At 63.9% G+C, this 115,343-nt stretch carries 103 protein-coding genes, 3 rRNA genes, 4 pseudogenes and 1 riboswitch (2 of these 111 cut by a window edge); of the genes and pseudogenes, 53 read left to right on the forward strand and 57 right to left on the reverse strand.

Translation table 11 applies throughout. The features are described from left to right. The 4 genes in view from kdpB to DX923_RS15210 are tightly spaced (each overlapping or abutting the next) and all read right to left on the reverse strand, a layout consistent with a single transcriptional unit that may run on beyond the window. Positions 1-1,362 carry the 5' portion of a potassium-transporting ATPase subunit KdpB gene (gene kdpB, locus DX923_RS15195; protein ID WP_116115933.1) on the reverse strand. It extends 678 nt beyond the left edge of the window, so 1,362 of the gene's 2,040 nt are visible here — the first part of the coding sequence; the start codon lies at positions 1,360-1,362; its stop codon lies off the left edge, out of view. Then, complete coding sequence (kdpA, locus tag DX923_RS15200) at positions 1,359-3,008, reverse strand: potassium-transporting ATPase subunit KdpA (protein ID WP_116115934.1); 1,650 nt, start codon at positions 3,006-3,008, stop codon at positions 1,359-1,361. The genes kdpB and kdpA overlap by 4 nt, the downstream gene beginning before the upstream one ends. Beyond that, on the reverse strand, positions 3,008-3,157 hold the full coding sequence (gene kdpF / locus DX923_RS16500) for a K(+)-transporting ATPase subunit F (protein ID WP_205413062.1): 150 nt from the start codon (positions 3,155-3,157) through the stop codon (positions 3,008-3,010). Before kdpF ends, kdpA begins: the two co-directional genes overlap by 1 nt. Next, positions 3,154-3,912, reverse strand: coding sequence for a DUF4118 domain-containing protein (locus DX923_RS15210; protein ID WP_116115936.1), 759 nt, complete (start codon positions 3,910-3,912; stop codon positions 3,154-3,156). Before DX923_RS15210 ends, kdpF begins: the two co-directional genes overlap by 4 nt. 205 nt (positions 3,913-4,117) lie before the next feature. On the opposite strand from DX923_RS15210, the gene DX923_RS15215 reads away from it, so the two are divergent. Beyond that, the gene (locus tag DX923_RS15215) at positions 4,118-6,691 is read left to right on the forward strand and encodes a non-ribosomal peptide synthetase (RefSeq protein ID WP_116115937.1); all 2,574 of its coding nucleotides are present in this window, start codon (positions 4,118-4,120) and stop codon (positions 6,689-6,691) included. Positions 6,692-6,866: 175 nt separating this feature from the next. Here DX923_RS15215 and DX923_RS15220 read toward each other — a convergent pair whose 3' ends face one another. Beyond that, positions 6,867-8,042, reverse strand: a complete 1,176-nt coding sequence (locus DX923_RS15220) for an alpha/beta hydrolase (RefSeq protein WP_116115938.1) — start codon at positions 8,040-8,042, stop codon at positions 6,867-6,869. Between the two features lie 197 nt (positions 8,043-8,239). After that, the gene (gene metB, locus DX923_RS15225) at positions 8,240-9,412 is read right to left on the reverse strand and encodes a cystathionine gamma-synthase (protein WP_116115939.1); all 1,173 of its coding nucleotides are present in this window, start codon (positions 9,410-9,412) and stop codon (positions 8,240-8,242) included. A gap of 241 nt (positions 9,413-9,653) precedes the next feature. On the opposite strand from metB, the gene DX923_RS15230 reads away from it, so the two are divergent. Further along, positions 9,654-10,151 carry an antitoxin gene (locus tag DX923_RS15230; RefSeq protein ID WP_240322851.1) on the forward strand — a complete coding sequence of 166 codons (498 nt, stop codon included), beginning with the start codon at positions 9,654-9,656 and terminating at the stop codon, positions 10,149-10,151. Positions 10,152-10,242: 91 nt separating this feature from the next. Here DX923_RS15230 and DX923_RS15235 read toward each other — a convergent pair whose 3' ends face one another. Continuing rightward, positions 10,243-11,721 (reverse strand): dicarboxylate/amino acid:cation symporter, encoded by a 1,479-nt coding sequence (locus DX923_RS15235; RefSeq protein ID WP_205413063.1) that lies wholly within the window; start codon positions 11,719-11,721, stop codon positions 10,243-10,245. A gap of 489 nt (positions 11,722-12,210) precedes the next feature. Here DX923_RS15235 and DX923_RS17230 point away from each other — a divergent pair, with 489 nt between their 5' ends. After that, entirely contained in the window at positions 12,211-12,426 is a 216-nt protein-coding gene (locus tag DX923_RS17230; RefSeq protein ID WP_240322662.1) for a hypothetical protein, read from the forward strand. A gap of 136 nt (positions 12,427-12,562) precedes the next feature. Here the strand turns inward: DX923_RS17230 and DX923_RS15245 are convergent, their stop codons facing one another. Next, complete coding sequence (locus DX923_RS15245; protein ID WP_116115942.1) at positions 12,563-14,329, reverse strand: oleate hydratase; 1,767 nt, start codon at positions 14,327-14,329, stop codon at positions 12,563-12,565. Positions 14,330-14,525: 196 nt separating this feature from the next. Between DX923_RS15245 and DX923_RS15250 the strand changes: the two genes are divergently transcribed. After that, complete coding sequence (locus DX923_RS15250; protein ID WP_116115943.1) at positions 14,526-15,149, forward strand: TetR/AcrR family transcriptional regulator; 624 nt, start codon at positions 14,526-14,528, stop codon at positions 15,147-15,149. On the opposite strand, the gene DX923_RS15255 is transcribed toward DX923_RS15250, so the two are convergent. Beyond that, positions 15,139-16,113: a BadF/BadG/BcrA/BcrD ATPase family protein gene (locus DX923_RS15255; protein WP_162873060.1), complete on the reverse strand. Its 975-nt coding sequence runs from the start codon at positions 16,111-16,113 to the stop codon at positions 15,139-15,141. The genes DX923_RS15250 and DX923_RS15255 overlap by 11 nt on opposite strands. A 280-nt stretch (positions 16,114-16,393) precedes the next feature. Between DX923_RS15255 and DX923_RS15260 the strand changes: the two genes are divergently transcribed. Then, positions 16,394-17,053 (forward strand): superoxide dismutase family protein, encoded by a 660-nt coding sequence (locus tag DX923_RS15260; protein WP_116115945.1) that lies wholly within the window; start codon positions 16,394-16,396, stop codon positions 17,051-17,053. A 58-nt stretch (positions 17,054-17,111) separates the two neighbouring features. Here the strand turns inward: DX923_RS15260 and DX923_RS15265 are convergent, their stop codons facing one another. Both DX923_RS15265 and DX923_RS15270 read right to left on the reverse strand, forming a co-directional pair. Then, on the reverse strand, positions 17,112-17,729 hold the full coding sequence (locus DX923_RS15265) for an MBL fold metallo-hydrolase (protein WP_116115946.1): 618 nt from the start codon (positions 17,727-17,729) through the stop codon (positions 17,112-17,114). Then, positions 17,726-18,814: an S-(hydroxymethyl)mycothiol dehydrogenase gene (locus DX923_RS15270; protein WP_116115947.1), complete on the reverse strand. Its 1,089-nt coding sequence runs from the start codon at positions 18,812-18,814 to the stop codon at positions 17,726-17,728. The genes DX923_RS15265 and DX923_RS15270 overlap by 4 nt, the downstream gene beginning before the upstream one ends. Before the next feature lie 146 nt (positions 18,815-18,960). Here DX923_RS15270 and DX923_RS15275 point away from each other — a divergent pair, with 146 nt between their 5' ends. Continuing rightward, on the forward strand, positions 18,961-19,305 hold the full coding sequence (locus DX923_RS15275) for a transcriptional regulator (RefSeq protein WP_205413064.1): 345 nt from the start codon (positions 18,961-18,963) through the stop codon (positions 19,303-19,305). 82 nt (positions 19,306-19,387) lie between these two features. On the opposite strand, the gene DX923_RS15280 is transcribed toward DX923_RS15275, so the two are convergent. Beyond that, positions 19,388-20,914 (reverse strand): pyridoxal-5'-phosphate-dependent protein subunit beta, encoded by a 1,527-nt coding sequence (locus DX923_RS15280; protein WP_116115949.1) that lies wholly within the window; start codon positions 20,912-20,914, stop codon positions 19,388-19,390. 448 nt (positions 20,915-21,362) lie between these two features. Here DX923_RS15280 and DX923_RS15285 point away from each other — a divergent pair, with 448 nt between their 5' ends. Then, complete coding sequence (locus tag DX923_RS15285; protein WP_116115950.1) at positions 21,363-22,472, forward strand: adenosine deaminase; 1,110 nt, start codon at positions 21,363-21,365, stop codon at positions 22,470-22,472. A 50-nt stretch (positions 22,473-22,522) separates the two neighbouring features. On the opposite strand, the gene DX923_RS15290 is transcribed toward DX923_RS15285, so the two are convergent. The 11 genes from DX923_RS15290 to DX923_RS15340 all read right to left on the reverse strand — a co-directional run bounded on the left by DX923_RS15290 (position 22,523) and on the right by DX923_RS15340 (position 38,160). Then, positions 22,523-23,338: an ABC transporter ATP-binding protein gene (locus DX923_RS15290; RefSeq protein ID WP_116116378.1), complete on the reverse strand. Its 816-nt coding sequence runs from the start codon at positions 23,336-23,338 to the stop codon at positions 22,523-22,525. A 59-nt stretch (positions 23,339-23,397) separates the two neighbouring features. Continuing rightward, the gene (locus DX923_RS15295; RefSeq protein WP_116115951.1) at positions 23,398-24,447 is read right to left on the reverse strand and encodes a FecCD family ABC transporter permease; all 1,050 of its coding nucleotides are present in this window, start codon (positions 24,445-24,447) and stop codon (positions 23,398-23,400) included. Further along, the gene (locus DX923_RS15300) at positions 24,444-25,502 is read right to left on the reverse strand and encodes a FecCD family ABC transporter permease (protein WP_240322663.1); all 1,059 of its coding nucleotides are present in this window, start codon (positions 25,500-25,502) and stop codon (positions 24,444-24,446) included. Before DX923_RS15300 ends, DX923_RS15295 begins: the two co-directional genes overlap by 4 nt. After that, positions 25,499-26,542: an iron-siderophore ABC transporter substrate-binding protein gene (locus DX923_RS15305; RefSeq protein WP_116115952.1), complete on the reverse strand. Its 1,044-nt coding sequence runs from the start codon at positions 26,540-26,542 to the stop codon at positions 25,499-25,501. Before DX923_RS15305 ends, DX923_RS15300 begins: the two co-directional genes overlap by 4 nt. Positions 26,543-26,743: 201 nt before the next feature. After that, the gene (locus DX923_RS15310) at positions 26,744-28,345 is read right to left on the reverse strand and encodes a M1 family metallopeptidase (RefSeq protein WP_116115953.1); all 1,602 of its coding nucleotides are present in this window, start codon (positions 28,343-28,345) and stop codon (positions 26,744-26,746) included. Positions 28,346-28,666: 321 nt separating this feature from the next. Then, positions 28,667-30,406, reverse strand: a complete 1,740-nt coding sequence (locus tag DX923_RS15315) for a TIGR03767 family metallophosphoesterase (RefSeq protein WP_116115954.1) — start codon at positions 30,404-30,406, stop codon at positions 28,667-28,669. Positions 30,407-30,599: 193 nt separating this feature from the next. Further along, the gene (locus tag DX923_RS15320) at positions 30,600-31,793 is read right to left on the reverse strand and encodes an acyl-CoA dehydrogenase family protein (protein WP_116115955.1); all 1,194 of its coding nucleotides are present in this window, start codon (positions 31,791-31,793) and stop codon (positions 30,600-30,602) included. A 33-nt stretch (positions 31,794-31,826) separates the two neighbouring features. Next, complete coding sequence (gene amaB / locus DX923_RS15325) at positions 31,827-33,368, reverse strand: L-piperidine-6-carboxylate dehydrogenase (protein WP_116115956.1); 1,542 nt, start codon at positions 33,366-33,368, stop codon at positions 31,827-31,829. 42 nt (positions 33,369-33,410) lie between these two features. Continuing rightward, on the reverse strand, positions 33,411-34,565 hold the full coding sequence (locus tag DX923_RS15330; RefSeq protein ID WP_240322664.1) for an NAD(P)/FAD-dependent oxidoreductase: 1,155 nt from the start codon (positions 34,563-34,565) through the stop codon (positions 33,411-33,413). After that, positions 34,562-36,889 (reverse strand): thiamine pyrophosphate-dependent enzyme, encoded by a 2,328-nt coding sequence (locus DX923_RS15335; protein ID WP_116115957.1) that lies wholly within the window; start codon positions 36,887-36,889, stop codon positions 34,562-34,564. The genes DX923_RS15330 and DX923_RS15335 overlap by 4 nt, the downstream gene beginning before the upstream one ends. Next, positions 36,886-38,160, reverse strand: a complete 1,275-nt coding sequence (locus tag DX923_RS15340; RefSeq protein WP_240322665.1) for a Glu/Leu/Phe/Val family dehydrogenase — start codon at positions 38,158-38,160, stop codon at positions 36,886-36,888. Before DX923_RS15340 ends, DX923_RS15335 begins: the two co-directional genes overlap by 4 nt. A 149-nt stretch (positions 38,161-38,309) precedes the next feature. On the opposite strand from DX923_RS15340, the gene DX923_RS15345 reads away from it, so the two are divergent. Together DX923_RS15345 and DX923_RS15350 are read left to right on the forward strand one after the other, a co-directional pair. Continuing rightward, the gene (locus DX923_RS15345; RefSeq protein WP_116115958.1) at positions 38,310-39,227 is read left to right on the forward strand and encodes a LysR family transcriptional regulator; all 918 of its coding nucleotides are present in this window, start codon (positions 38,310-38,312) and stop codon (positions 39,225-39,227) included. Positions 39,228-39,252: 25 nt separating this feature from the next. Beyond that, the gene (locus DX923_RS15350) at positions 39,253-40,083 is read left to right on the forward strand and encodes a trimeric intracellular cation channel family protein (RefSeq protein WP_240322666.1); all 831 of its coding nucleotides are present in this window, start codon (positions 39,253-39,255) and stop codon (positions 40,081-40,083) included. Positions 40,084-40,101: 18 nt separating this feature from the next. Here DX923_RS15350 and DX923_RS15355 read toward each other — a convergent pair whose 3' ends face one another. From DX923_RS15355 to DX923_RS15375, 5 genes are all read right to left on the reverse strand, one after another. After that, the gene (locus tag DX923_RS15355) at positions 40,102-42,693 is read right to left on the reverse strand and encodes an MMPL family transporter (protein WP_116115959.1); all 2,592 of its coding nucleotides are present in this window, start codon (positions 42,691-42,693) and stop codon (positions 40,102-40,104) included. 25 nt (positions 42,694-42,718) lie between these two features. Further along, on the reverse strand, positions 42,719-43,381 hold the full coding sequence (locus DX923_RS15360) for a TetR/AcrR family transcriptional regulator (RefSeq protein WP_116115960.1): 663 nt from the start codon (positions 43,379-43,381) through the stop codon (positions 42,719-42,721). Between the two features lie 79 nt (positions 43,382-43,460). Next, positions 43,461-43,832 (reverse strand): phage holin family protein, encoded by a 372-nt coding sequence (locus DX923_RS15365; protein WP_116115961.1) that lies wholly within the window; start codon positions 43,830-43,832, stop codon positions 43,461-43,463. Positions 43,833-44,305: 473 nt separating this feature from the next. Further along, on the reverse strand, positions 44,306-45,757 hold the full coding sequence (locus DX923_RS15370; protein WP_116115962.1) for a PAS domain-containing protein: 1,452 nt from the start codon (positions 45,755-45,757) through the stop codon (positions 44,306-44,308). A 346-nt stretch (positions 45,758-46,103) separates the two neighbouring features. Then, positions 46,104-47,537, reverse strand: coding sequence for a sugar porter family MFS transporter (locus tag DX923_RS15375; protein ID WP_116115963.1), 1,434 nt, complete (start codon positions 47,535-47,537; stop codon positions 46,104-46,106). A 608-nt stretch (positions 47,538-48,145) separates the two neighbouring features. Here DX923_RS15375 and DX923_RS15380 point away from each other — a divergent pair. Together DX923_RS15380 and DX923_RS15385 are read left to right on the forward strand one after the other, a co-directional pair. Beyond that, positions 48,146-48,382, forward strand: a complete 237-nt coding sequence (locus DX923_RS15380; RefSeq protein ID WP_116115964.1) for a hypothetical protein — start codon at positions 48,146-48,148, stop codon at positions 48,380-48,382. A gap of 251 nt (positions 48,383-48,633) precedes the next feature. Then, positions 48,634-49,281 (forward strand): isochorismatase family protein, encoded by a 648-nt coding sequence (locus DX923_RS15385; protein WP_116115965.1) that lies wholly within the window; start codon positions 48,634-48,636, stop codon positions 49,279-49,281. A 28-nt stretch (positions 49,282-49,309) separates the two neighbouring features. Here DX923_RS15385 and DX923_RS15390 read toward each other — a convergent pair whose 3' ends face one another. Beyond that, a complete protein-coding gene (locus DX923_RS15390; protein ID WP_162873061.1) occupies positions 49,310-50,461 on the reverse strand; it encodes an isochorismate synthase in 1,152 nt (383 codons plus the stop codon). A gap of 49 nt (positions 50,462-50,510) precedes the next feature. Between DX923_RS15390 and DX923_RS15395 the strand changes: the two genes are divergently transcribed. Continuing rightward, complete coding sequence (locus DX923_RS15395; protein ID WP_116115967.1) at positions 50,511-51,242, forward strand: 4'-phosphopantetheinyl transferase family protein; 732 nt, start codon at positions 50,511-50,513, stop codon at positions 51,240-51,242. Between the two features lie 31 nt (positions 51,243-51,273). Here DX923_RS15395 and DX923_RS15400 read toward each other — a convergent pair whose 3' ends face one another. The 7 genes from DX923_RS15400 to DX923_RS15430 all read right to left on the reverse strand — a co-directional run bounded on the left by DX923_RS15400 (position 51,274) and on the right by DX923_RS15430 (position 61,219). Further along, positions 51,274-52,011: an SDR family oxidoreductase gene (locus DX923_RS15400; RefSeq protein WP_205413065.1), complete on the reverse strand. Its 738-nt coding sequence runs from the start codon at positions 52,009-52,011 to the stop codon at positions 51,274-51,276. 112 nt (positions 52,012-52,123) lie between these two features. Further along, on the reverse strand, positions 52,124-53,173 hold the full coding sequence (locus tag DX923_RS15405; RefSeq protein ID WP_116116382.1) for a glutathione S-transferase family protein: 1,050 nt from the start codon (positions 53,171-53,173) through the stop codon (positions 52,124-52,126). Positions 53,174-53,355: 182 nt separating this feature from the next. Next, positions 53,356-54,129: a pirin family protein gene (locus DX923_RS15410; protein ID WP_116115969.1), complete on the reverse strand. Its 774-nt coding sequence runs from the start codon at positions 54,127-54,129 to the stop codon at positions 53,356-53,358. A gap of 744 nt (positions 54,130-54,873) precedes the next feature. Continuing rightward, on the reverse strand, positions 54,874-55,602 hold the full coding sequence (locus tag DX923_RS15415) for an HNH endonuclease family protein (RefSeq protein ID WP_116115970.1): 729 nt from the start codon (positions 55,600-55,602) through the stop codon (positions 54,874-54,876). 440 nt (positions 55,603-56,042) lie between these two features. Then, a 5S ribosomal RNA gene (rrf, locus tag DX923_RS15420) occupies positions 56,043-56,159 on the reverse strand. Between the two features lie 104 nt (positions 56,160-56,263). Then, a 23S ribosomal RNA gene (locus tag DX923_RS15425) occupies positions 56,264-59,371 on the reverse strand. Between the two features lie 328 nt (positions 59,372-59,699). Continuing rightward, positions 59,700-61,219: ribosomal RNA gene (locus tag DX923_RS15430) — 16S ribosomal RNA — on the reverse strand. Together the 16S, 23S and 5S rRNA genes form the textbook arrangement of a ribosomal RNA operon. A 921-nt stretch (positions 61,220-62,140) precedes the next feature. Between DX923_RS15430 and DX923_RS15435 the strand changes: the two genes are divergently transcribed. From DX923_RS15435 to DX923_RS15445, 3 genes are read left to right on the forward strand one after another with little or no spacing between them, the layout of a single operon-like run. Further along, positions 62,141-63,148 (forward strand): FecCD family ABC transporter permease, encoded by a 1,008-nt coding sequence (locus DX923_RS15435; protein WP_162873062.1) that lies wholly within the window; start codon positions 62,141-62,143, stop codon positions 63,146-63,148. Next, positions 63,148-63,936, forward strand: coding sequence for an ABC transporter ATP-binding protein (locus DX923_RS15440; RefSeq protein ID WP_116115971.1), 789 nt, complete (start codon positions 63,148-63,150; stop codon positions 63,934-63,936). The genes DX923_RS15435 and DX923_RS15440 overlap by 1 nt, the downstream gene beginning before the upstream one ends. Continuing rightward, positions 63,933-64,949 (forward strand): ABC transporter substrate-binding protein, encoded by a 1,017-nt coding sequence (locus DX923_RS15445; protein ID WP_116115972.1) that lies wholly within the window; start codon positions 63,933-63,935, stop codon positions 64,947-64,949. Before DX923_RS15440 ends, DX923_RS15445 begins: the two co-directional genes overlap by 4 nt. Positions 64,950-65,022: 73 nt before the next feature. Here DX923_RS15445 and DX923_RS15450 read toward each other — a convergent pair whose 3' ends face one another. The 7 genes from DX923_RS15450 to DX923_RS15480 form a co-directional block, all read right to left on the reverse strand. Then, positions 65,023-67,020 carry an OPT family oligopeptide transporter gene (locus DX923_RS15450; RefSeq protein WP_116116384.1) on the reverse strand — a complete coding sequence of 666 codons (1,998 nt, stop codon included), beginning with the start codon at positions 67,018-67,020 and terminating at the stop codon, positions 65,023-65,025. A gap of 135 nt (positions 67,021-67,155) precedes the next feature. Further along, positions 67,156-67,956: an ABC transporter ATP-binding protein gene (locus DX923_RS15455; protein WP_116115973.1), complete on the reverse strand. Its 801-nt coding sequence runs from the start codon at positions 67,954-67,956 to the stop codon at positions 67,156-67,158. Next, the gene (locus DX923_RS15460; RefSeq protein ID WP_240322668.1) at positions 67,953-68,981 is read right to left on the reverse strand and encodes a FecCD family ABC transporter permease; all 1,029 of its coding nucleotides are present in this window, start codon (positions 68,979-68,981) and stop codon (positions 67,953-67,955) included. The genes DX923_RS15455 and DX923_RS15460 overlap by 4 nt, the downstream gene beginning before the upstream one ends. After that, positions 68,978-70,030, reverse strand: coding sequence for an ABC transporter substrate-binding protein (locus DX923_RS15465; RefSeq protein WP_116115974.1), 1,053 nt, complete (start codon positions 70,028-70,030; stop codon positions 68,978-68,980). The genes DX923_RS15460 and DX923_RS15465 overlap by 4 nt, the downstream gene beginning before the upstream one ends. A 59-nt stretch (positions 70,031-70,089) precedes the next feature. After that, positions 70,090-70,273, reverse strand: a riboswitch (cobalamin riboswitch). Between the two features lie 47 nt (positions 70,274-70,320). Continuing rightward, entirely contained in the window at positions 70,321-71,259 is a 939-nt protein-coding gene (locus DX923_RS15470) for an ornithine cyclodeaminase family protein (protein WP_116115975.1), read from the reverse strand. Continuing rightward, entirely contained in the window at positions 71,256-72,590 is a 1,335-nt protein-coding gene (locus tag DX923_RS15475) for an MFS transporter (RefSeq protein ID WP_116115976.1), read from the reverse strand. The genes DX923_RS15470 and DX923_RS15475 overlap by 4 nt, the downstream gene beginning before the upstream one ends. A gap of 104 nt (positions 72,591-72,694) precedes the next feature. After that, positions 72,695-73,549: an SDR family NAD(P)-dependent oxidoreductase gene (locus DX923_RS15480; protein ID WP_116115977.1), complete on the reverse strand. Its 855-nt coding sequence runs from the start codon at positions 73,547-73,549 to the stop codon at positions 72,695-72,697. A 363-nt stretch (positions 73,550-73,912) separates the two neighbouring features. On the opposite strand from DX923_RS15480, the gene DX923_RS15485 reads away from it, so the two are divergent. From DX923_RS15485 to DX923_RS15525, 9 genes are all read left to right on the forward strand, one after another. Continuing rightward, positions 73,913-75,361, forward strand: a complete 1,449-nt coding sequence (locus tag DX923_RS15485; RefSeq protein ID WP_116115978.1) for a YeeE/YedE family protein — start codon at positions 73,913-73,915, stop codon at positions 75,359-75,361. Further along, positions 75,358-77,046, forward strand: coding sequence for an FAD-dependent oxidoreductase (locus DX923_RS15490; protein WP_116115979.1), 1,689 nt, complete (start codon positions 75,358-75,360; stop codon positions 77,044-77,046). Before DX923_RS15485 ends, DX923_RS15490 begins: the two co-directional genes overlap by 4 nt. Positions 77,047-77,092: 46 nt before the next feature. Next, a complete protein-coding gene (locus DX923_RS15495; RefSeq protein ID WP_346218104.1) occupies positions 77,093-78,430 on the forward strand; it encodes an APC family permease in 1,338 nt (445 codons plus the stop codon). A gap of 118 nt (positions 78,431-78,548) precedes the next feature. After that, positions 78,549-78,932: a hypothetical protein gene (locus tag DX923_RS15500; RefSeq protein WP_162873064.1), complete on the forward strand. Its 384-nt coding sequence runs from the start codon at positions 78,549-78,551 to the stop codon at positions 78,930-78,932. Further along, a complete protein-coding gene (locus DX923_RS15505; protein WP_116115982.1) occupies positions 78,932-79,267 on the forward strand; it encodes a hypothetical protein in 336 nt (111 codons plus the stop codon). The genes DX923_RS15500 and DX923_RS15505 overlap by 1 nt, the downstream gene beginning before the upstream one ends. A 32-nt stretch (positions 79,268-79,299) precedes the next feature. Continuing rightward, a complete protein-coding gene (locus DX923_RS15510; RefSeq protein WP_116115983.1) occupies positions 79,300-79,629 on the forward strand; it encodes a hypothetical protein in 330 nt (109 codons plus the stop codon). A 33-nt stretch (positions 79,630-79,662) separates the two neighbouring features. Continuing rightward, positions 79,663-84,498, forward strand: a complete 4,836-nt coding sequence (locus tag DX923_RS15515; protein ID WP_116115984.1) for a putative T7SS-secreted protein — start codon at positions 79,663-79,665, stop codon at positions 84,496-84,498. Continuing rightward, positions 84,471-84,851, forward strand: a complete 381-nt coding sequence (locus tag DX923_RS15520; protein ID WP_205413066.1) for a hypothetical protein — start codon at positions 84,471-84,473, stop codon at positions 84,849-84,851. The genes DX923_RS15515 and DX923_RS15520 overlap by 28 nt, the downstream gene beginning before the upstream one ends. Then, the gene (locus tag DX923_RS15525) at positions 84,844-85,383 is read left to right on the forward strand and encodes an RNA 2'-phosphotransferase (RefSeq protein ID WP_116115985.1); all 540 of its coding nucleotides are present in this window, start codon (positions 84,844-84,846) and stop codon (positions 85,381-85,383) included. The genes DX923_RS15520 and DX923_RS15525 overlap by 8 nt, the downstream gene beginning before the upstream one ends. Here the strand turns inward: DX923_RS15525 and DX923_RS15530 are convergent. Beyond that, positions 85,311-85,757: a helix-turn-helix domain-containing protein gene (locus DX923_RS15530; protein WP_162873065.1), complete on the reverse strand. Its 447-nt coding sequence runs from the start codon at positions 85,755-85,757 to the stop codon at positions 85,311-85,313. The two genes, DX923_RS15525 and DX923_RS15530, sit on opposite strands and share 73 nt — an antisense overlap. A 55-nt stretch (positions 85,758-85,812) precedes the next feature. Here DX923_RS15530 and DX923_RS15535 point away from each other — a divergent pair, with 55 nt between their 5' ends. Further along, positions 85,813-86,088 carry a hypothetical protein gene (locus DX923_RS15535; RefSeq protein ID WP_162873066.1) on the forward strand — a complete coding sequence of 92 codons (276 nt, stop codon included), beginning with the start codon at positions 85,813-85,815 and terminating at the stop codon, positions 86,086-86,088. 113 nt (positions 86,089-86,201) lie between these two features. Here the strand turns inward: DX923_RS15535 and DX923_RS15540 are convergent, their stop codons facing one another. From DX923_RS15540 to DX923_RS15550, 3 genes are all read right to left on the reverse strand, one after another. Continuing rightward, positions 86,202-86,975, reverse strand: coding sequence for a transposase family protein (locus DX923_RS15540; RefSeq protein ID WP_116115988.1), 774 nt, complete (start codon positions 86,973-86,975; stop codon positions 86,202-86,204). A gap of 204 nt (positions 86,976-87,179) precedes the next feature. After that, positions 87,180-87,713 (reverse strand): endonuclease V, encoded by a 534-nt coding sequence (locus DX923_RS15545; protein ID WP_116115989.1) that lies wholly within the window; start codon positions 87,711-87,713, stop codon positions 87,180-87,182. A 5-nt stretch (positions 87,714-87,718) separates the two neighbouring features. After that, positions 87,719-87,979 carry a helix-turn-helix domain-containing protein gene (locus DX923_RS15550; RefSeq protein WP_116115990.1) on the reverse strand — a complete coding sequence of 87 codons (261 nt, stop codon included), beginning with the start codon at positions 87,977-87,979 and terminating at the stop codon, positions 87,719-87,721. A 98-nt stretch (positions 87,980-88,077) separates the two neighbouring features. Here DX923_RS15550 and DX923_RS16400 point away from each other — a divergent pair, with 98 nt between their 5' ends. The 10 genes and pseudogenes from DX923_RS16400 to DX923_RS16415 all read left to right on the forward strand — a co-directional run. Beyond that, positions 88,078-88,224: a hypothetical protein gene (locus tag DX923_RS16400; protein ID WP_162872657.1), complete on the forward strand. Its 147-nt coding sequence runs from the start codon at positions 88,078-88,080 to the stop codon at positions 88,222-88,224. Between the two features lie 191 nt (positions 88,225-88,415). Next, positions 88,416-88,778, forward strand: coding sequence for a hypothetical protein (locus DX923_RS15555; RefSeq protein WP_162873067.1), 363 nt, complete (start codon positions 88,416-88,418; stop codon positions 88,776-88,778). 300 nt (positions 88,779-89,078) lie between these two features. After that, positions 89,079-89,867: an RHS repeat-associated core domain-containing protein gene (locus DX923_RS15560; protein WP_116115992.1), complete on the forward strand. Its 789-nt coding sequence runs from the start codon at positions 89,079-89,081 to the stop codon at positions 89,865-89,867. Then, positions 89,864-90,316: a hypothetical protein gene (locus tag DX923_RS15565; protein ID WP_116115993.1), complete on the forward strand. Its 453-nt coding sequence runs from the start codon at positions 89,864-89,866 to the stop codon at positions 90,314-90,316. Before DX923_RS15560 ends, DX923_RS15565 begins: the two co-directional genes overlap by 4 nt. A 375-nt stretch (positions 90,317-90,691) precedes the next feature. Beyond that, positions 90,692-90,925 (forward strand): hypothetical protein, encoded by a 234-nt coding sequence (locus DX923_RS16410; protein ID WP_162873068.1) that lies wholly within the window; start codon positions 90,692-90,694, stop codon positions 90,923-90,925. Positions 90,926-90,989: 64 nt separating this feature from the next. After that, positions 90,990-91,289: an immunity protein TriTu family protein gene (locus tag DX923_RS15575; protein ID WP_205413067.1), complete on the forward strand. Its 300-nt coding sequence runs from the start codon at positions 90,990-90,992 to the stop codon at positions 91,287-91,289. A gap of 36 nt (positions 91,290-91,325) precedes the next feature. Next, positions 91,326-92,000 (forward strand): hypothetical protein, encoded by a 675-nt coding sequence (locus DX923_RS15580; RefSeq protein ID WP_162873070.1) that lies wholly within the window; start codon positions 91,326-91,328, stop codon positions 91,998-92,000. Next, entirely contained in the window at positions 91,988-92,377 is a 390-nt protein-coding gene (locus tag DX923_RS15585; RefSeq protein ID WP_240322669.1) for a hypothetical protein, read from the forward strand. Before DX923_RS15580 ends, DX923_RS15585 begins: the two co-directional genes overlap by 13 nt. A gap of 4 nt (positions 92,378-92,381) precedes the next feature. Then, entirely contained in the window at positions 92,382-92,618 is a 237-nt protein-coding gene (locus tag DX923_RS15590; protein ID WP_116115997.1) for a hypothetical protein, read from the forward strand. 26 nt (positions 92,619-92,644) lie between these two features. Further along, positions 92,645-92,876 (forward strand): annotated as a pseudogene (locus DX923_RS16415) (IS1634 family transposase); the annotation flags it as partial. 21 nt (positions 92,877-92,897) lie between these two features. On the opposite strand, the pseudogene DX923_RS15595 reads toward DX923_RS16415, so the two are convergent. Together DX923_RS15595 and DX923_RS15600 are read right to left on the reverse strand one after the other, a co-directional pair. Beyond that, a pseudogene (locus DX923_RS15595) lies at positions 92,898-93,038 on the reverse strand (IS1380 family transposase); the annotation flags it as partial. After that, positions 93,026-93,467: pseudogene (locus DX923_RS15600) on the reverse strand (IS481 family transposase); the annotation flags it as partial. The pseudogenes DX923_RS15595 and DX923_RS15600, both read right to left, overlap by 13 nt. 26 nt (positions 93,468-93,493) lie before the next feature. On the opposite strand from DX923_RS15600, the gene DX923_RS15605 reads away from it, so the two are divergent. After that, positions 93,494-94,015, forward strand: coding sequence for a DUF6188 family protein (locus DX923_RS15605; RefSeq protein ID WP_116115998.1), 522 nt, complete (start codon positions 93,494-93,496; stop codon positions 94,013-94,015). A gap of 124 nt (positions 94,016-94,139) precedes the next feature. Here the strand turns inward: DX923_RS15605 and DX923_RS16420 are convergent, their stop codons facing one another. Together DX923_RS16420 and DX923_RS16505 are read right to left on the reverse strand one after the other, a co-directional pair. Continuing rightward, a complete protein-coding gene (locus tag DX923_RS16420; protein ID WP_162873072.1) occupies positions 94,140-94,307 on the reverse strand; it encodes a hypothetical protein in 168 nt (55 codons plus the stop codon). 86 nt (positions 94,308-94,393) lie between these two features. Continuing rightward, on the reverse strand, positions 94,394-94,549 hold the full coding sequence (locus DX923_RS16505; RefSeq protein WP_205413068.1) for a hypothetical protein: 156 nt from the start codon (positions 94,547-94,549) through the stop codon (positions 94,394-94,396). Between the two features lie 17 nt (positions 94,550-94,566). On the opposite strand from DX923_RS16505, the gene DX923_RS15615 reads away from it, so the two are divergent. The 4 genes from DX923_RS15615 (at position 94,567) to DX923_RS15630 (ending at position 97,203) form a co-directional block, all read left to right on the forward strand. Then, complete coding sequence (locus tag DX923_RS15615; RefSeq protein WP_116116000.1) at positions 94,567-94,902, forward strand: hypothetical protein; 336 nt, start codon at positions 94,567-94,569, stop codon at positions 94,900-94,902. Positions 94,903-95,831: 929 nt separating this feature from the next. Further along, positions 95,832-96,224: a YunG family protein gene (locus DX923_RS15620; RefSeq protein WP_116116001.1), complete on the forward strand. Its 393-nt coding sequence runs from the start codon at positions 95,832-95,834 to the stop codon at positions 96,222-96,224. 136 nt (positions 96,225-96,360) lie between these two features. Then, on the forward strand, positions 96,361-96,684 hold the full coding sequence (locus DX923_RS15625) for a hypothetical protein (protein ID WP_162873073.1): 324 nt from the start codon (positions 96,361-96,363) through the stop codon (positions 96,682-96,684). A gap of 39 nt (positions 96,685-96,723) precedes the next feature. Then, positions 96,724-97,203, forward strand: coding sequence for a DUF2268 domain-containing putative Zn-dependent protease (locus DX923_RS15630; protein WP_162873074.1), 480 nt, complete (start codon positions 96,724-96,726; stop codon positions 97,201-97,203). Between the two features lie 314 nt (positions 97,204-97,517). Here DX923_RS15630 and DX923_RS15635 read toward each other — a convergent pair whose 3' ends face one another. Continuing rightward, a complete protein-coding gene (locus DX923_RS15635; protein WP_116116004.1) occupies positions 97,518-98,258 on the reverse strand; it encodes a DeoR/GlpR family DNA-binding transcription regulator in 741 nt (246 codons plus the stop codon). 73 nt (positions 98,259-98,331) lie between these two features. Between DX923_RS15635 and DX923_RS15640 the strand changes: the two genes are divergently transcribed. The 3 genes from DX923_RS15640 (at position 98,332) to DX923_RS15645 (ending at position 100,399) form a co-directional block, all read left to right on the forward strand. Then, positions 98,332-99,735 (forward strand): IS1380 family transposase, encoded by a 1,404-nt coding sequence (locus tag DX923_RS15640; protein ID WP_116113446.1) that lies wholly within the window; start codon positions 98,332-98,334, stop codon positions 99,733-99,735. Next, positions 99,732-99,893 carry a hypothetical protein gene (locus DX923_RS16425; RefSeq protein ID WP_162872817.1) on the forward strand — a complete coding sequence of 54 codons (162 nt, stop codon included), beginning with the start codon at positions 99,732-99,734 and terminating at the stop codon, positions 99,891-99,893. Before DX923_RS15640 ends, DX923_RS16425 begins: the two co-directional genes overlap by 4 nt. Before the next feature lie 101 nt (positions 99,894-99,994). Further along, positions 99,995-100,399 (forward strand): VOC family protein, encoded by a 405-nt coding sequence (locus DX923_RS15645; protein ID WP_116116388.1) that lies wholly within the window; start codon positions 99,995-99,997, stop codon positions 100,397-100,399. On the opposite strand, the gene DX923_RS17235 is transcribed toward DX923_RS15645, so the two are convergent. Next, positions 100,329-100,499 (reverse strand): DUF2243 domain-containing protein, encoded by a 171-nt coding sequence (locus tag DX923_RS17235; RefSeq protein WP_430732308.1) that lies wholly within the window; start codon positions 100,497-100,499, stop codon positions 100,329-100,331. The two genes, DX923_RS15645 and DX923_RS17235, sit on opposite strands and share 71 nt — an antisense overlap. Between DX923_RS17235 and DX923_RS16885 the strand changes: the two genes are divergently transcribed. Further along, positions 100,419-100,745, forward strand: coding sequence for a hypothetical protein (locus DX923_RS16885; RefSeq protein ID WP_240322670.1), 327 nt, complete (start codon positions 100,419-100,421; stop codon positions 100,743-100,745). The genes DX923_RS17235 and DX923_RS16885 overlap by 81 nt on opposite strands. Before the next feature lie 408 nt (positions 100,746-101,153). Here DX923_RS16885 and DX923_RS15655 read toward each other — a convergent pair whose 3' ends face one another. Both DX923_RS15655 and DX923_RS15660 read right to left on the reverse strand, forming a co-directional pair. Beyond that, complete coding sequence (locus DX923_RS15655; protein WP_116116006.1) at positions 101,154-102,827, reverse strand: AIPR family protein; 1,674 nt, start codon at positions 102,825-102,827, stop codon at positions 101,154-101,156. Positions 102,828-103,370: 543 nt separating this feature from the next. After that, positions 103,371-104,132: pseudogene (locus DX923_RS15660) on the reverse strand (helix-turn-helix domain-containing protein). A 171-nt stretch (positions 104,133-104,303) separates the two neighbouring features. On the opposite strand from DX923_RS15660, the gene DX923_RS15665 reads away from it, so the two are divergent. The 9 genes from DX923_RS15665 (at position 104,304) to DX923_RS15705 (ending at position 112,852) form a co-directional block, all read left to right on the forward strand. Continuing rightward, complete coding sequence (locus DX923_RS15665) at positions 104,304-104,618, forward strand: type II toxin-antitoxin system RelE/ParE family toxin (RefSeq protein ID WP_116116007.1); 315 nt, start codon at positions 104,304-104,306, stop codon at positions 104,616-104,618. Beyond that, on the forward strand, positions 104,609-104,905 hold the full coding sequence (locus tag DX923_RS15670; protein WP_116116008.1) for an addiction module antidote protein: 297 nt from the start codon (positions 104,609-104,611) through the stop codon (positions 104,903-104,905). The genes DX923_RS15665 and DX923_RS15670 overlap by 10 nt, the downstream gene beginning before the upstream one ends. Positions 104,906-105,399: 494 nt before the next feature. Continuing rightward, positions 105,400-106,803, forward strand: a complete 1,404-nt coding sequence (locus DX923_RS15675) for an IS1380 family transposase (RefSeq protein ID WP_116113446.1) — start codon at positions 105,400-105,402, stop codon at positions 106,801-106,803. Then, positions 106,800-106,961 (forward strand): hypothetical protein, encoded by a 162-nt coding sequence (locus DX923_RS16430; protein WP_162872817.1) that lies wholly within the window; start codon positions 106,800-106,802, stop codon positions 106,959-106,961. The genes DX923_RS15675 and DX923_RS16430 overlap by 4 nt, the downstream gene beginning before the upstream one ends. 448 nt (positions 106,962-107,409) lie before the next feature. Beyond that, positions 107,410-107,640 carry a PadR family transcriptional regulator gene (locus tag DX923_RS17240; protein WP_430732284.1) on the forward strand — a complete coding sequence of 77 codons (231 nt, stop codon included), beginning with the start codon at positions 107,410-107,412 and terminating at the stop codon, positions 107,638-107,640. 940 nt (positions 107,641-108,580) lie between these two features. Beyond that, a complete protein-coding gene (locus tag DX923_RS15690; RefSeq protein ID WP_116116011.1) occupies positions 108,581-110,647 on the forward strand; it encodes a hypothetical protein in 2,067 nt (688 codons plus the stop codon). 37 nt (positions 110,648-110,684) lie between these two features. Next, a complete protein-coding gene (locus DX923_RS15695) occupies positions 110,685-111,350 on the forward strand; it encodes an ABC transporter ATP-binding protein (protein ID WP_116116012.1) in 666 nt (221 codons plus the stop codon). 8 nt (positions 111,351-111,358) lie between these two features. Continuing rightward, the gene (locus DX923_RS15700; RefSeq protein WP_116116013.1) at positions 111,359-111,649 is read left to right on the forward strand and encodes a hypothetical protein; all 291 of its coding nucleotides are present in this window, start codon (positions 111,359-111,361) and stop codon (positions 111,647-111,649) included. A 357-nt stretch (positions 111,650-112,006) separates the two neighbouring features. Then, positions 112,007-112,852: a PhzF family phenazine biosynthesis protein gene (locus tag DX923_RS15705; RefSeq protein WP_116116014.1), complete on the forward strand. Its 846-nt coding sequence runs from the start codon at positions 112,007-112,009 to the stop codon at positions 112,850-112,852. Between the two features lie 21 nt (positions 112,853-112,873). Here the strand turns inward: DX923_RS15705 and DX923_RS15710 are convergent, their stop codons facing one another. Together DX923_RS15710 and dnaB are read right to left on the reverse strand one after the other, a co-directional pair. Continuing rightward, positions 112,874-113,332 carry a hypothetical protein gene (locus DX923_RS15710; protein WP_116116015.1) on the reverse strand — a complete coding sequence of 153 codons (459 nt, stop codon included), beginning with the start codon at positions 113,330-113,332 and terminating at the stop codon, positions 112,874-112,876. Positions 113,333-113,492: 160 nt separating this feature from the next. Continuing rightward, positions 113,493-115,343 carry the 3' portion of a replicative DNA helicase gene (dnaB, locus tag DX923_RS15715; RefSeq protein WP_116116389.1) on the reverse strand. The gene runs 621 nt beyond the window's last position, so 1,851 of the gene's 2,472 nt are visible here — the last part of the coding sequence; its start codon lies beyond the right edge, outside the window; it ends in the stop codon at positions 113,493-113,495.

Consider the following 115,343-nt stretch of genomic DNA (forward strand, 5'->3'; position numbering starts at 1 on the left):
GTCGAAACGTTCCCGCATGCCCGGTTTGACGACATCCTTCAGGTGGACGACAGCGAGGACCCGGGCCGACGATCCAGGGCCCTGCTCGGCCACGACGAGCGGGGTTCCCCCGGACGCCGCGATCCGGTCGACAACGCCCTCGAGGTCGGCGGGAATCTCACCTCCCCGGTCGCGGACCCAGAAGGTGACGGTGCTGCCCGCACCTTTGCGGACCAGGGTGCCGTCAAGCAGGTCGATCCCGGACATGCGGGTCTGTGCGGTGAATTCGACGAAGACGGCTCCGTCGGTCATCCCTTCGGCGAGTGGCCCTCCATCGTTCCCGTCGATCAGTTCGACGACGGAGCGGCCTTCGGGGGTCAGATCGGCCAGCGAGGACAGACGAGCGGCGCGGTGGGCTTCGTCCAGGCCGGTCTGCCCGACCGGGATGATCTCGCAGGCACGCCGGTTGCCGAAGGTGATGGTGCCGGTCTTGTCGAGCAGCAGGGTCGACACGTCACCGGCGGCTTCCACCGCGCGTCCGGATTTGGCGAGCACATTGCGTTGCACGAGCCGATCCATCCCGGCGATGCCGATCGCGGAGAGCAGGGCACCGATCGTCGTGGGGATGAGGCACACCAGCAGGGCTACCAGGATGAGGACTGGTTGGGTCGCGCCGCTGTACCCGGCCATCGGTGAGATGGCCACCACGGCGAGCAGGAAGATGACCGTCAAGGTGGTCAGCAGGATCGACAGGGCGACCTCGTTGGGGGTCTTCTGCCGGGATGCGCCTTCGACGAGGGCGATCATCCGGTCGATGAAACTCTCCCCGGGCCGGGTGGTGATCCGGACGACGATCCGGTCGGAGAGCACCGTCGTACCCCCGGTCACCGCGGACCGGTCACCGCCGGATTCCCTGATCACGGGAGCCGATTCACCGGTGATTGCGGATTCGTCGACGGTGGCGACGCCGTCGACGATGTCGCCGTCGCCGGGAATCACCTCACCGGCTTCGACGACGACGAGGTCGCCGACGGTCAAGGTGGTACCTGGGACGAGCTGTTCCTGCCCGTCGGTGCCGACCCGACGGGCCGTGGTCTCGACTTTCGTGGCGCGCAGGCTCGCGGCCTGGGCTTTGCCACGCCCTTCGGCGACGGCTTCGGCAAGATTGGCGAAGAGCACGGTCGCCCACAGCCACAGGGTGATCCCGAGGGAAAAGGCGTCCGGGGAGATCAGCGACAACACGGTGGTGAGTACCGAACCGACCCAGACCACGAAGATCACCGGGGACCGGACGACGTGCCGGGGGTCGAGCTTGCGGACGGCCGCCGGGAGCTGCGTACGGATCGTCACCGCCAGTGCGGGTGTGCTGTCGGTACGGGTCACCGCAAGGCCTCCGCGATCGGGCCCAGGGCGAGGGCGGGGAAGAAGGTCAGTCCGGCGATGATCAGCGCGATCCCGACGAGCAGACCGATGAACAGGGGGGTGTGGGTCGGCATGGTGCCTTCGGTGGTCGGTCGGTGCGGTTGACCGGCGAAGGACCCGGCCAGGGCCAGGACGAGCAGGATCGGCAGGAAACGGCCGAGCAGCATACAGGCGGCGAGAGTCAGGTTGAACCAGGGCGTATCGGCGCCGAGGCCGGCGAAGGCGGACCCGTTGTTGTTCGCCGCCGAGGCATAGGCGTACATCATCTCGGTCAATCCGTGCGGCCCTCGGGCGGTCAGGGCGTCGCGGGCGAAGGGCAGGGCGAGAGATGCGCCGGTGCCCAGGAGCACCAGGGACGGCATGATGAGGATGGTCAGCGCCGCGCAGGTGATCTCCCGCCGTCCGATGCTCTTGCCGAGCAGTTCGGGAGTGCGACCCACCATGAGACCGGCGACGAAGACAGCGATGACGACGACGATCAGGAGGCTGTACAGGCCGGTGCCGACCCCACCGGGGCTGATCTCACCGAGCAGCATGTTCGCGAGCAGCAGGCCACCGCCCAGGGGGCTGTAGGAGTCGTGCATCGAGTTGACGGCCCCGGTGGACGTGCTCGTGGTCACGGTCGCGAAGAGCACCGAACCCGACACCCCGAACCGGGCCTCCTTGCCCTCGAGCGCGCCGCCCAGGACACCGCTGAGCCGGTTCTCGGCCAGGAGTGTGAGCGCCCAGGAGCTGAGGAAGAGGGCTCCGACGAACCCGACGAGGGCGTACCCCTGGCGGTGATCACCGACCATGAGGGAGTACATGCGGGGCAGTGCGCAGGGGATGAGCAGGATCAGGAGGATCTCGAGGACGTTCGTGAGGGGGGTGGGGTTCTCGAAGGGGTGTGCGGAGTTGGCGTTGAAGAAACCACCGCCGTTGGTGCCGAGCAGTTTGATCGCTTCCTGGGAGGCGACCGGTCCTCCCTGGATGGCCTGTCGCCCACCGGTGAGGGTGTCGACGACGACGGGTCCGGCGAGATTCTGGATGACGCCGCCGAGGACGAGCAGGAGCGCCCCGGCGACGGCGATCGGCAGCAGCACCCGGACGATCCCTCGGGTGAGGTCGACCCAGAAGTTGCCGATGCGGTCGGTGTCATGCCGGGCGATGCCTCTGGTGAGGGCGACGGCCACGGCGAGTCCGACGGCGGCGCTGGCGAAGTTCTGCACGGTCAGGCCGAGCATCTGGGCCAGGTGGGTGGCGCCTTCTTCACCGCTGTAGCTCTGCCAGTTGGTGTTGGTGACGAAGGAGACGGCCGTGTTCAGCGCGGTGTCGATACCCATCCCGGCCCGTCCAACGGCCAGTGGCAGCTTGGTCTGGACGAGGAGCAGCGCCCATAGCGTGAGGATGCCGACGAGGCTGAAGGTCATGAGCGAGGAGGCGTAGGTGCGCCAGTGTTGCTCACTGTCGGGGTCGATCCGGCAGATCCGGTAGAGGGTTTGTTCCAGCCGGAGATGTCGCTCTGTGGTGAAGGTGCGGGCCAGGTGCGCGCCGAGGGGACGGTGGGTCGTGGCGAGGACCGTCGCCACGACAGCGAGGGTGGCGACGGCGGAGGCGGTGTCGTCCATCAGAATTTCTCGGGGTGGGTCAGCGCGTAGATCAGGTAGACCAGCAGGCCGACGGCCAGGAGTGCTGCGAGTAGGTTTTCGAACATCGGGTACGGTTTCTCCTCGTTCCGGGGCGGTTTCTGGTGCGGCGCCGAGATGTCTCGGCTCAACCGGTGGCGGCTTGTTCGGCGAGGAGAAAAGCCACTTTCAGCTGGTCGTCGCTGGGATGGACGACTTTGGTGGCGGCGGTGAGCCGGAAGTGGGCCACGACCTCGTGTCCTCGACGCACCGGGATCACGGTGATGCTGGTCGTGGGGAGGCCGACGGCGGTCGGGTCGCTGAGGTAGCCGAGGTGGTCGAGCCGTCCGGTGTCGGTGAGTACCGGCCATCCGCCGGGTGGCGCCCCGGGCGCGCAGGTGCAGGAGTCGATGCCGAGCACTCGGGTGATCTCCTGGCAGATCGCTTTCCGGCGGTCGTCACCCGATCCGCTGGCGGGGTCGACGCGAAGGACTTCGAGTACACCGTCGACATATCCCGCGCGACGGGCGGCGACGGACTCCTGTCGCCTGCCGCGGAGGGCCAGTTCGGTGACGGCGAGCCCGACGGCGGCCAGGAGCAGCGCGAGCAGGAGGTCGTCGGTGCGGGCGATACGGAAGGTCAGGTAGGGCGGGATGAGGAAGAAGTCCATCCACGCCGCGCCGGACAGCGCGCTGAGCAGGCCGGCCGTACGGTCGCCGGTGGCGGCGAAGGCCACGACGATCAGAGTGAACAGGAGGACGACGACGGCGGTGTCGGCGTCGGCTCGGACCGGGACGAGCGCGGCGGCGAGCAGCAGCGGTGCCAGCACGGCGAGGGTGCGTCGTATCCGGGGGTCGTCGAGCGCCTCGGTCGGGGTGATTCTCTGCACGGCATGAGTGGCGGACATGTCTCTATCGAAGGGCGCTTTCCCGGAGGCCGTCGGTTTCCTGACGCGGCACTGACTCCCCTTGACGCATCCTTGACGCCACACCCTCCTGATTAGCGCAAATCCTTTTCTGCACAGCAGATTTCGACCGCGCTGTCAGTGCAGGGAGGGGTGCCTCCTAGACTCCAGGCGAACTGTCCACGAAATCTCGAGGGGGCCTGCCGTGATGATCGGTGCCGACAAGCAACGTTGCCGCACTCTGCAGGAGGCGGACATTCCAGCCGGGATCATCCCGCGGCTGCGCGATGTCATCACCGAGCAACCTTCGAAGGTCGCGGTCACCGACCAGAAGTATTCGCTGAGCTACGGCACCCTGGCCGCCCGAGCCGCATCGATCCTGACCGATCTGCGGCACAACCTGGCCGAACTGGTGCCGCCGCCCCGCCGTTTCGGAGAGGCCGAGTTCAACGCCCATGAGCCGGTGGCCCTGCTGTTCGACCACGAGGTCGACGCGGTCGCCGCCCTGGTCGCCGTCCTGGCGTCCGGGCACCCGGTCCTCGTCCTGGACCCGCGGACCCCGGCGGACCGCTCCCAGCGGCTGGTGCGCAGGGTCGGCGCGCGCATCGTCCTGACCGCCCCGAGCCAGCAGTTCCTCGCCGGTGAGTTGGGTATCCGCGTCGTCGTCCCCGAGGGCGATGCCACCCACGGGGATGCTGCGGGTGTCGATCGGTTGTGGGAGGATCCGCCGGCTGCCGACGATGTCGCCGTGGTCGCGTTCACGTCCGGCTCGACGGGCGAGCCCAAAGCGGTGGCGAATCCGCACGAGATGTTGATCCGTGACGCCTGGAACTCCAGTATCTCGGCGGAGTGTTACGGCGACACCGATGTCTTCGCCCACACCCTGCCGATCGCTTTCCACGCCGGGTTGACCGCCACGGTGCACGGCCTGCTGGTCGGGGTGACCATGCACCTGTACGACACTCGCACCACGGGGATCGGGCAGTTGGCGTCCTTCATCGACCGGCAGGGGTGCACGTTGATGATCGCTTCGCCGGCGATCCTGCGGGGGTTCACTGCGACGAAGCCCCGGCCTGATCTGCTGACCGGTCTGCGTCAGCTGACGATCGCCGGTGAGCCTGCGCATGCCCGGGATGTGCTCCCGGCGACGGCTTTTCTTCCTCCGGGGTGTGCCATCCGTAACCGGTACGGGTGTTCGGAGACGGGTCTGCTCATCGAGTACGTGGTCGATCCGGCCACGGTGGACGGCCAACTTCCCGCGGGGAGGAGCGTGGGTCGGACGGTCGTGGAGATCGTCGATGCCGAGGGGGTGCCGGTTCCTGAGGGGCAGGTGGGCAGGGTCCGGGTGAGCGCGCCGTGTTTCTCGTTGGGCTATTGGGGGCTTCCGGAGCAGACGGCGGCGTCCTTCGGGCGGACCGAGGACGGCTGGCACACCTATCTGACCAGCGATCAGGGGCGTCTGCTCCCGGACGGCAATTACATGATCGTGGGCCGGTCGGACCACAGCGTGAAGATCCGTGGTTATCTGGTCGACCCTGGGGAGGTCGATGCGGCGCTCTTCCAGATCCCCGGCGTGCGTGAGGCCGTGGTGGTCAGCGGAGTCCGTCCGCATGACCAGGCGATCCGGCTGTTGGCCTATGTGGTGCTCGAGTCGGACACGGACACCGGTGAGGCTGCGGTGCGTAGTTCGTTGCGTGGTCGGTTGCCTGCGCACATGGTGCCGGAGATCATCGTCCTGTTGGACGAGTTGCCGCGCACGGAGCGGGGCAAGATCGATCGGAAGGCTTTGCCGGAGCCGATTCCGGCGGATGACGACGACAGCGAGCACTTGAAGACCGGGTGGGAGTGTCTGATCGCCGAGCATTGGGCGCATGTGCTGTGCCTGGACAAGACGACCCTGCGCGGTTACTCGGATTTCTTTGCTTTGGGCGGCGATTCGCTGAGCGCTGAGGAGTTGATGACTCGGCTGATCAATGACGTGGGGGTTTCCCCGGCCCGCGCGGAGACCCGGATGTTGGCGGAGACGCCGACCTTGCGAGTATTCGCTGCCCGGCTTTTGGAGGACGGGCCGAAGGACAAGCGGCGTTGGTCGTTGCCTTTGCAGAGCAACGGGAGCCGTCCGCCGGTGTTCTTGGTGACCGGTGCGGGCGGCCTGGGCGTCGGTTTCCTGGCGTTGGCGAACCGGTTGGGTGCGGATCAGCCGTCGTACGCCTTGCAGTCGCCGCTGGTGGAGGGGCGGGGCTTGCCGGAGTGGTCGATCCGCAAGATGGCGAAGCGCCGGATTGCGCAGATCCGCCGGATCCAGCCGCGTGGCCCGTACATTTTGGCGGGGCATTCGTTCGGCGGGGTGGTCGCCGTGGAGATGGCGCACCAGTTGGTGGCTTCGGGTGACCGGGTGAGCCACCTGGTGATCTTGGATTCCTTCCCGCCGGATGCGGCGTACATGCCTCCGCCGCCGAAACGGTCGTTGATCGAGCAGGCGAAGTTCCTGGGTGGGACGGTGGCGCTGGCTGCGACCAGCAGTAATGGCAGTATGGCGTGGCGGCTGTTCGACCACGCGAACATGATCGCGCCGTATTATCACGGCCGTCCGTGGCCGGGGAAGACGCTGGTGGTTCTGGCGGATACTCCGGAAAGGGCGATGCGTTCGGTGTGGGATCCCTTCCTGACCGGGAAGTGGCGGACGGTGACGGTGTCGGGCGACCACGTGACCATGCTCCGCTCACCCTGGGTCGACGAGGTCGCCGATCATGTGCGGGAGTTCCTCACCGAACCCGTCTAACCACCCTCGCCCCCGCATCCACCCGCATCCCCCACAACCGGAACCTGGGCACCGTACTCGGTGCTCAGGTCAACACTGGTGACCCGCGCTCTCCCTCAACTGGAACCTGAGCACCGAGTACGGTGCCCAGGTTCCGGTTAAGCAGCGGTGTTGGTGCCGCGGGAGCTGCGGAGCCTCAGCGCTGATGTGTGAGGCGAGCTGCGAATCGGGTGATCTCGGTCTTCAGCTGGGTCGAGTAGGGCACATCGGCGCTGTAGAGACGCGGGTCACGGGAGGCGTCCTCCTTGAGGACGTGGTTGACGCCTTTCAGTGCGACGAAGCGCGGCCCCAGGTAGAGGCCGGTGAACCCGTCGGCGAGGCGGTGAACCTCGGGGCAACCGACCTGGATGTCCGCCTCGGAACAGGTCACCAGCACTTCGGTACCGGCACGGGCCCGCCCGGCGAGCACCGCAGGGTCGTGACGGTCGATCTGTTGTAGATAGAGCGCGACCCCCGGGTTGAAGATCTGCGCCAAAAGCCCTTTCAGTTCAGGAAGAGGTTTCCCGGCCCGGATCGCAGCGACCGCTGCCGCCAGTTCACGCTTGATGTCGCCGGCTTCTTCCGGAGACAGCTGACCTGCCGCGAGAGCACTGTCGACCTGACGAACGAGCTGTTCGGCGATCACGTCGAGATAGCGTTCCGGCAATGGGGCGAGCAGGTTGATCCCGCGAGGAACGGGCACGCCAGGCCGCTCCCCCAGTGTGAGGAGCTGGGCGAAGAGCCCCCCTTCGCTATGTCCGACGGCGATCAACCGACCTTGGTCGACCCCAGGGCGACGGGACAGCTCCACGAAAGCTCGTTCGGACTGGTCACGGAACATCTCGAGAGTCGGCGGTCGCTGCCCGACAGTACCCATTCCGGTCTTTCCGCTGCCGAGCTTGTCGTAACGCAGACTGGGTACTCCTTGAGCGGCATAAATGCGCGCTACCGCTTGGAGACTACCGAGGGTTCGGAAACCCGGGACGGCGGAATTCCCGTTCCGATCGGTGGGACCGCTGCCTGCGATGAGCAGCGCGGCAGGGCGAGCCTCCCCGGTGTCGATCGGGTGAAACCAGGTTCCGTACACGGTTCCGCTGGCGCTCGGGAAGGCGATTTCTTCTTCTACCCACCCCTGGGGAACACGCGGCATATGACGGGGCTCGGCAGCCACCGGCGCCGGGGGAACGGTCTGCCCGATCCCGGAGACCGGAACTACCGGCGCTGCGCTCGCCGCCACCGGAGTGGCGCAGACCGAGGAAGCTCCGACGATCAGCGCGGCTGTCGCGCTGGAGGCCCTTAGCCAGGCGATAGCACGAATTCGCTTGCGCGTCATGCGCGCATCGTACTCACGGCCCGTTCCGCACCCCGGCAACAACAGCGCCCTCGGCGCGCCCCCGACCTGGGCACCGTACTCGGTGCTCAGGTCAACGCTGATGTACTCCGATCCCGGTTAACCGGAACCTGGGCACCAAGTACGGTGCTCAGGTTCCGGTTAAGCAGCGGTGTTGGCGCACTCGCACTCGCAGGTTGCTATGCAGCTGCTCGATCGAGTCCGGCGCTGATGTCTGCGGCGAGGTCCTGCGGAGCTTCCAACCCGATGGACAGGCGCAACAGACCTGCGGTGATCCCGGCAGAAAGCTGCGCTTCCGCGGTCATCGAAGCGTGCGTCATCGTCGCCGGGTGAGCGACCAACGATTCGACCCCACCGAGGGATTCGGCCAGGGAGAAGCAGGTCAGCCCGTCGAGGAAGCGGCGTACTGCGGCTTCGTCGGCCAGCTCGAAGGAGACCATCGCCCCGAAGCTGCGCTGCTGCCGGGCAGCGACCTCGTGGCCGGGGTGATCGGTCAGGCCCGGGTAGTGGACGCGACGCACGGCGGGATGCCCGACGAGCGCCTCGACGACGGCCGCTGCGCCTTCCTCATGAGCTCGCATGCGGGTGTGCAGGGTGCGCAGCCCGCGCAGCGTCAGGTAGCTGTCGAACGGGCTACCGGTGACACCGAGAACATTCGCCCACCAGGCCATCTGTTCGGCCAGTTCTGCGGTGGCCGCGATGATCGCACCGCCGACGACGTCACTGTGCCCGTTGAGGTATTTGGTGGTGGAGTGCACGACGACGTCCGCGCCCAGCCCGAGGGGCTGCTGCCACAGCGGCGAGCAGAAGGTGTTGTCGGCGACGACGGTCGCACCGAGGGTGTGGGCCCGGTCGGCGATGTCGGCGATGTCGGTGATCCGCAGCAGCGGGTTCGACGGCGTTTCGATCCAGACGACACTGGGCGCACCGCCGGGAGCGTCGGCGGACAGTTCGCGGACGACGGCGTCGGGGTCGGTGTAGTCGACATAGGTGACGGTGAAATGGCCTTTCCCGGAGAGGGAGTCGAAGAGCCGCCAGGTCCCGCCGTAGCAGTCGTGGGGGGCGATGATCCGCTGTCCGGGGTTGAGTAGCGCAGTGACGACGACGGTGATGGCGCCCATGCCGGTGGCGGTGACGACACTGTCGGCGCCGCCTTCGAGGTCGGCGAGGGCGGCACCGAGGACACCGCGCGTGGGGTTGCCGCTGCGGGTGTAGTCGTAGCGGCGGGGTTCGCCGAATCCGGCGAAGGTGTAATTGCTGGAGAGGTACACCGGTGGCACGACGGCGCCGTGGGTGGTGTCACTTTCCAGGCCGGCGCGCACGGCGCGGGTGTGCGGGTGTCGGTCGGTCACGGTGTGCCTTTCGGTGTGCTGTGAGCATCGCGGACAGTGTTTCGATGTCGAACATTCATGGTGTCTGCCCTATTCCGTTGGTGCCACGGCGTCTTACGGAGAGGACCGCTTGTCAGGGGCGGGGTGTAGGCACAGGTGGTACGGGTAGTGCCTTGACATGGGGTGCCGTTCGTACGCTGCCCGGTGAGACCGCTGGTGTTCGCGGGCACCCGGTTCAGGTGAGGAGGACGAAGTGCCGTTCATGAAGGACTTTTCGCAGAAGGCGCGCAAGGTTGCCGGTGAGGCTGCTCACGTCACGGCGCAGGCGCGGCGCAGTGCCGGTGAGATGACGGAGAACCGTCGTGGGCAGATCGAGGCGGCGCTCGATCAGGCCGGCCGGTTCGTGGACACTCGCACCGAGGGGAAGTACACGACGAAGATCGCGAAGGCGCGGCAGGCTGCGGGGAAGGGGGTCGATTTCGTGGCGAAGCAGAAGTCGACCCGTGTCCCGCCGCGTCCAGGGCTTTCCCCGCAGGGTCCGGTGATCATCGGCCCTGCGGGGACAGCGGTGTGGAAGGACGATCAGGTGCAGGATCGTCCGCGCAACTCCGACGTGCCGACGGGTTGGTCTACTGGCGATCAGAGTGCTTCCGGTGGGGCCGGGGACGCGGCAGGTTCGTCGGGTGGTGCTGGGTCCGGCGGGCCGGGCCGTCCGTATTCGGCGCCGATCCCGCCGTACGATCCGGGTCCTCCGCGCTGAGCCGATACGCACGGAGGGCCGGTCCCCCCACGGGAGAATCCGGCCCTCCGATTTTCAGGCAGCTGTACTACTCAGCTCAGAGCGGTGAAGGTCACCCTGCACTCTTGGCCTGGCTCTGCCCGGCAGCTACCGGCTCGGCCTGCTGTTTCGGGGCTTCTTCGGCTGCGGCCTCGAGGGTCGCCGCCGGCGCGGGTGTGACGGCGTCGACGCTGTTCTTGGGGGTCTCCCCGCCGATCACCATGTCGCCCTTGGGGGCGTCGTAGACCGCACGGTCGAGGATGCCTTCCCGGGAGGCGACGACGACGGGGATCAACGCTTGCCCGGCGACATTGGTGGCGGTACGCATCATGTCGAGGATCGGGTCGATGGCCAGCAGCAGCCCTGCACCGGCCAACGGCAGGCCCAGCGTCGACAGGGTCAACGTCAGCATGACGATGGCTCCGGTCAGCCCGGCGGTCGCGGCGGAGCCGACCACGGACACCAGCACGATCAGGGCCAGTTGCGGGATCGTCAGGTCCATTCCGAAGACCTCGGCGACGAAGATCGCTGCCAAGGCCGGGTAGATGGCGGCGCATCCGTCCATTTTCGAGGTCGCACCGAAGGGCACCGCGAAGGCGGCGTAGTCCTTGGGGACGCCGAGGCGGTCGATGGTGACTTCCTGGGTCAGGGGCATGGTGCCGACCGACGACCGGGAGACGAAGCCGAGCTGGATCGCCGGCCAGGCGCCCGCGTAGAACTTGCGCGGGCTGAGCCGTCCGGAGAAGAAGAGCACCGTCGGGTAGAGCACCAGCAGGACGAGGAGGCATCCGACGTAGACGTCGATCGCGAAGGTCGCCAGCGGGGCGAGGAGGTCCCAGCCGTAGGTGGCGACGGCTTTGCCGATGAGCCCGAGGGTGCCGATCGGGGCGAGGAGGATGACCCACCACAGCGCCTTCTGGGTGATCTCGAGCACGGAGTCGGTGAGTTTCAGGAAGGGTTCGGCCTTGTCGCCGATCTGGACGGCGGCCATACCGACGACCACACCGAGGAAGACGATCTGCAGAACGTTGCCCTGGACGAAGGCACCGACGGGGTTGGTGGGGACGATCCCGGCGAGGAAGTCGGTCCAGCCGCCGCCTTTCGACGGGGCTTTCGCGGTGCCCAGGTCGAGGGTGACTCCGCGGCCGGGGTGGGTGAGCAGTCCGAGGGCGACGCCGATGAGGGAGGCGGCCAGGCCGGTGATGGCGAACCAAAGCAGGGTCTGTCCGGCGAGGCGGGCCGCATTGGTGACTCCGCGCAGGTGGGCGATGCTGCTGACCACGGCGGTGAACACCAGCGGTGGCACGGCGAGTTTGAGCAGTTGCACGAAGAGTGATCCGATGACGCCCAGTGAGTTCGCGAGCCAGTCGAGGTTCGCTGCGCGCGCGAGGTAGCCCAGGCCGATACCGGCGGCGAGTGCGAGGAGTACCTGGGTGGTGTAGGAGATGCGGGGCCCACGCCGACGTGGTGGTGTGTCGGCTGGTGGGCTCGTGTCCGCGGCGGCGGGCGTGGGTGTTTTCTCAGGCGATGCGGACGCCGATGTGCTCGTCATGCTGTTTCCTCTGCTGGCAGGTCTCAAGTTGTCGACCGCCGGGCGGAAGCACCGTGTGGTGCCGGCGCGAGGCGGGTGGTCAGCCTCGACAGACACACGTGGCCTGCATGCACAGGTCCACGTATCGACGTTCGGTGAGATGCCAGATATTGCCCACGTTTCACCGAACGTGCGACGTATTCATTTTATTCCTCCCTTCTTCGACTTCGTCGGTGGCACCCGGAAACACGCTGTGGGACAGTCTTCGCCGCCGGTCATTCCATATGCGGGCAGATTTTGCCGCTGCGATGGTTCTCAGAGGAAAGCGGAGCAGCGAGAGCCCACGCCGCACCTACACCCGAATCGACGCACGAGAGGTGGCCACTGAGGTTGGACGCAGTACGCCTCCTCGTCTCCAGGAGGACCGTTACCGTTGGGCCCCGCCCTGCCACACTCACGACAACTGCCGCCGCCCATGCACTCGGAGTCTCCCGACCCACACTGATGAAGATGATCCGCAACGGAGAGAGCTCTGCCCATAAAGTTGGAACGCATACTCGCCTGAAGACAGAGGAAGTCGACGCAGTCCTCGATCGTCGCCGAAATGCCCAGCGCGCAGCTTTCGACGCCTTGCGGGACCTCGAAGAGAGCGACGAAAAATCAACGAGGCCTTCTACCTTCAGATGGCATAGGGGATTCCCTCCCCGAGGCCCTAGAGCGAGCTGAGCTTCCTCAGTTCGCGGCCTGCGTCAAGCAGCACCTCCGCTTCATCGCGCTCCGTGGCTGACGTCGGCTCCTGGGCTGGCCTGGCCCAGGAGCCGATGTCGGTCGTTCATGTCCGATGTGCGACGCAGGACAGTGCTCAGATGACACCCGTGGAGCGCAGGAGTCCGCCGATGATGGTGCGGTCGAGTCGTTTCATGATGAAGCCGGGCACTTTCAGCTTCTTGCCGTCACGCATCCGTGCGGTGGCGTTGAGCAGGTCGCGGATGTCGTACACGCTGCCCCACACCTCGGGCACGCCACGGTCGACGTCCAGCAGGGTGTAGACGGCTTCCATGCCGGTGCGCACCGAGTACTCGGTAGTGAAGATGGTGTCGCGGGTGGTTTCGGCGAACTGGCCGAGGAAGGCGAAGTTGACGCAGCCGTCGGGCACCACGTTCGGGCGGTCACCGGCTCGCCGGGGCATGAAGAAGGAGGTGATGAAGGGCATCATGCAGGGCATGCAGATCGCGGAGTTCGCCGCGAGGTCGTCGATCTGTTCTACGGGGACGCCCAGGTGGTACAGCCATTCCTGGGTGATCTCCTCACCGGTGCAGTCGCGCATCGGCTTCTTCACGTAGTCGCCGGGGCGGTCGGTGAAGAGGCTGTAGATCCAGACGACGATCTTGTCGCCGGGCTGGGCGGCGAAGTGCGGCTGGCGGTTGATGGTCCAGGAGAGCATCCAGGAGGAGTCGCGGACGCTGACGATGCCGCCGGTGGTGACGCGTCCGGCGAGGGGGTCGCGGCGGCAGATCTTCTCCAGGTAGGGGCGGATCCGGTCGTCGAGGGTGGTGAGGCTGGCCGATTCCCAGTTGGTCAGGTGGGTTTCGTTGCAGTACTTCTCGGGGTTGCCGAAGCTCTGGTCCTGGCGGGCGATATTGCGCCACAGCTGCCAGGTGCCGCCGGGGCGGACCTCGGGGTCGAGGGTGGCCGGGGTGTGGTGGTCGCCCCAGTTGGAGTTCTCGACGCAGGAGCCGTTGGTGACGAAGACGAGGTCGTCGGCGGTGAGGTCGACGCCTCCGGTTTCACCGTCGCGGATCCATTCGATCCGTTCGGCCACCTTGGTGGTGCCGGTGCCGCCGGGGGCGGGCGCGGTCAGGGCGAAGCGGACGTCGGTGACCTTGGTGTCGTACTGGAAGACGACGCCTTGGTCCTTCAGCCAGGTGACCAGCGGGAGGATCAGCGATTCGTACTGGTTGTACTTGGTGAACTTCAGGGCCGAGAAGTCGGGCAGGCCGCCGATGTGATGGATGAAACGCTGCAGGTAGAGCTTCATCTCCAGGGCGCTGTGCCAGTCCTCGAAGGCGAACATGGTGCGCCAGTAGAGCCAGAAGTTGGATTCGAAGAAGTCTTTGCCGAGGACGTCGGTGATCTTCTTGTCGTAGAGGTCTTCGTTGCGGGTGAAGAAGAGCTTCATGAGGTCTTTCTGGGCCCGCATGGTGAGGGTGAACTCACCGTTGGTCTCCCCGTCCTGTCCTCGGTTCTTGGTGGCTCGCATCAGCGAGTAGTTGGGGTCGTCCTTGTTGAGCCAGTAGAACTCGTCGAGGACGGAGGCGTCGGGGATCTCCAGGGAGGGGATGGACCGGTAGAGGTCCCAGAGGCATTCGAAGTGGTTCTCCATCTCGCGTCCGCCGCGGATGAGGAAGCCCTTTTCGGGGTCGACGATGCCGTCGCAGGCGCCGCCGGAGAGGGGTGAGGCTTCGAGGATGGTGATCCGTTCGGGTTTCATCTGGGCGTCGCGGACGAGGAAGGCCGCAGCGGCGAGGGAGGCGAGTCCTGCGCCGACGAGATAGGCGGATTTCTCGTCGACTCCCTGTGGCTTGCGGGGTCGTGCGAAGGCTTCGTAGTTGCCACTGCTGTAGTACACCGTGCGTCCTTCCGATGGTTCTGTCCGACAGGGCGGCAACACGACCACCCAAAAAGGAGCGTACTCCGTTTTAAGCAGCTACTGTCGCGCTGTAGCGAAGTTCACACAGGACAGGCCGACCTTGTGAAAACGGAGTAATCTCTCATAAGGACGCATTTCATCTTTATCGGGAAACACCCGTACCGAGAAGGGACCTATGACAGCCACCCAGGACGAAGGGCGCCGCGCCCGCAACAAACGACTCAAGTCGGAAGCGATCCTCCACGCCGCCGAAGAACTCTTCCGACTCAAGGGGTACAACGCCGTCACCACCCAGGAGATCGCTCAACGCGCCGATGTCTCCAATGGCACCTTCTTCCGGCACGCCCGGTCGAAAGCCGACCTGCTCGTCACCGTGATGAACTCCAGACTCCGACTCGGCCACGAGCGAGGCCTGCACATGGCCGGACAAGGCGCAGGCGCCGTCGAATCCGTGGTTGCCCTGCTCACCCCGCTCGCCGAAACCGGGATGGCCCACCCCGAGGTCGTCGTCGCCTATCAGCGCGAGTTGCTGTTCACCGTCGACCCACGACGTGACGCCGATCTGGCCACCGTCGAACAGCTCGAGAGCGCCATCCGCGAGATCCTTGCCATCACCCACCCCGAGCACCCCGAGGAAACCCGCGCCTTCGCGGCCTACAGCATCTACGCCACCATGTACATGGACCTCGTCCGGGTCGGTGTCGGCCGTACACCCACCGACGACCTGCCCCGGCAGCTACGAGTCACCATTCGCACCCTGCTGCGAGGGCTGCTCCCGGACGATCCGCTCAGGACATGACCGTCCGGCGATAACGCGCACCGACCCTCACCGCACACCCACGAGCGGCGAAGGACCGCAGCGAGTCCAAGGCGTTCTCCACCACCCGCACGTCTGCGGCGCCCCCCGATGCCCGCGCGCAGGCATCCAGCACCAGGCGTTGGTACGGCAGACAGCCACTGACCAGCCCGCCGCAGATCACCCAGGTCGCCGAGGCCGGAGAACCCAGGTTCCGAGCGGCCGCGGCGAAGGACTCCTCCACCTGGTCCACCACGGCAATCATGATCCGGCCCGCGACGGCGTCGTCGTCCTCCGTCCAGGCCTGGGTCACGGCCCGCGCCAAAGGAGCGAGCAACTGCTTCGGACGGGAGTCCTGACCTGCCTCCCGAGCCAACCGCAATGCCCCCGCGTCATCCAGTCCTGCCCGAGCGGTGATGCTCGTCCTCTCCCCCCGACCGTCGGCCGCCCGCACCATCGCCACCAGCCCTCGCCGTCCGACATCGACGGCGGCGCCGTCGTCGCTGGCAACCCACTCGACGCCACCGACCCTGGCCACGACGTCCTGGGAATCACGTGACCAATAGGCGCTGCCCGTACCGATGATCGCGGCCACCGATTCTGTCCCTGGCTCCTCGGCGAACAGCAGCGGGAGGATGTCGTTGAAGATGTGCACCCGTCCGAGGTAGTGACGCTCCCGCACGGCACCGGCGAACATCTCAGCAAGGAGGTCCGCGGTCGGGTCATCGAATCCGGCAGTGGCTACATAGGTTTCGATGGGGTCGGTGACCCGGTCCGCGATATGCCCGATGAGTTCGCCGTAGATCCGACGTGCCTCGTCGGGTGTGGTCGTCGCGGTATTGGCGCTGCCGAGGGTCTCGGTGGCGAGAAGCTCATCACCACGCCAGAGTTCGAGCCTGGTATGGGTACCTCCGCAGTCGGCGACGGCATATACCGCAGCCCCGTCCACGCTGTCGGGGAGTGACATGGATGACCTCCTGGTCCTCAAGAGCGCCCCGCAGTCTTCCGCCGCCGCGGTCGGGCGCATCACGCGTCCATCATGCGCCGCCAGGAAGTCTTCGGGCTCGTCCCTGCCAAAGATCAGAAAGAATCAATATCGTATGTGATCAACAGGCTCCCCGGGCCCGAGATACGACCATCCGGCGCAGGCCACCGCCACCCCGGCTATCGGCCGCGCGCGCCCACCACCAGGCTTCCCACGATGAGGTCAGGGTGTAGGGCGCACCGTGAAATACACAGGAGGACCTATGCGTCGCGCCGTTCTACCCCTCATCGCCGTCACCGCAGCGGTCCTGTCCGGTTGCGGCGGCCAGCAGAATTCCGCGGTCAGTGAGAGCAGACCCAGCTGGCAGAACTCAGCCGCAGGCCATGGCGCTGCGGGCCATGGAGCCGACTCCTCCGGCAACGACAAGGCACTGGCCGCCGGAGAGATCACGACCCCCGAAGGCAAGAAGGTCGGGACCGTGGAGATCAGCAAGGCCGAACACGGCATGACCGTCCAGGTGACCACACAGGGGCTACCTCCGGGCTTCCACGGGATGCACCTGCACGCGATCGGCAAGTGCGAGGCTCATTCCCACGACCCGAAAGACGCGCAGAAGACGGGGCACAACCTGTCCTCCGGCGGTCACCTCGCCGCAGCAGGTCAGAGCCACCCCGACCACGACGGGGACCTGCCCGTCCTGTACGTCGGCAAGGACGGGCACGGCAAGATCAGCACGTTGACCGACCGGCTGAAGGAAGAACACCTGACCGCCGAGGCCGGGCTCAGCATGATCATCCACCACAACCCGGACAACTACGCGAACATCCCCAGCCGGTACGCCCCGAACGGCCCCGACGCCGAGACGAAGGCCGCCGGTGATTCCGGGGCCCGTATCGGCTGCGCCGTCCTGAAGAAGAAATGAGCACGACGGGGCCGCGCCTGGCGGCGCGGCCCCGTGTTCTCCCACCCCGGGTCCGGGTTCAGCCGATGTTCTCCTGTTCGGCTGCGATGGTCGTCGAGTCGCCGTGTCCGGTGTGGACGACGGTGTGCTCGGGCAGGGTCAGGAGGCGTTCCCGGATGGATTCCAGGATCTGCGGTGCGGAGGAGAAGGATCGGCCGGTGGCTCCGGGTCCGCCGGAGAACAGGGTGTCCCCGGAGAAGAGCACGTCCAGGTCGGGCGCGTAGAAGCAGACGGCGCCGGGGGCGTGGCCCGGGGTGTGGATCGTGTGGAGGGTCACCCCGCCGACGGTGATGCGTTGACCATCGGTCAGGTCGGCGTCCCAGTTCCGGTCGGGGTGGGTGAGTTCCCACAGCGGCCGGTCGGCCGGGTGCAGCCAGATGGGCGCTCCGGTGCGTTCGCGTACTTCGGGGGCGACGCGGACGTGGTCGTCGTGGGCGTGGGTGCACACGATGGCCTTGAGTTCGCGGTCGCCGATCAGGTCGATGATCTGTGCAGCGTCATGGGGCGCGTCGAGGACGATGCATTCGCGGTCGTCGCCGATGACCCAGACGTTGTTGTCGACGTCGAAGGTCTCTCCGTCGAGGGTGAAGGTGCCTGAGGTGATACCGCGGGCGACAGGGATCTGGGGGCCTCTCACCAGGTCACCACCGATCGCAGGACCTCACCGTGGTGCATCTTGGTGAAGGCTTGTTCGACCTGGTCGACGCCGATGGTCTCGGTGACGAAGGCGTCGAGGTCCAGTCGGCCTTGCTGGTAGAGGTCGATGAGCATCGGGAAGTCCCGTTCGGGCAGGCAGTCGCCGTACCAGCTGGATTTGAGGGATCCGCCGCGCCCGAAGAGGTCGATGAGGGGGATGTCGGGCAGGGACATGTCGGGGGTGGGCACCCCGACGAGGACGACGGTCCCGGCGAGGTCACGGGCGTAGAAGGCTTGTTTCCAGGTCTCCGGACGTCCGACCGCGTCGATGACGACGTCGGCACCATGCCCGTCGGTGAGGGCCCGGATCTGTTCGACCGGGTCGGCGTCGCTGCTGTTGATCGTGTGGGTGGCGCCCATGCCGGTGGCCCAGTCGAGTTTCCGTCCGTCGAGGTCGACGGCGATGATCGTGGTCGCTCCCGCGATGGCTGCTCCGGCGACGGCCGCGCAGCCCACGCCTCCGCAGCCGATGACGGCGACGGACTGACCGCGGCGGACCGCTCCGGTGTTCAGGGAAGCGCCGATGCCGGCCATCACCCCGCACCCGAGGAGCCCAGCTGCCGCAGGTGCCGCGGCGGGGTCCACCTTTGTGCATTGCCCAGCGGCGACGAGGGTTTTCTCGATGAAGGCTCCGATGCCCAGTGCGGGGGTGAGTTCGGTGCCGTCGGTGAGCGTCATCCGTTGGGAGGCGTTGTGGGTGGCGAAGCAGTACCAGGGTTCTCCGCGTTTGCAGGCGCGGCACTTCCCGCAGACGGCCCGCCAGTTCAGGATGACGTAGTCGCCGGGTTCGACGTCGGTGACATCGGAGCCGACCGCTTCGACGATGCCGGCGGCCTCGTGGCCGAGGAGGAAGGGGAAGTCGTCGTTGATGCCGCCTTCGCGGTAGTGCAGGTCGGTGTGGCATACCCCGCAGGCCTGGATCTTCACGACGGCTTCGCCGGGGCCGGGGTCGGGCACGATGACGTCAACGAGTTCGACGGGGGCGCCTTCGGCGCGGGCGATGACACCTTTCACGGTGCTGGGCATGGGGGCTCCTGTTCGCACGGGTAGCCCCCAGTCAACGTCGACTGGACGTATTTAGCCAGACGAGAAGCGCTTTCGCGCGTGTCTTGGCTGGTCATCACCTCGGATCGCTCTTTCCTATGCGGCAAGATGCATGTGACGATGGGCCAGTGCCTGCTCCCGTCTTCGACGCCCTGGTCCACGAACCGACCCGGATGCGGTTGTGCGCCCTGTTGGTCCCGGTCGAGTCACGTGACTTCGCCGGTCTGCGTGACGAACTGGGGGTGTCCGATTCGGCCTTGAGCAAGCATGTCCGGGTGTTGCGGACCCACGGCTATGTCCAGACCGTCCGCCTGCGTTCGGGCAGACGCGACCACTTGGAGGTCGCTCTCACCGAGGCCGGGCGGACAGCTTTCTGCGGTCATGTCGCCGAGATCCAACGGCTGGTCACCGTGGTCCGCAGCGCGGAGGCCCGGCGAGCACGACGGCCTGCCCGGGGGATCAGAGCGGAGTGAACCGGGGTACGGCACAGGCCTGGTGGGCCGCACCCCGGGGTCCTTCCGCTGGAGGCCCCCCCGTTCAGGGGCGCCTCGCCGCTCAGCCTTCGGCGACCTTGGCGTTGAAGTCCTGGATCATGCGGTCCCACACGGGAAGGTAGGCGTGCAGGTCGTCCCAGAACTTCTGGTCACGCCGCGACTCGAAGAGCTCGAACGGGGTGCCCTGCTGCTCCACCCAGGTGTAGTAGCCCAGGTTGAAGATGCGGTCCTTGTCGAACTCGGTCATCTCCAAGGCGCCGTCGGTCGGAACATTCGCCAGGTGGCGGCCCCACACCTCGGCGGCATGCTCGGCGGTGAACTCCCCGCAGAAGTCGCGCTCGGTGATCTTGACCCGCTCCGAGGGGTACATCTGCCCGCCGTCGGTGGCCACGGTGACCAGGACGTCGTCCTCCCCCAGGCCAAGCACCTTCGCACAGGAGATGGCCGCCAACACATTGCAGATCGAGGAGACCCCGAAATCGGGCAGGGTGTCGATGATCTCCTGCGGAACACCCTTCGAGACCAGGTAGTCGACCCCGGCGGCCTCGTTGAACATCACCTCGAGCTGGTCGGTGGCCTCGTCGGAGACCGCGCACACCAGGTCGTGCTTCTTGATGTTGTGGATGATCGGCAGGTGCTTGTCGCCGATGCCCTGGATGTTGTGCTCGCCGTACCCGTTCTTGAGCAGGGTCGGGCACTCCAGCGCTTCGACCGCACAGACCTTCGTGCCATAGGTGTCCTTCAGGTACTCCCCGGAGGCGATGGTGCCCGCTGAACCGGTCGCGCTGGTCATCAGGGCGAGCTTGGCGTCGGCGCGGCCAGAGGTCTTCTTGTAGTGCTCGAAGACGTGGGCCAGGGCCGCACCAGTCACCTTGTAGTGGGTGAGGTGGTTACCGAACTCGGCGAACTGGTTGAAGATGAAGTTCGTGTCGTCCTGCGCGAGCCGGTTGCACTCGTCGTAGATCTCCTTGACATTGCTCTCCGTACCGACCGTCCTGATGACGTCCTCGGCCGGGTTCTCGCACCACGTGTCCAGCCAGTCGAAACGCTCCTGACTCATGCCCGCGGGCAGGATCGCCACCCCGCGGGAGGCCATCAACCGGGAGATGGCTACGCCGCCACGGGCGTAGTTGCCGGTGCTCGGCCAGATCGCGCGATGCGCCGTCGGGTCGAACTGACCGGTGACCAGGCGAGGGGCCAGGCACGCGTAGGCGGCGAGCACCTTGTGGGCGGTGATCATCGGGAAACGGTTGCCGAAGAGCACCAGGATCGGGGAGTCGATGCCGGTGAGCTCCTTGGTCAGGACGGCATGCTCGGGGACGTCGACCTGGTTGCCGTCCTTGTCGTTGTACCAGTGGACGCGCCACAGGTTGCGAGGGTCGGGTCCTTGAGGGTCGGCGTCGCCGTACTTCTCTGCGGGGATGTATTTGGGCGGGTCGGAGAGCTCTTCCAGGGTCGGGAGGATGATGCCGCGTTCGCGGAAACGTTCGACGCTGTTGGCGAGGACGTCTTCGTCGACGACGCGGTCGGCCAGTCCGAACTGGTCTTCGAGCGCCTGCTGATGGGGGGACGTGGCGGCCTTGAACATCTCTCTCCTACCTGCACCGATGCACCATTCGCGGGTATCGGGTGCGCGGCGGCGGGCGCCGTGCACCCTGAGCGCACGAGCGTGTTGGCGGGTTGGTGTCGCCCGAGCACCCCATTCATCTTTCACCAAAGTATGCCTTCTAATAGCCTAACTTTAGATAGCTTCTCGCAAAGCTACATAAAAGTCAGGTGAGGATGGTCCACGTGACGCCCCAAAATGGACCCAACATCCTATTTAAGATCCGGAACCCAACACCCCGTACAGCACGTTGACCTTGCGAAAGAACTGACAAGAGCCGTCAAAGCGACGGATTCACGTCAGTGACAGGCATTCTGATGATGCCGGGAGCAGTCTCGACATCATCCGGGCATGTCGCAGCGCTCGAGGGGACACAAGGCCCGGCGACGACCCGACACGGAAAGCCACCAGGAGCGACCGAGGAGGACCCATGACCCTCACCCGTGACCAGCTGCGCGCGCTGCCCAAGGTCTCCCTGCACGATCACCTGGACGGCGGTGTGCGCCCGCAGACGATCATCGAGCTCGCCGAGGAGATCGGCTGGCAGCTGCCAGAAGCGGCAGCCGATGGCGATGCCGCACTAGGCGAATGGTTCTACGAGGCGTCGACCTCCGGTTCCCTGGAGCTCTACCTGCAGACCTTCACCCATGTCATCGCGATCCTCCAGACCCCGGAGTCCCTGACGCGAGTCGCCCGGGAATATGTCCACGATCTCGCCGCCGACGGCGTCGTCTACGGGGAGACCCGTTGGGCTCCGGAGCAGCACACCCAAGGCGGCATGTCGATGCGGGATGCCGTGCAGGCCGTGGCCTCGGGTCTGGTCCAGGGCATGGCCGAGTGCGCCCAACAGGGCTGGCCGATCGTGGTCCGACAACTGCTGTGCAGCATGCGGCACAACGAGCCGTCCACCGAAATCGCAGAACTCGCTCTGGAGTTCAAGGACCGTGGAGTGGCCGGTTTCGATATCGCCGGGGCGGAGGACGGATTTCCCGCCGAACGTTTCGCACCGGCTTTCGCGGCGATCAAGGCCGGGGGCGGGCACAGCACCGCTCATGCCGGTGAAGCCGACGGCCCGGAGTCGATCCGTCAGGCCGTCCTCGAGTGCGGCGCGGAACGGGTCGGTCACGGGGTCCGCATCATGGAGGACATCTGCTTCGACGGGGACAGCCCGGCGCTGGGAGAAATCGCCACCTACCTGCGTGACCACCGGATCCCCCTGGAAGTCTGCCCGACGTCGAACGTGCAGACCGGGATCTGCGAAAGCATCGCGGAGCATCCGTTCCCGGTGCTCGCCGACCTGGGTTTCCTGGTGACGGTGAGTTGTGACAACAGGTTGCAGAGCCGGACGACGCTGACCGAGGAGTTCGCCTTGCTCTGCGAAGCATTCGGCTACGGAATCGAAGCAGTGGAACGCTTCACCGTGGATGCTGCGCAAGCGGCTTTCTGGGACGAGGACTCCCGCGAGCGCCTCATCGCCGGAACGATCCGGCCTGCTTTTGCCGCGGTGCGCGGGGTCGACCCGGCGTTCCCTCCCCGCTGACTCCCGTTCCGCCGACGGCAGTGGGTCGAGCCCCGTGTTCGGAGTTCAGTTCACTGCCGTCCCGGTGTGGGGCGGGCCCGGGGCAGGACGACCGGCGTGCCGGTGTCCGGGTCGGGAATGACTCGAGCGGTGATCCCGAAGACGTCGGCGACGGTGTCGGCGGTGAGGACGTCGGCAGGGCGACCTTCGGCCACGATCCGCCCGGCTTTGACGGCGACCAGGTGGTCGGCGTACCGGGCTGCCATGGCGAGATCGTGCAGCACCATCACCACGGTGATTCCGGCGTCGTCACTGAGCTGTCGGACGAGGTCGAGCACGTCGACCTGGTGTGCGAGGTCCAGGTAGGACGTCGGTTCGTCCAGGAGGAGTACGCCGGTGTCCTGCGCGAGAACCATGGCGAGCCAGACTCGTTGACGTTGCCCGCCGGAGAGCTCGGTGACCTGTCGTCCGGAGAGTTCGACCAGGTCGGTGGCGTCCAGGGCGCGGGCGACGGCGAGGTCGTCGGCTGCGGTCGGTCGGGGGAAGAGCCGTCGCCGGTGGGGTTGTCGTCCTCGCATGACGAGTTGGGCGACGGTGATCCCGTCGGGCACCTGGGCTGTTTGCGGAAGCAGGCCGATCCTGCGAGCCACTTCGCGGGTGTCCTGTCCGGCCAGGTCCTTACCGTCGAGGAGGACTCGTCCGGATCGGGGGCTGAGCAGCCGGGCCATCGCCCGTAGCAGGGTCGATTTGCCGCTTCCGTTGGCTCCGACCAGGACGGTGACTCGGCCGTCAGGAACGGTCAGGTCGACGCCATGGACGACGGCGCGTTCTCCGTAGGACAACTCGATGTGGTCGACGACCAGGGGCGCAGCAGTGTCCGGTGACATCTGGTGCGCAGCAGGCCTGTTCTCGTCGGCGTCCGCGCCGTGGGCATGATCCGTACTTGTCACATGCGCTCCTGGTGGGTTGAGCCGCGCCATAGCAGCGCGCCGAGGAAGAGTGCTCCGACCAGTCCGGTGACGACGCCGACGGGTAGCGCGGTGCCGGGGATGCTGTAGGCGGCGATGTAGTCGGCGCTGAGCACCAGCAGCGCGCCGGTGGCCGCGCCGGTCCCGATGGGCGCGGATCGACCCAGTCTGCGGGACATGGCTCCGGCACCTTGCCCGGCGAGGAGCGCCACGAAAGCGATCGGTCCGCACACGGCGGTGGCTGCGGCCACCATGACGACGATGACGGCCAGGCAGAGGCTTCGCATCAGGTGGAGGCGTACGCCCAAGGCGCTGGCCAGGTCATCACCCAAGGCGTAGGACTGCATGGCGGGGCCCAGGGCCAGGGCCGACGGCAGCGTGAGTACGGCCAGCACGGCAAGCACCGCGATATCGGACCAGGTGGCCCGGGACGTGGATCCGGTGATCCAGACCAGGGCGTCGTGAGCACGGTGGAGGTCGGCCCGTAAGAGGACGGCGTGGACGAGTGCTGCCAGTACGGTGGAGATCCCGACGCCGGTGAGCACGGCTCGGGTGGCTGCGCCCGGTCCGGTGCCGCTGACGGTGAGGAGCACAGCTGCGACAGCGAGCGCTCCTGCTGCGGCAGCCATGGTGACCGATGGTCCGGACCAGCGGGCCAGCACGATCGCGGTGACGGCGGCGGTGGTCGCGCCACCGGTGAGTCCGAGGATGTCTGGGCTGGCCAGCGGATTTCGGTAGAGCGACTGGCCGAGGGTGCCTGCGGCGCCGAGCAGCGCTCCGGCGAGGAGTGCGACGATCGCGCGGGGCAGTTTCGATTCCAGGAGGATGAAGCTGGCTCCGGGGATCGTCTCACCGGCGATAATCCGTACGAAATCAGCTGGGGTGATGTGGTAGTCGCCCAGGAGCACCCTGGCGGTGAGCGCGCTGCCGAGGAGTAGTCCGATGAGGGCGGCAGTGCTCGCTCGGCGCCGGCGGAGGAGTCGCCGTTGATCTCGCAGGGCGGTCAGCGCCGCAGATTCTTCGATCATCGTGGTCCGCCTCGGGTCCGGGCGATGGCCACGAGTACGGGCGCTCCGACGAGTGCGGTCATGATGCCGACCTGGATCTCAGCGGGGGGCATGATCACCCGGCCGAGGGTGTCGGCGGCGACGACCAGGATCGGTCCGGCGATGAAAGAGCCGAGCAGGACAGGGGCCGTGCTGGCGCCGAAGAGCCGCCGCAAGGTGTGCGGTACGACGAGCCCGACGAAGGCGATGGGTCCGGCTACGGCCGTGGCTCCGGCGGTGAGGAGGACGGCGGCCGCGAGCACGGTGAAGCGGCGCCGGTTGACGTGTTCGCCCAGTGCGGTCGCCAGGTCGTCGCCGAGTGCCAGGGCGTCGAGCGTGCCGATGCTGGCCAGCGCGAGGGCGGCTCCGGCAAGGAGGAAGGGTGCGGCGGCCAGGAGATCTTCGACGGGTCGGCCGGCGACCGAGCCGACCTGCCAGAAGCGCAGTACGTCGAGTGCTTCGGCGTCCAGCAGGAGGACGGTGCTGGTGAGGCTGGTGGCGGCGGCGAGGACGGCGGCTCCGGCGAGCACCATCGACAGGTCTCGGCGTTCTGGAGGGGCGATCGCGGCGACGGCGGCGACGACGGCGGCCGCCAGGATGACGCCGGTCAACGCGCAGATAGCGAGGACGGATGGTTGTCGGATGCCCAGGTGCAGTCCGAGGACGACGGCCAGGGAGGCTCCGGAGGTCATGCCGAGGACGCCTGGGTCGGCGAGAGGGTTCCGGGTGAGTCCTTGAAGGAGCGTTCCGGAGAGCGCGGCGGCCGCACCGACGGCCACGCCGATGAGGGTGCGGTCGAGCCTGGTCTCGACGATCCCTGCGGAGTGGCCGTCGGTGCCCTTGATCCCGGCCCAGAGTTGTTCCAGGCCGAGGTGATGGGCGCCGACGGCCAGGGAGGACAGCAGAACCACAGGTAGCAGCAGGCCGAGCACGGCCATGCCGAGGAGTGGTGTTCTCCTGGCGCGGCCGTTCATGTGCAGCTGGTGCGGTGATGCGGTGGCCGTGGTGTTTTCCGGCCGGTCCTGCGCATCGGTCACCGGGCGGGTTTCCCCTCGACGGCCTGGGCCAGTTTGGGCAGGAAGCTGTCGAGGGCGACCGGGATGGACAAGGGCGTCGGCGAGGACAGCGGCAGGGCTTCTTGGTTGTTCGCGCTGGCGAAGTAGCGGTTTGCTGCGAGCGCGGGCAGTCTGGAGATCAGCGGGTGTGCTTGCAGGGTTTTCAGCTGTTCGTCGTCGGCGTAGAAGAGGGTGACATCGGATTCGACGGTGTGGGCCTTCTCTGCGGAGATGGTCGCGCTGAAAGCGGGCCCGTTGGAGAGTTCGCTGACGGTGGGCGCGTCGATCATGCCGAAGCGGCGCAGCATGTGGGGGCGGGCGTCGGTGGTGGTGTAGATGCCGATGGTCGACAGGTCGGTGGGCGTGAACCACACCCAGGCTGCGCTCTTGCCTTTGATCTGCGGATAGCGGGCGAGGGCTTCGTCGATGCGTTTGTCGGTCTGTTCGCGGAGGGTTTTCGCGGCGGAGCTGCGGCCGGTGGCTTTGCCGATGATGCTCAGTTGTTCTTCCCAGGAGGTCGCCCAGGGCGCTTTGGGGTAGGCGATGGTGGGCGCGATCTTGGTGAGCTTGTCGAACTCTTCTTGTTTGAGGCCGGAGTTCACTCCGAGGATGAGGTCGGGGTTGAGTTTGGCGATGGCTTCGGTGTCGACGCCGTCGGCGTCGGCGATGCGGGTCACCTCGGGGTTGCCGAGTTCTTTGAGTTTCGCGTCGAACCAGGGGGTCGACCCTTTGTCATTGCCGCCCCAGGTCACCTTGGTCGCGCCGACGGGTGCCTGACCGAGTGCTGCGACGACGTCGTGGTCGCTCCATCCGACGGTGACGATGCGCTGCGGTGCTTTTTTGACGGTGGTGGTGCCGAGGGCATGGTCGATGTCGACCGGGAAGGAATCAGTCGGTGCGCTGCCTGAATTATTGCTATTGGCATTGTTTTTCGCGCCTTCGCGAGGTCCGGTTGCGCATGACCCGAGGGTGAGGGTGAGGGTGAGGGCGACGGCTGCCGTAAGTGCACGGGACAGGCGCATGGAAAAGCTCCGATCTATCTACAGGTGAGGTTAACCTTACCTGCGCAAATCGCCTGCCTCGGACACCTGGTCAGCGCCCACCACAGCCTTCCGGGCCTGAGCACCACGGTCGGTGCCCAGGCCCGGAACATTCAGGTGTCAGCCATCACTCCGTCGCACGAAGGATGACGTCGGCGACCCATCTACCCAGCCGGAAGTCTCTCAGCTCTTGGGAATCATCGAGGCCGGGAAACCCAGCTCCGCAGAGGGCGCAGGCCTGCCCGGCGTCATCAACCACGCCCGGAAGAAGGTCGACAGGTCCTGACCCGACTGCTCCTGAGCGAAATCGATGAAGTCCTGCACGCTGGCCACACCATGCTGGTACTTCGCCGTCCACCCACGGATGATCGCCCAGAAGGTCGCCTCGCCCACACGGTTCCGTAGCGCCTGCACCGCCATCGAACCGCGCACGTACTCCGCCTGGGCGAATTCCCGGCCCGGCCCTGGATCAGTCAGCACCACGTTCCAGAACTTGGCGTCCGACGCCGGATGCATCTCGTACTGCTGCTTGAAGATCTGGTTCGGCGGATAGTTGTGCTTCAGTTCAGCCCAACGCCACTCCGCCCAGCTGGCGAAGCCCTCGTTGATCCAGATGTCCTTCCAGTTCTTCAAACTGATCGAGTTGCCGAACCACTGGTGCGCCAGCTCGTGCACGATCACATCGAGATTGGGGTCACCGCCGTCCCAGAAGGTCGGCGAATAGACCGGCCGCGTCTGCGTCTCCAGAGCGAAGCCGAAGTTCAGGCCGGGAGCCACCCCACCGGACGTGGTGAACGGGTACTCACCGAACTGCGAGGCCAGCCAGTCCACGATCTCCGGAGTGCGCTGCAGGTCCTGACGAGCCTGCTTCAACTCAGGGGTCCCCTTGGTCGACACCGCGTTCAACCACGGAATACCCGAAGGAGAGGTCCCCCGCATGATCTCGTACTTACCGACGGCCATGAAAGCCAGATAAGTGGCCATCGGCCGGTCCTCGCTCCACGTCCACGTGGTCCTCCCCTCACCATAAGAGGTGTTCACCAAGCGGCCGTTGCTGACGGCCTGCATGCCCTCGGGCACCGTCAGTGAAATGTCGAAAGTCGCTTTGTCCCGCGGATGATCATTGCTCGGGAACCACCAGGGCGCGATCTCCGGCTCTCCGACAGCCAACGCTTCTTCGTCAGTGGAGATCCACGCCGTCGAGCCGTTGATCTTGGTCTTCGACGGGACACCGGAATACGTGACGGCGACCTTCATCTCGGCGTTCTTCGCCAGGCTCGTCGCCGGAGTGATCGTGACCTCACGCTGCGACGTACGCCGGAAGGACGCCGGCTGCCCGTTGACCGTGACCTTGCTGACGTCGAGCGCGAAGTCCACGTTGAAACGCTTCAACTGCTGCGTGGTCTGCGCGGAGATGATGGTCGTGCCCTTGAGCAGTCCGGTCTCGGTGGTGTAGTCGACATCGATGTCGTAATGCTTGACGTCGTACCCGCCGTTGCCGTACTCGGGATAGTAGGGGTCGCCGATACCAGGAGCGCCGATACCAGGAGCAGCCTTGCTGAAGGCCCCAGCGAGCTTCCGGTCACCGGCGTTACGGGGAAGGACGCGGTGGGTGCTCTTGCCCTCGCCCTGTTCGTAGCTGAAGGTGGTGTCCGGTGTCGGAGTCGGCGTGGGGGCAGCGAACGAACCCGGGGCCATCGCAGCAGTGGCGATGACGACCCCGAGTGCGGTGAGCGTTGCGAGAGACTTAGGCTTCCCGCGGCGCTGCGAACCTGTCGCTTTCATGCGTTTCTCCTCACATCTTCTGCGCTTTGTCGGGTTTGCGTCGCAGCACCTTTCGTAGCGCGATAACGGCACAGCGCCGCGGAACGACCGTTCCTCTTTGCTCTTTGCTGATCGATTCCGGGACAGCCGTTGACGACTCCCTGAATCCCCCTTGGCTGCTTTTTCAGGCAACGTCGAACAACTCGGGTTATGGGCATCCGTCGCGCCGGCCGGTTTCCCTCCGGACACGCCGACGCGGGCGTCACCGTGGTGGTGACGCCCGCGTCCGTTGTCGCCGGGGTCGCCCCCGAAGGGAAGGAGGACGCCCCCGGCAGAGGACGGTCAGACCTTCTTGCCCAAGGGGTTCACGAGGAGCAGTTCGGTGTTGCGGTCGGCATTGCTGCCATTGCGTTTCTTGACGTGGAGATCGTTGAAGGACATCTCCCGGTACAGCGCCGCCAGGTCACGCTGCGCGCCGGAACCGTAGCCCCCGGCATAGGGCGCATCGGACTCGACCAGGGTGGTGAACAGCGAGAGGGTGCCATCCGCATTGTCGACGAGCTCCAACAGGCGCGCATGCTGCGGGAAGTCGACATGGCTGGCCGTGTTGACCTCCCAGAACGCACGCCGAGGGTCGGTGTGCGGCCGCGGAGTGATCACATTGTTGTGGGTGTGCCCGTTCACCCAGGCCAGGACGTTCGGGAACCGGTGGAGCAGCTCAAGGACCTCCATGCCGGCATAGCGACGTTCGAGATCGCTGAGGTTGGGGATCAGGTTGGTCATCGTGTCGGACGTGTGATGGCTGAAGACGAAGAACAGCTCATCAGCGACCCGATGCGTGACAGGCCGACCGTCCTTGCCGTGGTAACGGCTACTGCCGGACATGAGCAGCCTTTCCAGCCAGAAGAACTGGCGTTCTCCCAAGGAGCCCTCGGTCCACCCTGCCGGGTTCGTCGAGTCCAGGGAGATCCCGGTCACCCCCGGAGCGATCCGAAAACTGTAATAAGCGCGTCCCGTCGATGCCGATTCTGCGGTGAACCCGTGACCGACCGGGCCGGCACCGGTGACAGCAGCTTTGAGATGCGCCGCGATGTACTCCCCCGGCAGGAGCGGGCGGCGACGCGGATCCGGAGTGACCTGTTGGACGATGCGCTCCTCCTTCGGAATCGCATTCGGTGGCACCGGACGTCCCGAACGGTAGGAGCGTTCCAGACCAGCACGCGCAGAAGGGTCCCGAATACCGAGGATCTTGTTCGTCCCCGTATAGGTCTCGGCCAAGGTGTCCCAGCTGAGCGGCATGGTGCCCTGGACCGAATTGTCGTGATTGCCGAAGACGCTGTACCAGCGGGTGCGCAGCCCGGGGCTGGTCACCGGCGCCATCGCCCGGGAGAGGAAACCGGGGATCTGCGGGAACCCCTTCTTCTTGTACTGGTCCTGGAGCGGGGATTCGACGTTGTAGAAGAGAGTGCTGCCGAAGTTCTGCACGCCCTCCCATTGGGGCCCGCCGGTGTTCGGGGTGATCTTCCCCCCGGCGAGCAGGGTGAGGAACCAGGACAGCTCGATCTCTTCGTCGTTGTCGGTGTTGTCCCCCGTGGACACCACGCAGTCGAAAGGACGCCCGGTGTACGGCCCGCCCTTGAGCGAGTTGATCCGGTTCACCAGCGAGATCCCGCCGTGGGAGCCCAAGGCTTCGTGTGGCCGGAAGGCCGACCCGTTGAACGAGTGGAGGAATTCGACACGCATCGGAGACTGAGCATCGATGATGTGCACGTCGGTGATCTGCACGAAGGAGGCCAGGGCCCGGCGACGGTCGTCTCGTCCGGTTTTGGGCGCGGCCAGTTGGGGGCGGACGACCAGGGGGTAGCCGGGGCCTGCGGTCAGGCGCCGGTAGGCGCCGGTGGCAGACAGTCGCGCGCCAGGAGCGGCGGCTTGTTCCAGGGTGGTTCCGGTGGTGTTGACAGCGCGGGCAGCGGCGCGGGCCAGTGATCGGTCGATGGCTCTGGCATGGTCGGCGGTCCACAGGGTCAGCCCTGTGGCGCCGGCCAGTCCGGTGACGAAGGTGCGTCGTGTGATGTGGCCCATGTGTCCTCCGCGTCGTTGCCTGAGTGTCTCCCCGTGAGAGCCGTTCTCCTTTGCTATCAGCAGGAGCGACTTCAGCGTGGCATTTCTCGACAACGACGACCTGAGGAATTTCTCTCCAGGAGTTGATAAATCGTTACCGGAATAGGCGTATACATCGTGAAAGACCGGGACAAAACACCTGCGCTGCGCAGCCTCAGGCGAAAGCGCTGTGACCAGTGAGCGCCTGCCCGATGACGAGCTGATGCACTTCGGAGGTGCCCTCGTAGGTGAGCACCGACTCGAGATTGTTCGCATGCCTCATCACCGCGTATTCGCCGCTGATGCCATTGGCCCCCAGAAGGGTGCGGCACTCCCGTGCGATCGCCATGGCCTCCCGGACATTGTTGAGCTTGCCGAGACTGACCTGCTCGGGACGCAGCCGGTGATCGTCCTTCAACCGTCCCAGATGAATGGCCAACAGCATCCCTTTGCCCAGTTCAAGAGACATGTCGGCAAGTTTTGCCTGGGTGAGTTGGAAGGAGGCCAGCGGGCGACCGAAAACCTGACGGGAATCGACGTACTCCACAGCCGTCTCCAGACAGTCGCGGGCCGCGCCCAGGGCACCGAAGACGATCCCGAACCGGGCTTCGTTCAGACAGGACAACGGCCCGGAAAGCCCCGCCGCCTCAGGCAATAGCGCCGAAGAAGGCAGACGCACCCCGTCGAGGACGAGTTCGCTGGTCACCGACGCGCGCAAGGACATCTTGCGGTGGATCTGCGGTGCGGAGAAGCCGGAGCTGTCGGCCGGAACGACGAATCCGCGGACCCCTGAGCCCTGCCCCTGCTGGTCGGTCTGCGCCCAGACCACGGCGACATCGGCGACGGAACCATTGGTGATCCACATCTTGGAACCGTCAAGGATCCAGTCGTCCCCGTCGCGGCGCGCATGGGTACGCATCCCGGCCGGGTTGGACCCGTAGTCGGGTTCGGTGAGACCGAAGCAACCGATGGCTTCCCCTGCGGCCATCCGGGGAAGCCATTCCTGTTTCTGCTCCTCGCTGCCCCACCGGTGGATGGCGTACATGGCGAGCGAACCTTGGACGGACACCAGGGAGCGGACGCCGGAGTCGACGGCTTCGAGTTCCAAGCAGGCAAGTCCGTAAGCGGTGGCGCTGGTCCCCGCACAGCCGTAGCCGTCGAGATGCATGCCCAACAGCCCGTGTCCGCCGAGCTCTCGCGCCAGCTCCCGGGCGGGAAGGTCCGCTTTCTCGTACCAGTCGGCGATATGCGGGCGGACAGAACGTTCCAGGAGCTTGCGGGTGGTCTCACGGATGTCGCACTCTTCGGCATCGAGGAGTTGGTCGGTGCCGAAGAGTTCCAGCGGGCTCTGCCGTGCTCGGGTCGCCATGTCGTCCTTCTCGGGTCGTCGGGTCGAGTTGCCTCAGATGTCGAAGTGGACCCCTTGGGCCAGGGGCAGCTCACCGGAGTAGTTGATGGTGTTGGTGGCTCGGCGCATGTAGGACCGCCAGGCGTCGGTCCCGGATTCGCGGCCGCCGCCGGTCTCCTTCTCACCGCCGAAGGCTCCGCCGATCTCGGCACCGGACGTGCCGATGTTGACATTGGTGATACCGCAGTCGGAGCCCGTCGCGGAGAGGAAGAGCTCGGCCTCACCTTGGTCGCGCGTGAAAATACTCGATGAAAGTCCTTGAGGCACAGCGTTGTTCAACGCAATTGCTTCAGCAATCTCCGAATAGGAGAGCACGTAGAGAATCGGAGCGAAAGTCTCCGAACACACCACCTCGTCCTGAGCAGGCATCCGTACCACCGCCGGACGTACGTAATAAGCCTCCGCCGCCGCATCCGACAGCTCCCGCTCACCGCCGACGACCACGCGACCGCCCGCAGCCTGAGCTCTCGCCAAAGCCGAATTGAACGCCTCGTAGGCCGGACGATTCACCAGAGGACCCACCAGGACCCCCTCAGCCATCGGGTTACCCACCGGCAACTTCTCGTACGCCGCCACCACCCGAGCCACAACCTCGTCCACCACCGAGGTGTGCGCGATCACCCGCCGCATCGTCGTACACCGCTGACCCGCCGTCCCCGCCGCCGAGAACACGATCCCCCGCGTCGTCAGATCCAGGTCCGCCGAGGGCGCCACGACCGCCGCATTGTTCCCCCCCAACTCCAACAAGCACCGGCCGAAACGCGCCGCAACCCGCGGGCCCACCTCACGCCCCATACGGGTCGACCCCGTCGCACTCACCAAAGACACCAACGGATGGTCGGCCAAGGCCTGACCCACTTCAGCGCCACCCAACACGACCTGACTGACCGCGGCATCACCACCGACCGATTCCAGAGCCCGCTGCACCAAAGCATGACAAGCCAGCGCACACAGTGGGGCCTGATCAGAAGGCTTCCACACCACCGCGTTCCCACACACCAAAGCAATCGCCGCATTCCACGACCACACCGCCACCGGGAAGTTGAACGCCGAGATCACCCCCACGACCCCCAACGGATGCCAGGTCTCCATCAACCGATGCCCCGGGCGCTCGCTGGGCATCGTCCGCCCGAACAACTGGCGCGACAACCCCACTGCGTAATCACAGATGTCGACCATCTCCTGCACCTCCCCCAAGGCTTCGGAGGTGATCTTCCCCGCCTCCGCGCCGACCAGGGCCGCCAAGTCGTCCCGGTGCTCACCGATCAGACGACCCAGCTCCTTCACCACCGCGCCCCGCACCGGCGCCGGCGTCTCCCGCCACGTCAGAAAAGCCTCATGAGCACCGTTGACCGCCTCGTCGACGCCCTGGCTGTCCCCCCTCACCGTCCGCGAGATCGCTGCGCCGTTGATCGGGGAGAACCCTTCATGGTCCCCGGCCCACTCCTCCAGGTCGACCCCACACCTACGCGCGCATTCCCGCGCGGTCCTCGCCAGTTCCTCACCGGTCGGCAGCGTCATGCGCTCCTGCGTCATCGTGGATCTCCTCAGATCGATGTCCTACAGCGGTCGCCTGTCTCAGATGATGTTGTGCTCCGGGCGCAGCCGGTCGGCGAACCGGGCCACATCGAAACCGGAAATATCAACATAGGGCCGACGGCCGTGGAAAAGGTCCGACATGACCTCACCCAATGCGGGCCCCAGAAGAAAACCGTGTCCGGAGAAACCCGTGCAGTACAGGAAACGCCCCACATCCGGGCTCTCCCCGACAAGCCCGTTGTGATCAGGGGTCATCTCGTACAACCCGGCCCAGCCACTGCTGATACCGAATTCAGCCAGCCTGGGGGCACGGTGCTCGATGGCGTCGGCGAGCCCAGGAAGCCACCCGTCTCCCCGGGTCAGCGTGAAACCGGGGGTCTCGTCGGGGTCCGACATACCGATGAGGAGCCCGTCTCCTTCGTTGTGGAAGTAGAAAGACGTCGCGAAGTCGATGGTGAACGGGGTGCGCGGATCCAGTTCGGGAACCTTCTCGGTGATCACGAGCTGTCGGCGGAGAGGCTCGACCGGCAGGTCGACGCCGAAGAGCGCTGCCACCTGCCCCGACCAGGCACCCGCAGCACAGACGACCGTGTCGGTGGCGATCGTCCCGCCTTCGGTGTAGACGGCTTGGATCCGACCGTCGCTGATCTCGGCACCGGTGACGGCGCAGCGAGGGACGAGCACGGCTCCGGCCCGACGAGCGGCACGTGAGTAGCCGAGCACCACCGATTCGGGAGTGCAGTGTCCGTCCCGGGGCGAATAGGCGGCACCGAGCAGCCCGTCGGGGACGACGTACGGGGAGAGTTCGACGGCTTCGACGGGGTCGATCATGCGGCTGTCCACGCCGAGGGAGTTCTGCAGGGCCACGGCCTCTTCGAAGGCACGCAGGTCGTTGGGGTCCTCCAGGAGGAAGAGATACCCGACCTGATGGAGGTCGATCTCCTGATCGAAGAGTTCGTCGAAGCGTTCGAAGATCTCCAAGGAGCGCCTTCCCAGACGGATGTTGAGCTCGTCGGAGAACATGGCTCGCACGCCACCGGCAGCTTTACAGGTGGAACCGCTGCCGAAGGACCCGGAGTCGACCAGCACGACCCGTTCGACCCCGGCCGTGGCCAAGGCGTGTGCAGTGGACAGGCCGATGACTCCTCCACCGATGATCAGCACATCGGCGCTACCGGGCAGCACGGCGGTCACCGCTGTTCCTCCAGGACCGGAACGCCGTGCCACAGTGCCTGTCCGATGTCTTCTTCGCCCAGGAGCACCGTCTCAGCGGCGGGCCCTAAGGGGATGACACTGTCCTGGCTGGTGACCCGGTGGATACGACCGGTGTATCCGGCGTCCAGGAGCACCGCGACCACCTCGGTGGAGACCCCACCGGAGCGGCGGGTCTCGTCGACGACGAGCACACGTGGGAAGTCTGCGGCCACAGCCATGAGGTGATCGACGGGAAGCGGTGCAAGCCAACGCAGGTCGAAGACCGTCGCGCGGGGACCCCCGTCGGCGGCGACCCGAGCTGCGACACGCAGACTCATCGCCACTCCGTTCCCGAAGGTGACCATCAGGACATCGGCCCCGTCCCCATGGACACGCCCCCGGGCCAAGGCAGCACATCCGCGTCCGTTCGGAGGCGTCGCGCCCGATTCGCTGGAATCATCGCTGTCCTGTTCTGCGGGTTCAGCGTCCAACGGAGCGTAGGGGGCCAGCCAGGCACCGTCCCCAGGGTGCAGGTCGCGGGTGTGGTACAGAGCGATCGGTTCGACGAAGACGCATACCCGGGAGTCGGCCAGTGCGAGCCCGGCCAGAGCCCGGAGCAACCCGGAAGCCTCAGCCGCTCCGGAGGGCACGGCAACCACGATGCCGGGGATGTCCAGGAGCACCGCGAGAGAGTTGTCGTTGTGGAAATGTCCCCCGAAGCCGCGCTGGTAGGCGAGTCCAGCAATCCGGACGATCATCCCGTTGCCGTACTGACCTGCGGAGAAGAAGCGCAGGGTTGCGGCTTCACCGCGTAGCTGGTCCTCGGCATTGTGCAGATAGGCCAGGTATTGGATCTCAGGGATGGGCAGGGCTCCGGTGAGCGCCAGACCCAACGCGGTACCCAGAACGGCTTGTTCGTCCAGGAGGGTGTCGAACACCCGGGTCGCACCGAAGGCTCGCCGGAGCCCCCGGGTCACCCCGTAGACGCCACCTTTGACTCCGACGTCCTCACCGAAGACGACGGCTGCGGGGTGGGTGAGCAGCAGATCGGTCAGAGTGGCGTTGACGGTTTGTGCGAGGGTCAGCGGCCCTTGGCCCTCGGGGAGTTTCCCCCGGTATGCCAGGTCGCGGGTGCTCTCTCCGGCGTCGCCACCGAGTTGGTCACGCGCGTCTGCGTCCTCGAGGATCCGCGCCGACCAGTGGCTTTTCTCGGTGAAGGCCAAGGGTGCGCAGACCTCCGAGGCTGTGCCGAGTCGCCTCACGGGCAGAAGGTGCTCGGCCATGGCGGCGACGCTGGCCTCGGTGGCCTCATACCGTGCCAGTACTCCGGCGGCGGTCATCACACCGCGGCGGATCAGGGCTCGGGCCACCGCCAGGATCGGGTCCCGTTCGTAGTCGGCGACGATTTCCCGAGCGCTGCGATAGGCGATCTCCGCGTCCGATCCGGCATGTCCGAGGAAACGCACCACGTCCAGGTGCAGGATGACGGGGTGTCGCCGGGTTCGCACGATCTCGACGGCACGGCGGGCGACCGCCAAAGCACGTTCGGGGTCTTCGCCGCTGGCTCGTAGGTAGTCGATACCGGGCCAGCTGGACAACGTCCGTTCGGTCCATCCGGGCGGCGTACGCACGCTGATCCCGAGTCCGTTGTCCTCGCAGACGATCAGTAGCGGTACCGGCACTCCTTGATGGGTGGACTGGGCGATGCCGTTGAGTGCTCCGACAGCCGTCGAATGGTTGACCGAGGCATCTCCGATCCCGGCGATGACAATGGCGTCCTCGGGGTATGCAGCCTGCCCACCTGTGGGATCTTGTCGTACCAGCCCGCGTCCGAGCGCGAAGGCCATTCCCATGGCTCGGGGGAGGTGGGAAGCGATGGTGGACGTCTGCGGAATGATCGACAACTCGGCGCGACCGAGCACCTTGTGCCGCCCCCCGGAGATGGGGTCGTCGGCGGCTGCCATGAAACTGAGCAGCAGGTCACGGGTCGGATCGATGCCTGGGACCTGGGCTGCCCGCGCACAGTAGAAGGCTCCGGAGCGGTAGTGCAGCAGGGCTGGGTCGGTCGGCCGGGTGGCCAGGGCCACGACGGCATCGGACTCGTGTCCGGCCGAACCGATGGTGTAAAAACCTTCGCCCCGTTGTTGGAGATCACGGGCGATCAGATCGAGATGTCTGCTGGTGATCTGCGCGTCGAGGAGGCTGATCAGGTCGTCGTCGGTGACCGTCGTGGCCAAGGCGTGGTCGGCCTGCTCGGCGAGCAGCGGCGCATCACTGAGTTCTTGGAGTTTCCGGACGAGATGTTCACTGACGGTGAGGTTCATGGGGTGTCCCCTCTCGGTCCGGTCCCTGTTCTCGCGAGCATCTCCTGCGGAGTGCAAACGTGCTGACCTCGAAGGGCCATGGCCTCGCGGACGCGCTCCTGGGCGAGATGCAGCGCCGCATCGCGGGTGTGCAGGCCGGTCTTCCTGCTCTGTTCGAGGACGACGAGGGTGTTGGCACGCAGGGTGTCGGCGACGGTGGCGAGCACCTGGCCGGTGTCGACGACGAAGGCCGAGCGGCGGGCGTCCATGGAGTAGGCGGCGGCGATGATACCGCCGGCGTTGGCGATGAAATCGGGGACGACGGTGATGCCGCGGTCGTGCAGGATCCGGCGAGCGCTGTCACTGGTGGGAAGGTTGGCTCCTTCGACGATGAGGCGGGTGGCGAGGCGAGCTGAGAGGGTCTCGTCGATGACGTCCTGTTTCGCTGCGGGGATGAGGATGTCGCAGGGGATGTCGAGGGCGTCGTCGACTCCACCGACGGTGTAACCGCTGTCGAGGAGTCCTTGTTCGCCGTAGTTCTCTCTGGCTTGCACCAGTTGTTCGATGTCGAGTCCGTCCGGGTCGGTGACGGTTCCGTGGGCATTGGACACGGCGATGACGAGGGCACCGGCGGCGTGCAGCCGATGGGCCGCGGCGGCACCGACCGCGCCGAAGCCTTGAACGACGACGCGGGCTCCGCGCAGGTCGAACCCAAGGTGTTCGGCAGCGGCGGCGGTGGCTTCGGCGACGCCATGGCCGGTGATCCCCAGTTGGTCATAGGGGGTGCCGCCGAGTGCTCTGGGTAGACCGGTGGCGGCACCTCGGTCACGGAGTTCGTCGACGAGGACGGCGGCATCCCGTTCGTCGAGTCCCATGTCGAGGCCGAAGACGTACTCGGCGGGGACTTCGTCGGCGAGCGCTCGGGCGAAGGCCCGCAGAACGGCTTCTTTGTTGGGTTGTGTCGGGTCGGCGCGGATCCCGGCTTTGGCTCCGCCGTAGAAGAGGTCGGCGGCTGCCCATTTCCAGGTCATGGTGCGGGCGAGGCGGGCTGTTTCGTCAACGGTGAGGGTGGGGCTCATCCGCGTTCCGCCTTTGCCCATGCCTCGGGCGGTGTTGTCGATGACGAGGACGCCTTGCATGCCGGTGCGCCGGTCGGAGACGTAGACGATCTTCTCCGGTCCCCATTCGTCCGCGGAGGTGAAGAGATCGGCGGTGGCCACAGGCTCCTCGTTTCGTTCCGGGTGCGGAAGCAGTCGCCGGGTGTCGTCCTCGCCGGTGACCTTGGGGTTCACCTTGCAGTGGCCTGGAGGGTGGGCGTGGTATTGCGAGAGCGACTCTTTGTGTCGCCGGCGCAAGTTCCGCTGTTGCTGGACGATGGCACCAGAACCTTTGTCGGCGTGTGCTTCTCAGGCTTGACGGGGCCGCGTCGATAGCATCAGCCATGCTCAATCCTGTGCATCTGCAAACCTTGGTCACGGTGGTGCAGACCGGTTCCTTCGTGGACGCCGCCCGAGAGCTGGGTTATACCCCTTCGGCGGTGTCCCAGCAGGTGGCAGCTTTGGAGAGATCGCTGAAGCTGGTCTTGTTCGACCGTGCCGCGCATAGCATTTCCCCGACCCCGATGGCGAGGATCCTGGCAGATCGTTCGCGGGACAGCCTGGCGGCCTTAAGGGTGCTGGAGCAGGACGTGCTGCAGATGACCCGGGGCGATTTGGGGCTGGTAAGAGTGGGTGCTTTCCCGACGGCGAGTGAGCGTTTGCTGCCGGGAGCGTTGTCACTTCTTCTGGCGCAGCATCCCCGGGTGGAGGTCCGCTTGTGCGAGGAAGAAACGGATCTCCTGGTGTCGGAGCTGGCGGACGGGCGGCTCGACGTGGCCGTGGTCTGTCGTTACGACCTGGTTCCGATGGCCTTTCCCGACACCGTGTCTGTTTCGCCGCTGCTTCGGGAGGACCTACTCCTGATCACCCCTCAGGAACATCCGTGGTCAGGGCGCACGGTGTCCTGGCCTGACCTGGCCGAGGCCAGATGGGTCACCGGCCCGGAACACAGCCCCGGAGCACACTGTTTGGAGCGTCTCTGCGCTGCTGCTGGTTTCACACCGGATGTCGTGATGCGGGGCAGCGGCGACGAGGTGCTCCGTGAATTCGTCCGATGCGGGCTCGGGGTGGCGCTGTCACCTGGGCTGTGCGGAGGAGCTTCTCCTGGGGTGGAGGTGTCGACGCTGTCCCCGGGTGGCGCTTCCCGGCAGGTCGAAGTCGTATGGCGCCAGGACGCCGGACCGACCGCCATCACGCTGGTGGAGACTCTGCAGCAGGCTGCGGAGCTGACATTCGGCCCGCATGTGCACAGATGTGGCTGATCGCAGCCCTGGTTACGATCGTTCAGTGAGGCAGCTCGATCCGAACACCCTCTTCAGCACGGTGGACATCGTCGGTGTCATCGCCAACGCTTTGTTGGGCGGCGCGGTCGCCCGAGCCCGTCATTTCGACGTCGTGGGTTTCATCGTGCTGGGAGTCTGCTCGGGGTTGGGCGGGGGGATCATCCGCGATGTCCTCTTGGACGTGGGGCTCCCGGTGGCTTTGACGCATTCGGCGTATCTGCCTGCCGCGATCATTTCTTCGGTGATTGCCTACCTGCTGCATTGGGGTGCGTGGACGAACCGTCTGTTGGTGGTCGCCGATTTCCTCGCAGTGGGCTGTTGGGCCGCGACGGGCACTCACAAGGCCTTGTCGGTCGGTGTCGATTGGCTGCCGAGTGTGGTGGTCGGGGTGTTGACGGCTGTGGGCGGCGGCATGGTGCGGGATGTGTTGGTGGCGCGCGCGCCGGTGGTCTTCGGGGGAAATCCGTTGTATGCCTCGGTGGCTCTGGTCGGCAGTATGGAGATGTTGGTCCTTGATCAGTGGCATCGCCCGGTGCTGGGGATGGCGTTGTCGATCGGGACGTGTGCCACTTTGGGGTCGATAGCGCGATGGCGCCGGTGGGTCTTGCCGGGTGCGGCGCAGTGGAATCTGCGTCTACCGGTCTTCTCTGAATCGGGCCGGTATGTGGCGGTGTTACGTCGGCCTGCTGTCCTGGCGAAGGAGAGCACGCCGCAGGAGCGTCAGGAAGAGACGCAGCGGGGGGACTTGCCACAGGAGAAGGGGCCGTCTTCCTCGGGTGGCGCCGTGGAGGGGCCCGATGTCCAGGACGACCCGGGGCCTCGCCCTCGGAGTTGAGCGTGGCAGGTGCCGCACTCAGTCGGTGTTTTTTTCGTCGTGCCGGGTGGTGGGTGTGTCCGTCGTCGAGGTGTCCCGGTCTGTTTTCCTTTCCTCGGTGAGCGTGCTTCCTTCGATGTCCATGTCGGGGATGATGCGGTCGAGCCAGGCCGGGAGGTACCAGGCTTTGTCGCCGAGGAGGTACATGACGGCGGGCATCGCGGTCATCCGCACGATGAAGGCGTCGATGAGTACACCTGCAGCCAAAGCGAACCCAATGGGTCTGATCATGGTCAGTTCGGCATATACGAAGCTGGCGAAGACGGCAGCCATGATCAGCGCTGCTGCTGTGACGACCCGCGCTCCATGGCTGAATCCGGTGTGGACCGAAGTACGGGCGGTGTGTCCGTGCGCCCAGGCTTCACGCATCCCTGAGACGAGGAACATCTGGTAGTCCATGGCCAGACCGAAAAGAATCCCGATGACGAGGGTGGGCAGGAAGCTGAGGATCAGCCCTGGCTGGTCGATGCCGAAGACTCCGGCGAGCCATCCCCACTGGTAGACGGCAACGACTGAGCCGAAGGCGGCAGCGACGGAGAGCAGGAAGCCCGCGGTGGCGAGCAGGGGAACGACGACGGATCGGAAGACCAGGAGCAGCAGGAGCAGGGAGATCCCGACGACGACGATCAGGTAGACGGGTAACGCGGCAGACAGGCTGCGGGAGATGTCGATATTGGCGACGGTCTGTCCAGTGAAGCCGAGGAAGTCGAGTCGTTGGTCGGCGATGATCCCGTTTCTGGTGTTCCGTAGAACCGTGGTCAGTTCCGTGGTGGCGCTGTCGGACGGTCCTGTGGCAGGAACCACCTGGTAGGCGATGGTCTTCCGGTCCTCGCTGTTCCCGATCGGCAGGACGTGGGCGACGCCGGGAGTCTTCTTGAGTTGTTCGCCGACGGACAGGGTGAGCTCTTCCCGAGCGAGTTCGCCGGCGGTCTCCGCGACGCGCCCCGCGCCGAGGGTGGCGACGGCGATGATGGGCCCGTTGCGTCCGGGGCCGAAGTGGCGGTCGATGACGTCGTAGGTGCGATATGCGGTGGACTCGCGTGGTTCGTAAGAACCGTCGGGGAGCCCGAGTCTGAGAAAGAGGGCTGGGGCGGCGAGAACGCTGAGCAGGACGGTCGTGAGGACGAGCACGACGAGTGGACGACGGGTGACGAGCCCGCCCCAGCCGTGGCCTCGATGGTGGGAGTGTCCTGGCGTCTTCTCCTCTGCGTCTTCGGCGGCAGCTTCGTTTTCCTCTGCGGCAAGTTTGTCGGCGAGGGAGCGTCGTACGCGGGGGGAAAGGACCCGTGGCCCGATGAGACGCAGGAGTGCTGGGGTGAGGGTGAGCGCGATGAGTACCGCGATGAGCACGGTGGCTGCGGCGGCGAATCCCATGGTCGCGAGGAAGGGTATGCCGGTGAGGGTGAGCGCGCAGAGCGCGACGACGACGGTCAGTCCGGCGAAGAGGACAGCGCTGCCTGCGGTCCCGGTGGCCCGGGCGATCGATTCGATGAGTTCGGTGCCGCGGGCGAGTTGTTCTCGGTGTCGGTTGACGAGGAAGAGGGAGTAGTCGATACCGACGGCAAGTCCGAGCATGAGTGCCAGGGCCGGGGTGACGTCGGTCATGTCGACCCAATGGGTGAGTGCGACGACCCCGAGTAGTCCAACGGCCACGCCCACGACGGCGGAGATCAGCGGAAGGCCTGCGGCGAGCAGCGAGCCGAGCATCACGATGAGAACGAGCGCAGCCACGCCGAGACCGACCAGTTCGCCGGGTCCGACGATGGACAGTTTCTCGACGATCGCGGTGGAGTAGTCGACCTTCAGCCCGGCTTTTTCGAGGTCTCCTGCTGCTGCGGTGATGGCGTCCTTGGTGTGGGCGGTGACCTCGATGAGGGGTTTGTCGAAGATCACTTGGGTGAGCGCGGTGTTCTGCATGGCATTGACGACGCGGAACCCGTCCATCAGGGCAAGTCGCCGTTCTGCATGGCGCAGCTTGTTCTCGTTCTGGGTGATCTCGTTCCGGGCGGCGTCGAGCTGGGCTTGTTGTGCGGTGATGGCGGCTTTGGCGGCGTCGAGTTGTTCTTGCAGAGCAGCGGGCAGGGCCCGTCCGGCGGCTTGTTCCTGGTCTGCGTCGAGTTTGTTCCGGGCGGCGTCGAGCTGGGCTTGGTTGGCGTCGAGTTGTTGTCGCGAGGCAGAGATCTTTTGCTGCCCGTCGGCGACGTGGACGGCTGCGGTGTCACTCTTCGTCTGGAGGGTAAAGGGGTTGTCGACGGTGTCGACACCGTCGATGCGGGACCATGCTGCGGTGAGTTCTGCGATGGCCTTCTGCTGTTCTGTGGTGAAGGCCTTGCCGTCGGCGGTCCTGATGACGACGGCTCCGATGCCTGCGGCAGCCTGCGGGAAGTTCTTTTCCAGATCGTCGATGACCGTCTGGAATTCAGTCCCTGGGATGGTGAGCTTGGTGGTGAAGGGCCGCCCCAGGGTGGCGGCTCCGGTGCCGGCGAGCAGGAGAAGGAGAGTCCAGGCGAGGATGACAGCCCAGGCGTGACACGCTGCGATTCTTCCGAGTCTGTGCAGGTAGAAAGGCATGCCGGGTCCTTCCCTCGCGCTCCGCTCAGCTGGTGGACGGCGCTGGGTGTGTGCTGGTTGGGGTGTTCTCGATCGCGGGTCGCAAATACTCGAGTGCTTGTTGTGTCTCGTGAACGAAGTCGTCGCGGGATTGTTTGTCGACGGGGCCGTCGAGGCGTGCGAGCCATGCCCTACGCGCGGTGTCATAGGCGCTCATGCAGGAGGCGGTGAGCACGGCGATCTGCAGGGGATCCACGTCCAGGCCTGCAGCCCGGAGCTTGTTGGCGCTCCACTCCTCGGAGAGAGCTGCGACGGCTTCGAGATGAGCTTCCAAGGCATAGCGGTGCGCTCCGGGGAAGGCTTCGACCTGTTGCCAGGCGCGGGTTGCTTCGCTGAGGGCCTCCACGGTGAAGGTCATGTCGAGCACGGCTTTCGCGCTGTCGATGAGCGACTCGCCTGCGGGCCGGGAGGAGAGCTGCTCGTGCAGGACCTCGAGCACCTGGTGCGATTGGAAAGCAAGGATCGCTTCGACACTGGAGAAGTAGTTGAAGAAGGTGCGCCGGGAGACCCCTGCAGCTTCGGCGACTTTCTCTGCGGTGACCGAGGCTGGCCCTTCCTGGTGGAGCAGATCCGCTGCTGCTTGCACGATGGCTTCGCGGGTCCGTTTTTTGTTCTGTTCACGACGGCTGAGCCCCACCTTGATGATCACATCAACCGACTTTAAATAGAAATTGCACTGAGGGCAAAAATGCCCTCAGTGCAATCTGCGAATTATTCGCTGTGGTTGATCAGTCGCGCACGAACAACCAGGTGATCAGACCGCTGACCGCGCTGATGACGATCGATCCGAAGAAGGCCGCCCAGAAGCCTCGAACGTGAAAACCCAAGGCAAGGTGCTGCGCCACCCACGAGCTGAGCAACAGCATGAAAGCGTTGATGACCAGCAGAAATAACCCAAGGGAGACCACTACGAGGCATCCGGTGAGAAACTCGACCACCGGTTTCACCACTGCGTTGATGAGTCCGATGATCAGCGCCACCAGGATCAAAGTCAACGCTTTACCGCCAGCACCTGATCCCGTCAGTGTGATGCCGGGAACAATCCATGCAGCAACGGCGGTCGCTGCAGCAACAGCTAATGTACGCGCGATAAAAGACACCGGGACATCCTCACATGGAAGGACGTCCAGTTCATCTTCGATCTGTTTTCTTAGCAATGTTCACGAAATGACTGTTCGTCCTTTTCGGAAGCACAGGAGGCTTCCTTTACCGTCATGAGCCGCAGAGTCGGCACTCCGAACAACTGCGTCTGCCCAGGCCAATGACATCTGGGACTGGTCGAGGACACCGAAGGCCAACGGTCTGCCTCGGCACAACGAGTGCTTCGCTGGTGCGCCCTGCTCTCTCCGTAGAGACGTTGGTATCGCAGCCAGCGACGCAGGTCGGTCGCTCCGCTGGACAGGGAACTCCGCCAGGGTCGGCTCCGCCTGGCAGGAGCGCGGCCGAACCATGGCCTGCATGACGATGGGGAGGGCCCCGCGCCGTGCGGCGCGGGGCCCTCCCCACTGTGACATCTGTTCAGCGCTGGTGCGGCAGTCGGCCCGCTGCACCAACCAAGCAATTCGTGACAGGGTCAGGCTGCTGTTTCCTCACTGTACGCATCGAGCACGTTGGCGAGGTTGACGATGGCAGCGGCCAGTCGCTCTTCGTCGTGGTTGTCACCGAGGAGGGAGCAACGCGCAGCAACCGTGTAGAAGCGGTGCAGCTCGTCGAAGCCGGCTTCGGTGATGGCCGAGACGGCGTCGAGGTGCTCCTGGGCAATGTCAGCGCAGCCGAGGGCGCCGATCTCCGGACGCCATTTGGTCACGAGACGCAGCACGCGGTCGGCCTGTCGAACGGCGTCTTCCACGAGTGCAGGCACTGCACCGGCAGCTTCACGGACGGTGTCGTCGGTCTTGATCAGCTCGGCGACACCTTCCTGCAGCGCCTGGCAGAGCAGCCGCATGGACTCTGTGGTGTCGCCTTGGTCCTGGCCGTCAATGAGCTCAGCGGCAAAGGTGCCGACCATGAGGTTGTGCAGCCTGAGTAGCGCGATCCGCATCCGCAGCCAACGCACCTGTTCGGCCGCCTGACGCAGGTGGACCACCAGAGAAGCGAGTTCTTCGCTGGCCTTGTCCGCGTGCCCGCTCATCCGGTCGGAGAGTTCAGCGACGAAGGGGGTGACGACCATCCCTTCCTCGACTTCGTGCCCTGCGGCAGCAGCCTGCTTGGCCGCGGCTTCGACGGCCTTGCGTGCTGCAGCGCCGACGGCGGGCAGGTCTGCAGCCCGACGAGCAGCGGCGGCGATGTCCCGCAGGCGCGCTGCGGCCAGCTCGGCATCCCCGTAGGAGGACTCGAGCGCACGCACGAAGTCGGCGTATTCATCCATCTGATGCACCAGGTGCACGGTCAGGGTGTCGATCTCGTGCATGATGTGCAGCAGCTCGCCCAATGGCCCGGCGGCTTCAGGGCGACGGGGCAGCCCGCCGCTGTGCCGGACGTGCTCGAGAACCTCTCGAGGCAGCGTGTTCAACGCCAGGTCATCACCATTGGTGATGCCGTACTTGGCGAGTTCCTCGACGATGATCCCGCAGCCGATCTCCGAAGCCTGGGCTTTGGAGTGTCCTTCTTCGATGGCCTGGAGCTCGCGGCTCCGCGCCCCGGAGTAGAGGTCCTCGGTGATGGCCAGCAAGTCGGTCATCTGAGGGCGCTTGCGCACCGACAGGAATTTGTCCCCCACAGGGAGCAGGGTGGCGAACACCCAGTAGAAGCTGCCGTCGGCAGCGATGTTCTTGACGTAGGCGCAGGCGGGTCGACCCTCCTGGAGCTGCTTCCAGATCAACTTGTACGCGCCGCCAGGCATGTCGGGGTGGCGAACGATGTTGTGGGGCCTGCCCAACAGCTCGTCATGGGTGTAGTGCGACAGCCGTGCGAAGGTCGAGTTCGCCAACTCGATCACTCCGGCGCGGTCAGTCGCGGAGAAGAACAGTTCGTCTACGCCGACCACATACTCCTGGTCCGTCGGCGTTATTTCTACTCGCGGCATCCTCGACTCTCTCCTCAGTGTCCTCGCCGATCCGGATCCAACCACCAGGACAGCCGTCCGGTGCCCGCGGTATCAAAACCCAGTTACTTGACAATAACCCGCGTTCAGAACAGACGTCCAACAGGAATGAAAGCAAGAGCAAACCAGTAGTGCTTCAAGAGACTCCGATCGACCTCCTCCTGGCGGTCCTTCTATCGGTCTTTTCCGGTCGATATGCATCGTTTCATCCGAAACAGAAGTGAGCAGGAGTGCGATCGACAGAGCATCAACCTGCACCCCTGCTCAGGAAGCCTCCCGCTCACCGGCTCCTTCCACTCCAGGACGAGTCAGTGCGAGAAGCATTGTTTCAGCGGAAATTTCCTGCCGTGAAAGATTCTTCGAGTTCTTCCAGTGAGCGCCCACTGGTGTTGGGTAGGAACTTCACGAGGAAGAGAATGACGGCCAGTCCGAGTACGAAGAAGATCCCGAAGGCTGCCTGCAACCCGGCTGCTTCGACGACCTTGGGGAAGCCGAAGGTCAGGATGGTGTTCACGGTCCACATGCAGAAGATGGAGACCCCCATGCCGAACCCGCGGACTTTCAGCGGGAAGAGCTCGGAGAGGCAGACCCAGACGGGGGCGTTGAGTGCCATCTGCATGAAGAAGACGAAGGTGACACAGAGGACGAGGATGACCCAGGCACGAGCCTGGCCAGCCGGCATCATCGCTGCCGCGGTCATGATCAACCCGTGGCAGATCGTGGTCGCGCAGAATCCGAAGATGATCAGCTTGCGGCGGGGAACACGTTCGATGACGACGAACAGGCAGAGCATGGTCCCGACGACCGCGAGAACACCGTTGGCGATATTCGCAATGATGGCGGCGTCAGCGGAGAAACCGGCTTCCTTGAGCACTTCGGTGCCGTAGTACATGATCGAGTTGATTCCGGTGACCTGCTGTGCCATGGCCAGTCCTGAGCCGATCAGGATGATCCGCCGGATCCACGGAACCTTCAGATCGGCCCAGCCACCCGATCGAGAGATCTCCTCTTCTTTGGCCAGCTGTTCCACTTCGGCGATCTCGGCCCGGGCACGATCCTCGTTACGGACGAGCATCAGAACAGCGAGCGCATCGTCCTGGCGCCCTTTGGAGATCAGCCAGCGGGGCGATTCGGGCATCCGCAGCATGCCGATGAAGAGGAAGACTGCGGGGACTGCCGCGACGACGAGCATGTACCGCCAGACACCAGGGTGCTGCCCCCAGGTGTGCGCAATGGCCGCGTTGATCATGAAGGCCAGCATCTGGCCGATGACGATGGCCAGTTCGTTTCGGCCGCTGAGGGTGCCTCTCCGCTCGGTGGGCGCCAGCTCGGCAAGGTAGACAGGCACGCTGACCGAGGCCGCTCCGACGGCGAAGCCGAGGACCACCCGGGAGGCCAACAGGATATTGAGGGTGGGCGCAACCACGCCGCCGATCGTGCCGACGAAAAAGATGACGGACACGATCGTCAGTGCTTTTTTACGCCCGAGGTTGTCGTTGAGCTTGCCACCGACGAAGGCTCCGAGTGCTGCGCCGACCAGGAGGGTGGCGGTGACCAGTCCTTCGCCCCATGCCCCCAGCGAGAAGTACTCCCTCAGCGAGGGGAGCGCCCCGTTGATGACTCCGGTGTCATAGCCGAACAGGAGCCCGCCGAAGGTGGCGATGACGGCCATCCGGTCGAGTCGCCTCTGGTGAGGGCCCGCGGTCAGGGGCGGTAGACCCGCTCCTGTCGACGTGGTCGAGGCGGTGGATCCAGGAGACATGACATACCTCCGATGCTCGCCCGGAGGCGGACAGCGCTGTCTGATAGGGGGCACCGACTGCTGTGCTCATGACAGCGGTCGAGGCCTAGAACGCTATGGAGCGATCACGATAAGGGTCAAGAGCCTTCGGCAAATTTGTAATAACAAATGACTAACGTCCCAGTCGTCAGGCGGAATCCCTCGTCAAAAAGCGAGGCAGCGATCCGGGCTTCCCGCCATTTTCAGCTGAGCCACAAGGGGACTCCCTAAACAAGGTGCGGACTCCACGCGATCCGGTCCGCACCGACCGCCCCTGCTCGACCCTGCATCCACGAGGCAGGGCTCAACTCCATATTTCGCAATATGGACATCATGCCCGTCGAGTACTCCACCCCGAAGAAGCCTCCCGCCGACTTCCGTCACCGCCACGGATACCCAGGGAATGCCCCCTCGCCCCTTTGCTCCCGATATGAGCCGGACATATCACCCCAGCCAACCAATTGCTTAGACAATTAAGGGCACTCGAGGACACTCGCGACGCAGACGTGGTCTAGGGTGAGTGACGCCTGGGACCGAGCTGAATTTCGGCCGATAGGCGCCAGTACACCTGACATCCATGGTTCGACGAGATGGGCCAGCCCATCGCCGCCACCATCCGGCTGACCCAAGAGAGGACAGCGATGACGACGTCCCTCGTACCACTCACCGTGACTTCATTCGCCCTCACTGCGGCAGGCTTCGGCGCATGGCGCACGTTCACGCCCTGGGTCGGCATCCCGATCTTGATCCTGGCGACCACCCTGCTGGCGAAGTCCTATCAGGTGGCACAGGCCACAGCGACCGATAGCGCCCCTGAGGTGCCCTGACGCCAATGCGTCAATCGGCCCTCCGAGCGAGACCGATCCTGCTTCTCCGCCCTCGTCGACGCACCACGTCGAAGGCCACTCCGGACAGGTCCATCTCCCAGGGCGATCAGCCTTACCCACCGTGCGCAGACCCCGGAGCAGAGTTGCCAACCTAGGTAAGGCATACCTAAGTTAGGCGAACTGCCCTTGGCAGCTCCCCTTTTCGCAGAGCCGCCACCGTGTTCCATTCCGCGCACCCAGAGAGGCTCTCAATGGCACTTCCCAGTCGCATCGACTACACGATCCCTACCACCGACATCCCGGAGCCGGTCGTCTCCTGGACATTGGACCCGGAACGATGCGCCCTGTTGCTGCACGATCTCCAGCCACACTTCCTGCATCCTTTTGCACCCGCTATGCGCGAACAGCTCACCGCGAATGTGGACGCCATCGCTGCCACCTGCCGTGCCCAGGGGATTCCGATCGCTCACGCGATGCAGCCCGACGACCAGACACCCGCCGAGCGGGGATTGCTCACTGAATTCTGGGGCCCCGGCCCCTTGAGCAGCAACGACAGTGGAGCTCCTGATCTGCGCCTTCAAGCCCGCGAAGGGGAGATCGTCATCATCCGACGCCGGTACAACGCGTTCTTGGGTACCGGCCTGGACGCTTGGATGCGCGAGCAGGGACGCGACCAGCTCATCGTCTGCGGGATCTACGCCCATGTCGGCTGCCTGATGACCTCAGCTCACGCTTTCATGACCGACCGGCAGCCCTTCTTGGTGGCCGATGGCACGGCAGACTTTTCCGCCGACGAACACCGGATGGCCCTGGAGTACGTGACGAGCAGGTGCGGAGTCTGCGTGACCACCGGCGACCTGGTGGCCATGCTCTCGGACTCTCAGCCGTTGTCCGCCTGATCCAGGGCCCCTCGAGCGGCGCCCGCACTCAGGCCGTCCTGGCGTCGGGCGCCGCCTCCACCTCAAGCTCAGAGGCCAGCAGAACATCAGCAAGGGTGGACAGCTTTGCTGTCGTCTCAGCCAATTCCGCCTCGGGGTCCGATCCGGCAACGATGCCTGCACCGGCGTACAGGTCGACCACTGGCCCTCTGACGGACGCACAGCGGATAGCCACGGTCCATTCCCCGTCACCGTTGTCATCGCACCATCCGATGCAACCGCCGTAATAATCACGGGCGAAGGGCTCAAGTTCTTCGAGCGTGCGCACGGCCGAGGCGACCGGCGCACCGGCCAGAGCAGGCGTGGGTTGGAGCGCAGCCGCCAGCTCAAGGGCAGTAGTGCCCTGGTCGCGTAGTTCACCTTCGATCCAGGTGCCCAGGTGCCACACCGTTCGGGTACCGACAAGCGCAGGTCGATCGGCGACTGCGAGCCTGCGGCAGTAGGGGCTGAGTGTGTCGGCGATCATCTCCACCACATAGGAGTGCTCACGGAGATCCTTCTCGGAGGTGAGTAGCCTTCGACCTCGATTTTCGTCTTCGACCGGGTCGGGAGAACGAGGAACTGAACCAGCCAGGGGGTGGGAGGTCACGGTGCGCCCTTGCCTGGAGACCAGAAGTTCGGGGCTTGCACCGACGAGCCATTGGCCCTCCGCCGGAGAGACGGCATAAGTACGAGCTTCGGGGTGCGCCTCGACAAGAGCCTGGTAAAGGTACTCAGCCGGCACCGTCGTCTCGAAACGAAGTCGTAGTTTGCGTGCCAGGACGATCTTGTCGAGCGCTCCCTGTTCGAACACAGAGAGCGCTTTCTCCACCCTGCTCCGGTAGTCCGCAGGAGTAGGTGTCTCCTCCGGGTTTCCGACGACTCGGGGAAATCCGTTCCAGCCGCTGCCTTCTTCAAGCAGGAGATCTCCGTGGCGTTGCATCTCGTACACAACGCTCAGCGCTGCGGTCCGTCCGTCGAAGGAGATGGCGCCTGCAACTGTTCCTTGCTCGCGAGCCCAGCTGGCCAGCTCTCCAGGGCTGCTGACATCCATGGTGTGGATACGCCCACCAGTCGCCTTCAGGCTGCCTTGGGTGGTGTGGAATCTGAGGCGAACAGGGCGAGGCGGCGTCGGTACGGTGAAGAGAGCACGTGGAATCACAAAGTTAGGCTAACCTAACTTTTCGGCGGCGAGTGAGGTGCAAGAGTCAGTGAGCAGTGTGGAAGCTTTTCTGGCAGAAAGCGCTTCTCTCCTCGACACGCTTGCCGAGTACGGCCTGCACCCGGGGCTGCTCAGCCCAATGCTCTCCGCAGCGGAGCAGGAACGACTGGCCAGGCTTCGCGTACCCCAGGATCGGAGCGATTTCCTCGCCGTTCGGCTCCTCACACGACTGGCTCTGTTCCGTCGTCGAACCGCGGTCGCCCCCGCATCCCGACCTTCCACGCCGACTTCAGCAGTACCCACAGCGACCTGGAACGAATTCATACCGGCTGTCCCGACAGCTCTTCTCGCAGAGCGGGATATCCGTCAGCGGTGCCCGGGATGCGCTGGCGCCGGACATGGGCGGCCTTATGTCACCGATCCCGAGATCCGTCTTTCCTGGGCCCACTCTCGAGGCCTCATCGCCGTCGTGATTGCCGAGTCCCGGGAGTCCGACGTGGGGATCGACTGTGAACGCGAGCGCCTCTGCGAACCGCCGGTCGTCTGGCAGGGGAGGCCAATCCCACTGTCAACCTGGTGTCGGGTGGAATCCTGCGTGAAGGCTGGATGGGGAGACCTGGACGAGCTCCTGGACCAGTCTTGTTCGGCGGAGGGCATCCACGTCCCCGATGACGTGGTGTTCTCCGAAGGACGCGTTCAGCTAGGCACGGAGATGGTCCATTGGGCAGTCGCCGCACCGTCCACAGCTCGGATGACCGTCCTCGGAGCGGCCTCCGCCTGAGCCCACGCGTCTTCAGGTCAACACTGTTCCTTCAGAGAGAGGCACCACCGTCGACCACGAGGGAGCTCATGGTCACGTGACGGGCTTCGTCGGAGAGCAAGAAGGCCACACAGGATGCGATGTCCTCTGGACGGGCCACCCGGCCGAGCGGAATACCGGTGCGATAGCGGGTGACATCACCTTCGATGGTGGTGTGCAAGGCATCCGGATCGTCGGGGTCGGGCCACGAGGCCCAAAGCATGGGAGTCGACGTCGACCCGGGGTGTACGACATTGCAACGGACGCCGTGCGACGCGAGTTCAAGTCCTGCGGAGCGAACGAGCATGGTGGCTGCCGCCTTGGAGGCTCCGTAAGCTCCTAGGTCGACTCTGGGAACGATGGCGGCATTCGAGGCGACCGCGACGATGGATCCTCGACCGCGCTTCTTCATCCGTCGCCCGACGCTGTGGAGCAGGTGCGCCGTGCCGAACGTGTTCACAGCGATCATGTCGTACAGAGCCTGTACATCGTTGCCCACGAGGCTTCCGGTGCGCAGCATCCCTGCGGTGTGGGCGAGCCTGTTGATCGGCCCGTTCTTCTCCTCTACGTGTCGGATGACTTCTTCAACAGCGTGCGGGTCGGTGATATCGCAGTCCAGATCGGCGCCGGCAAGATCCATGCCGAGGGTCTGCCATCCGCGCGCGGTGAGCGCATCCACGACGGCACGTCCGATGCCTCCTGCGGCTCCGGTCACCAGAGCGATTTCGCCTTCGGCCGGCGTCAGTTCCACGTCAGGAGCGTCCGAGCACATGAGCTAAGGCTAGCCTGGGTCTTCGGTCGATTCCGGCTCGACCCTGAGATCGAGGGCGTTGCCCAACGGTTCGACTCACGGAGCGAAATCTTCAGCTGCTAGCTGTTGTTCGCAGCGGGGTGTGTGCCTCATCGACTTTTTCTGCGGCAAGCACCGGGGGCGGAGGGGTGCCTTCAGCGCCCCAGGTCTCGGTGTCGAGATGATCCCGGCCGTGGGTTTCGAGCCATCCTTCGTGCCGCGGCCCGCGGGGGACGATCTGGGTGGGGTTGATGTCGGTATGGACCCCGTAGTAATGCTCTTTCATATGCACGAAATCGTTCGTGTCCCCGAATCCCGGCGTCTGGAAGAGGTCTCGCGTGTACCCCCAGAGCTGAGGCATCGTTGCCAACGGCTGGCGGTTGCATTTGAAATGTGCGTAGTAGACCTCGTCGAAACGCACCAGGGTCGGATAGAGACGTAGATCAGCTTCGGTGATGCTGGCTCCCATGAGATATCTGCGTGTCGAGAGCCTTTTCTCCAAGGTATCGAGGGCATACCAGAGCTCGTCATAAGCCCGATCGTAGGAAGCCTGCGATCCGGCGAACCCGCAGCGGTAGACCCCGTTGTTGACGGAGCGGAAGATGAAGACCATCAGCTCGTCCATCTCCTCGCGGAGGTGGACGGGATAGAGGTCAGGCGCCCCTTCTCTGTGGTAGCTGCGCCATTGGCTGCCCATGTCAAGGGTCATCTGCGCATAGTCGTTGGTGACGACAGCCCCCGTACGGGTATCAACGAGTGCCGGGACGGTGATCCCGCGGGGGTAGCCGGGGTATCTCTTTTCGTAAGCGTCCTTGAGGAAGTGGATCCCCAGGACGGGGTCCTTCCCCTCAGGGTCGAGGTCAAAGGTCCAGGAGCGTTTGTCGTGCGTAGGGCCCGTAACGCCCAGGGAGATCACGCTTTCCAAACCGTAGACACGTCGAGCGATCATGGCCCGGTTCGCCCAGGGGCAGGCCCGAGAAACAACCAGCCGATAGCGGTCGGGCTCGACCAGGTATCCCTCGCTGCCGTCGACGGTAATGCAGGTGGTGATGTAGTTGGTGTCCCGATCGAAGGCTTTCCCCTGGGTTACGTAGGAACCTTTCTGGTCTGTATTCGAGTTCACGTCTTCCCTCTTTCCGTTCACGCCGATGTCGATCGACGGCTCATCCTGACGCGCTTGGGTACGACATTCACGCACCACTCACTAATTTCTTCCAACCCGAACAGCACGATGGGCACCCCCTGTATGGCATTGATCGCTAGCGGAAACGAATATCCTCCGATTCGATACTATTGACCCAGATTTCAAGCAGCATCCAAAGTGGCGTGCATCTCCCACAGCAGAATCTCGGACGGTGCCAGCGCGGTCACTTTCTGGCCACCCGTCACTGTCATTCTTGCCGCATCCCCAGCGCTCATTCGACCGCTCCCCTCCAAGTCAACAGCCCCGTCTGCGACGAAAAGATGCTGGTAAGGAGCTTGCGGAAGCGCAATTTCCTGACCAGTGGTCAATTTAGCGACATGGAATGCCGCATATTTATTTCTAATCCTGATCGCAGAATCATTTGCATACTTATCCATGCCTGTCGCTACAGTGACAAGCCCGCCCGCCAGGTCTCTCTGAGAGATTTCGAGCTGCTCATATCCCGGCTCTACCCCTCGAGTGTCCGGCACCACCCACATCTGGATGAATCGCACTGGTTCAGCATGTCGCGCCTGACTGAAGCCATAGACCCATGAGTCATTTTTTTCCGAATGAAGAATCCCCGTACCTGCACTCATGCGCTGAGCAAGGCCGGGATAGATGATCCCGTTGTTCCCCTCGGAGTCCTGATGTACCAGGGAGCCGCTAAGCACCCAAGTGACGATTTCCATATCCCGATGAGGATGCGTCTCGAAACCGGTTCCGGGGGCCACGATGTCGTCATTGCTCACGAGCAATAGCCCATGATGGGTATTCATCGGGTCGTAGTGATGACCGAACGAGAACGAGTGCTTGCTGTCCAGCCAGCCATACCGACTGGAGAACCGATCTGCGGCCCGGCGAAGGTCGACACCCTCTGTCGGCGTGGTGAACATCTATACCCCCAAATTTAGGTGATGCGTCACCTATAACTCTATAGACAGCTCGTTCAAACTTCAACCGTACGGGTGATTCACCAGACCACACCTTGGTCGTCCCTACTTATGCAGCACCCCGACTACCGCCCATCCCCCAGGCACGCGAACCGGCCCCAAGCATCCGGAGGAAAATGCCCTATAGCAGATCACTCAGGATCAAAGAGAGGCTGTGGCCGTCACCCCTACAGATCAGCCGAGGGCCCGGCAATCTGAAATCACCCAACTTGAGACGACAAGCAATCCCGGGCAAGCAATCCCGAGATCGATGCCCCTCTTCAGCCCCGCGCCACCCCACGCAAGGCACCCCCGTCCTTCGGTCCAGGCCACCCACCCCACGAAGAATCGGGCACACCCGCCACACACCTATATCTCGGTGAGGTGAAGAATCGACCCACACAGGCTCTCCCGCCCGTCTCCGCATCTCTCCTCAGTTGAGTAACCAGACTGGCCGCGCTTCCTGCCACAGTTCGTCCGGCACGGTTCTCTCCGGCCGAAGGAAGCACTATCCCGTCGAAGCCGGCCCCATCTTCAGCAAAAAAGAGAGCAGTGAGCCCCAACCCTGCGGAGTCCGAGCTAGAGAAAGGACGTGCCTTCGCCTTCAATCGCATCTCAGGCTTCATGAAAGAAGCTGTGGGGTGGGGGCTCCGCCCCCACCCCACATGACTCCAGACCTCAGTCGGATTCAAAAAACATGTGTATCCGTCAGCCTGAGCAGGTACCAAGCATCTCGGTCAAGGTGCCCTTCTCGTCTGTAGACACGTTCAACTGGTACTTAGCCTTCACATGAATCCAACGAGTGGCGTACAAGCAGTGAGAAGCACTGTTGCTCGGCTTCCATTCGTTCGGAGCCTTGTCACCCTTCGCGCGGTTCGCACGGTTCTCTACCGACACGAGGACCAGGGGGTCATTGGCGAACTTAGTCCGCTTCTCGGTATCCCATTCAGCTGCACCAGTACGCCATGCGTGGGAAAGCGGGACAACATGGTCGATATCGATATCCCTCGCAGAGTCAAAGATCCCTGCGGTGTACGGGTCAACCCACTTGCCGGTAGGACGGGTGCAATCCCCACCAAACTCCACGTTTTGTCCATCTCGATGCAGTGCAGCGTTCCGTGCATTGCACTTTTCACTAGGAACGTTGCTCCAACCGTTCTCTGCAGCATTCTTCCAGTGGGGGAAGGATTTCCGCGAATATCCGCCTTTGTCCGCCATCTCAGCGACATTAAGGCTGGACAGCGCAGTCTTGGCCGACTCCGGCGTTTGCGAACCGTCCATGCCGATCTTCAGCTGTGCTGCGGCCACATCAGGCTTCGCTTCCTCAACCCGCGCCGCCTGGGCACTGGTAACAGGAAGGCAGATCGCTACTACGGATGCAAAAACCAGAGAGGACCGGAGCAGTGTCTTCCTGCCGGTCTGACGTTCATTTTTCATGTGAGTCTCCAAGACAGAGCTGCTCTGACTTCGGCCACATTAATGCCCGCGAATCACCCTGTCTTTAGCTAAGACTCATATATCAACGGTATTAACCGTGAATATTTAGTAAGCCTCGAAGGCCAATATGGATCGAACTGGGATACCCACTCAGAACACTCGACAAATAATCGACAAGCTGGATTTTTTGCCTAGTTATGTCTGGACTATTCCGGATTTATACAGTCCAGTACCTGGCGTTCACTATGAACGCGACTCATTATCAAATGTTGATCCAGCGATTCACTGCCTTCAGCTGGGTTCTTGTCTGTGGGGTCCTCTGGTGGCTGTGGGTAGATGCTCTACCCGGGCCTCACCCCAGGCTCCCAGCCACACGGAATACTCCCCAAACACAAAAAGGGTCCTGACCACGTAGTGGTCAGGACCCTTCCTGAATGATTGTCCGGCGGCGTCCTACTCTCCCACACCGTCACCAGTGCAGTACCATCGGCGCTGAGAGGCTTAGCTTCCGGGTTCGGAATGGGACCGGGCGTTTCCCTCTCGCTATGACCGCCGTAACTCTCTCGTACTTACCAACCTCAGAGAATCACAACAATCTCATATGAAATTGTTCATCCCGGTTGATGTTCCGGGAATCACACAGTGGACGCGTAGCATCTTTGTAAACAAGTTATCGGCTTATTAGTACCAGTCAGCTCCACACATTGCTGTGCTTCCACATCTGGCCTATCAACCCAGTAGTCTAGCTGGGAGCCTCTCAAGTCTCTAGGACTCATGGAAACCTCATCTTGAAGCGTGCTTCCCGCTTAGATGCTTTCAGCGGTTATCACTTCCGAACGTAGCTAATCAGCGGTGCTCTTGGCAGAACAACTGACACACCAGAGGTTCGTCCATCCCGGTCCTCTCGTACTAGGGACAGCCCTTCTCAAGTTTCCTGCGCGCACAGAGGATAGGGACCGAACTGTCTCACGACGTTCTAAACCCAGCTCGCGTACCGCTTTAATGGGCGAACAGCCCAACCCTTGGGACCTACTCCAGCCCCAGGATGCGACGAGCCGACATCGAGGTGCCAAACCATGCCGTCGATATGGACTCTTGGGCAAGATCAGCCTGTTATCCCCGGGGTACCTTTTATCCGTTGAGCGACCACGCTTCCACAAGCCATGGCCGGATCACTAGTCCCGACTTTCGTCCCTGCTCGACATGTCTGTCTCACAGTCAAGCTCCCTTGTGCACTTGCACTCAACACCTGATTGCCAACCAGGCTGAGGGAACCTTTGGGCGCCTCCGTTACCTTTTAGGAGGCAACCGCCCCAGTTAAACTACCCACCAGGCACTGTCCCTGAACCAGATCATGGTCCGAAGTTAGACATCCAGTACGACCAGAGTGGTATTTCAACGTTGACTCCACCCATGCTGGCGCACGAGCTTCACAGTCTCCCACCTATCCTACACAAGCCGTACCGAACACCAATACCAAGCTATAGTAAAGGTCCCGGGGTCTTTCCGTCCTTCTGCGCGTAACGAGCATCTTTACTCGTAGTGCAATTTCGCCGAGTTCGCGGTTGAGACAGTGGAGAAGTCGTTACGCCATTCGTGCAGGTCGGAACTTACCCGACAAGGAATTTCGCTACCTTAGGATGGTTATAGTTACCACCGCCGTTTACTGGCGCTTAAGTTCTCAGCTTCGCCCCGAAGAGCTAACCGGTCCCCTTAACGTTCCAGCACCGGGCAGGCGTCAGTCCGTATACATCCACTTACGTGTTCGCACGGACCTGTGTTTTTAGTAAACAGTCGCTTCTCCCTGGTCTCTGCGGCCCTTACCCCTAACTCGTAAAGAGTTTCAAGGTTTGGGCCCCCCTTCTCCCGAAGTTACGGGGGCATTTTGCCGAATTCCTTAACCACGATTCACTCGATCGCCTTAGTATTCTCTACCTAACCACCTGAGTCGGTTTAGGGTACGGGCGGCTCGAACCTCGCTAGAAGTTTTTCTCGGCAGCATAGGATCACCCTGCTTCCACCATACGGTGTCACCATCACATCTCAGGATAATGCCAGACGGATTTGCCTATCTGACTCCCTACATGCTTGAACGTGGACAACCATCGCCACGCGGAGGCTACCTTCCTGCGTCACTCCATCGCTTACCTACTACCAGATAGGATCGCATGCTCCACCATCCATTCACAGCCAAAGACTGAAAACAGCGGCTTCGGATGCTTAGCATCACTGGGTTCGATATGGGCGGTTCTTCGCCGGTACGGGAATATCAACCCGTTGTCCATCGACTACGCCTGTCGGCCTCGCCTTAGGTCCCGACTTACCCAGGGCAGATTAGCTTGACCCTGGAACCCTTGGTTATTCGGCGGACGGGTTTCTCACCCGTCATTCGCTACTCATGCCTGCATTCTCACTCGTGTGGCGTCCACACCTCGATCACTCGGATGCTTCACTCGCCACACGACGCTCCCCTACCCATCAACACCCCTGAACCACGAAGGCTTAGGAAATGTGTCAATGCCACAGCTTCGGTGGTGTGCTTGAGCCCCGCTACATTGTCGGCGCGGAATCACTTGACCAGTGAGCTATTACGCACTCTTTCAAGGGTGGCTGCTTCTAAGCCAACCTCCTGGTTGTCACTGCAACTCCACATCCTTTTCCACTTAGCACACGCTTAGGGACCTTAGCTGGTGATCTGGGCTGTTTCCCTCTCGACTACGGAGCTTATCCCCCGCAGTCTCACTGCCACGCTTTACTTACCGGCATTCGGAGTTTGGCTGACGTCAGTAACCCGGTAAGGCCCATCAGCCATCCAGTAGCTCTACCTCCGGCAAGAAACACGCAACGCTGCACCTAAATGCATTTCGGGGAGAACCAGCTATCACGGAGTTTGATTGGCCTTTCACCCCTACCCACAGCTCATCCCCTCAGTTTTCAACCTAAGTGGGTTCGGTCCTCCACGCCGTCTTACCGGCGCTTCAACCTGGCCATGGGTAGATCACTCCGCTTCGGGTCTAGACCCCGCGACTAAAACGCCCTATTCAGACTCGCTTTCGCTACGGCTTCCCCACACGGGTTAACCTCGCCACGGAGCACTAACTCGCAGGCTCATTCTTCAAAAGGCACGCCGTCACCCCACAAAGAGGCTCCGACGGATTGTAGGCACACGGTTTCAGGATCTATTTCACTCCCCTCCCGGGGTACTTTTCACCTTTCCCTCACGGTACTTGTCCGCTATCGGTCACCAGGGAATATTTAGGCTTAGCGGGTGGTCCCGCCAGATTCGCACAGGATTTCTCGGGCCCCGTGCTACTCGGGAAATGCATCAGGAGTTCTCAAGGTTTAAGCTACCGGGCTGCCACCGTCTATGGCCGGCCATTCAAGACCGTTCGCCTACCATGAAAATTTCTTACTCCTTGCTGACAAGTCAGTGCCAGCTGATACCTCCCACAACCCCGAACGTGCAACGCCTGACCGCTATCACACACGCTCGGTTTAGCCTGATCCGCTTTCGCTCGCCACTACTCACGGAATCGCGGTTGCTTTCTCTTCCTGTGGGTACTGAGATGTTTCACTTCCCCACGTTCCCTCTACACACCCTATATATTCAGGTGCGAGTGACTGGACATGTCTCCAGCCGGGTTTCCCCATTCGGAAATCCTCGGATCACAGTCTGGTTATCGACTTCCCGAGGCTTATCGCAGATTCCTACGTCCTTCATCGGTTCCTGGTGCCAAGGCATCCACCGTGTGCCCTTAAAAACTTGGCCACAAAGATGCTCGCGTCCACTGTGTAATTCTCAAAACACCAACCAACATCCCACAACCGGAGCCACCTCACACCCACAACATTCCTGTCATGAACGGGTATGACCCACATGGGACATCAACAATCAGCACCCAACTACTCGAAGAGCAGCCGAGCCCTGAGAGCCCAACAACGTGCCACGACATTCACTCCAACCAGACACACTTTCCTTGCTCCGAAGAGCCGTACTCGTGATGCTGACCATCAGCAAATGCCATCCATCGATGTTCCACCCTTGAGCAGATCCCCGTTACACATTTGGTAACGAAAGGACCCTATATGCTCCTTAGAAAGGAGGTGATCCAGCCGCACCTTCCGGTACGGCTACCTTGTTACGACTTAGTCCCAATCGCCAGTCCCACCTTCGACGGCTCCCCCCACAAGGGTTAGGCCACCGGCTTCGGGTGTTACCGACTTTCGTGACTTGACGGGCGGTGTGTACAAGGCCCGGGAACGTATTCACCGCAGCGTTGCTGATCTGCGATTACTAGCGACTCCGACTTCATGGGGTCGAGTTGCAGACCCCAATCCGAACTGAGACCGGTTTTTTGGGATTCGCTCCACCTCGCGGTATCGCAGCCCTTTGTACCGGCCATTGTAGCATGCGTGAAGCCCAAGACATAAGGGGCATGATGATTTGACGTCATCCCCACCTTCCTCCGAGTTGACCCCGGCAGTCTCCCATGAGTCCCCACCCGAAGTGCTGGCAACATGGAACGAGGGTTGCGCTCGTTGCGGGACTTAACCCAACATCTCACGACACGAGCTGACGACAACCATGCACCACCTGTACACCGACCTTACGGGGCACACATCTCTGCGTGTTTCCGGTGTATGTCAAGCCTTGGTAAGGTTCTTCGCGTTGCATCGAATTAATCCGCATGCTCCGCCGCTTGTGCGGGCCCCCGTCAATTCCTTTGAGTTTTAGCCTTGCGGCCGTACTCCCCAGGCGGGGCGCTTAATGCGTTAGCTGCGGCACAGAACTCGTGGAATGAGTCCCACACCTAGCGCCCAACGTTTACGGCATGGACTACCAGGGTATCTAATCCTGTTCGCTCCCCATGCTTTCGCTTCTCAGCGTCAGTTATGGCCCAGAGACCTGCCTTCGCCATCGGTGTTCCTCCTGATATCTGCGCATTTCACCGCTACACCAGGAATTCCAGTCTCCCCTACCACACTCTAGCCTGCCCGTACCCACCGCACGTCCGGAGTTAAGCCCCGAATTTTCACGGCAGACGCGACAAACCGCCTACAAGCTCTTTACGCCCAATAATTCCGGACAACGCTCGCACCCTACGTATTACCGCGGCTGCTGGCACGTAGTTAGCCGGTGCTTCTTTTTCAGGTACCGTCACTTTCGCTTCTTCCCTGATGAAAGAGGTTTACAACCCGAAGGCCTTCATCCCTCACGCGGCGTCGCTGCATCAGGCTTTCGCCCATTGTGCAATATTCCCCACTGCTGCCTCCCGCAGGAGTCTGGGCCGTGTCTCAGTCCCAGTGTGGCCGGTCGCCCTCTCAGGCCGGCTACCCGTCGTCGCCTTGGTGAGCCATTACCTCACCAACAAGCTGATAGGCCGCGAGTCCATCCTTCACCACTAAAGCTTTCCACCAACACTCCATGCGGAGATTGGTCATACCCAGTATTAGCCCCGGTTTCCCGGAGTTATCCCAGAGTGAAGGGCAGGTTACTCACGTGTTACTCACCCGTTCGCCACTAATCCAACCAGCAAGCTGGTCTTCATCGTTCGACTTGCATGTGTTAAGCACGCCGCCAGCGTTCGTCCTGAGCCAGGATCAAACTCTCCATTAATGAAAAACCCCAGGCCAACAAAGTTAGCCGGGAAAATCCTGGCAACAAACCAAAAGTCTCAACCATTAAGTCAAGACCGAATTGACTTGAAACCAACAAACAATTGGCATCGATTTCGGCACGCTGTTGAGTTCTCAAGAATCGGTTGCCACTTCGCTTCCGGCCCTTCCAGGCCTTTCGCTCGGCGACTTCTCTAGGTTATCCTTTCTTCTGAGCGAGTGTCAAATCCGCGTTTTCTTGTTTTTAAAAACAAGAAATCTCGTTTTTGCTATCCGCCCGGGACAACCCGTAAAACTTTGCCACCCTCTTTGTTCGGAGTCAAATCGGCCCTCGCGACTAAAAAGACGTCGCGAAGTAAGCCTCTTCAGAGGCTTACTCAAAAGGGATTGACGCAGGTGAACCCTGTATCTACCGACGTGCTCCGGAACGGGGCAACTTGTCTAAGGTACACCGACTGGGCGCTCGTTTCAAACTCGCGTCGCATGGGTGTCGTCCGTCGGCGACAAGGACCCCAGGAGTGCATCGGCCCTTCTTCTACATAAGGAAGTGCCCTCTTTAATCAGCCTCGCGTCAGAACTCAGTAGAGGCCCACGAGTGAGTAACCCGGCGTCCCCCGACCCACCTGCCACTGCCGTACATGAATAACTCTCCCGCCTGCCCCAAGCCACCCCAAGGCCGGGCGCCACGCCAGGTACGCCCACCTATGTGTCGAGACGCCGAAGTTCTGAGCACCCGACCGGTCAACGCATAGCGACGCAAAACCCGCCGAAAAAGATTGCGGATGATTCTCAATGTCGCTAGGTTTTGCGGGTGTTTGCCCTGGCCCGCGTGGCTGTACCGACCTCACCCCGCTGGGTCGACCAACCTGGTCGACTCCCCCTTCTCTGCTGTCTACTGACCGTATTTCTCTGTACGTCAGTCTTGATCGCTATTTCCACCGGTGGCGCGGTCATCCCCCTGACCGACACTCTCCACTACCTCTCCCAAGCCACCATCGGAGGTGTCATCGACCGCGAGAGCCTCCCCGCCTACCAAATCATCTGGCAGGTACGCACACCCCGAGTACTCCTAGCTGCGCTCGTCGGTGCCGCCCTCAGCTCCACCGGCGCAGTCATCCAAGCCATGGTCCGTAACGTCCTCGCCGACCCATTCCTACTGGGGGTCAGCGCCGGCGCATCCGTCGGTGCAGTCAGCGTGACCATCGGTGCCGTAGGAATGAGTTCGCTCGGCCTGAGCGCATTGGCCTCCAGCCTGGGCGTCTTCTTCGTCACCGGCGGCGCCTTCGCAGGCGCTCTACTCGCCAGCGGGCTCGTCTGGGCCGCAGCGTGGCAACGAGACACCGGGGTGACCCCCGTCAGGCTCGTCCTGACCGGAGTCGTCCTCGCCGCCGGATTCCACGCGATCATGAGCGTCCTCATCTACTTGGTCCCCGACACCGAATCGACAGCGACCGTCCTTTTCTGGTCAATGGGCTCCTTCGGAGCGGCGTCCTGGACCGTGCTGCCCATCGTCACCGTCTTCGTCTTTCTCGGGCTTCTCATCTACCGGAAACATGCACAGACATTGGACGTCCTCGCTCTCGGCGACGAAGCTGCTGCCAGCCTCGGAATCGACGTGACCGCAGCTCGCCGGTCACTCTTCTTCCTTCTCTCCCTCACCACAGGAGCCGTCACCGCAGTCAGCGGATGCATCGGCTTCGTCGGACTCGTCGTGCCCCACATCGTCCGGATGATCGTCGGAGCCACCCACGCACGTGTCCTGGTCGTCGCACCTTTCGTCGGCGCCATCCTGATGGTCTGGGTCGACCTCCTGGCCCGTACCGTCGTCGCCCCCAGAGAACTCCCCCTCAGCGCTATCACTGCATTGATCGGAGTGCCCGTCTTCATCGTGCTACTCCGCCGCCGCGGCCAGGTCCTCGGGAACCGCTGATGAATGCACACCTGAGCACCCACGGCCTCGGCATCCGGATCGGCGCCACAGAAATTGTCAACGACCTCGACCTATCCGTCCCCTCCAGAGAAGTCGTCGGTCTTCTCGGCCCCAATGGCAGCGGAAAATCGACTGTCCTTCGCACCATCTACCGGTCCCTGTCACCCAGCAGAGGAGCCATACGCCTCGACGGTGAGGAACTTTCGAGTATGAGTCTGCGCGACAGCGCACGACACATCGCAGCCCTCGCCCAGGACAGCAGCTCCGATCTCGACTTCACCGTCGAAGAAGTCGTCCGTATCGGACGAACCCCGCACCAGGAACGTGGACGACGACTCAACCAGCGCGAACTGGATCTGGCCGAAGAAACCATGAGCCGCATGGAGATCCTCCATCTACGGCACCGAGGAATCCTCAGCCTCTCCGGCGGCGAACGACAGCGCGTCCTCATCGCCCGTGCGCTCGTCCAAGAACCCCGACTGCTCGTCCTCGACGAACCGACCAACCACCTCGACATCGCGCACCAGCTGCGCCTCCTCACCCTGCTCCGCAGCGGCATGTGCACCGTGCTGACCGTGCTGCACGACCTCAACCTCGCCGCAGCCGCATGCGACCGGATCTATCTGCTGGACGCCGGCCGCGTCGTCGCCAGCGGACCGCCCGAAGACGTCATCACCCCGGAAACCCTCCAGGCCGTCTACGGCATCGACGTCCTGGTGATCCCCCACCCCGTCACCGGACGACCCCAAATTCTACACACGCTTGAATCCCTGGAGACCGCCACATGACCCCCACCCTGCCGACCCGCGCCGCCCTCGTTCTCGCACTGTCCATCGCCACCGCACTGACCGCGTCGTGCGGAGCCAAAGTCGCCGACAACGCGAGCTCAGCAGAAGGGAAGAAACCGGCCGGAGACATCCAGGTCCAACGCTGCGGAGAAAAAGTCACCTACCGCGACCCCAGCCGAGTCATCGCCTACGAAGGCGGATCCGCCGACAAGATGTTCGCCCTCGGACTGAGCGACAAGGTCCTCGGATACGTCATGACCCCCACCAACCCCGACCCGGCGACCTCCCCCTACGCAGCCGAATACGCCAAAGTGCCGCTGCTCTCCTCCGACCTGCTCAACAAAGAACTCGTCGTCGAGAAGAAAGCCGACATGGTCGTCGCCGGGTGGAACTCCGGGTTCTCCGAAAAACGTGGCATCACCCCGCAGATTCTCGACGGCCTGGGCATCGCCAGCTTCATGCACACCGAATCCTGCTTCGCCTACCCCGGCGCACCCGAAACGATGAAGCCGCTACCCGCGCTCTACGCCGACCTCGAACGACTCGGCAAGATCTTCCACGTCGAAGACCGTGCCAAGACCAAGGTCGACGAACTCAAAGAACGTATGGACAAAGTCCGCCAAGCCGGAAACACCCTCCCCAGCAAACCTAAGGTCTTCCTCTACGACTCCGGTACCGACCAGCCCGCCACCGCAGGGAACCAAGTACCAGTCCAAGACATCATCGACGCCGCCGGTGGAACCAATATCTACGCCGACCTGAACCAACGCTGGACCAAGACCAGCTGGGAATCCGTCGTCGAAGCCAACCCCGACGTCATCATGATCATGTCCTACCGGGACAAGCCCGCAGCCGAGAAGATCGCCTTCCTCAAGACACACCCCGCGCTCTCCCAGGTCACCGCGGTCAAGAATGACAAGTTCTACGTCATCGACTACAACGAATGCATCTCCGGCCCCCGAAACGTCGACGGAGCCGAGAAATTCGGAGACTGGCTACAGAAGAACCACTGACCACCCACCTGCCGCACGACGGCGGCCGACCCGAGCAAGGCTTTCGGCCGGCCGCCGTCGCTGAACCGTCAGATCATCCCTTCGTGGCTGCCTCGCTCGCGACAGCTCCCACTGCCAGCCGACGCGTCCACCGGTACAGCGCCCAGATGATCGCCACGAAAGCCAGAACCCCCAGCCACTGCGAAGCCATCGCAAATTCCTTCCCGACCACGGCCAACGGTTCTTCCTCACCAGTGGCGTAGACGATCCCGGCGAAGAGGACACCGAACAAGCTCTCTCCGACGATCAGGCCCGTCGCCAGCAGAATCCCCATGCGTTTCGAACGCTCCGGATCCGCCGTCCGCGACGCCCACCGGTCGTACACCAGACCGAGCAGCGCGCCGATCGGGATCGTCAACGTCAAGGCGATCGGCAGATACATCCCCATGCCGACCGCCAACGGCGGCAGACGCCACCCCTTCGTCACCAGACCAAGGACCTCATCGACCGCGACGACCACACCACCGATCACCGCACCCAGGCCGATGAGCCCCCAGTCCAAAGAGCCACCGAAGACGCCCTTGGCCAACGAAGAGATCAAAGATGCCTGAGGTGCCGCCAAGGCATTCGCCCCTGCACCCGGCGCCCCCACGAAACCGAAACTAGTGCTCATCAACTGCAGCACCGGCGGAATCACCAGCGAGCCGAAGACGACGCCAATCACCAGAGCCACCTGCTGCTTCCACGGCGTCGACCCGACCAACTGACCCGTCTTCAGGTCCTGCAGGTTGTCATTCGAAATAGTGGCCACCCCGAAGACCACCGCAGCCGTGAACAAGGTGTAGGCGACCAAAGCCTCCGTGTGAGTACCGCTCCCGCCATAGGTCGCCTTGATCAACAAAGCCGCCGTGATGACGACCAGGATGCCCACCCCGGATATCGGACTGTTCGATGCGCCGATGAGCCCGGCCATGTAGCCACAGACCGACGCCACGATCAGCCCGATCAACAGAATGAACAACAAGCTGGTGACGACCAGACCCAGCGCGCCGTCCGCCAACGGAGTGCCCTGAACGAACAGCCACAGCAACACCCCGATGGGCAACATCGACGCCAGGATCACCCCGAACACGATGTTCATCGACAAATCCTGCTCCGTACGCGGAACCTCCCCACCACCACGACGGGTCCTCGTCGATGCCAGAGCCTCCGCGATCCCCCGCACGATCGGGCCGATGATCTTCACCAAGGTCCACACCGCTGCGACAGCGATAGCTCCCGCTCCGATGAACCGGACATCCTGAGCGAAGACCTTGCTCACCTCAGCGGTGACATCCCCCTCCGCCGGGAGCAGCCCCGCAGAACGCATCGGAAGAAGCACCCCGTACGAGATGAGCAGACCGACGATCATCGCGAAACCGACTGTCACGCCGACCAGATGACCCACGCCGATCAGCGCCAACGACAAACTCGCACCGAACATCGTGCCGCCAGAACCAACCCGGAAGACCGACGACAACGAACTACTCACGACCTTGAACGCAGCCACCAACGCCAAACCCGCCGACGCCAGAGCACCAGCGACGATGACCTTCAGACCGCGGGCATTCTCCTCCGCCCCACCAGAGCTGTCGCCGACCCGAAGCACCTCTGCCCCGGCCACACCCTCCGGATACGGAAGATCCGAACCGGTCACCAGAGCCCGACGTAAAGGGATCGAATACATGACCCCGAGGACCCCGCCCAAGGCACAGACCGCGACCGTCGTCCAATACGGGACGCCATTCCACCAGCCCACGATGACCAGGCCAGGCAGGACGAAAATGATCGCCGACAAGGTTCCGGCCGCTGAAGCAATCGTCTGCACAATGTTGTTCTCGACAACAGTGTGATCAGCGAAGAAACGCAGGATCGACATCGAAATGACGGCTGCCGGGATCGATGTGGCGAAGGTCAGCCCCACCTTCAGCCCCAGATAGACGTTCGCCGCGGTGAAGACCACGGTGATGAGGCCACCGATGACAATGCCCCGGATAGTCAGCTCTTTCGGACCCGATCTCGTCCGCGCTGTCTGCGATGTCGGTGCGGCCACGGCACTCTCCTCCTCGAGGGCGTTCCAGACCCGCAAACCGCTCGCCCGCAGGCCCGACCGTTCTCGGGCGGACACGACTGTGGAGCCCGACGGCTCATTTCATGCTAATCCTCTTGGCTTGTCCATCAGCAGTATTCAGGTCTTTTGAAGACTCACCACTCGATCTTCCCCAGCAGGGCCGAGGAACTGGATCAGCGGCGGAGCACCATCGTCGAAACACCGGACCCGGGACTCCACCCCGTAGACCTCACGGATCAGACCTGCCGTCAGCACCTCCTGCGGAGGCCCACTCGCCACCGGCCGTCCACCAGCCAGGACCACCACCTCGTCGCAATACGACAGAGCCAGATTCAGGTCGTGCAGGGCCACGATCACCGCCAGACCAGAACAACGCACCGCAGCAAGGATCTCCAGCTGCCGACTCACGTCCAGGTGGTTCGTGGGTTCGTCCAACAGCAAAGTCGACCCGCCCTGGGCGAAAGCTCGAGCCAGATGTACCCGCTGCCGCTCTCCACCGGACAGACTGTGCCAACGTCGGTTGAGGAGATGCCCCACCCCGGTTCGCTCGGCTGCTGCGTGCACCAACCGTCGGTCCTCGGCTGAAATACCGGACCACCTGCTGCGATGCGGAATACGACCGAGGTCGATCACTTCCTCGACACTGAGATCCTCTACCGTCTCCGCCTGCTGCTCGACAACAGCCAACCTGCGCGCCGCCTCCCTACGAGGGAGCACCTTCAGGTCGACCTCGTCGAGAGTCACCACCCCTGACTCCGGCTTGAGGACCCCGGCAAGCATGCGCATCAACGTCGTCTTACCTGCCCCGTTCGGGCCGAGCAAGCCGACCGTGCGCCCAGGAACCGCCCCTACCGTCACCTCACCGACGATGAGATGACCTTCGACGCTCCAAGACAGCTCGTGTCCGGTCAGACTCATGAGGCCCTCCGACGGCGTACGAGGATGAAGGCGAAAACAGGAACACCGACAAGTGCCGTCATCACACCGACCGGGACCTCCAAGGGCGCAAAAGCTGTCCGTGCAATGGTGTCCGCCCAGACCAAGAAGATCGCCCCGACCAAGGCCGCCGTCGGCATCAGAACTCGATGCCGAGAACCGACCATGGCGCGCGCGATGTGCGGAAGCACCAGACCGACGAAACCGATCGCGCCGGAGCTGGAGACGATCACCGCGGTCATCGACGCCGTGACGAGCAGAAGCAGCCCACGAATCCGGACGACCGAGACTCCCAACGAGGCAGCGGCTCGTTCGCCGAAAGCGAAGGCGTCCAAGGACGAGGCGCAGAACAAGCAGAGCAGAAGGCCGAGCGCGAGCGCCGCAGCGGCCAGGGCGACGTCCTCCCAACTAGAGGTGGCCAGCGAGCCCATCAACCAGAAAAGCACACCACGAGTTGTCGTGGCGTCGGCACCGATCATGACGATGAACGAGGTCAGCGCGGAGAAACCCTGGGTGACGGCGATTCCGGCCAAGACGACGGTGGCGGTGGTTCCGCCGGCGAGTCGAGCGAGCAGGAGCATCGCGCCGAAAGCGGTCACCGCGCCGAGCAAGGCTCCGCCAGAGAGGCCGAGGGTGCTGCCGACACCCAGGACCAGGACACAGACCGCGCCGGTGGAGGCTCCCGAGGAAACTCCCAAGAGGTAGGGGTCCGCGAGCGGATTTCGCAGGAGCGATTGCAGGACGACACCGCAGATCGACAGGCCTGCCCCGCAGAATGCCGCGAGAAGAACCCGGGGGAGTCGCAGGTCGGCGACCATGGCGATCTCGAGTGCGGATGCGCCGGAAGTCGTGGCTCCCAGTCTTTCAAGAAGGATGTTCCAGGCAGTCGTGACCGAGATCGGGGCTGGCCCGAAAGTCACCGTCACGACGACGGAGAGGATGAGTGCGGCGATTCCGGCCGCCCAGAGAGCGGCAAGGCCCAAGGGTCGGGGAGCCTCGATTTTCACGATCTGAGGCCGAGTTTTTCGATACCTGCGGCGAGTTTCTCCATCGAGTCCACAGTGCGGATCGAAGGGTTGAGTTCGGATCCGGCCAACCGGATGTACTGCTTGTTCTTGACTGCTCTCATCTGTGAGGTGACGGGGTGTTTCTCGAGGAAGTCGATCTTCTCGTCACCGGAGTCGGCCGACTTGCGCCGACGGGCTAGATCGGCGATCACAATGACGTCCGGGTCCTTGGTCGCGAAGTCCTCCCAGCCGACCTGGGGCCATTCCTGCTGGGATCCGGCGTAGACATTGGTCATTCCCACGGCCTCGGCAGCTATCTGTGGCGAGCCGAGGCCCCCTGCCACATAAGGAGACTCCGAGCTCGCGAACCAGAAGGCAGCTGTCACCGGATGTTTCTTCCCCTGCCCGGAGACCGCTTCGACTCGTTTTTTCAAGGACGCGACCATCTCCTCCCCGGCTTCACGTCGACCGGTCAAGGATGCAAGTTCGGCGACCTCCTGGTAGATGGCGTCAAGGCTGAGCTTCGCGGTGCGCTCCCCGTCACCCTTGCCACCGGGGCTCTTCGCACACTCGGCAGGCGCCATGTACACCGGAACGCCCAACCGGGTAAAAGCCTCGGGTTTCGTCGATCCTTCTCCAGGCAGGTCAGCGAAATAGGTCGCGGCGACGAAGTCCGGCTTCGCGCCCAGGACGGTCTCCATCGACGGGTTGTTGTCGGCCAACCGGGGAATGCGGGAGTTCTGTTCGGTGAAGCGCGGTAATACCGGGTCGAACCAGGTCGAGGTGCCGACCATTCGATCGCCGAGGCCCAGGGAGAGCAGGGTCTCGGTGCTCGACTGATTCATCGCGACGATCCGCTGCGGCGCTTTGGTCACGGAGATCTCACCGCCACAGTTGGCCACCTTGGCGGGATAGCCCTTCGCCGGGCTGTCGCTTCCGTCGGTCTTCGAGGCACCTGGGGTGGATCCGGACGGACCGCATCCGGCGATCGTGACGGTCAGGAATGCTGCTGCGGCGATGGCGGACAGTGCAACGCGGGAGGAGGCCAAGGGTATGAGGTTCCTTCGGCTCAACGACCTGGAACGCGAGGCCGGGACGGGCCGACAGCGGCGTGCTGCAGGCGTCGACAGGTCTTCGGGCTCGAGGTCGTCCACGTCAGGTACCTTCCCAGGCGGTTCGCCCAGTGGCATCTGGCCTGCCGTGTCACTCACACCGCTGCGCGTCAGCTCCGGATTCTCACCGGATTCCCTGCCCTCGACGGGGGAGAGGGCGTCGACGGGGCGAGGCTAACAGGATCGGCTGTGGGCAACCTACCGGTCGCAGGTGCCCACAGCGCAGGTCATTCGCCTTCGGACACCGCTCCCTCGGCCACCACGAGATCCTGCCAGGACATTCCTACCGTCTTGACGACATTCGGACGGTCGGTGGCACGCTCGACCTGTCCGAGGACTACATCTCGCAGAACGTACAGATCCTTCTCCGTGAGAGACCCTTCCTCGATCGCCATGATCACGTCACCGGCTTCCCGCAGCGCCGTGGCCACGTCCTCGACGACGACCTGGGCACGACCGAGGAGTGCCGCGTCGAGTTCACGGCGGTCCGGCTCGTGTGAGCCGATCGCCACGACGCAGGCGCCGTCTGCCACCCATTCCCCCTTGATGACCGGTTCTGCGGACGAGGTCGCGCAGACGATGATCCCGGCCTGTCGTACCGCGGCCTCGACCTCCTCCGGAGAGGTCACCGCGTCACAGTCCAGGCCCAGTTCACGAACTTGCCCTGCGCAGTTCTCGGCCCGGTCCTGCTCGACGTCCGCCACGCTGACATGGCCGATCCTGCGGATCGCGGACATCGCTTCGGCGTGCCCTCGAGCCTGGGGGCCGCCGCCGATCAGGACCAGCTCGTCCACCTCGTCCGGGGCGAGCGTCTCCGCAGCGAGCGCCGAGGTGGCCGGGGTACGCAGTGCCGTCAGTGCCGTGCCGTCGAGCAGGACGCTCGGCGTCAGGGTTTCGGCGTCCATGAGGACGTACCAGGCCTGGATGCGAGGAAGCCCCCTGCCCGGGTTGGCCGGGGCGACCGACAGGACTTTCACACCGGCGGAGGTCGCTGTCGACGACGGCATGAGCAGGAGCTGCCCGGCTCCTGCTTCAGGGCTGCTACGCGGCGGGTCCAGTGCCGGGTCGAGGCCACCCTCCAGCGCTGCACGGAGCAGCCTGCGGGCGCGGTCGGCGCTTACCCTTCGCAGCACCTCGTCGGCATCGATCCAGGTCGGTGTACTCATGTTTTTCCTTCTACAGTCGACATCTCTTCATCGGTGGAACGTCCTTCGACCACGGCGAGTCGGGGTGCGAAGGAGACGGCGATCGCCGAGATCACGCCGAGGACGACGATGTACGCCGCGATCGGCCACCAGCTGCCCGAGGCTTTGAACAGCCATTCGGCGAGGAGCGGTGCGGTGCCGGAGAAGATCGCGGCTCCGATCTGGTACCCGAGAGTGATGCCGGTGTAACGCACTTTCGCGCTGAAGGTCTCGGACATCAGCGTGCCCAGGGTCGCGGTGACCGGTGCCCAGGCGATCCCGAGCATCAGCGCTGACGCCAGGTAGAAGGCCGGCATCGATTTCGTGTTGACCAGTAGGAAGTACGGGAAGGCCATCGCGGTCAGCAAGCCCACTCCGACGAGGTAGGTGCGGGTCCGTCCGACGCGGTCGGACAGCGCTCCGAAGGCGGGGATGCAGAAGCAGCTGACGAGGGCTCCGAGCAGGACCGCGTTGAGGGCGTCTTGTTTTCCGTAGCCGATCTTCATCGCGTACGACCCGATGAAGGTCACCACGATGTAGAAGGGTGCGGTTTCCACGGCTTTCGCGCCGACGGCGACCAGCACGGAACGCCAGTGTTCGCGCAGGGTGGTGACCAGGGGGAGTTTCTCGACGGTGCCGCCGTCCTGGACCTTCCGGAAGGCGGGAGTCTCACCGAGACCGTCACGGATCCACAGGCCGATGACGACCAGGGCGATACTGAACACGAAGGGGATTCGCCAGCCCCAGGTCTCGAAGGCCTCGCCGGGCAGCATGGTGGCCAGGAGGATGGCAGCGTTGCCCATCAGGAGGCCTAGAGTCACGCCCATCTGGGGGATCGCGCCGAAGAGTCCTTTGCGGTGGTCCGGGGCGTATTCGTAGGCGAGGAGCAGTGCACCGCCCCATTCGCCTCCGATGGCGAGCCCTTGGATGATGCGGAAGAGGTACAACAGGATCGGAGCGGCTATTCCGATGGTGGCATAGGTGGGGAGCAGACCGATCGCTACTGTGCCGAGACCCATGATGGACAGGGTTATGACCAGGGTTTTCTTGCGTCCGACGCGATCTCCGATGTGGGCGAAGACGATGCCACCGAAGGGGCGGACGACGAAGGTCAGCAGGTTACCCAGCCAGGCGAGCATGAGCGCGATGAACGGGTCGTCGTTCGGGAAGAACTGCTTGCTGAAGATGATCGGGGCGACGCTGGCGTAGAGCAGGAAGTCGTACCACTCGATGGCGCTACCGGACAGGCTGCCGATCAGTACTCGGCGGTTGGTCGCCTTCTGGTCGATGGGCGGTGGTGGCGCCTGGGCCATGTGGGCTCCTCGCGACGGAAGCGGGATGTCGTTCCGGAGATCATGCCATCTCCCTGGGAATGATCTGTCATTTTTATAGGGGTATTTTTGTGGCTTTTTGTGGGTTAAGCACCTTCTGACCTGGCCAGGGAGTATTTGAGGATTCGGTCGACGAGCGCGGTCGGTAGCCGGTCAAGCAGCTCGCGCCTTCGGTTGAGCCGTACGGGGTAACGGGGCTTCGGGTGGTGTGCGGTCGTGGCATGGAAGACGGCCTCGGCCAGGACGGAGGGGTCGGAGGCTTTGGCGTCCTCGTCTCCGACCCTCTTCCCGGCTTCGCGGGCCAGAGGCTTGAACGGGGAGCTGTCAGGGACGGCGTCGAAAGCCGCGGTGATCCGGGAGGTCATTCCCGTGCGGAAGGGGCCGGGTTGCATCAGGATCACGTCGACACCGACGAACATGAGTTCGCGTCTGAGCGCATCGGCATAGGCCTCGACGGCATGTTTGCTCATGGCGTATGCGCCGTTCATGGGCATTGCCCGTTGCCTTCCGGTCTCGGAGCCGATCAGGACGACTCGACCACCTGCCTGGCGGATGAGGTGCCAGGATGCCTGGACTGTGCGGTGGGTGCCGAGGACGTTGACGTCGAGGACCCGATCGATGTCCTGGATGGGGGTGTCCATGAGGGGTCCGATGCCGGTGACCCCGGCGAAGGTGACGACGGCGTCGAGCCCGTCGGGGGACCATTTCTCCACGTGGCGCAGCGCCTTCGCCACCGAGTCGTCCTGAGTGACATCCATGGTGACGGGCAGGATGTCGTCATGTGGCGGGTGGCGGTATGAGGTGGGTTCGGGGACTGTGAGGTCGGCGACGGCGACGCGCCAGCCCCCGGCGAGGAAGCGTGTGACAGCGGCGGCGCCGAGTCCGCGTGCGGCCCCGGTGATGAGGACGGTTCTCTTTCTGTTCTCCGGGGTGCTTTCCACCCCGGGAGCGTACGCCGGACAGCAGCGGTGTCGGGGAGTTGTCCGCTGTGGTTTTTCGTGGTTTCGGAGGCGGCGTCGTTTGGCGTTATCGGCTCGACCACGGACGTTCCCTGCTGGTGGAAGCCATAATGGTGATCCCCTTTAAGTTTATGAAAACGCTAGTGACACAATCAGAATCACGGACGTCACCCTTACTGCGTGCGCGCCCGAGAGGGCACCCCATGGCCAGACTTAGTTAGGCAAGCCTGACCTCGGCAATCCGACGACGATGTCTGCCCCGAACATCCGGCGACGAATGTCCATACCCCCTGACATTCCTCGACAGTGACCCCACCCAGGCACACCCATCACAAGGAGATACAGATGCAGGCCCCGACGGAGAGCGAGGCCACACGCGTCTCGCCTGACGGGAACCTCGACCGCACACTGCGACCGCTCCCGCCCTTCCGCAACCGCTACCAGCCAGTCATCGGCGCAGGCGTCATCATCGTCGCCTTCCTCCTCGGACTACTGGCCAAGAAACCCGAGATCTTCGCCCTGTACATGGGCACCGGACTCGCCCTCGGCTACATCCTCACCCGTAGCCGATTCGGTTTCGCCGGTGGCGTCAAACGGATCTACATCACCGGCGAAGGAAGCCTTTCCAAAGCGCTCCTGCTCACCTTCGCCATCGCCGCCGTCGTCACCGCAGGCATCCACTGGGCCGCAGTACAGGACGGTGCCGTCGCCGCCTGGAACGCCGGACGCGGCGCCAAGGTCATCCCCGGAACGCAGGTCATCCTCGAGATCGGCCTCCCCCTCGTCCTGGGTGGCGTCATCTTCGGCGCCGGGATGATCATGGCCGGCGGTTGCGCCTCCGGAACCCTCGCCGACCTCGGCGAAGGGGCTGTACGTGTCCTCTTCTCCCTCCCCTTCTTCATCCTCGGCTCCGTCCCCGGACACTGGCTGCGTGCCGTGATGACCGAAAGCCCCATCGGCACTGGCGTCCGCGTCTACCTGCCGGACCATCTCGGCTACTCCGGAGCAGTGATCGCCACCCTCCTCGGCCTGATGGGTCTGTGGGTCCTCGTCCGACGCTACGAGCAGTACCGCAAACGTGAGGGGTACTACCAGGTCGAGGAATGGGATGCCGGCGAAAGGTACGTCCCCCAGGAAGACACCGGGAAACCCTTCCGTTTCTTCAGCCCCCGGACCTACCACCACTTGATGGTCACTCGATGGGACTTCCGCACCGGCGGCATCCTGCTGGCCTTCATGTTCCTCTTCATCCTGATCACGACCAAGAAGTCATGGGGTGTGACCAGCGCCTTCACCGTATGGGCCGTGGCCTTCCTCGATCTCTTCGGCATCCAGATCACCCATCCTTCATTCGCCTCGATCAATACCTCCGTGGCCGGGGGCCTGCTGAACCACAGCGGGTCCGTGCGCGACGTCGGCATCATCTTCGGCTCCGCTTGTGCCTTGCTCCTCGCCGGACGATTCCGCCTCGACACCAAGTTCTCCACGGTGGACGCCTTCACCTACGCCGTCGGCGGGCTCTTCATGGGCGTCGGCGCACGCCTCGCCGGCGGCTGCAACATCGGTGCCCTGTTCTCCGGTATCGGCAACCTCTCCCTGTCCGGATGGGTCTTCGGCGTCGCCCTGTTCACCGGCGGCATCCTCGCCCTGAAGTACTTCCACGGCCGAATCAACCTGGTCGGACCGGAACGCCACACCCAACCCCCCAACTACCCGCCCGTCCCGGCCTCCGCGGCCGGCGAAGAGACCAGCGGCGCGAAAGACGTGCCCGCTTCGAAAGGAACCAGCGCATGAGCAAGAAGATCGTCGTCGTCGGCGGAGTCGCCGGAGGCATGTCCTTCGCCGCCCGGTGCCGACGGCTCGACCCGACCGCCGAGATCGTCGTCTTCGAACGCGGCCGCGATGTCTCCTTCTCCAACTGCGCGTTACCCTTCCACCTGTCCGGCATCGTCGAAGAAGCATCCAGCCTGGTCCTGGTCACCCCGGAGACCTTCCGGCTGAGGTACAACCTCGAGGTGCGCCCTCGCCACGAAGTCGTCTCCATCGACCGTGAGAACAAGACGGTGACCGTCCGCAAGGTCGACGAGGGCACCGAGTTCGAGGAGTCGTACGACGTCCTGTGCCTGTCCCCCGGCGCGAACCCGATCATTCCCGACATCCCCGGCAAGGACGCCGACAATGTCCACGTCGTCCGCAATGTCGTCGACATCGAACGGCTGAAGCCGGCCTGCGACGCCGCCGAAGAGATCGCGGTCATCGGCGGCGGATTCATCGGCCTCGAAGTGATGGAGAACCTGCGGCTGGCAGGCAAGAAGGTCACCCTCGTCGAAGCCGCCGACCAGGTCATGCTCCGGCTCGACGCCGACATCGTCCAGCCACTGCACCGCGAGATCCACGACCAAGGCGTGACCCTCGCCCTCGGGGACGCGGTCGCCGCCATCGACGGGGACACCATCACCCTGGCCTCCGGACGCACCGTGACCGCACAGACGATCGTGATGGCCATCGGCGTCACCCCGGAAACCACCCTCGCCCGCGGCGCAGGCCTCGAGATCGGCACCACCGGCGGCATCAAGGTCGACCACAACTACCGCACCAGCGACCCCTCGATCTACGCCGTCGGCGACGCCGTCGAAGAATTCGGCCGACTCACCGGCAAACCGATGCGCCTGGCCCTGGCCGGACCTGCTCAACGTCAGGCCCGCGCCGCCGCCGACCACGTGAACGGCCGGTTCAACCGCCGCACCGGCGTGCTCGGCTCCAGCGTCCTGCAGGTCTTCGACCTGACCGCGGCCTCCACCGGCCTCAACGAAGCCGAATGCGCCGCCCAAGAGCTGAACTTCGACTCGATCTACTACATCAACGCCGAGAAGGTCGGGCTCATGCCGACCTCCACCCCGTTGCACCTCAAGCTGATCTACGAAGTACCCACCGGACGCGTCCTCGGCGCACAGGCCGTCGGAAAACACGGCGTGGACAAGAGGATCGACGTCGTCGCGGCCCTGCTCATGCAGGGCATCACCGTCCACGACCTCGCCGAACTGGAGCTGTGCTACTCCCCGCTCTACAGCACCGCGAAAGACATCCTCAACATGGCCGGGCTGGTCGCCACCAACCAGCTCAACGGCGAGATCCGGCAGGTCAAGCACCGGGACATCCGTCGCCTCATCGACGAAGGCGCCACCATCATCGACGTCCGTGAACCCGACGAATACGACCTCGGCCACATCAGAGGAGCGTTGAACATCCCGTTCAGCCAGTTCCGCAACCGTTTGGACGAGATCCCCACCGACCAGCCGGTGTACCTGCACTGCCGGATCGGACACCGCTCGTACTACGTGACCCGCGAGCTCAACCAGACCGGGTTCCCCGAAGCCGTCAACGTGAACGGTGCCTTCCTCGGGCTGAGCAACTTCGAGTACTTCCACGACGTGATGGACCAGCGCGAGCGAGTGGTGACCGATTACAACTTCAGTTGAGACAAGGCCAGCGCCTGCCGAAGCGACCTCACATCGGCTGACACGGATCGACGTCATCGCTCTGGTGGTGGGCGCGATCATCGGCTGGGGTTCGTTCACCCTGCCGGGATCGCGCTTCCTCCAGACCTCCGGGGTTGTCGACACGGCGATCGGGTTGGCCATCGGCGCCGTGCTGATGGTGTTCATCCAGACCGGCTACCACGTGATGATGCTGCGCCACGGCGACGAAGGTGGCGAGTTCAGTTACGCGTACAAGCATCTCGGGCCGGTAGTCGGTTTCGCGGTCGGTTGGTCGCTGCTGCTGGCCTACATCAGCCTGGTCGGACTGAACGGGACGGCCTTCGTGCTGGTCCTCAAACGGGTCTTCGGTGAGGCGGTCTCGGTCGGATATCTCTACTCGGTGGCCGGTTACCCGGTGTACGTCTCCGATGTGGCGATCGCCAGCGCGGTCATGGTGCTCTTCGCCTGGTTGAACATCAGGGGTCTGCGGGGAAGCGCTCGCGTCCAGAACGTCCTCGTGTTGGGGCTGGTCGCCAATGTCGCGGTCGTTTTCGCCCTGATGTTCTTCCTGGTGGATCTGGGGCCGTTCGCCCAGAGTTACCTGGCTGGCTGGTCGATCTCGTGGGGGCGGGTGGGGAGTGTGGTCGCCATCGTCCCTTTCCTGTTCGTCGGTTTCGACGTGATCCCGCAGGTCTCGCGGGATCTGGGGTTCGCGCCAGGGGCTGCGAGCCGGTTCGCGGTTCTCGGCATCGTCCTGGGTGCGTCGTTGTATGCCGCGCTCAACACGTTGACCGGGATGGTCTTCTCCCCGGATCAGGTGGGTTCGGTGACCTGGCCGACGGGTGCCGCGGTGCAGTCCGTCTTGGGGCCGGTCGGTCTGGGCGCGTTGATCCTGGCTCTGGCCGGTGCCGTGATGGGGGGCATCAATGCGTTCATGTTGTCCTCCGGCAAGTTGGCGGCTTCGTTGGCCAACCATCGTTTCCTGCCGTCAGGTTTCCTTCGCCGCAACCAGGCGGGCGTTCACGACCGGGCGGTGCTCCTGGCCTTGGGGATCGGGTTGATCGCTCCTTGGGCGGGGCGTGAAGTCGTCAACTATGTCGTCAACATGTGTTCGGTGCTGGCCGGGGTGGCCTATCTGTCGACCTGTCTGATCTCGACCAGGGTGGGCCATGGTGGAGAGCGGTCGCAGGCGGTCGTCGGGGTGCTGGCCTCGCTGGCTTTCCTGCTGTTGCTGCTGGTTCCGGGGTCGCCGGGTCAATTGGGGACGACCGAGTTCGTCGCCCTGGGTGTGTGGATGGCGATCGGTGTGGTCGTCTACGTGATGCGTCGACCGCAGATCGGGTTGGGTCCGTTCGACGGGGGTGAGTGCGAAGCAGCTCAGTAGGGTGCAGTGAGCAGGTCGGCAGGTGCTGCCTGCGCAGGGTACGGCGGAGGATCTCGGTCCGGCTGAAAAGGTGATGCCTCGTCTCACGTCCGGCACCCTGTGAGCCGATCTCGATATCATGCAAGCTCCGGGTGGGCGGCTGGGTAAGGAGATCATGGTGTCGTTGGATCTTGAACTTCGTCTAGGTGATCAGCGTGCCGCAGCTGAGAGGGTGCTCGTGTCGGCTGCCGAAGTGCAGCGGGTATTGGCGAACACCGCCGACGCCGTCCAGGCCGCCTCCTCCGGATTCACGGGGCACGCCGCCGACGTGCTGAACACCGAGCTGGGCACATGGTTCAAAGCAGCGTCGGGCATCCTGCCGGCGTTGCAGGAGTATGCCCAAGCACTCGCGGACGTGGATTCCTCGGCGGGGCAGAACGAGTCCGATGCCGTGTCGGGATTGGCCTCGTCTGCGGGCGGGGGTGTCGGCGCGCCAGGGACTTCAATGTTGAGGATGGACTGATGGCGTCGTCGCAGTCGGGGGGCGACGGCGGCGGGGGCACCGGTCGCAGACTGGTCGTACACGTGGCCTCACTGGACGCCCTCGAGAATGCGTTGAAGACCGCCGAGCGCGACCTCACGGCGGAGATCGAAGAGATGCGCTCCGCCGTACGCAACCGTATCGCGAGGTGGGGGGCCTCGACGGCGTCCCGCCAGGCACATGACGACTTCGACCGACGATTCGCGCGGGCGACGGAGGGCTTGGCAGCCTCTGCGGCCGAACTGAAGCGGGCGGTGGCCGACCTCCGTGAGCTGGCACATTCCGCCGAGGTGCGCGCCGTGGCGATCATCGACTGACCGGGCATTGACGAGAGAAGGGGTGTATCCGGATGCCGTCGTACGACTTCGAGGTGGATCTGCAGGCATTGGGTGATGCTGCGGACAAGTTGGGCCAGGTGCTGACAAGGTTCCAGGACACGGACGTCTGTGATGTGGCTCCGACCGAGGCGGATGTGGCCCACGAGGTGGCCTGGGGCGGGATCAGCGAGTTCGTTGACCGGTGGCAGCTGGGGATCGATGCATTGCGGGAAGACACCGAGGAGTTGTCGGCGGTGTTGAACAAGGTCGCGGCCGAGTATGTGTCGTTCGAGCGTCGTGGTGCGGAGCGGGTCGGAGGCATAGCAGCGAATCTGCCCGCGGTCCCCCGTCCGGGGGCCTGACGAGCAAGTCGACGCACCAGCGACGTAGGAGGAATGCGGGATGGGGAACAGGTGAACTTCCGGATCGACGGCAATCCGAACGGGATCCGCGCCAGGGCGTCGGAATTGCGCTCGCAGGCGAGCGTGTTCGACCGGATCGCCGTCGATCTGTCGATCGTGGCCACCGATGGGTGGACCGGAAGGGCGGCGGACCGTTTCCGTGAGAAGTTCACTGTGGAGCCGCAGCGTTGGCGCGATGCCGCGGACGGTTTCCGCCGTGGCGCGTCCGCAGCTGAGGTGTATGCGGACGCGTTGGCCCAGGCACAGTCCACGGCTGCCGCCTGCACCAGCGAATATGCCCGCGGCGATGAGGTGACCCGTCAGGCGCAGACGTCCTATCAGGCCGATGTGAAGGCCGGCCAGGTCAAGAAGGCCGAGTGGGAGCGTGTCAACGGACCAGGCACCTTCGCCCTGACGATCGAGCCTTTCGTCGACCCGGGCAAGGTGATCCGCGAAGGCGCGGTCTCGACGTTCAACGACGCCAGACGACAACTGGACGAGGCAGCGGCGGCGTGTGCAATGTCGATGCGAGCCGCCGCCGCGAACGCACCGGAACGACGTAACTGGTTGTCGCAGGCGGGCGAGCTCGCCAAGGGTGTGGGCGACAGTCTGATGGGCATACTGGATCTCGCCTCCATGCAGAACCAGCAGCTGAGAGAGCTTGCCGGGGTGATCAGCGGCGATATGACTTTCGAGGAGTTGTCCGCGAAGTATCAGCTGAAGTTTGAGAGCACCGTCAGCATGCTGGCTTACGCCAAGGATCATCCTGTCGAGTTCGCCAAGTCCGTGGGGAGCGCTGCTCTCGACCTCGACACCTGGGGTCGTAATCCTGCCCGGGCGGCGGGGAGACTTGTCCCTGATCTTGTCCTCACGTTGGCCACGGCAGGTGGGGGTGCTGCGGCGAAGGGGGCGAAGGCGGGCCAAGCGGGGGTGAAGGGCCTGACGCAGGCCGCGGCGGAGGGCACGGCGGCGCGCGGGTCGGTGAATTCGATGCGCGATGTCGCTGCCGCGGCGGACGGTCTGGGCGACCTGTCGCGGGTGAGCCGCCGGCCGGAGCTGAAAACGTGTCGGACCGACCCGATCGATGTCGCGACCGGCGAGGTCGTCCTGAGCTGTGTCGATCTGCAGTTGCCGGGGGTTCTGCCGATCCGGTTGGAGCGGATGCACGTCTCGTCGTACCGTCGGGGCCGCGCGTTCGGTGCCTCGTGGTCGTCCTCGTTGGATGAGCGGATCGAGGTCGACGCGGAGACGGGCGCATTGGCGTTCTATCGCGCCGACGCCGTGACCTTGATCTATCAGGCGCCGCTGCCGGGTGGACGGGTCATGCCGGTGACGGGTGACCGGTGGCCGTTGGAGGCGACGGTGGGCGGCGGGTATGTCGTCTCGGATCCGGCGACGGGGGTGCGGCGCGAGTTCTCGAGCCCTTCCTTCGCCGGTGTCGCTCCTGATCGTGAGGGTGAGCCGGGCGCTGTCGTCGGTTATGGGCTCACTGCGGTCGTCGACGGGCACGGTAACCGTATCGACGTCGACTATGCCGATGGTGCCCTGCCGACGGCCTGGCGGCACTCCGGCGGGTATCTGGTGGAGTTCGATCGCACGGACGCCGGTGACCGCGTCGCGGCCATCCGGGTCAGTCGTGATGGTGGCCGTCCGGTGACGGTGCGCAGGTTCGGTTATGACGGTGACGGTCATCTGGTCGCCGAGCATGTCGGGGATGCGGCGGCGGCCACCCGGTTCGGTTACACCCCGCAGGGCCGCCTGGCCTGGTGGCTGGACCGGAACGGTGAACGCTACGACTACACCTATGACGACCGCGGCCGGTGCGTGGCCGGGTCCGGGTCCGATGGCACGCTTTCTTCGGTCCTGTTCTACGACGACCTGTTCCGGGAGACGACGTTCCGGGACGGGAACGGGCACTTGTGGCGTTTCGAGCACGACGGTGCTGGGCGTGTGGTCCGTGAGACCGATCCGTTGGGTGGGTCGACGGTCATCCAGTGGGACTCGCGGGGTCGGCGTACAGCGGTGGTCGATCCGGTGGGGGGTGTGTCCACGTGGCGGTACGACGACGACGGCAATGTCGTCGAGGCGGTCGGTCCCGGTGGGCGGGCCGCGACGATGACCTTCGTGCCGGGGACGGCGCGCCCGATCCGGGTGGTGGAGCCCGATGGGGCTGTCTGGGCGTACGAGTGGGACCGGTCAGGGGCGTTGGCTGCGGTGACGGATCCCGCGGGTGGGCTCACGCGGGTGGAGCACGACGCCGGGACTGGCGCGACGACGGCGGTGACGGACGCGACGGGGCGGGTGACGCGGTGGGAGAACGACGCTGCGGGAATGCCGGTGCGGGTGGTCGACGGGGCGGGGCGGACCCGGGAGTGGTCTCGGGATGTGTTCGGGCGGGTCGTGGCGGATCGCGATGCGGCCGGTGAGTGGGTCGCTGCGTACGACGTCGACGGGCATGTGACGTGGGCGCGGGATGCGGACGGTGGGCAGAACCGGTGGGAGTACGACGGGGAGGGCAATCTTCTTCGCCGGACGGATCCGTTGGGTTTGGTGACGTCGTGGGAGTACGGCCGGTTCGATCGGCCGGTCGCGCGGGTCGCCGCTGACGGTGGACGTGTGGAGTTCGAGTGGGATCCGGAGCGGCGGTTGGTCGCTGCCGTGGATCCGTTGGGGCGGTCGTGGCGGTACGAGCACGACGCGGCGGGGCGGGTCGTCGCCCAGACGGACGTGAACGGGGCGCGGGTTTTCTGGTCGTACGACGCGGCGGGGCGTGTCATCGAGCGCGTGAACGGTTCGGGGCAGCGGGTCGCCTACTCCTACGACGAATTCGGTGATCTGATCGAGAGCGTCGTCGATGGGCCGCTCGGTGAGGCCGGCGCCTCGGGGGTGCCGCGGTTGACGCGGTGGGTGCATGACGCGGCTGGCCGGTTGTTGTCCACGGCAGAGGCTTCGGCGGGTGCCGAAGGGGTGATGGTGATCGGTCGCGATGCGGCCGGTCGGGTGGTCGCTGAGGGGTGGGGCGAGTCGCTGGTGTGGTCCCGGCTGGACGCAGCCGGTCGGGTGGTGGCTCGGCGGGCCCCGTCGGGGGCTGGCACGGGGTTCTCCTATGACGCGGGCGGGGCCCTGACGGGCTTGGACGTCGGCGGGCGATCGTTGTCGTTCGCCCTCGACGGCGCGGGTCGCGAAATGGCGCGGGTCGTGGACTCCGGGGCTGTCATCCAGTCGGAATGGACCGCGGCTGGCCGGTTGGCAGCTGTCCGTTCCGTCGTCGACTCCGTCACGGGTGTCGGGGTGGGGATCGGTCGGTCTTACCGGTACGACGGCGCCGGTCGTCTGACGGGTCAATCCGACGCCGGCGGGATCCGGGAGTTCGACCTCGACCCGATGGGCCGTGTCGTGGAGTCGAGACTCACCGGCCGCGCCGCGCCGGAGGGCCGCACCGGCGACGGCTACTCCGGCGATGTCTACGGCGGGCTCCATGAACGTTTCGCCTATGACGCGACCGGTGCCCTCACCGCGGCGACCAGCAGCGGCGGGTTCACGGGCGGCGAGAACACCGACGGCGGCGCCGTACGGGCGAGTGGCGTGCCCGAGAGGGGTGCGGTTCGGGATCGGCGCGCGTGGCACGTCGAGTACGACGTCGACGGGCGGGTCACGCGCCGGAGCCGCCGGACTCTGTCGGGCAAACGCCTGGAATGGACCTACCACTGGGACGGCGAGGACCGCCTCGTCCAGGCGGATGGTCCTGACGGCCTCTCCGTGCGCTACCGCTACGACCCCCTGGGTCGACGCGTGCACGCCACCACCACACGGAAGGAGACACCGACCCACACGCGGCGATGGGCCTGGTCGGCCTGGGACGTCATCGAGGAGACGACGACCATCATCAGCCCTGAAGGGGTCACGACGTCGTCCCTGACCTGGGACCGCCACCCCGACACCGGCATCCCGTTGGCCCAACGTCACCACACCGAGACCGGTGAGGACGCTCCCCGCACCCTCCGGCCGCAGACCGAGCAGGGCCAGGGGTGCCCCGTCGACGGGTGGACCCAGGAACGTGTCGACGGCGAGTTCGCGGCGATCGTCACCGACCTGGCCGGCTCCCCCACCGAACTCCTCACCACCACCGGTCAAGTCACCTGGCAGCGACACACCACCCTGTGGGGCCAACCCCTCAACCCCAACCCTTCCCACACCCCCACAACCGAGACACCCCACTGCCCCCTCGGCAGCCTCGGCCAAATCTGGGACCAGGACATCGGCTGGTACTACAACCACCACCGCTGGTACGACCCCACCCACGCCACCTTCACCACCCCAGACCCCACCGGCCTACCCGGCGGAATCAACCCCCACACCCCCGTCCCCAACCCCCTCACCTGGACAGACCCCCACGGCCTCACCCCCGGCAAATGCCCCACCAACACCACCACAGGCATCACACCACCCGCCGCAAAGGGTGTATCTAGTTCGGGTATTCGGTTCAGCCAGAGTTCGGTGAACGGAGCTGCTGAAATCGAGGCCAGCATGCGTGCGAACGGCTGGGTGGGGGACGCCATCGATGTCGTTCGCATGAACGATGGCGGGTTGACCAGTCTTGATAACACAAGGCTGCTGGCCGCCAAACGGGCGGGAATCGACGTCCGGGCGAATGTTCATGGCTTCGATGACGCGCTTCCCGCTAGAATGGTCGAGCGGTTCACGACGGTCAAAGGTGGGGTGCCGACAACTTGGGGAGACGCTGTCATGAACAGGATCGGCGGTCAGAGCGCTGGGTATCGAGGTGCAAACCCGCTCGGCTCGTGGGTCACGGGTTGGAGTGGCAACTAGTGGCAGAACTGCTCTCGATCCGCGATCTGCCTGGTGGCTTCGACTACCCGCCCTCGTTCGTGAGGGTTGTCGAGTTGGGTCTGACCAACTTGGAGCCATGGCACGTGCTGGAGGGAGCTCGGCTTCGTGAGCGTGGAAGGGGCCTGGCCGAGCGGTTCCCAGACCGGATGCTGGTTCCTTTCGCCGTTCGCCAGGATAGCGACGATGTCGCCTGCTGGGATGGTGCGCGAAGCGCGAGCGAGGTCGTGGTGATACATGACTTCGCTTCTCCAGGCTGGGAGGAGCGTGAGGTGTACCCGGACTTCTTCGCGTGGTTCCGCCAAGCCGTCGAGGATCTGATCGAGTTTGAGTGAACTCAGCCGTATCGTGTCGCATGCGTTGCGGCATGAGCCGTGGGTGTACGAGCTCGAGCTGGATGGGCAGGGCTGGGTGTCCCTGGCGGCGTTGGTGGAAGCGCTGCGGGTCGAGCGGAGCTGGTCGAAGCTGACGGTTTCGGATGTTGAGGTGATGGTGGCTGGGGCGAGCAAGCAGCGCCACGAGATCCGGGATGGCCGCATTCGGGCGTTGTACGGCCATTCGGTGCCGGGGCGGGTTGAACGGATTCCGGCGGAGCCTCCGCGGTGGCTGTTTCATGGCACGTCCCCGTCGGCGGCAGAGAGGATTGTGGTGGACGGGCTGCTCCCGATGGGGCGACAGTTCGTGCATCTGTCGGTCGACCGGGAGACGGCGTGGGCTGTCGGTTCGCGCAAGGCCGACGTGCCGGTCATCTTGCGGGTCGATGCTCAGGCTGCGGCCGAGACTGGTGTGGCGTTCTATGCCGGCAACGCGAAGGTGTGGCTGGCTGATGCTGTGCCACGAGAGTTCATCACCGAGCACCCCGGGTAGAGGTTTCCTCGCGCGCGGTCAGCCGGCGGCACTGAGGGCTGCGCGGATGCGGGTGTTGGCGAGGAGTCCGTCGAGGATGTGCAGGAGGGCGGCTCGGTCGGCGTCGGTGAGGTTGTCGAGGTCGGTGAGGGGGTTGCCGCCGCGTAGGGGGCGTCGTCGAGCAGGAGGTAGTCGCAGGAGACGTCGAAGATGTCGGCGAGGCGGAGGACGGCTTCGACGGAGGGGGTGATCTTGCCGTTCTCGTAGCGGCTGATCTGTCCGGCGTCGGCGTTCAGGCGGGTGGCGAGGTCGGCTTGGGACCAGCCGTGTTCCTTGCGGAGGATCTTGATGCGTTCGCCCAGGGCCATGGTCACCTCGTCGGGTTGGTGTGTCACTGGGGTCAAGTGTGCCGCAAAGTCCGGTGACGACCTGACAAGAGTCGGCCGATGGATGAGCGAGGACGAACTGCTCAAGATGAAGAACACCGATCTGGTGCAGGAGGGTGCTGGTGGCTGGACCTTCGTCACCAATCCTGCTGACCCGGCAGCCTATCCCGCTGACAAGGGAGCCTTTGTCGAGTTCAACGTGCCGACGAAATCACTCTTTCCGGCAGGGAAACCAGAATGGTCGGTTATCCCCGGGCCGAACGTAGGAACTTCTCGGTTCGGGCCGCCGCCGAGTCAGATGACGCTGGCCACATGCATCGCGGTGGTGTGTCATCGATGACATACCCCTCACGGCTGGCCGCTTGGTCGGAAGCCAACCGTGCAGTGTTGGAGCAGTACGGTGCGGTCTCGTTCTCTTACGGGCCGCCCGACACTGAGAGCATTATTCATAAGTCACCATCCGAGTCGGTAGAATTCTAGTCTCGTGATGGTGCGGATGAGGTTGGGTAGTTCGGTGAGTCGGGCTCTGTAGCCGGTGGCGAGGATTTTCCAGTTTTTGAGGTGGGCGATGGCGCGTTCGATGGCGGCGCGCAGGGTGCTGATGGTGCGGTTGGCTGTTTTTCGGTCGTCGGTGAGGTCGTGATGGGGGCGTCGTTTGATGGGGGTGATGGCGGTGGTGCCTTGGTAGGCGGGATCGGCGATCCAGCAGGCGTGCTCGAGGGCTTCTTCCCATCGTGTGTCGGTGAGGGCTCGACGGTCGTGGCGTCGGCCCGGCACGGGTTCGGAGACGGCCAGGAGCGTGCCTTCCAGGGTTGCGGCGACCTGGATGAGCAGTCCGTGGCGGTGCCGCTTCCCGGAGTAGTTCTCGGTGATCACGGGCGCAACTGCCCTGGTCGGGACATCGGTACCGTCAACGATGACCACCCGGCCACGGACGAGATCGACCAGTTCTCCGGGCGCGTGCAGGCAGGTAGCTTCCTCAATGAGCGGCACGATCCGGCGGTAGGTACGCGACACGGTGGGCTGGCTGACACCGAACAGGTCACCCACCGCCATCTGGTTCAGGTTCTGTCGCAGCAGTGTCAGCGTGAGGACCACCTGCTTGAACAAACCCAACACGGCCGGTCGACCGGGACGTACCGTGCGGCTGTGCAAGATCTGGGCGATACGCGCCGTCAGCTCGGTAACCTGCTCGACAGGCAATCCTGTTGTACTCTGATAGCGCATCGGTCCTCTTCTTCTTGGCCTCGAATATGTCAGAACTTCCGAGTATCCAAGACGGGGACCGATGTTTCATCTAGGCGCGCCGATATGGGTTATGAATAATGCTCGATGGAGGTAATCGAAGTGATTGCTCCTGAGCGCGTCGATCTCTTACGTTCCGTGACGGGTGATCGCTGACTCGTCGCGAGCCTGGATGGTTGCCTGTGGTCAATCGGTGGAGTTGATCGGCGTCGCCCGACCACGCGCCAGTTTGTCCACTCTCGTCAAGGCAGTCGGAAGACGATGAGGGCCAGCCATTTCGGCAACGATCTTGGCTGCCTCGGCATCGGTCAGCCCACCTGCTGCAGTTACATAGAGGGGACGGGTTGCCGTGCCGCGCCTCACCTCGACCGCGTGCGTGGCGCCACGGAAGGATGTCTTGGCGATGCCGATGACCGGGGTTCCGGTGGCTTCAGCGACATGCGCTCCGAGTCCTGGCCGGCCTTGGGGATCGAGGGTGGCGTAACCATCGACGATCAAGAGTTGGAGGTGGGACGCCATCGCTAGGACCGCTCGGATGCATGGGAGTTCTCGCTTGTAGAGGGCGCCTGGTTCGTACTCGGCCGCGCCGTCGATGTCGATGACATATTCCGTGGCCACTCGTGCGAAGAAGATGTCTTTGCAGACAAGCAGCGCTGCCCGTGCGTGGCGGCGGTCTCCGTAGTGGACGTCGGTTATGCCGGCGCTGCCTACAGTGAACATGGGGCTCAGCTGCCCGTGAGGGCGCGGAGTTTGCTTTTGGTGATGAGGGCGTCGATGACGTTGGTGATGGTGGTGCGTTCGTCTTCGGTGAGTTGGTCGAGGTCGGTGAGGCGGGCGTCGGAGCCGATCTTCTCGGCGAGTTCGGCTTGGGACCAGCCGCGTTCGGTGCGCAGGGTCTTGAGGCGGTCGCCGTGGAAGGGGCTGGGCATGTCGTGGCCTCCGGGTGGGGTCGTTGATGCCCATCGTCCGGGGTCGATGACGGTCATGCTTGCCTCCTGTGACGTGCCGAGTTGCCTGCTAGTGCATCACATGGCATCGCCTGTTGCCAGCAAGTGACAGTCCAAGTTTTCTCGGAGGTCCCGGCGTGGCGCGTATCCCGGATGAGGTGTCCGTGGCGCGCCTGGTGGAGGGCCGCGGGGTCGAGCTGCGGGCGCAGAGCAAGGACTTGGTGGGGCGGTATCCGTTCCATGACGACGGCAGGTGCTGTAATTCCACGGGTTGTGATGTCTGATGCTCGCTGGCCCGCTGCTGATGGTTGGGTGAAGATGCAACAGATAGAAAATGGAGTCAACATCCACTACGTCCGGAACACGATTACCGGCGCGGTCGACGACTTCAAGTTCAAGTGAGGTCTTTATGTTTCTGACGTGCATTGATAATCGTGCTTCGGCGCTGTCAGATCACCAGCGGCCCCGGGAGTCAGTGGAGACCTCGACGTATCCACTCACCGTTGGCGGTTCTTACCCTGTTCTCGGCATGTTGCTGTGGGAGAATGTGCTCAGTGTTCTCGTTCCCGACGATTGGGGCGGCCCGTGCTACGCGCTTGCAGGCCTCTTTGATCTCGGCACTTGGGCGATGCCATCGGGTTGGGCCTTTGGACTGTTCTCGGGCATCCATGCTTCGGGAACTGCGCTGTGGACAGGCCCGTACGCAGCTGCTTGGGGTTACGCCGAGTTCGTGCACGACCCGGAGCATGGCTCTGGACTGGCAGAACGAGACGACGAAGCCCTCGCCGTGTTTCGCCAACGAGTCGCTAAAGCCGAGTCCACGCGCCTCCACGAGTGAACCGAACAGCCGGGTGCCTTGGTCAGCTGACGTTGAGTTAGCGGGCGTGGTGTCGAAGGAGTGCGCCTTCGCTCATGGCGATGACGAGGGCTTGTTCGTCGGATGGGAGGTGGGCGAGGGCTTCCATGCGTACGCGGAGGTTCTCCGTTTGGGGGTGCTGCGGCAACGCGTGCCAGCGGGCGACCGATCACCCCAAAGGGTGGCAAGGCAGCCCACGACGTCCTCACTCGGAAGGCCGTCCAACGAAGCGTCTAATCACTGCACTGTAGCGAGCAGGATCCGGCTGCCATCCTGGACCACATGACCCACAGGCAGACCTCGAGCAGGACAGAGTGGTGGCGATCTCTCCTAGCCGTCCTGGCCACCACTATGGCGGTACTGCTCGGTCCGGGAACAGCAGTGGCAGCGGTCAATCCCCTGCACGAGGAAACCCACCACGACTCCTCACCTGCAACCACCGCCCTGTGGGGCCAGCCCCTCAACCCCAGCCCTTCCCCCACCCCCACAAGCGAGACACCCCACTGCCCCCTCGGCAGCCTCGGCCAAATCTGGGACCAGGACATCGGCTGGTACTACAACCACCACCGCTGGTACGACCCCACCCACGCCACCTTCACCACCCCAGACCCCACCGGCCTACCCGGCGGAATCAACCCCCACACCCCCGTCCCCAACCCCCACACCTGGACAGACCCCCACGGCCTCACCCCCGGCAAATGCCCCACCAACACCACCACAGGCATCACACCACCCGCCGCAAAGAGTGCTCCACAACTCGTGCGCCCGCCCCTTTCGATCCCACGAGCGCAGTTCGGCACAAAGTGGGGCAAACACTCAAAGGACTATGGGCTGAACCCAGGCGATCCTGCCGCCCGAGCGGGTTTCACAACCAAGATTCGAGATGTCCACCTCAACCCCACTGAGGTGCGGATTGGAGCCTGGAACCCCGAAACTGGTGGAGGCAACGGGTACTTCTTCTTCAGGCAAGGGGAGGATCTGCTCATTACGAAGCCAGACGGGCAGTTTGTCACCATGTTCCCGGGCGCATCTGGAAACTCGTGGTTCCAGGGCGTAAAGGTGTTCTCATGAGCGTTCACTTGAAGCCCGGGTGGCTCGGCCTCACTTGCGCCAGCGTTGACAGGGCCACCCATCCAGCGGTGCACGGCGAGGACCACTCAGTGCTTGGCCCTTTACAGATCACCTGGTCGGAAGGCTCGGCGATCACGTTCGACGTGGGCGCTGACTGGAAGATCCAGGCAATAGAGGGCCGCTGGCGGGATCCCTTCGGGGAAGTCTCATCGCAAGAGCGGAATCAGCTTCGGAATGAGGTTGGCCTCTGGGAACTTTCGCCGGTCGATAAAGATGATGCGCTGTCGAGTTTGCTCGGCAATGTCGCTGTCGGCCTTCGCGAGCGCCTCAACGCCAACGGCGACCTATCGGGTATCGACGTTGAGTTCTCGTCGGGCTTGGTGCTTGAACTCAGCGTTTGGGAGGGCGAGTTGACTGCCATGGTGCGTCCGCAGGGTGTGCTGTCGTGATGAGATGCCGCACGCGATCGCGCTCGGTCTGGTGTCTCGCCAAGGCCGCTGTAGTCGCGCTCCTGGTTCTACTTGGACTGGCGCCTGTCACCGCCGCTCCATCGTCGATGGCCTTAGTTCCATGAAGAGACGTGGAGCTTAGATGCCGCCAACAACGTGGGGAACGTCGAGAACGTCGTCGTACGGGTGCCGTTCCCGAAGGGAGCCTGGTGATGCGCGCACGAGCCGTGACGGCTGTTTCTGAACCCGGTCAAGAGCTGACAGTACTCACAGCTGCCGGTCTCATGGCTGGCGAGTGGCGAGGCCAACAAGCGATCAGCGTCGGAGACGAACTACATATCGAGTTGGGGCTCCGGGTGCATGAGCATGAGTTGGATGATCAGGGCTGGGTTCCGGTGGATGCGTTGGTTGACGCACATGGCGGTGAATGCAACTATCAGCGCGCAAAGGCAGGGCCGGCATGTCCTCATCTTCGTCCGTGTTCCCAGCATCGCGGGGTTCAACCACAATCCCGGTGCTGGCTTCCCGAACCAGCCGACGAACGTGTTCTTCATGCAGGGCACGTCGTCTCCCAGTGTGGCTCCGTACAACCCGGCGTGGAAGCCATGAATCTGCCATCGCCGGAAGATCCCGGAGGCACCCCGGCGTGGATTGCGTCCAAATTGTGAACATTATGCTGCAATACCTGGAGGATTGGGTTAGCAAGAGCCGTCTCGGCCTTGAAGCTGAAGGGGTCCAGGTAAGCCTGGAGTTCAGCCCAGAGAATCGAGACAAGATATCTGCATGGCTAGATCTCGACTCGCCCGGCCGACTCGTTCGCCTCATTGTCTGGGAGAGCGGCGAGGCCATCCTCTCCGTGGGAGACGTCGTTAGCGGCGCGTTGCTTGCGGACGAACAACTCGAGGTATCGGGAGTCTTTGGACTTGAGCAAGCACTCGACGATGCCGTGGCTTGGGCACTCAGCAGGGAGTGATCGCGTAGCCGCGGCAACAGCCGCGATACTTGGCCCGTGACCCACCGGCAACCGACAAGCAGAGCAGGGTGGTGGCGGCTTCTCCTAGCCACCCTGGCCACCACTGTGGCAGTACTGCTCGGTTCGGGAGCCACAACGGCAGCGGCGGTCAATCCCCTGCACGAGGAAACCCACCACGAGGTCTCACCCGCAACCACCACCCTGTGGGGCCAACCCCTCAACCCCAGCCCATCCACCGCTCCCACAACCGAGACATCCCACTGCCCCCTCGGCAGCCTCGGCCAAATCTGGGACCAAGACATCGGCTGGTACTACAACCACCACCGCTGGTACGACCCCACCCACCCCACCTTCATCACCACAGGCATCACACCACCCGCCGCAAAGACCGGTAATGCCTTGGTCAAATACGACACGGACTTTGCAGTAGATCAGATAACGCAGGGTGGGCGTGCCACTGCGTCACAGCTTGATGAGTTCGGAACTGCGCAGGAATGGCTGCGAAGCCAGACCGCCACTGGACCGGTCAAGTACACCGACTCGAACGAGGTTGTCCGCCTGACAATCAAGCAGGGCGGTCCGCGGGCACCGGGCAGCGCAGGTCCCCACGTCGAGATCCGCAACGCTGGCGAGCTCAGGATCGATCCGTATGACACCCCTGTCACGCGTAGGAGCCCCGGAAACCACACTCCAATCGAGTGGGATTGGTGAGTTATATGTCGGATTATTGGGGTATTCCCGGCTTCGAGTACTTGTACCTCGAGGACAGTTGGGTTACCGGCATACAGGTGACGCCGGCTCAACTGGAGATTGAGGTCGATTTGGTATTGCGGGAGGAACATTCGGCGTATGCGATCCCAACGCCTGGAGAGCAGTACTGCTACCGCGCGGGCACCATCCGTTTCACGGGGGTATCCGCGTTGAGATGGGAGGGTCAAGGAAGAGTCGCAGCCGTGGACGCTGCTGGCGAGCAGGACTACGGATCAATCGATACTTTCGATCATGACGGGAATGGGTACGCGTTGACCGGTGACTTCGGCCGGATCGAGGTAGTCGCTGGCGGGTTACCGGAAGTGGTCTTGAGGTGAACCGGTGAACCCGGTGGCGTCGCCCCTGTTGCGGCGGACATCCGGCAAGTACTCCGCGCCGTTGGCTGCGGTCATGACGCTCCTGGCCACGATGACCGTGTTGTTTGCGCTTTCGGCGACCGCATTGACCACGAGCGTGCAGCGAGCGACCACGTACGACTCGGCGGCTCACGCGTACGACAGTCCGCCGCGAGTTACTCACCCGAACTGGACCTCCGATGTGCGATTTCAGGTGCGGTGATGACGAACTTCTGGTCGATAGTCCCGCCCTACGTCCAACACGACCGCGACGTGATCGAGGTCCGCCTCACCGTGGTCGTCACCGCCCTGGCCATGGCCCGCTACCTGCAACAACGGACCGGCCTGAGCATCAAGAAGATCGTCCGGACCCTACGCCCCCCTACACGATGCGACCATCCACATCGCCGGGACCGAAGTCACCGCCGCAGCTGCCATCACCCCCGAAGCACAAGCAATCCTCGACGTCGTGACCCACTAAACCTGTGCAAGTCAGGAGGGTTGCCACGATGAGCAGCCAGATCCGGTTCTGGTTGAACCCTTGCAAGGGCAGGTTGGCCAAGCTGCAATCCTTAGCGATCCTGATCCTGTCTTCGCAGCGGACCCGACGACGGTGCCGTAGTTTCAGATCGGGGAGTTGCCCAACTTCTTCACATCGACTGAACCAACGATCCGGGGTGGTCGTGCTCGTAAATGTCTCACCGGCTCACCAGTGGCCCGGTCAACACCTGACAATCGATTCAGCCCGCCAGCGGCGAGGACCCGGTAGACCCTCCAGGGTGCGACCCCGACCCTGGCGGCGAGCTGGACAGGGCCTTGGGGCAACCGCAGTCGCAGCGACACAACCCGGGAGGTGACCTGCTTGCTGGTCCTTGTTCGGCGAGGAGTACGGACGCGACGACCCATCCGGCATCGGCTCCCCGGCCCGGTCACGATCAGCCCAGCGTTTGACCGTTGGCCACGAGCACTGGAACCTTGCGGCGACCTCGAAGATCGGAACATGCTGCTCGACCACCAACCGGGCAACCGGCAAACGGGCGCGCGGAGTCAGGGCTGCGTTAACGTGAGACATCAGAGGGCCTTCCCGGACGGTGAGAGATGTCGCAATCCCCACTCAACCAGCAAGATCCTCCCTCGCGTCATCACACGCTCGGACCACACTCGATCAACCAACGCGTCCGATCAGTACAACTAGGAGAAGCACCAGAAGAGGCAGCCACAGCAGACGCGCTGATCCGCCGACCGGAGAACGACGGTTGGGTCTTGCCTCTCGCGGACACCGGTGTTCGAGTGCAAGTCGACTATGCGCTGTCTTTCCTGACTTCCGATGGCTACATCTTTCGGATCGAGCAACCGTTGACCCTGACCAGCAGTGACGGGCATCAGCACCTGTTGGTCCCCGAAGGCGATCCGACGAAGCTGGCTCCGGCGTTGGAACTGGGACGAACCACCATGACCATGGCCAACGCCTTCGACGATGGCCACTTGGAACTCGCCTTCGGTAACGGTGTCACGATCCACGTGCCACCAGGAGAGGACTTCGAGTCCTGGCAGGCCTGCGGTCCCGAGGGTCTGATGCTTGTCGCTGTTCCGGAGGGAGGACTATCACTATGGCGATGACCAGGTCGTGGACGCGCGTCGTGATGGTCGACGCCCTTCCTCCTTGATCTGCTCTCGCTCTATCTTCGGCCGCTGCTACCACCGCTCCACTGGTCTCGGCCACCCATGACCACCCGGGATACCCCTACGTCAACATCTCGGCGATCATCACCGATCTGGCCGGCTCCCCCCCACCGAACTCCTCACCACCCCAGACCCCACCGGCCAGACCCGCTGGGGCATGCGCTGGAAGCCCGCCCTGAACGCCTTCGCCACCACCTTCGCTGACCGCATGCCCGCGGCCAGCACCCACCACTAGAAACCGCCACTTACACCGTAAATCGGATAGTCTCTTCCGTGGGCTCGATCGATGAGATGCGCGCGACGTTTGATGCGTGGTCAGTAGGAGCCGAACGGCTGCCAGCTCGCGGGCCGAAGATCCCGGACGTCTGTCAACTGCCAGACGGTGGTGTCATCCAGTGGCAGGAAGACTCGATGACCAGCGGCCCGACCATCGACATCCTTCCCGTTGGGAGCGCTCCCCGAAAGGTTCATCTTGCGGACGGTGTCGCATGGTGACCGAACAGGCGGCGGTTTCGGAGCTGCTGGACTGTGGCCGCGTCGACTGGGTTTCACTTCAAGATGTGGTTTGGTACAGCACGCATGGGGATGTCAACCCCGAGTCACAGTCACTCGCAATGAGCGTATTGAGGAGGCTCTTCTGCGAAGGACTCATGGTTCCTGGTGATCTCGGCGAGACGGGATTTGAGGACTGGCTCGGAACTGTAGAGGACTGGCTGGATCGCGCCTGGGCACAGCTTGAGTTCTTCGGTTGGGCCCCTATGGGCGACGGGTTTTGGCTCCGAATGACGGATCGCGGTCGGGAACTCTCGGAGGCATCGTCGTGAGGCGCATGGCCGTCGTCATGAAAGACCGGGGTGAGGGCGGGACCGATCCCCCTCCGGGAGGAAGACCGACGCCGGGCCCGCTACATACGGTGAAGAAAAGGCCGAGCATTCGGGACGGCACGCCAAAGGCGCTGACATGACGGCCCGAATGCCCAGGCAGCTCCTTCTATCACCGATAATTTCGGTGTCGGCCGTCGCCGACAGCCGACACTTCTAGTCGCGAGGACGATTAGCTCTGAGGAAAATCATCAGTAGCCCCACAACAAAAGAGGCAGCCCCAATGAGTAAAGACAGAATGCCGAGCATGTAGGGAATCCCACCGCTCCCTGACAGGTATCCCGTCAGCGATATGCCCGCGATCATAAGCACCATCCCAGACATTAATACGACTGACGGATGCGTACCTTTTCTTGACCTGTTCGACTCAAGACTCATGCGGTGCAGTAACCATTCTTGCAACAGCTCATGACGACATGATAGGCCGAGAAGCCTTATCTAGGACATCACCCAAGTGAATCCCCCGAGCCGAGTACGAGGCAACCTCGGAATCCGACTTAGGGGAGGCATACGCCAGTCCGGAGATCCCGCCTAGAACGAGGGCCGAGGATGTGACTATCGTCATGATGGATTTAAACATGGCCAGCCTTCTGGGAAGTTGAGCCAAGGTTCGGGACAATCGGCGCAATCCGAACGATAATCCAGCAATTGTCGATATGCCGTCAAAATCAAGTATCTTTTCATTAAAGAACTCCTCAGCAACAACAGCAAGGCCACACCCTGGGTGACCCACTCGTCAGTGTGGGATAACTCGCAGCCAGGCGAGTACGCCGTCGGGGTGAGAGACCCACAGACCAGAATGGACCCTCAGAACATCGTGGACCGGTTCGGGGTTCCGACCACCCCAAGCCACGCGGTGAGAGGGTGCTCACATGGCCCTCGACATCGAACGTCTCGCGCCGGTGATCCGCGACGCATGGGGTCCGGACACGTGCTACCCCTACGCACGTGAGCAGTGGAGCGTCGCGAACCCCTCCCGTGAGCAGTGCGGCATGACCGCGCTCGTGATCCACGATCTTCTTGGCGGCGACCTGCTCCTCGGAGAAGTCTTCGTCGATGGCAGGAAGACCGGCTACCACTACTGGAACCGTCTGCCCGACGGCACGGTGGTAGACCTCACGGCCGAACAGTTCACCGCGGAAGAATCAGTCGTCGGGTATCAGGTCGTCGAGCGCCCGTCAGGCAGGCCGCGTCACTTCGCCGAGCCCTACTTCGTGCTGCGGGCCCGAGTGCTCGAAGCGCTGGATCGCACCCACCCCTCCTGACGCCCTTCCCTGGCGTCGCTGAAGAAGCGATCGCTCGCTCAACGCCGCGCTCATCGCGTAGCGTCCGCTCCTGCCGCATCTGGCGCGTCGTGCCTGAGGTCGTGCGGTGGTTGCGTGGCTCCGGCATCATCAGAGCGTGGTGAAGGTGATCTCGACGGTTCCCGCGTACCGAGCGATGGCTGCGATCGAGGACGAACACGACCGGCAGGACGCGTGGATGCGCCTGTACGAGAGCGCACACGAGGACGTGTTCGCGCGCTACTACTCCAGCTGGGGCCGCACCGAGTGTCGCGTTGGGGCCGCTGGCATCGCCCCGCAGCTGGTGGCGACGATCGAGGCGCGGGAACGACGCATGCGAGCGGTTCTCGCCTCGATGAACGGCAAGCTCGCCGAGCACGGCGTCGAAGCCGATGACCTCGAGGCCGTCCTCATGGTCGGCGGTCACACCTCCAACGGCTGAGTCACCGAGCTGCACGGCAAGCCCACGCTCTTCATCGCGTTGGAGTTTCTCTCGGACGGCGTCGGTGACGAGGTACTCGCCGTGCACGAGGGCTTGCACGCGATCCACTTTCGCCACGGCGCAGCGATCGAGGAACCGGGAACCGTGGCCGCCTCGATCTTGTGCGAGGGACTCGCAGTCGCGCTCTCGCGCCTGTTGGTCCCTGGCCACCCGGACAGCATCTACCTGTGGTTCGACGTAGAGCACCACGGCTGGGTGCAGGAGTGCCGCAACCTGGCCTCCGAGATCACGCGCTACGTCTCCCGCTACCTCGACTCGACGGACGAGACCCCAGAGACTGCCGGACTGCTGCGCACCAGGCCCATGGAGGGCCTGCCCAGCCGGTGCGGCTATTGGCTCGGCGACCAAATGGTCACGGAGTGGATCGCGTCCGGCACTACTCCTGCCGAACTCCTCCGGCTCCCGCTGGACCAAGCCGTCGAGCGCGCCCGCGAGTGGATCCTCGCCGCCGCCGACTGAGTCTTCCATGGGCTCGCACGCGCGCTCATGCCGCGAGGGGCGCGTCTGAGCCAGGTGCCTCACGCGCCCGTCGTCGGTGCGACCCGCAGCCTCCGGGGGTGGAGCCGGGTCCGCTGCGGACAATGTCGTCAATGGTGTTCGACTACGGGCTCAACTCACGGGTCAGGAGATTTCTGGGGGGTCACGCCTTCCAGAAGCACGTGATCGATAAGGCAGAGTTCCCGGGGATCACGACTCGCGAACAGTTCGCTTCGCACATCGAGGACGTGGTCGCCAGCGGATTGGCGAGATTCTTCGAGAGGTCTTCGTTCAGATCATCGTGCGAAGTGGATGTGCACTCCGGCTGCATGGAACTCGTCCAGGGCCTGTTCCGGGGCATCTTGAGTGGTGACAAGGTCGTCCAGGTCTTCGACTTGCCCGAAGCGGAAGCTGGAGGTGCGGGCCAGTTTGTCGCCGGTGGCAGCGAGGATGACTCGAGCCGAGCAGGCAAGTATCGCTCGTTTCACCATGGCGTCCTCCGATGCAGTGACCGTCAGCCCTGCGGACGGTGCGGCCGAACAGGCCCCGATGACGGCGGTATCGGCCCGAAAGTTGTCCAGGGTCGCAATGCTGGAAGCGGCGTCGGCGCTGAGGCCACCGGGCGCGATCCGACCACCGGGGACGATGACCGCTGTAGCGTCTCCGCCGCCTAATTCCACAGCGGCGTGCAGGCTCAGACACAGCGCAGTGATCGGGCGTCCCGAGAGCGCTCGAGCAACTGAAGTCACGGTGGAACCGTTGTCCAGCACGACGGAGGTGCCATCGCCGATCAGCGAGGCGACATGGGAGGCGATGGCGGTTTTTGCCGACGAGTTCTCGAGGGCACGCACCGCGTAGGGGTGGGGAGATCCTCGACGGTCCACAGTGACTGCACCTCCGTGCACCCTGCGCAGCAGTCCTTGCCCTTCGAGGTCGGCGAGGTCTCGTCGAATCGTCACCGTGGAGGCACCGGACAGATCTGCGAGAGCGTGGACGCTGATCCCGGAGATTTCGTGGTGTTGAGCGTGCCGTGACATGAGAAGTGCCCTTGACCTGCAAGGATGTTGATTTCGACGTCAGTATCCGCAGGATCAGAAGGGCACTTCCCAGGTGAGTAAGCGTAGCGGGCTCTACCCCCATGTCCGGGTCGACACCGCGGCGGTGCCAGCGGTCGCTCAGGCCGGTGGGGTCCTGTTGACAAAGACGGCGCGCGTATCGGGTCTGGACCGGGCGTTGAGTCAGGCACTGCTTCCGTGGCGGAAGCCGTTGGCCAGGCACGACCCGGCTAAGGTCCTGCTGGATCTGGGGATGTCACTGGCGTTGGGTGGGGACACCTGCCGGGACGCGGCCCTGTTGCGGGCCGAACCGGGGGTGTACGGGCCGGTCGCCTCGGACGCCACGATCTGCCGCACCATCGCCGCGCTGGCCGCCGACGTGGCTAGGGTCGAGAAGGCCGTTGCAGGTGCGCGGGCGGTAGCTCGCGCCCATGTGTGGGCGCTGGCCGGGCGGCACGCCCCGAACCACGGCATCGACGCCGCGAATCCGCTGGTCATCGACCTGGACGCCACGTTGGTGAGGGCCCACTCCGAGAAGGAGCAGGCCGCGCCAACCTTTAAACGTGGCTACGGGTTCCACCCACTGTGCGCCTTCGTCGACCACGGTCCCAAGGGGAGCGGGGAGGCGTTGGCGATGTTGCTGCGCCCGGGGAACGCCGGCTCGAACACGGCCGCCGACCATGAACATGTCATCAAGGCGGTCCTGGCCGCACTGCCCGACACCGATGCGTCCCGGCCTGGCAGGAAGGTGTTGATCCGCACTGACGGCGCCGGGGGCACTCGGAAGCTGTTGGGGTTCCTGCACCGCCGCGGCCTGTCGTACTCCATCGGCTGGACCCTGCCCGCGAACACCCCCGAGTTGTACAACCTGATTCCCGAGCAGGTGTGGCAGGGCGCGTACAACGCCGACGGCGCCGTACGCGAGGGTGCTGACGTAGCCGAGTTCACCGACCTGCTCACCGGCGCCGGCAAGCTGAAAGGCTACCCACCGGGGATGCGGATCATCGTGCGCCGGGAACGGCCCCACCCCGGCGCGCAACTGCGCTTCGATGACGTCGCCGGCTACCGGTTGACCGCGTTCGTCACCAACACCACCCGCGGGCAACTGGCTGACCTGGAGCTGCGCCACCGCCGCCGGGCCCGCTGCGAAGACCGCATCCGGATCGCCAAAGACACCGGCTTGACCAACCTGCCCCTGCAAGGCTTCGCGCAGAACCGCGTCTGGCTCCTGATCGTGCAGCTCGCGAACGATCTCCTGGCGTGGATGGCCATGCTCGCCCTGACCGGGCACGACGCGCGCCGGTGGGAACCCAAGACCCTGCGCCACCGCCTGTTCACCATCGCCGCCACCCTCGCGCGCACCGCCCGGCAACGGGTCCTCCACATCAAGAACACCGCCCCATGGGCCGGGCTGTTCACCACCGCGTGGACCAACCTGAGCGCACTGTCACCGCCTTGACCAGCGCACTCAACCAACCCCTACCAACCCCGAGACACCCTCGTTCGTGGAAAACGACGCCCACCGGCAGCGACATCCCGGCCACTGTCGTACCCACCTGCCAGAATTCACCCCACAACAACGGCAACGGCGCCGACTACACCGACGCCGCGCCCTGATGAAACATCCGGGCTGATGGGTTGTTTACCCAGCGCCCTGATGATCAGTTTGTGCCGAAGTGATCGTTGCATGTGATCATGCGATCATTGATGGTGGGGAGATGACAACTTCTGGAGCACCCACCGTCACGCTAGATCATGCCGGACTTTATGTCGCCGACCTGGAACGATCGCGCGATTTCTTCCGCACCTATTTCGGCGCCACGTCCAACGACGGATATCACAACCCGCGCACCGGATTGCGCACCTATTTTCTGTCCTTCGATGGTCGAGCACGTCTGGAAATCATGACTCGACCGGGGGTGGATCGAACGGCCGATGAGGGCCTGCTCGGCTGGGCACATATCGCCTTCAGGCTGGGGTCCCGTGTTGCTGTGGATGAGACAACTTCACGTCTGCTCGCGGACGGTTACGAGGTGGTGGACGGGCCACGACTCACCGGTGACGGCTACTACGAAGCCGTGGTGTTAGACCACGAAGGGAACCGGATCGAGTTGGTTGCCTGACCCGGCTGCCGTACGGCTGGTGCCACTGCAGCAGCTGATGCAGGCCGATCCCGTCAAGGAAGCCGCCCAGGCCCACGCCCACGCCCACGCCCACGCCCACGCCCACGCCCACGCCCACGCCCACGCCCACGCCCACGCCCAGGATGATGCCGAGAACGGTGATGCTCGCAGGTTCGAGCCGATCGTACGTGCGCGCGTCGATCGAGGCGCTCATCGCGTCTCCTTCCCTCAGCCGCCGAGCGACGGCCTGTGCGTGGCGCTGTGCCGTGCAGGGGCTTTGACCTGCGCGAGGTGCCTTGCCCCACTTCGGGATTCTTATGCACGGCTATTGGCGCGGGCCGCGTGAACGGTCGGTCGGCAGGGTATGGGGCCGACATGAGCTACGGACTTCTCGTCATCGGTAGCGGCCACCGGCAAGACGCTCACGTAATCCCGCATCGCACCTTGACTATGGACGGATCCAGGCTCACGTTCCCGCGCCGTTCGCCATGCTATTCAGTGATCCAGCGCTGGAGATGCATGCGTTTCTTGTCACAAGATGGATAGGCGAGCTAGCCAACTGCGCCCTGGATGAGCACGACAACCTTGAGTGATTCACACCGGTCGAGATCGAGTGCCTGACGATGGCCGATGCCATCGCGATTCCTAGCTCGTCCAGACATCGGACAAGTTCCGCTCACTCAGTCGTGACAGTGACGATTCCGTTCATCGCGACCACGCCCGCGACCTAGGCAGCGTCGAGACGCACGCTGTCCTAGTTCGGCGTCCAGCCGGTGAAAGTCTCGGCTTTCTCCCGTTCGACGTCCTTCTCGTAACTCGCCAGGATCGCCTGCGCCAGATCCCCGCCTTGCCGAGGGCTCTTGAGGATCGTCTTGTAATCAAAGTCTACCGACTTCGACTCGACGTTGAGATCTACGACGACTGTCTTCAAGATCTCCTCACACTTGCTCAAGAACTCGGCCATCTGCGACTCGGTAAGAGAATCCGGTTTCGCGATGTAAGGACGCGAGGCGTCATTGCCTCGCAGAATCTCGGAGAGCAGGTAGAGCATGAAGTACCGAGTCAGCCCGTAGGAGGCCATCGGTCGATTCTTAAGCTTCGGCAAGCTCTTGTTTACTACACCCATCAGCCGATGAACGAAGATTACTCGCTGCGCGGTGACCTCCGGTCGCCCAAAGATCTCGGCATACTTCTCGTCGAAGACCTTGTAGATCTGGTGTGCGGACCACGGCTCCTGAACATCGAACGCCAGGAGTGCACGTCCGCTCTCGTCGTTGGTGATCACTGTGGCGTCATCCGGTGCTTGCTCGCCCCGCTTGATCTCGAAGAAGTAGTTGCCGCCCGTATTGTTCATTTCCTCCTGCAGCCGGCGCTGGATCGTGTGGTTCGATCGGAGGTCACGTGGCTTGATGGCGTTCTGGTTGTTGCTGTTCTCGGTGATCCTGCGAGCCAGTGCCTCGTCCTGGACCTCGACGACCCGCACCAGCACACGGAGGTCATCGGTGAGCTTGGACTTATCGTTATAGAAACTCGTCAGGCTCTGAGCACCGTTCACCACTGAGTAATCCTTGATCGTAAGTTTGCCGCTTTTAGAGCTGTCGGCAGACGAGCACAGGATGATCAGGCCGTTGTGTCCGAGAATGAAGGTTGCATGGTCTGCCTTTTTAGCCAGAGCACCGCGAATTGCCTTGTTGACGCTAGTATTTCCGAGACCGTAACGCACGTTCTCTCGAAATAGCGAGCCATCCGCGATGCCGTCCATATGCACGAGCTGGAGCGCCCTCGCTGGAAAAACGAACATAGTAGGGCCATCCTTGTTGGCACCCACCTTCATTTCTAGCGGGTCGACGTAGGAGGTATCGAAGGTGAATGAACCCTTTTTACCCTCGGTCATATCTACCTCGACCATCCGCGCTGCGATCTCTTCGCGATCGAAGATCGACAGGTTGGGTGTGACTTCTGAGTATCCCTGGGAGTCGATGTTATGTGATTCGTTGGTGACGTAGACGCCTATTAGGCGGTAACTGGATTTGACCATGTCGGCCAACTGGATGCGGCCGATCAGCCGCTTGAGTTCTTCGTCAGCATTGCCAGAAAGGATGCTCTTCACCTTGTCATCTGTATCGAACTGAGCGACAGATCCCATGAGATTTTTGGGGCCGACATCGCCAATCTTGCCTGCGTCATTCTGTCGAATCTTGGCCTGGAGAAAGTGGATCTCCTCGTTGTTGTGGTCAACGTAGATCCCGTCGATGCCCTTGTCATTTGAGTGGTCGCAGACAGCATCCCGCGCATCAGTCTCCTCTAGCCTATAGACATTCTCGAGGAACCACACGAGGAACGAGGCCGACTCCCCAAGCCCTGTTCGCTCAGTGACCCGGGCGATTCTTTTGGACAAGAATTCATAATTGAGCTCATTCGACTCCATGTGGGAAAGCCTAGTCGTGAGCTAACCTTCAGGCACGTCCGCGCCGCGACATGAGCGGGCCGGGTCGCCTTCTACCCTGTACCCAGTCCCGCATATCAGCTGCTTTCTCAAGTTCACAGCCTGGCTCATCCGCGAATGGCAAGGCGATTTCGAGGACGACGTAAAGGTAAGACATATCAATCACGCGATAAAGCAGCCGTTGGCCGTGCTGGACAGCTTTCAGGTTCGCACCCGACGGCGAGAAATGCCTCGTGATTGCACTGGGCGCACTCTGCTACAGGCCGTCAATTCGTCCAGGCTCCCGGCTGACCGATCATCCACCCTGTGATGTCAGGCCCGTTTGGCAAAGGCGTTGCTGGTGGCCGTTGAAAGAGACTGCGAACTGCCGGTAGCGGGCGCGCGCGGCTGCGGCTGCCCTAGGCCGGAGATGTGTCAATGTGGCCGTGGACGCGGCGGACCACGGAGATCCTCTCCGAAACCGCTGCTCGGGTCGAGCCGGAATCGGGAGACGCTTCCCAAATCCGGCCAGGAAGCTTGGCAGAACTAGTTGTAACTGGGCAGGACGTTGGTGACAGTGGCGTGCACGCGGGTGGCTGGTGGTCGGCGGCGCTGTGGGGCCGATGGTCGTTGTCGTGGATGTTCTACACGGCGACTGCGGCGGCGCGGTGGGCCTTGCTGGTGTAGCGGCGGGCGTAGAGGAGTTCCTCGGCCAGGATCCGGTTGTACCGCTCGACCTTGCCGTTGTGCCGTGGCGCGTACGCACGGGTGTACTGATGCCGGGTGGCCTTGCCGATGACGTGGTTGAACTCCTTGGCTCGTTCGACAGCACGGTGTTGCTCGCTGTCGCGGCCGTGGACGCGCCACCCGCCGCCGTCGGGGTCGAGGAACTCGCGCCGACCGATGCCCAACCGGGTCAAGTAGCGGGTCACGGTGCGCCGGTTGATGCGGATGCCGCGTTCGCCCAGCTCGTGGGTGATCCGCGTCGCGGTCCACTTCTTCTCCCGACGCCACGCTTCGATCAGCAGGACCACCTCGGGCGGCGTCGCGGACCGCGACGAATGCGGGGTGCTGGGCCGATCACGCAGCCCGGCGTCGCCATAGCGGCGCCACCGGTTAAGCCACTTCGACGCGCACGCCCGGGAGATGCTGGCCTTGTCGAAGTCCGCGACCGGCTTGACGCCACTTCGACGCGCACGCCCGGGAGATGCCCATCTCGGCGGCGACATGGCTGATCGGACGGCACTGGCAGCGCCGCACCAACCGGCAGCGGCCTCCAAGAATCAGCGGGGCATTACTGCGCGACACAGGGCAGATTCCTTCGGCTGACTCCACGTGATGGACGACTTCGACACCTCCATCCTGTCGCCACAAGGAGCCTGCCCGTTCGTCTACCCGCCCACGACCACCGTCAATAACCTCCTACCCCGCAACACCTAGCACTCAACGAGTGCGTATCCCCTGGGATACACTTGCGATGTGAAGATCCTGACGACCGGCGACTACGACAAGTGGTTCCGCAAGCTCAAGGATGTCCAGGCCAAGGCCCGGATCAACCTCGCACTGCGGCGCTGCCAGCTCGAAGACCGCCTCGTCGGAGATCTCCAGCCCGTCGGCGAGCAGGTGTTCGAGATGCGGTTCCACTTCGGCCCTGGCTATCGCGTCTACTACTCGCAGCACGAGCAAACCGTCGTCCTCCTCCTCATCGGGGGCGACAAGTCGACCCAACCGCACGACATCGCCAAGGCCAAGGAGTTGGCCGCCCAGATCCGAGAGGACCAGTCATGGCAGTGACAATCAGCCGCTGGGACGCCAGCGACTACCTCGAGACCACCGAGGACATGCTCGCCTACCTCGACGAGGCTGCCCGCAGTGGCGACCCCGCCCTTCTCCAGGCCGCCCTCGGCGACATCGCCAAGGCCAAGGGCATGACCGAGATCGCCCGCGCCGCCAGCGTCGGCCGCGAATCGCTCTACAAGTCGCTCAGTACGACGGGGAACCCGTCGTTCCAGACCGTCGCCAAGGTCATCGATGCCCTCGGTGGACAGCTCACCGTGACTCCCAAGGCTCCCGTCGCCTGACATCGCGCAAGGCCGGATCAGCGCCCCAGGCTCGACGGCCTAACAACCTGGCCGCACGACGACATTCGCGACCGTTGGTGTCAGAGATCTCTGAAGAAGGTGGGATTCACTGCTACGTTTTCGGCGGTGCGGGTCAATGTACGAGGCTGTCGAGCTGCAGCCGAATTGGCCTACCGCTACGCCCAGTACCGTGCGCTCTCGCCTCGATCGGGCGAGGTGGTGCGAGACCCAGCGAGGTCCGCGGCTCGTGCAGAAGTGCCCACTCGGCATCAGACCTGCGACGTTGTCCGTCTGACGGCGGTCAACGTAGATGTCGGGCAATCAAGGGGTCCAACCGCCAGAACAGGTTCCGTGAGTCGGGAAAGCATCCGGACAACAGCGCTAGCCCGGAGATTTCGTGGTGTTGAGCGTGCCGTGACATGAGAAGTGCCCTTGACCTGCAAGGATGTTGATTTCGACGTCAGTATCCGCAGGATCAGAAGGGCACTTCCCAGGTGAGTAAGCGTAGCGGGCTCTACCCCCATGTCCGGGTCGACACCGCGGCGGTGCCAGCGGTCGCTCAGGCCGGTGGGGTCCTGTTGACAAAGACGGCGCGCGTATCGGGTCTGGACCGGGCGTTGAGTCAGGCACTGCTTCCGTGGCGGAAGCCGTTGGCCAGGCACGACCCGGCTAAGGTCCTGCTGGATCTGGGGATGTCACTGGCGTTGGGTGGGGACACCTGCCGGGACGCGGCCCTGTTGCGGGCCGAACCGGGGGTGTACGGGCCGGTCGCCTCGGACGCCACGATCTGCCGCACCATCGCCGCGCTGGCCGCCGACGTGGCTAGGGTCGAGAAGGCCGTTGCAGGTGCGCGGGCGGTAGCTCGCGCCCATGTGTGGGCGCTGGCCGGGCGGCACGCCCCGAACCACGGCATCGACGCCGCGAATCCGCTGGTCATCGACCTGGACGCCACGTTGGTGAGGGCCCACTCCGAGAAGGAGCAGGCCGCGCCAACCTTTAAACGTGGCTACGGGTTCCACCCACTGTGCGCCTTCGTCGACCACGGTCCCAAGGGGAGCGGGGAGGCGTTGGCGATGTTGCTGCGCCCGGGGAACGCCGGCTCGAACACGGCCGCCGACCATGAACATGTCATCAAGGCGGTCCTGGCCGCACTGCCCGACACCGATGCGTCCCGGCCTGGCAGGAAGGTGTTGATCCGCACTGACGGCGCCGGGGGCACTCGGAAGCTGTTGGGGTTCCTGCACCGCCGCGGCCTGTCGTACTCCATCGGCTGGACCCTGCCCGCGAACACCCCCGAGTTGTACAACCTGATTCCCGAGCAGGTGTGGCAGGGCGCGTACAACGCCGACGGCGCCGTACGCGAGGGTGCTGACGTAGCCGAGTTCACCGACCTGCTCACCGGCGCCGGCAAGCTGAAAGGCTACCCACCGGGGATGCGGATCATCGTGCGCCGGGAACGGCCCCACCCCGGCGCGCAACTGCGCTTCGATGACGTCGCCGGCTACCGGTTGACCGCGTTCGTCACCAACACCACCCGCGGGCAACTGGCTGACCTGGAGCTGCGCCACCGCCGCCGGGCCCGCTGCGAAGACCGCATCCGGATCGCCAAAGACACCGGCTTGACCAACCTGCCCCTGCAAGGCTTCGCGCAGAACCGCGTCTGGCTCCTGATCGTGCAGCTCGCGAACGATCTCCTGGCGTGGATGGCCATGCTCGCCCTGACCGGGCACGACGCGCGCCGGTGGGAACCCAAGACCCTGCGCCACCGCCTGTTCACCATCGCCGCCACCCTCGCGCGCACCGCCCGGCAACGGGTCCTCCACATCAAGAACACCGCCCCATGGGCCGGGCTGTTCACCACCGCGTGGACCAACCTGAGCGCACTGTCACCGCCTTGACCAGCGCACTCAACCAACCCCTACCAACCCCGAGACACCCTCGTTCGTGGAAAACGACGCCCACCGGCAGCGACATCCCGGCCACTGTCGTACCCACCTGCCAGAATTCACCCCACAACAACGGCAACGGCGCCGACTACACCGACGCCGCGCCCTGATGAAACATCCGGGCTAGTGTCGTGAGACTGCGATGAACATACCTATTTGGGGACTCACCCCGAGATGGCGACCTCTCCCCGCTCGGTGCGCGGTTCCTTCGAGGCGGGCTTCGCCCCAGCGGTCCTTCTCCGTTGCCGAGAGTACTCCGGTGTCAATTAGTGGCTGTCATGGACGGGCGGGGAAGGTTCCTCGGCCGTGCCGAGAACATGGCCTCCGATCGGAGACTTAACCCTCGCCATCCCTGGTCAAGGCTCCGATCATCGGGTTGCCCCCCGGCGGCAACTCGATGAGCATTCACGACATCAATAGTCGATATATCGACTATTCTGCTTATAGACTAGTTGCATGGATAGCAAAAGGGCGGCCGAGGAGGGCTTTCACCGCGGCTTGCATCCGTTGCTTGTGCTGCTCTTACTGCGACAGGGCCCGAGCCACGGGTATGAGCTCATGAGCCGAATCGAAAGTTCAGGGCTCGGTGTCGTTCGCGGAGGAACCTTCTATCCGATGCTGCGGAGGCTGGAGAGCGCGGGCCTGGTGACATCCAGTTGGGATGCGGGGAGCGCAGGGCCGGCTCGGCGCATGGTCTCCATCACGCCTGCGGGGATAGCCGAGTCCCGCTCGGCCATCGAGGTGCTGTCTGGTCTTAGTCAGGGGTCTCCAGGAGAGGAGAAACGATGAGCTACGAGCAGGAGCTAGCGGTTCACCTACGCATCCGGGCAGTCCCAGAGCGGGTGATAGAAGAAACGCTGGCCGACGTACGCGAGGTGACTGACGCTGGAGATGATCCTCGACAACACTTCGGGGCCCCCGAGGACTACGCCCAAACCTTTCCGCAAGGGAGGACAACCCTTCGGCAAAGGGGTCCTCTCTACCTGGGCACAGCCGCAGCAGCTGCTTGGATTCTTGGCTCACTCATGGCCAGAAAAGCTGGATGGAACCCTCCAGGACGTCTGGACCAGTGGACTCTCCTGCCCGCCTTAGGTCTCCTGATGATCGGCATGCTGGTCTCGTTCGCCTCCAACTTTCGCGCGAGCAAGAAGTAGCCGCTCATACGCCGATACCGAAAATCGATGAAAAAATCGGGGTAAACTTTTACGCAAGACGCTCGACATATACTTGACTTCTGCGGAAATTGGGCGTTTATTCAGGCCATGGGCACCATGGGGGTGACCGATCGATCGAAGTGGCGAATATGAAATCAGCAACTACTCGTCGATCAAGCACGCTTTTAGCCGCTTGCATGCTTGCGCTTGGCCTGGGTGCCACCGCCACGCCAGCGTTTGCTCGAGTCGACAATGTCGAATGCAACTGGCTGGGCTTGAACTGTCGAGGTTTCTGGGACCACGGCTATAGCGACACAACCGTCTGGTCAAAGTACAAGCAGCTCGACCTCAACCATGGCTCATCGGTCTTCGGCACGACCCCCCAGGGGGTCGGCTTGAAGGACGATTCCTACTGCAAACCCGCTAATACTTGGGCCAACTCGTACCTCAGCAATGTGACAAAGTCACGAGCTGCCTATTATCGCAACTGCTAGAGCAATGTCGGAGTGAGCTTCCCGGTTCTCCGGGCAGCTCACTCCGGTGTGTCAGTATTCCGGCGTACCAGTTAGGCAGCAATGGCGCGGCTTGCAAAGATCATCGTGTTGGTAACGGCGCTCTACATGGCCTTCGCCGTTCTCTGGAATGGTGCCAGGGACCCTTATTTAGGGCTCGATTTAGCGCTCTACGGTGCGGCTGACCGTCCTGCGGAGCTGATAGGAAAAGCGTGGCCCGCGGAGGAGATGTCGCGGTGGTCCGAGCAGTTCAACGTGGATGTCGTGGCAACCGGAACACCTGCAGATCCTGGGAAAATCGTTGGCTTTCCGGCACACAGCGGCTCGACCTTTGATCAGTGGCTGCGTGACGGCTACCCATGTCTGAGGGCGCCTTGTGTCACGCGGGTGCTGTCGCTCAAGGAGCATCCGGAGTCCTTGAGGGACTACGAAGTGGGCGTATCGAGCTTGGCGTTCATCGGGCCTGATTCACACCGCGCAGCAGGTGTGGCAAGGAACCATTTCGAGGCGCTGGGATGGCGAGTCGGCATCCAGGAACTCAACGGTCCGCGCGTGTGGCTGGCGCAGTTCCGCATTCTCTTTCTTCCTGCTCTATCCGCTGTCGTGCTCCTGCTCTTCTTTCTCGCGGCAGGTCATACGTTGGCCCGGAGCAAGGAGGTGGGAGTCCATGTGTTGCACGGGAAGTCTCGCCCGCAGGTGGCTGTTGCTCATTGTTTGACCTGGGTGGTTCACATCGGAGCTGGGTTCGCGGTTGTCGAGCTCGTTGCCTTAGCTGTCTTCTGGCTACTGTGGCAAGGTCATTTCTTCGTGTATTTCACGGTCTTCTTCGCCGTCCTCACTGTGGGGCTGTCGATGACTGCCATCACCGGGCTTCTCTTGGGGCATTACCTGCTCTCCCTGACCAGCGTCGTGGAGGCGATCAACGGCAAACTCCGGTTCGGTCCTTCGATATTCCTGGTCTATATCGCTCGATCCATGGCTATCCTTGCCGTCGGCGTCCTGTCGTTGAGTCTGGCTGTCAGCGCCGGCAAGATTGCTGCCGGAAGATCTCTCCTGCAAAACATGGGCAGTCTTGACGCCTACAGCTCGTACGGGGTGAACACCGGTGCTACCGACGACAAGGCCGTGGCTCGCCAGGCCGCCGCCCAGCTGACACCACTGTTCCGAAGCGGGGAACTCCTGTTGACGCGATGCCAGCCGTCCCTCTACTACCAGCCCGCCGATCGATCCGGGATAGAACTTCGCTCCCAGGACACCGCTCTGGTTCTCGAAGCCAATGGCGCCTATCTCGCGGACTTTCCGAGGCGATTCGTCGATGGCCGACAGATGGATCCCGAGCGGGACCTCCCTGATTCAGAGATGTCCGTCCTTTTTCCGGAAGGCACACCCACAGAGCTGAAAGAGAACATACGCGCCTATATCAGCAATCTCCTGTTTTCAAATGGCAGCTTGGGTCATGTGGACGGCTGGGTGACTACCGCTGTGCCCGTGCGTGAGTTCGAAATCCAGCGCGGCTCCACCAGCCCGTGCGCGATGGGCTCCCTGGTCAATGCGACCGATCCGATCATCGTCGTCTTCCCGTCGCAATTCGAGCTGGGTGAGGATTTCGTCTTCGGGGGTGGAGGGCGCATGCTCTTGAAAACTTCTGACATCGACCACATCACATCAGTGGCCCCTGCTTTCCACAGTGGGGTCGCGGAATACAGGTCCCTGAAGGTTGGGCTGGAGCAGGAAATTCCACTCTGGGAGGCTGGCCTGTACCGAGGCTTCTTCGAACTGGGTGTTTATGCATTCTTGTTACCCTTGTCCGCTATCGCAATAGCGCTGATGTACTCTCGGCAGAATAAGCAACGGATCGCAATCCAGGGCCTGTCGGGGCGCCCATTCAGAGAGATGTGGCCGTTACTTGTCATCTTGGATGCTGTGAGCCTTGTTGCGGTGTTGTGGGCTGCACGCCCCACCGAAGCAGCAACCGTGGATCAGTTGACGACCCTCGGGGCACTTGCGTTGGGTGCCCCCACGCTGCGCTTCGCGACTGTGGTCGCTGTTCTTGCCTTGGTCTTCGCTGTTCAGTATTCGGTGCTTTACATGACTCAGCGCCGACTCGTGATGAAGCGGTCGGCAGCGTGAACCTCACCCAAGACCCTGCTTCGTGGAAGAGGCATCAATGTTGAATGTCGAAGGCCTCTGCAAATCATTTGGAGAGCGGTCACTCTGGTCGGACCTTTCCTTCTCGGTCGCGCCCGGCACGATGGCGGCGATCACGGGGAGAAGCGGCACGGGCAAGACCACCCTCTTGAATTGCCTCGGTGCCATCGACCACCCGTCGTCCGGTTCGATCTGGTGGAAAGGCGAAGACCTGTGCACGCTGAGTGAGCGCCGCCGTCGCCTGCTGCGCCGTCGTGACCTGGGCTACCTTTTTCAGGACTACGCACTCGTCGACAACGAATCGGCGGATACCAATATCGGTTTCGCGGTGACGCCCCCATGGCCGTGGGCGCGAAAGAAGTTTCCTCGGCAACTCGCGCGTGTCGGGCTCGAAGACATCGGCTCGAGGCCGGTGTATCAGCTGAGCGGAGGCGAGCAGCAAAGAGTGGCCATGGCTCGTGTCCTGGCGAAGCAACCAACTCTTGTTCTCGCGGACGAGCCGACCGGAGCGCTGGACGAGAAGAGCGGTGAAGTCGTGGTGAGTCTGTTGCGCGAACTCGCCGACGACGGAGCCGTGGTGGTGATCGCTACCCACCAGGACAGCGTGCGGTTGGCCTGCGATGAGTGGCTGGATTTGGATGCCATGGCGTCACTAGCAGGCTCGGAGGACCGACATTCGGACTGAAGGTACCTGTGAAGAAAGGGATCGAAGTGGACTGGACCAAGGTCATCGTCGAAGCAGTTGCCTTCCTCGCAGTTGCCACCCTCGGAGCTCTCGTCGGCGCACTGGCCATGAGACGCCATCCTGCTGCGAGCAACGGTCGGGGACGAAGCCAAGAAATCGTCCTATCAGTGATCACGGCGTTCGTCGTGACTGAGATATGGGCCCAGTTCAGCCACATGGTGCGCTTCAGCATCGTGACGCTTCTGATCTGTTTCAGCGTTGCCTTCGCCACGACGCTCATGCAAATCAGACGCGCCTAGCCGCAATACCGTTCAGTGAGCTGGAGATTTCATGCCGACGAGCGTTCCGTGATGTGAAACATCCCCTTGCCCCAGTGAGTACGGCGTCCTCCCAGTCTTGGGCACCCAAGACTGCCACCCATACCCTCAACAAGAACCAACTACTTAACGTTGCCGACACCAGAGGAGCCATCAACGTCCAAGAACAACCCACCTGATCAACGAAATGGCCGAGATTCAGAATGCTGTCTACCGTTCCGGGCTGCACGCCCGTACGCCCCGCATCCGAACGGCAGCGCGAGCCGTGCGAGCATGTGCGCCTGTTCTGCGCCGCCCGCCAGGGGGCGGACTTGCCAGGTCGACCCCGAGGAGTCCGACATGCCAGCCAGCGTCGAAGTGGTCCGCTACACCGCGTTCGCCACTGATCCCAGCCTCGGCAACCCGGCCGGCGTCGTGATGGACGCCGCCGGATTGTCGTCGAAGGAGATGCTGGCGGTCGCCGCAGAGGTGGGCTACAGCGAGACAGCCTTCGTCACTGGCCCGATCGACGACAACGGGAGCTTCCCCCTCCGATATTTCTCGCCCTTGGAAGAAGTCACCTTCTGCGGCCACGCCACGATCGCCACCGCCGCTGCCCTGGCAGAGCACGTCGGCATCGGCACCTACACGGCGCAGATCGCGGCGGGCCCCGTCATCATCGAAGCCGCCCGGACCAGCGATGGCCCCCGGGGCAGCTTCGACAGCCCACCCACCGGCACCCTTGACCTCCCCCAGGATCGGCTCGCGATCTTGCTCGACTGTCTCGGCTGGGACAGCGCCGCGCTCGACGCCTCCTGGCGCCCCGGGGTGGGGGTGTGCGGCAACCAGCACCCCGTCCTCGTCGCCCGGTCCGTCGGCCAGCTCGCGCACTTCAGCTATGACTTCAACCGCCTCCAAGCGGTATCCAGGGAATTCAACTGGCAGACGATCCAGATCGTCGCGCGCACCGGTGAGGGCACCTGGCGGTCGCGTAACCCGTTCCCCCTCGGCGGCGTCGTCGAGGACCCCGCCACCGGGTCGGCCGCGGCTGCCTTCGTCGGTTACCTGCGCGCGCAGGGCGAGCTAGGCGAGGGCGACCGCCTCATCATCGACCAAGGCGTAGAGATGGGTCGCCACAGCCGCATCGAGGTCGACGTTCTCGCTGATCGAGCCCGTATCTCGGGCGTCTGCTCCGCCCTGGCCTGACCCTGAGCATGCCCAGCTGACCTAGCCGTTTGCCGCCTTGCTGGCCGCATCGAGTCGAGCGGACAGGCCCTGCAGGCCCTTGCGGATCAATGCGCCGTAGCCGTCGTCGCCGAGTGCATCCTGGTGTGCCAATCCTTGCTCGAGCTGGGTCCGCGCGTCCTCGAGGCGTCCTTGGCGCAGGTATCCGTCGCCGAGGTTGAGGTGCAGGCTCGGTGCCATGCCTCGGGCATGAGCAATCCCGACTGCTGCGAGATCCGTGTCGGCGACATGGGCGTGGTTGGCCAGCGCCTGCTCGTCCCAGGCGACCTCGGCGTCGAGGTCCGGCTCGAGGTCGGCGAGGTAGTGGGCGATGACGCAGCGTTGGGCGTGGTCACTCTCGACCGTCTGGTCCCAGCACTCCTTCAGCGCTGGCCTGTCTCGATCCCGGTTCCCGTTCAACGAAAGTCCCACAGCCGCCGTGATGTCGTCCCAAGTCGCCATGACCGCACAGTACTAACGGGCGAAGGCGGTCGTCTTGAACAGATCGGACGTCATGGGAAGGACAGGGTCACCGTCCGACGCGGAGTTGCGGCGAACCACAGGCGCGTTTATGCCGCATACCAAGTGTGTTTGTGCGAACTTCGCTGCATCTCGACAACTATCAGTAGTTGGTCGCCATATTGGTGAAGCGGCTGTAGTGGCCCTGGAAGGCGACGGTGATCGTCTTGGTGGGGCCGTTACGGTGCTTGGCGACGATGATGTCGGCTTCGCCCTCGCGGGGGGAGTCCTGCTCGTACATGGATTCGCGGTGCAGCAGCATCACCATGTCGGCGTCCTGCTCGATGGAGTTGTGGACGGCGATGCCGTCGGCGATGAAGTTGTGCGCCCCGAGGACGGTGGCGTCGTACACCTCTTCGACTCCGTCCAGCTCGATCGATTCCACCACGTCCCACATGACGTCGTTCACGGCTTCCAGGTCGAGCCCGTCGCCGTCGAGGCAGGCCGCGATCTGGGGCAGCGCCTCGTCGTCCTGCCCACCGCCGGCCAGCGCCGTCGCGACCCGGCCCCAGGCTCCGTGGGAGACCGCCCCGGACGTCGTCTCCGCCTCAGCGAGTTTCACCGCCCGGATCTCCCCGGTGTCTGCGGCGTCCATGGCCGGGGCCTCTGTGCCAGGAGCCCCCACCATCTCGGTCACCAAAGCGTCCGCCGTCACCACTTCAGTGGTCACTGCAGTCGATTCCCGCACGATGTCCAGCAGTCGCAAAGCGTCGACAGCGGCATCGCCGTCGATACCGATCTCCTGGAGGAACCGGCGCTGGCAGTCGACGTCGACGATGTCGAGCATCCACCCGGTCTCGTCGCCGACGAGCTGTCCGGTGATCCCGAAACGGCACAGCAGGAGAGTCACCCGGTCGAGCAGCCCCCGGTTGGTGGCGAAACAGAAGATCTGACCGCCTGCGTGATCCTCCGGGAGCATCACCCCACCGGCAACAGTGAAGAAAGCGCGCAGGAAGAGTGCGATCTGACGTTTCGGCAGGTGGAAGACCGCCTGCGGGATCACCGCATCCGGCGAAAAGGCGCACAGTTGAGCGGCCGCCGCGACGTCTTCGTCCTGCCAGCTGTCATCGCACCGTGTCGGCGCCGAGATGTGGCGAGGAACCGCAAGGCGCTGACCCGCCCGTAGATCGCCCAAGGCCTGCCAGCCGTCGAAGGTCAGGAAAGGGTGGTTCTCCGTGGCGCGGACCGTCCGCCCGGAAGCGGTCGTCAGCCGGAAGACCGGCCGCGCCCCCGTGGGGAAGGCATGGGTCATCAGACGCGGCACGTAACGCAGGGACTCGTCCAAGGCCCAGACCGGGATGTCACGGGCGCCGGAGACCACCAGTTCGGCGATGGAGACCTCGGCGCCGGTGTCGGCCCGCAGCACTCTGGTGTCGCCGGTCAGACAACCCGACTCACGCAAGTCACTGACCTGGGGTTTTTTGTCGGTGCGTTGTTCCGGCCCACGGTTCAGCTGGGAAAGCGCGATGACCGGCACTTCCAGCTCCTTGGCCAGCAGCTTCAACGCACGGGAGAATTCGGAGACTTCCTGCTGGCGGCTCTCGACCCGTTTGCCGGAGCTCATCAGCTGCAGATAGTCGATCACGATGAGTTTGAGGTTGTTGCGTTGCTTGAGCCGACGGCATTTCGCGCGGATCTCCATCAGCGACATGTTCGGTGAGTCGTCGATGAACAGGGGTGCGGTGTCGAAGTCCGAGGCGAGCCGGGCGAGTTTCTCCCAGTCCCGGTCCTCGAGTTTTCCTCGGCGGACCTTGGACAGGTTGATGCCGGCTTCGGCGGAGATCAGACGCATCGTGATCTCCGAACGGCTCATCTCCAGGGAGAAGATGACGGCGGCCTGCTTGTGCTTGATCGCAGCCGCCCGCACGAAGTCCAGCGCCAGAGTGGACTTTCCGACTGCCGGGCGAGCAGCGATGACGATCATCTGACCGGCGTGCAACCCGTTGGTGAGTTC

Source organism: Austwickia chelonae (genome assembly GCF_003391095.1).
GTDB lineage: Bacteria > Actinomycetota > Actinomycetes > Actinomycetales > Dermatophilaceae > Austwickia > Austwickia chelonae_A.

What these genes read in the sequence shown, in the direction of transcription:
- kdpA (WP_116115934.1), bottom strand. Translation starts at nt 3,008, where the DNA reads ATGGACGACACCGCCTCCGCCGTCGCCACCCTCGCTGTCGTGGCGACG.
- DX923_RS15210 (WP_116115936.1), bottom strand. Translation starts at nt 3,912, where the DNA reads ATGTCCGCCACTCATGCCGTGCAGAGAATCACCCCGACCGAGGCGCTC.
- DX923_RS15215 (WP_116115937.1), top strand. Translation starts at nt 4,118, where the DNA reads ATGATCGGTGCCGACAAGCAACGTTGCCGCACTCTGCAGGAGGCGGAC.
- DX923_RS15220 (WP_116115938.1), bottom strand. Translation starts at nt 8,042, where the DNA reads ATGACGCGCAAGCGAATTCGTGCTATCGCCTGGCTAAGGGCCTCCAGC.
- DX923_RS15230 (WP_240322851.1), top strand. Translation starts at nt 9,654, where the DNA reads ATGAAGGACTTTTCGCAGAAGGCGCGCAAGGTTGCCGGTGAGGCTGCT.
- DX923_RS15235 (WP_205413063.1), bottom strand. Translation starts at nt 11,721, where the DNA reads ATGACGAGCACATCGGCGTCCGCATCGCCTGAGAAAACACCCACGCCC.
- DX923_RS17230 (WP_240322662.1), top strand. Translation starts at nt 12,211, where the DNA reads ATGATCCGCAACGGAGAGAGCTCTGCCCATAAAGTTGGAACGCATACT.
- DX923_RS15250 (WP_116115943.1), top strand. Translation starts at nt 14,526, where the DNA reads ATGACAGCCACCCAGGACGAAGGGCGCCGCGCCCGCAACAAACGACTC.
- DX923_RS15255 (WP_162873060.1), bottom strand. Translation starts at nt 16,113, where the DNA reads ATGTCACTCCCCGACAGCGTGGACGGGGCTGCGGTATATGCCGTCGCC.
- DX923_RS15260 (WP_116115945.1), top strand. Translation starts at nt 16,394, where the DNA reads ATGCGTCGCGCCGTTCTACCCCTCATCGCCGTCACCGCAGCGGTCCTG.
- DX923_RS15270 (WP_116115947.1), bottom strand. Translation starts at nt 18,814, where the DNA reads ATGCCCAGCACCGTGAAAGGTGTCATCGCCCGCGCCGAAGGCGCCCCC.
- DX923_RS15280 (WP_116115949.1), bottom strand. Translation starts at nt 20,914, where the DNA reads ATGTTCAAGGCCGCCACGTCCCCCCATCAGCAGGCGCTCGAAGACCAG.
- DX923_RS15285 (WP_116115950.1), top strand. Translation starts at nt 21,363, where the DNA reads ATGACCCTCACCCGTGACCAGCTGCGCGCGCTGCCCAAGGTCTCCCTG.
- DX923_RS15290 (WP_116116378.1), bottom strand. Translation starts at nt 23,338, where the DNA reads ATGTCACCGGACACTGCTGCGCCCCTGGTCGTCGACCACATCGAGTTG.
- DX923_RS15295 (WP_116115951.1), bottom strand. Translation starts at nt 24,447, where the DNA reads ATGATCGAAGAATCTGCGGCGCTGACCGCCCTGCGAGATCAACGGCGA.
- DX923_RS15305 (WP_116115952.1), bottom strand. Translation starts at nt 26,542, where the DNA reads ATGCGCCTGTCCCGTGCACTTACGGCAGCCGTCGCCCTCACCCTCACC.
- DX923_RS15310 (WP_116115953.1), bottom strand. Translation starts at nt 28,345, where the DNA reads ATGAAAGCGACAGGTTCGCAGCGCCGCGGGAAGCCTAAGTCTCTCGCA.
- DX923_RS15315 (WP_116115954.1), bottom strand. Translation starts at nt 30,406, where the DNA reads ATGGGCCACATCACACGACGCACCTTCGTCACCGGACTGGCCGGCGCC.
- DX923_RS15320 (WP_116115955.1), bottom strand. Translation starts at nt 31,793, where the DNA reads ATGGCGACCCGAGCACGGCAGAGCCCGCTGGAACTCTTCGGCACCGAC.
- amaB (WP_116115956.1), bottom strand. Translation starts at nt 33,368, where the DNA reads ATGACGCAGGAGCGCATGACGCTGCCGACCGGTGAGGAACTGGCGAGG.
- DX923_RS15335 (WP_116115957.1), bottom strand. Translation starts at nt 36,889, where the DNA reads ATGAACCTCACCGTCAGTGAACATCTCGTCCGGAAACTCCAAGAACTC.
- DX923_RS15345 (WP_116115958.1), top strand. Translation starts at nt 38,310, where the DNA reads ATGCTCAATCCTGTGCATCTGCAAACCTTGGTCACGGTGGTGCAGACC.
- DX923_RS15355 (WP_116115959.1), bottom strand. Translation starts at nt 42,693, where the DNA reads ATGCCTTTCTACCTGCACAGACTCGGAAGAATCGCAGCGTGTCACGCC.
- DX923_RS15370 (WP_116115962.1), bottom strand. Translation starts at nt 45,757, where the DNA reads ATGCCGCGAGTAGAAATAACGCCGACGGACCAGGAGTATGTGGTCGGC.
- DX923_RS15375 (WP_116115963.1), bottom strand. Translation starts at nt 47,537, where the DNA reads ATGTCTCCTGGATCCACCGCCTCGACCACGTCGACAGGAGCGGGTCTA.
- DX923_RS15380 (WP_116115964.1), top strand. Translation starts at nt 48,146, where the DNA reads ATGGGCCAGCCCATCGCCGCCACCATCCGGCTGACCCAAGAGAGGACA.
- DX923_RS15385 (WP_116115965.1), top strand. Translation starts at nt 48,634, where the DNA reads ATGGCACTTCCCAGTCGCATCGACTACACGATCCCTACCACCGACATC.
- DX923_RS15410 (WP_116115969.1), bottom strand. Translation starts at nt 54,129, where the DNA reads ATGTTCACCACGCCGACAGAGGGTGTCGACCTTCGCCGGGCCGCAGAT.
- DX923_RS15415 (WP_116115970.1), bottom strand. Translation starts at nt 55,602, where the DNA reads ATGAAAAATGAACGTCAGACCGGCAGGAAGACACTGCTCCGGTCCTCT.
- DX923_RS15440 (WP_116115971.1), top strand. Translation starts at nt 63,148, where the DNA reads ATGAATGCACACCTGAGCACCCACGGCCTCGGCATCCGGATCGGCGCC.
- DX923_RS15445 (WP_116115972.1), top strand. Translation starts at nt 63,933, where the DNA reads ATGACCCCCACCCTGCCGACCCGCGCCGCCCTCGTTCTCGCACTGTCC.
- DX923_RS15455 (WP_116115973.1), bottom strand. Translation starts at nt 67,956, where the DNA reads ATGAGTCTGACCGGACACGAGCTGTCTTGGAGCGTCGAAGGTCATCTC.
- DX923_RS15470 (WP_116115975.1), bottom strand. Translation starts at nt 71,259, where the DNA reads ATGAGTACACCGACCTGGATCGATGCCGACGAGGTGCTGCGAAGGGTA.
- DX923_RS15475 (WP_116115976.1), bottom strand. Translation starts at nt 72,590, where the DNA reads ATGGCCCAGGCGCCACCACCGCCCATCGACCAGAAGGCGACCAACCGC.
- DX923_RS15485 (WP_116115978.1), top strand. Translation starts at nt 73,913, where the DNA reads ATGCAGGCCCCGACGGAGAGCGAGGCCACACGCGTCTCGCCTGACGGG.
- DX923_RS15490 (WP_116115979.1), top strand. Translation starts at nt 75,358, where the DNA reads ATGAGCAAGAAGATCGTCGTCGTCGGCGGAGTCGCCGGAGGCATGTCC.
- DX923_RS15500 (WP_162873064.1), top strand. Translation starts at nt 78,549, where the DNA reads ATGCAAGCTCCGGGTGGGCGGCTGGGTAAGGAGATCATGGTGTCGTTG.
- DX923_RS15505 (WP_116115982.1), top strand. Translation starts at nt 78,932, where the DNA reads ATGGCGTCGTCGCAGTCGGGGGGCGACGGCGGCGGGGGCACCGGTCGC.
- DX923_RS15510 (WP_116115983.1), top strand. Translation starts at nt 79,300, where the DNA reads ATGCCGTCGTACGACTTCGAGGTGGATCTGCAGGCATTGGGTGATGCT.
- DX923_RS15515 (WP_116115984.1), top strand. Translation starts at nt 79,663, where the DNA reads ATGCGGGATGGGGAACAGGTGAACTTCCGGATCGACGGCAATCCGAAC.
- DX923_RS15535 (WP_162873066.1), top strand. Translation starts at nt 85,813, where the DNA reads ATGAGCGAGGACGAACTGCTCAAGATGAAGAACACCGATCTGGTGCAG.
- DX923_RS15540 (WP_116115988.1), bottom strand. Translation starts at nt 86,975, where the DNA reads ATGCGCTATCAGAGTACAACAGGATTGCCTGTCGAGCAGGTTACCGAG.
- DX923_RS15545 (WP_116115989.1), bottom strand. Translation starts at nt 87,713, where the DNA reads ATGTTCACTGTAGGCAGCGCCGGCATAACCGACGTCCACTACGGAGAC.
- DX923_RS15550 (WP_116115990.1), bottom strand. Translation starts at nt 87,979, where the DNA reads ATGACCGTCATCGACCCCGGACGATGGGCATCAACGACCCCACCCGGA.
- DX923_RS15560 (WP_116115992.1), top strand. Translation starts at nt 89,079, where the DNA reads ATGACCCACAGGCAGACCTCGAGCAGGACAGAGTGGTGGCGATCTCTC.
- DX923_RS15565 (WP_116115993.1), top strand. Translation starts at nt 89,864, where the DNA reads ATGAGCGTTCACTTGAAGCCCGGGTGGCTCGGCCTCACTTGCGCCAGC.
- DX923_RS16410 (WP_162873068.1), top strand. Translation starts at nt 90,692, where the DNA reads ATGATCAGGGCTGGGTTCCGGTGGATGCGTTGGTTGACGCACATGGCG.
- DX923_RS15575 (WP_205413067.1), top strand. Translation starts at nt 90,990, where the DNA reads ATGCTGCAATACCTGGAGGATTGGGTTAGCAAGAGCCGTCTCGGCCTT.
- DX923_RS15605 (WP_116115998.1), top strand. Translation starts at nt 93,494, where the DNA reads ATGTCGCAATCCCCACTCAACCAGCAAGATCCTCCCTCGCGTCATCAC.
- DX923_RS16505 (WP_205413068.1), bottom strand. Translation starts at nt 94,549, where the DNA reads ATGAACCTTTCGGGGAGCGCTCCCAACGGGAAGGATGTCGATGGTCGG.
- DX923_RS15615 (WP_116116000.1), top strand. Translation starts at nt 94,567, where the DNA reads ATGGTGACCGAACAGGCGGCGGTTTCGGAGCTGCTGGACTGTGGCCGC.
- DX923_RS15620 (WP_116116001.1), top strand. Translation starts at nt 95,832, where the DNA reads ATGGCCCTCGACATCGAACGTCTCGCGCCGGTGATCCGCGACGCATGG.
- DX923_RS15635 (WP_116116004.1), bottom strand. Translation starts at nt 98,258, where the DNA reads ATGTCACGGCACGCTCAACACCACGAAATCTCCGGGATCAGCGTCCAC.
- DX923_RS15645 (WP_116116388.1), top strand. Translation starts at nt 99,995, where the DNA reads ATGACAACTTCTGGAGCACCCACCGTCACGCTAGATCATGCCGGACTT.
- DX923_RS15655 (WP_116116006.1), bottom strand. Translation starts at nt 102,827, where the DNA reads ATGGAGTCGAATGAGCTCAATTATGAATTCTTGTCCAAAAGAATCGCC.
- DX923_RS15670 (WP_116116008.1), top strand. Translation starts at nt 104,609, where the DNA reads ATGGCAGTGACAATCAGCCGCTGGGACGCCAGCGACTACCTCGAGACC.
- DX923_RS17240 (WP_430732284.1), top strand. Translation starts at nt 107,410, where the DNA reads ATGAGCCGAATCGAAAGTTCAGGGCTCGGTGTCGTTCGCGGAGGAACC.
- DX923_RS15690 (WP_116116011.1), top strand. Translation starts at nt 108,581, where the DNA reads ATGGCGCGGCTTGCAAAGATCATCGTGTTGGTAACGGCGCTCTACATG.
- DX923_RS15695 (WP_116116012.1), top strand. Translation starts at nt 110,685, where the DNA reads ATGTTGAATGTCGAAGGCCTCTGCAAATCATTTGGAGAGCGGTCACTC.
- DX923_RS15705 (WP_116116014.1), top strand. Translation starts at nt 112,007, where the DNA reads ATGCCAGCCAGCGTCGAAGTGGTCCGCTACACCGCGTTCGCCACTGAT.
- DX923_RS15710 (WP_116116015.1), bottom strand. Translation starts at nt 113,332, where the DNA reads ATGGCGACTTGGGACGACATCACGGCGGCTGTGGGACTTTCGTTGAAC.